At 67.2% G+C, this 114,131-nt stretch carries 103 protein-coding genes and 1 pseudogene (1 of these 104 running past the window's edge); 58 read left to right on the forward strand and 46 right to left on the reverse strand.

What is annotated here, in order from left to right; all coding sequences use genetic code 11:
* Positions 1-190 precede the first annotated feature (190 nt).
* The 4 genes from WT97_RS16725 to WT97_RS34120 all read right to left on the reverse strand — a co-directional run bounded on the left by WT97_RS16725 (position 191) and on the right by WT97_RS34120 (position 3,517).
* Positions 191-1,093 (reverse strand): LysR family transcriptional regulator, encoded by a 903-nt coding sequence (locus tag WT97_RS16725; RefSeq protein WP_059789284.1) that lies wholly within the window; start codon positions 1,091-1,093, stop codon positions 191-193.
* Positions 1,094-1,172: 79 nt separating this feature from the next.
* Positions 1,173-2,552, reverse strand: a complete 1,380-nt coding sequence (locus WT97_RS16730; RefSeq protein ID WP_060353854.1) for an FAD-containing oxidoreductase — start codon at positions 2,550-2,552, stop codon at positions 1,173-1,175.
* A gap of 182 nt (positions 2,553-2,734) precedes the next feature.
* A complete protein-coding gene (locus WT97_RS16735; RefSeq protein ID WP_060353855.1) occupies positions 2,735-3,313 on the reverse strand; it encodes a hypothetical protein in 579 nt (192 codons plus the stop codon).
* 45 nt (positions 3,314-3,358) lie between these two features.
* On the reverse strand, positions 3,359-3,517 hold the full coding sequence (locus WT97_RS34120) for a hypothetical protein (RefSeq protein WP_257128500.1): 159 nt from the start codon (positions 3,515-3,517) through the stop codon (positions 3,359-3,361).
* Between the two features lie 149 nt (positions 3,518-3,666).
* On the opposite strand from WT97_RS34120, the gene WT97_RS16740 reads away from it, so the two are divergent.
* The 5 genes from WT97_RS16740 (at position 3,667) to WT97_RS16760 (ending at position 9,486) form a co-directional block, all read left to right on the forward strand.
* Positions 3,667-4,305 (forward strand): LysE family translocator, encoded by a 639-nt coding sequence (locus tag WT97_RS16740; RefSeq protein ID WP_060036459.1) that lies wholly within the window; start codon positions 3,667-3,669, stop codon positions 4,303-4,305.
* A gap of 309 nt (positions 4,306-4,614) precedes the next feature.
* On the forward strand, positions 4,615-5,397 hold the full coding sequence (locus WT97_RS16745) for a DUF3348 domain-containing protein (RefSeq protein WP_060353856.1): 783 nt from the start codon (positions 4,615-4,617) through the stop codon (positions 5,395-5,397).
* Between the two features lie 10 nt (positions 5,398-5,407).
* Complete coding sequence (locus WT97_RS16750) at positions 5,408-8,215, forward strand: DUF802 domain-containing protein (protein WP_060353857.1); 2,808 nt, start codon at positions 5,408-5,410, stop codon at positions 8,213-8,215.
* Between the two features lie 3 nt (positions 8,216-8,218).
* Positions 8,219-8,863: an OmpA family protein gene (locus WT97_RS16755; protein ID WP_060353858.1), complete on the forward strand. Its 645-nt coding sequence runs from the start codon at positions 8,219-8,221 to the stop codon at positions 8,861-8,863.
* Entirely contained in the window at positions 8,860-9,486 is a 627-nt protein-coding gene (locus tag WT97_RS16760) for a DUF2894 domain-containing protein (protein WP_060353859.1), read from the forward strand. The genes WT97_RS16755 and WT97_RS16760 overlap by 4 nt, the downstream gene beginning before the upstream one ends.
* A 33-nt stretch (positions 9,487-9,519) precedes the next feature.
* Here WT97_RS16760 and WT97_RS16765 read toward each other — a convergent pair whose 3' ends face one another.
* Entirely contained in the window at positions 9,520-10,080 is a 561-nt protein-coding gene (locus WT97_RS16765) for an NADPH-dependent FMN reductase (RefSeq protein ID WP_060353860.1), read from the reverse strand.
* 50 nt (positions 10,081-10,130) lie between these two features.
* On the opposite strand from WT97_RS16765, the gene WT97_RS16770 reads away from it, so the two are divergent.
* Positions 10,131-10,748, forward strand: coding sequence for a hypothetical protein (locus tag WT97_RS16770; RefSeq protein WP_059789292.1), 618 nt, complete (start codon positions 10,131-10,133; stop codon positions 10,746-10,748).
* 117 nt (positions 10,749-10,865) lie between these two features.
* Here WT97_RS16770 and WT97_RS16775 read toward each other — a convergent pair whose 3' ends face one another.
* The 4 genes from WT97_RS16775 to WT97_RS34915 all read right to left on the reverse strand — a co-directional run bounded on the left by WT97_RS16775 (position 10,866) and on the right by WT97_RS34915 (position 15,847).
* Positions 10,866-11,495 (reverse strand): hypothetical protein, encoded by a 630-nt coding sequence (locus WT97_RS16775; RefSeq protein ID WP_060353861.1) that lies wholly within the window; start codon positions 11,493-11,495, stop codon positions 10,866-10,868.
* 105 nt (positions 11,496-11,600) lie between these two features.
* Positions 11,601-11,822, reverse strand: a complete 222-nt coding sequence (locus WT97_RS34125; protein ID WP_156440267.1) for a hypothetical protein — start codon at positions 11,820-11,822, stop codon at positions 11,601-11,603.
* Between the two features lie 250 nt (positions 11,823-12,072).
* Positions 12,073-13,356: an isoprenylcysteine carboxylmethyltransferase family protein gene (locus WT97_RS16780; RefSeq protein ID WP_059504208.1), complete on the reverse strand. Its 1,284-nt coding sequence runs from the start codon at positions 13,354-13,356 to the stop codon at positions 12,073-12,075.
* 127 nt (positions 13,357-13,483) lie between these two features.
* Entirely contained in the window at positions 13,484-15,847 is a 2,364-nt protein-coding gene (locus tag WT97_RS34915) for a collagen-like triple helix repeat-containing protein (RefSeq protein ID WP_156440268.1), read from the reverse strand.
* 362 nt (positions 15,848-16,209) lie between these two features.
* On the opposite strand from WT97_RS34915, the gene WT97_RS16795 reads away from it, so the two are divergent.
* Positions 16,210-16,608 (forward strand): carboxymuconolactone decarboxylase family protein, encoded by a 399-nt coding sequence (locus WT97_RS16795; RefSeq protein ID WP_027782376.1) that lies wholly within the window; start codon positions 16,210-16,212, stop codon positions 16,606-16,608.
* A gap of 62 nt (positions 16,609-16,670) precedes the next feature.
* Here WT97_RS16795 and WT97_RS16800 read toward each other — a convergent pair whose 3' ends face one another.
* From WT97_RS16800 to WT97_RS16810, 3 genes are read right to left on the reverse strand one after another with little or no spacing between them, the layout of a single operon-like run.
* Positions 16,671-17,654 carry an alpha/beta fold hydrolase gene (locus WT97_RS16800; protein WP_059504202.1) on the reverse strand — a complete coding sequence of 328 codons (984 nt, stop codon included), beginning with the start codon at positions 17,652-17,654 and terminating at the stop codon, positions 16,671-16,673.
* Positions 17,655-17,661: 7 nt separating this feature from the next.
* Positions 17,662-19,245, reverse strand: a complete 1,584-nt coding sequence (locus WT97_RS16805; protein WP_060353864.1) for an NAD(P)/FAD-dependent oxidoreductase — start codon at positions 19,243-19,245, stop codon at positions 17,662-17,664.
* Complete coding sequence (locus WT97_RS16810; RefSeq protein ID WP_060353865.1) at positions 19,242-20,168, reverse strand: SDR family oxidoreductase; 927 nt, start codon at positions 20,166-20,168, stop codon at positions 19,242-19,244. The genes WT97_RS16805 and WT97_RS16810 overlap by 4 nt, the downstream gene beginning before the upstream one ends.
* Positions 20,169-20,256: 88 nt before the next feature.
* Here WT97_RS16810 and WT97_RS16815 point away from each other — a divergent pair, with 88 nt between their 5' ends.
* Together WT97_RS16815 and WT97_RS16820 are read left to right on the forward strand one after the other, a co-directional pair.
* Positions 20,257-20,913 (forward strand): TetR/AcrR family transcriptional regulator, encoded by a 657-nt coding sequence (locus WT97_RS16815; protein ID WP_060353866.1) that lies wholly within the window; start codon positions 20,257-20,259, stop codon positions 20,911-20,913.
* 40 nt (positions 20,914-20,953) lie between these two features.
* Entirely contained in the window at positions 20,954-21,445 is a 492-nt protein-coding gene (locus WT97_RS16820; RefSeq protein WP_257127357.1) for a hypothetical protein, read from the forward strand.
* Positions 21,446-21,460: 15 nt separating this feature from the next.
* Here the strand turns inward: WT97_RS16820 and WT97_RS16825 are convergent, their stop codons facing one another.
* Positions 21,461-22,414: a LysR family transcriptional regulator gene (locus tag WT97_RS16825; protein ID WP_060353867.1), complete on the reverse strand. Its 954-nt coding sequence runs from the start codon at positions 22,412-22,414 to the stop codon at positions 21,461-21,463.
* A 126-nt stretch (positions 22,415-22,540) separates the two neighbouring features.
* Between WT97_RS16825 and WT97_RS16830 the strand changes: the two genes are divergently transcribed.
* From WT97_RS16830 to WT97_RS16875, 10 genes are all read left to right on the forward strand, one after another.
* Positions 22,541-23,185: a glutathione S-transferase family protein gene (locus tag WT97_RS16830; RefSeq protein ID WP_059789300.1), complete on the forward strand. Its 645-nt coding sequence runs from the start codon at positions 22,541-22,543 to the stop codon at positions 23,183-23,185.
* Between the two features lie 35 nt (positions 23,186-23,220).
* Complete coding sequence (locus WT97_RS16835) at positions 23,221-25,284, forward strand: pyridoxamine 5'-phosphate oxidase family protein (RefSeq protein WP_060353868.1); 2,064 nt, start codon at positions 23,221-23,223, stop codon at positions 25,282-25,284.
* Between the two features lie 758 nt (positions 25,285-26,042).
* Positions 26,043-28,286, forward strand: coding sequence for a TonB-dependent siderophore receptor (locus WT97_RS16840; RefSeq protein WP_060353869.1), 2,244 nt, complete (start codon positions 26,043-26,045; stop codon positions 28,284-28,286).
* Between the two features lie 59 nt (positions 28,287-28,345).
* Positions 28,346-28,990: a nicotinamide riboside transporter PnuC gene (gene pnuC / locus WT97_RS16845; RefSeq protein WP_059504185.1), complete on the forward strand. Its 645-nt coding sequence runs from the start codon at positions 28,346-28,348 to the stop codon at positions 28,988-28,990.
* Positions 28,991-29,026: 36 nt separating this feature from the next.
* Positions 29,027-30,217: a phosphotransferase enzyme family protein gene (locus tag WT97_RS16850; protein ID WP_060353870.1), complete on the forward strand. Its 1,191-nt coding sequence runs from the start codon at positions 29,027-29,029 to the stop codon at positions 30,215-30,217.
* Between the two features lie 244 nt (positions 30,218-30,461).
* Complete coding sequence (locus tag WT97_RS16855; RefSeq protein WP_060353871.1) at positions 30,462-31,775, forward strand: TolC family protein; 1,314 nt, start codon at positions 30,462-30,464, stop codon at positions 31,773-31,775.
* Positions 31,776-31,801: 26 nt separating this feature from the next.
* Entirely contained in the window at positions 31,802-33,271 is a 1,470-nt protein-coding gene (locus tag WT97_RS16860) for an efflux RND transporter periplasmic adaptor subunit (RefSeq protein WP_060353872.1), read from the forward strand.
* Positions 33,272-33,399: 128 nt separating this feature from the next.
* The gene (locus WT97_RS16865; RefSeq protein WP_060353873.1) at positions 33,400-36,612 is read left to right on the forward strand and encodes an efflux RND transporter permease subunit; all 3,213 of its coding nucleotides are present in this window, start codon (positions 33,400-33,402) and stop codon (positions 36,610-36,612) included.
* Positions 36,612-37,295 (forward strand): heavy metal response regulator transcription factor IrlR, encoded by a 684-nt coding sequence (irlR, locus tag WT97_RS16870; RefSeq protein WP_034205392.1) that lies wholly within the window; start codon positions 36,612-36,614, stop codon positions 37,293-37,295. The genes WT97_RS16865 and irlR overlap by 1 nt, the downstream gene beginning before the upstream one ends.
* The gene (locus WT97_RS16875; protein ID WP_060353874.1) at positions 37,292-38,716 is read left to right on the forward strand and encodes a heavy metal sensor histidine kinase; all 1,425 of its coding nucleotides are present in this window, start codon (positions 37,292-37,294) and stop codon (positions 38,714-38,716) included. Before irlR ends, WT97_RS16875 begins: the two co-directional genes overlap by 4 nt.
* Positions 38,717-38,795: 79 nt before the next feature.
* Here the strand turns inward: WT97_RS16875 and WT97_RS16880 are convergent, their stop codons facing one another.
* Positions 38,796-39,077: a DUF4148 domain-containing protein gene (locus WT97_RS16880; RefSeq protein ID WP_060353875.1), complete on the reverse strand. Its 282-nt coding sequence runs from the start codon at positions 39,075-39,077 to the stop codon at positions 38,796-38,798.
* Positions 39,078-39,217: 140 nt separating this feature from the next.
* Between WT97_RS16880 and WT97_RS16885 the strand changes: the two genes are divergently transcribed.
* The 3 genes from WT97_RS16885 (at position 39,218) to WT97_RS16895 (ending at position 40,712) form a co-directional block, all read left to right on the forward strand.
* Positions 39,218-39,616 carry a hypothetical protein gene (locus tag WT97_RS16885; protein WP_257128502.1) on the forward strand — a complete coding sequence of 133 codons (399 nt, stop codon included), beginning with the start codon at positions 39,218-39,220 and terminating at the stop codon, positions 39,614-39,616.
* Between the two features lie 289 nt (positions 39,617-39,905).
* A complete protein-coding gene (locus WT97_RS16890) occupies positions 39,906-40,181 on the forward strand; it encodes a DUF4148 domain-containing protein (protein WP_060036443.1) in 276 nt (91 codons plus the stop codon).
* 27 nt (positions 40,182-40,208) lie between these two features.
* Positions 40,209-40,712: a hypothetical protein gene (locus tag WT97_RS16895; RefSeq protein WP_059504167.1), complete on the forward strand. Its 504-nt coding sequence runs from the start codon at positions 40,209-40,211 to the stop codon at positions 40,710-40,712.
* Positions 40,713-40,742: 30 nt separating this feature from the next.
* Here WT97_RS16895 and WT97_RS16900 read toward each other — a convergent pair whose 3' ends face one another.
* Together WT97_RS16900 and WT97_RS16905 are read right to left on the reverse strand one after the other, a co-directional pair.
* On the reverse strand, positions 40,743-41,468 hold the full coding sequence (locus WT97_RS16900; protein WP_060353876.1) for a hypothetical protein: 726 nt from the start codon (positions 41,466-41,468) through the stop codon (positions 40,743-40,745).
* Between the two features lie 162 nt (positions 41,469-41,630).
* Entirely contained in the window at positions 41,631-42,926 is a 1,296-nt protein-coding gene (locus tag WT97_RS16905) for an O-acetylhomoserine aminocarboxypropyltransferase/cysteine synthase family protein (RefSeq protein ID WP_060353877.1), read from the reverse strand.
* Positions 42,927-43,072: 146 nt separating this feature from the next.
* Between WT97_RS16905 and WT97_RS16910 the strand changes: the two genes are divergently transcribed.
* Complete coding sequence (locus tag WT97_RS16910) at positions 43,073-43,744, forward strand: O-methyltransferase (protein ID WP_059504163.1); 672 nt, start codon at positions 43,073-43,075, stop codon at positions 43,742-43,744.
* Between the two features lie 9 nt (positions 43,745-43,753).
* On the opposite strand, the gene WT97_RS16915 is transcribed toward WT97_RS16910, so the two are convergent.
* From WT97_RS16915 to WT97_RS16925, 3 genes are all read right to left on the reverse strand, one after another.
* Positions 43,754-44,905 carry a DUF1176 domain-containing protein gene (locus WT97_RS16915; RefSeq protein ID WP_179949785.1) on the reverse strand — a complete coding sequence of 384 codons (1,152 nt, stop codon included), beginning with the start codon at positions 44,903-44,905 and terminating at the stop codon, positions 43,754-43,756.
* A gap of 317 nt (positions 44,906-45,222) precedes the next feature.
* On the reverse strand, positions 45,223-45,975 hold the full coding sequence (locus WT97_RS16920) for a bifunctional 2-polyprenyl-6-hydroxyphenol methylase/3-demethylubiquinol 3-O-methyltransferase UbiG (protein ID WP_060353879.1): 753 nt from the start codon (positions 45,973-45,975) through the stop codon (positions 45,223-45,225).
* A gap of 13 nt (positions 45,976-45,988) precedes the next feature.
* On the reverse strand, positions 45,989-46,615 hold the full coding sequence (locus WT97_RS16925) for a LysE family translocator (protein WP_059504156.1): 627 nt from the start codon (positions 46,613-46,615) through the stop codon (positions 45,989-45,991).
* Positions 46,616-46,780: 165 nt separating this feature from the next.
* Here WT97_RS16925 and WT97_RS16930 point away from each other — a divergent pair, with 165 nt between their 5' ends.
* The 3 genes from WT97_RS16930 to WT97_RS16940 all read left to right on the forward strand — a co-directional run bounded on the left by WT97_RS16930 (position 46,781) and on the right by WT97_RS16940 (position 49,225).
* Positions 46,781-47,581: a helix-turn-helix domain-containing protein gene (locus tag WT97_RS16930; protein WP_059504154.1), complete on the forward strand. Its 801-nt coding sequence runs from the start codon at positions 46,781-46,783 to the stop codon at positions 47,579-47,581.
* A 120-nt stretch (positions 47,582-47,701) separates the two neighbouring features.
* The gene (locus WT97_RS16935; protein ID WP_059504152.1) at positions 47,702-48,121 is read left to right on the forward strand and encodes a hypothetical protein; all 420 of its coding nucleotides are present in this window, start codon (positions 47,702-47,704) and stop codon (positions 48,119-48,121) included.
* Positions 48,122-48,223: 102 nt separating this feature from the next.
* Positions 48,224-49,225 carry a LysR family transcriptional regulator gene (locus WT97_RS16940; protein ID WP_060353880.1) on the forward strand — a complete coding sequence of 334 codons (1,002 nt, stop codon included), beginning with the start codon at positions 48,224-48,226 and terminating at the stop codon, positions 49,223-49,225.
* A 268-nt stretch (positions 49,226-49,493) separates the two neighbouring features.
* Here the strand turns inward: WT97_RS16940 and argG are convergent, their stop codons facing one another.
* From argG to WT97_RS16955, 3 genes are all read right to left on the reverse strand, one after another.
* Positions 49,494-50,831 carry an argininosuccinate synthase gene (gene argG, locus WT97_RS16945; protein WP_006496064.1) on the reverse strand — a complete coding sequence of 446 codons (1,338 nt, stop codon included), beginning with the start codon at positions 50,829-50,831 and terminating at the stop codon, positions 49,494-49,496.
* 317 nt (positions 50,832-51,148) lie between these two features.
* Positions 51,149-52,219, reverse strand: a complete 1,071-nt coding sequence (locus WT97_RS16950; protein WP_060353881.1) for an FUSC family protein — start codon at positions 52,217-52,219, stop codon at positions 51,149-51,151.
* 213 nt (positions 52,220-52,432) lie between these two features.
* Positions 52,433-53,965, reverse strand: coding sequence for a sensor domain-containing diguanylate cyclase (locus WT97_RS16955; protein ID WP_060036435.1), 1,533 nt, complete (start codon positions 53,963-53,965; stop codon positions 52,433-52,435).
* Positions 53,966-54,552: 587 nt separating this feature from the next.
* Here WT97_RS16955 and WT97_RS16960 point away from each other — a divergent pair.
* From WT97_RS16960 to WT97_RS16975, 4 genes are all read left to right on the forward strand, one after another.
* Positions 54,553-56,088: an amino acid permease gene (locus tag WT97_RS16960; RefSeq protein ID WP_059504144.1), complete on the forward strand. Its 1,536-nt coding sequence runs from the start codon at positions 54,553-54,555 to the stop codon at positions 56,086-56,088.
* Between the two features lie 263 nt (positions 56,089-56,351).
* Positions 56,352-56,597 carry a DUF3717 domain-containing protein gene (locus WT97_RS16965; protein ID WP_034205373.1) on the forward strand — a complete coding sequence of 82 codons (246 nt, stop codon included), beginning with the start codon at positions 56,352-56,354 and terminating at the stop codon, positions 56,595-56,597.
* A 167-nt stretch (positions 56,598-56,764) separates the two neighbouring features.
* On the forward strand, positions 56,765-57,682 hold the full coding sequence (locus WT97_RS16970; protein WP_060353882.1) for a LysR family transcriptional regulator: 918 nt from the start codon (positions 56,765-56,767) through the stop codon (positions 57,680-57,682).
* Between the two features lie 109 nt (positions 57,683-57,791).
* On the forward strand, positions 57,792-58,607 hold the full coding sequence (locus WT97_RS16975) for an alpha/beta fold hydrolase (protein ID WP_060353883.1): 816 nt from the start codon (positions 57,792-57,794) through the stop codon (positions 58,605-58,607).
* A gap of 40 nt (positions 58,608-58,647) precedes the next feature.
* On the opposite strand, the gene WT97_RS16980 is transcribed toward WT97_RS16975, so the two are convergent.
* Together WT97_RS16980 and WT97_RS16985 are read right to left on the reverse strand one after the other, a co-directional pair.
* Positions 58,648-59,001, reverse strand: coding sequence for a hypothetical protein (locus WT97_RS16980; RefSeq protein ID WP_059504137.1), 354 nt, complete (start codon positions 58,999-59,001; stop codon positions 58,648-58,650).
* Positions 59,002-59,276: 275 nt separating this feature from the next.
* A complete protein-coding gene (locus WT97_RS16985; protein ID WP_059504135.1) occupies positions 59,277-59,897 on the reverse strand; it encodes a TetR/AcrR family transcriptional regulator in 621 nt (206 codons plus the stop codon).
* A 95-nt stretch (positions 59,898-59,992) separates the two neighbouring features.
* On the opposite strand from WT97_RS16985, the gene WT97_RS16990 reads away from it, so the two are divergent.
* Positions 59,993-61,234 (forward strand): glycosyltransferase, encoded by a 1,242-nt coding sequence (locus tag WT97_RS16990; protein ID WP_060353884.1) that lies wholly within the window; start codon positions 59,993-59,995, stop codon positions 61,232-61,234.
* 15 nt (positions 61,235-61,249) lie between these two features.
* Here WT97_RS16990 and hutC read toward each other — a convergent pair whose 3' ends face one another.
* Together hutC and WT97_RS35115 are read right to left on the reverse strand one after the other, a co-directional pair.
* A complete protein-coding gene (hutC, locus tag WT97_RS16995; protein WP_034205366.1) occupies positions 61,250-61,945 on the reverse strand; it encodes a histidine utilization repressor in 696 nt (231 codons plus the stop codon).
* A 207-nt stretch (positions 61,946-62,152) separates the two neighbouring features.
* Positions 62,153-62,328: pseudogene (locus WT97_RS35115) on the reverse strand (porin); the annotation flags it as partial.
* A gap of 423 nt (positions 62,329-62,751) precedes the next feature.
* Between WT97_RS35115 and WT97_RS17005 the strand changes: the two are divergent.
* The 4 genes from WT97_RS17005 to WT97_RS17020 all read left to right on the forward strand — a co-directional run bounded on the left by WT97_RS17005 (position 62,752) and on the right by WT97_RS17020 (position 65,899).
* Complete coding sequence (locus WT97_RS17005) at positions 62,752-63,525, forward strand: ABC transporter substrate-binding protein (RefSeq protein ID WP_060353885.1); 774 nt, start codon at positions 62,752-62,754, stop codon at positions 63,523-63,525.
* Between the two features lie 173 nt (positions 63,526-63,698).
* Positions 63,699-64,388 carry an ABC transporter permease gene (locus WT97_RS17010; RefSeq protein WP_059504127.1) on the forward strand — a complete coding sequence of 230 codons (690 nt, stop codon included), beginning with the start codon at positions 63,699-63,701 and terminating at the stop codon, positions 64,386-64,388.
* Positions 64,385-65,098 (forward strand): ABC transporter permease, encoded by a 714-nt coding sequence (locus WT97_RS17015; RefSeq protein ID WP_059789322.1) that lies wholly within the window; start codon positions 64,385-64,387, stop codon positions 65,096-65,098. Before WT97_RS17010 ends, WT97_RS17015 begins: the two co-directional genes overlap by 4 nt.
* A 33-nt stretch (positions 65,099-65,131) precedes the next feature.
* Positions 65,132-65,899, forward strand: coding sequence for an ABC transporter ATP-binding protein (locus WT97_RS17020; protein ID WP_059504123.1), 768 nt, complete (start codon positions 65,132-65,134; stop codon positions 65,897-65,899).
* Positions 65,900-65,970: 71 nt separating this feature from the next.
* On the opposite strand, the gene WT97_RS17025 is transcribed toward WT97_RS17020, so the two are convergent.
* A complete protein-coding gene (locus WT97_RS17025) occupies positions 65,971-68,289 on the reverse strand; it encodes a PA14 domain-containing protein (RefSeq protein WP_060353886.1) in 2,319 nt (772 codons plus the stop codon).
* Positions 68,290-68,667: 378 nt separating this feature from the next.
* A complete protein-coding gene (locus WT97_RS17030) occupies positions 68,668-69,708 on the reverse strand; it encodes a LacI family DNA-binding transcriptional regulator (protein WP_059504119.1) in 1,041 nt (346 codons plus the stop codon).
* Positions 69,709-70,022: 314 nt separating this feature from the next.
* Here WT97_RS17030 and WT97_RS17035 point away from each other — a divergent pair, with 314 nt between their 5' ends.
* The 8 genes from WT97_RS17035 (at position 70,023) to WT97_RS17065 (ending at position 77,193) form a co-directional block, all read left to right on the forward strand.
* Positions 70,023-70,940 carry an aldose 1-epimerase gene (locus tag WT97_RS17035; RefSeq protein WP_059504117.1) on the forward strand — a complete coding sequence of 306 codons (918 nt, stop codon included), beginning with the start codon at positions 70,023-70,025 and terminating at the stop codon, positions 70,938-70,940.
* Between the two features lie 133 nt (positions 70,941-71,073).
* A complete protein-coding gene (locus tag WT97_RS17040) occupies positions 71,074-72,102 on the forward strand; it encodes an ABC transporter substrate-binding protein (RefSeq protein WP_080681277.1) in 1,029 nt (342 codons plus the stop codon).
* A gap of 58 nt (positions 72,103-72,160) precedes the next feature.
* Positions 72,161-73,717: a sugar ABC transporter ATP-binding protein gene (locus tag WT97_RS17045; protein WP_060353887.1), complete on the forward strand. Its 1,557-nt coding sequence runs from the start codon at positions 72,161-72,163 to the stop codon at positions 73,715-73,717.
* A gap of 33 nt (positions 73,718-73,750) precedes the next feature.
* Positions 73,751-74,728, forward strand: coding sequence for an ABC transporter permease (locus tag WT97_RS17050; protein WP_082751405.1), 978 nt, complete (start codon positions 73,751-73,753; stop codon positions 74,726-74,728).
* Position 74,729: 1 nt separating this feature from the next.
* Positions 74,730-75,725: an ABC transporter permease gene (locus WT97_RS17055; protein ID WP_060353888.1), complete on the forward strand. Its 996-nt coding sequence runs from the start codon at positions 74,730-74,732 to the stop codon at positions 75,723-75,725.
* Positions 75,726-75,804: 79 nt separating this feature from the next.
* Positions 75,805-76,239: a cupin domain-containing protein gene (locus tag WT97_RS17060; protein WP_059504112.1), complete on the forward strand. Its 435-nt coding sequence runs from the start codon at positions 75,805-75,807 to the stop codon at positions 76,237-76,239.
* A 292-nt stretch (positions 76,240-76,531) separates the two neighbouring features.
* Complete coding sequence (locus WT97_RS34600) at positions 76,532-76,669, forward strand: HHHH-motif protein (protein WP_175883728.1); 138 nt, start codon at positions 76,532-76,534, stop codon at positions 76,667-76,669.
* A gap of 62 nt (positions 76,670-76,731) precedes the next feature.
* Positions 76,732-77,193, forward strand: a complete 462-nt coding sequence (locus WT97_RS17065; protein WP_060353889.1) for a DUF3761 domain-containing protein — start codon at positions 76,732-76,734, stop codon at positions 77,191-77,193.
* An 86-nt stretch (positions 77,194-77,279) separates the two neighbouring features.
* On the opposite strand, the gene WT97_RS17070 is transcribed toward WT97_RS17065, so the two are convergent.
* Positions 77,280-78,656, reverse strand: coding sequence for a polyhydroxyalkanoate depolymerase (locus WT97_RS17070; RefSeq protein ID WP_060353890.1), 1,377 nt, complete (start codon positions 78,654-78,656; stop codon positions 77,280-77,282).
* 286 nt (positions 78,657-78,942) lie between these two features.
* On the opposite strand from WT97_RS17070, the gene WT97_RS17075 reads away from it, so the two are divergent.
* From WT97_RS17075 to WT97_RS17100, 7 genes are all read left to right on the forward strand, one after another.
* Positions 78,943-79,605, forward strand: coding sequence for a glutathione S-transferase family protein (locus tag WT97_RS17075; RefSeq protein ID WP_060353891.1), 663 nt, complete (start codon positions 78,943-78,945; stop codon positions 79,603-79,605).
* Between the two features lie 241 nt (positions 79,606-79,846).
* Positions 79,847-81,094: a cyclic nucleotide-binding domain-containing protein gene (locus WT97_RS17080; RefSeq protein WP_060353892.1), complete on the forward strand. Its 1,248-nt coding sequence runs from the start codon at positions 79,847-79,849 to the stop codon at positions 81,092-81,094.
* A gap of 12 nt (positions 81,095-81,106) precedes the next feature.
* Positions 81,107-81,871: a flagellar motor protein gene (locus WT97_RS17085; RefSeq protein ID WP_006484340.1), complete on the forward strand. Its 765-nt coding sequence runs from the start codon at positions 81,107-81,109 to the stop codon at positions 81,869-81,871.
* A 68-nt stretch (positions 81,872-81,939) separates the two neighbouring features.
* Positions 81,940-82,608: an OmpA family protein gene (locus tag WT97_RS17090; protein ID WP_060353893.1), complete on the forward strand. Its 669-nt coding sequence runs from the start codon at positions 81,940-81,942 to the stop codon at positions 82,606-82,608.
* A gap of 169 nt (positions 82,609-82,777) precedes the next feature.
* Positions 82,778-84,640, forward strand: a complete 1,863-nt coding sequence (locus WT97_RS17095) for a methyl-accepting chemotaxis protein (protein ID WP_060353894.1) — start codon at positions 82,778-82,780, stop codon at positions 84,638-84,640.
* 520 nt (positions 84,641-85,160) lie between these two features.
* Entirely contained in the window at positions 85,161-87,032 is a 1,872-nt protein-coding gene (locus WT97_RS34135; RefSeq protein WP_156440269.1) for an ATP-binding protein, read from the forward strand.
* 85 nt (positions 87,033-87,117) lie between these two features.
* A complete protein-coding gene (locus tag WT97_RS17100) occupies positions 87,118-88,368 on the forward strand; it encodes an IS256 family transposase (protein ID WP_060353895.1) in 1,251 nt (416 codons plus the stop codon).
* Positions 88,369-88,513: 145 nt separating this feature from the next.
* Here the strand turns inward: WT97_RS17100 and WT97_RS17105 are convergent, their stop codons facing one another.
* The 3 genes from WT97_RS17105 to WT97_RS17115 form a co-directional block, all read right to left on the reverse strand.
* Positions 88,514-89,755, reverse strand: coding sequence for an amidohydrolase family protein (locus tag WT97_RS17105; protein WP_060353896.1), 1,242 nt, complete (start codon positions 89,753-89,755; stop codon positions 88,514-88,516).
* A 12-nt stretch (positions 89,756-89,767) separates the two neighbouring features.
* Positions 89,768-91,084 carry an MFS transporter gene (locus tag WT97_RS17110; RefSeq protein WP_060353897.1) on the reverse strand — a complete coding sequence of 439 codons (1,317 nt, stop codon included), beginning with the start codon at positions 91,082-91,084 and terminating at the stop codon, positions 89,768-89,770.
* A gap of 130 nt (positions 91,085-91,214) precedes the next feature.
* A complete protein-coding gene (locus WT97_RS17115; protein ID WP_060036733.1) occupies positions 91,215-92,126 on the reverse strand; it encodes a LysR substrate-binding domain-containing protein in 912 nt (303 codons plus the stop codon).
* A 197-nt stretch (positions 92,127-92,323) separates the two neighbouring features.
* On the opposite strand from WT97_RS17115, the gene WT97_RS17120 reads away from it, so the two are divergent.
* On the forward strand, positions 92,324-92,734 hold the full coding sequence (locus WT97_RS17120; RefSeq protein ID WP_059501399.1) for a TIGR02594 family protein: 411 nt from the start codon (positions 92,324-92,326) through the stop codon (positions 92,732-92,734).
* A 320-nt stretch (positions 92,735-93,054) separates the two neighbouring features.
* Here the strand turns inward: WT97_RS17120 and WT97_RS17125 are convergent, their stop codons facing one another.
* From WT97_RS17125 to WT97_RS17155, 7 genes are all read right to left on the reverse strand, one after another.
* On the reverse strand, positions 93,055-93,426 hold the full coding sequence (locus WT97_RS17125) for a DUF1493 family protein (protein WP_060353898.1): 372 nt from the start codon (positions 93,424-93,426) through the stop codon (positions 93,055-93,057).
* A 3-nt stretch (positions 93,427-93,429) separates the two neighbouring features.
* Complete coding sequence (locus WT97_RS17130) at positions 93,430-93,861, reverse strand: STM2901 family protein (RefSeq protein ID WP_060353899.1); 432 nt, start codon at positions 93,859-93,861, stop codon at positions 93,430-93,432.
* A gap of 280 nt (positions 93,862-94,141) precedes the next feature.
* Positions 94,142-95,584, reverse strand: a complete 1,443-nt coding sequence (locus tag WT97_RS17135; RefSeq protein ID WP_060353900.1) for an efflux transporter outer membrane subunit — start codon at positions 95,582-95,584, stop codon at positions 94,142-94,144.
* A gap of 15 nt (positions 95,585-95,599) precedes the next feature.
* Positions 95,600-97,174, reverse strand: coding sequence for a DHA2 family efflux MFS transporter permease subunit (locus WT97_RS17140; RefSeq protein ID WP_060353901.1), 1,575 nt, complete (start codon positions 97,172-97,174; stop codon positions 95,600-95,602).
* Positions 97,175-97,187: 13 nt separating this feature from the next.
* Positions 97,188-98,282, reverse strand: coding sequence for an HlyD family secretion protein (locus tag WT97_RS17145; protein WP_059793776.1), 1,095 nt, complete (start codon positions 98,280-98,282; stop codon positions 97,188-97,190).
* A 64-nt stretch (positions 98,283-98,346) separates the two neighbouring features.
* Positions 98,347-98,778 (reverse strand): MarR family winged helix-turn-helix transcriptional regulator, encoded by a 432-nt coding sequence (locus WT97_RS17150; RefSeq protein ID WP_059501342.1) that lies wholly within the window; start codon positions 98,776-98,778, stop codon positions 98,347-98,349.
* 107 nt (positions 98,779-98,885) lie between these two features.
* Positions 98,886-99,806 (reverse strand): LysR family transcriptional regulator, encoded by a 921-nt coding sequence (locus WT97_RS17155; protein ID WP_034205335.1) that lies wholly within the window; start codon positions 99,804-99,806, stop codon positions 98,886-98,888.
* A gap of 92 nt (positions 99,807-99,898) precedes the next feature.
* Here WT97_RS17155 and WT97_RS17160 point away from each other — a divergent pair, with 92 nt between their 5' ends.
* The 3 genes from WT97_RS17160 to WT97_RS17170 all read left to right on the forward strand — a co-directional run bounded on the left by WT97_RS17160 (position 99,899) and on the right by WT97_RS17170 (position 102,214).
* On the forward strand, positions 99,899-100,327 hold the full coding sequence (locus tag WT97_RS17160) for a MarR family winged helix-turn-helix transcriptional regulator (RefSeq protein ID WP_060353902.1): 429 nt from the start codon (positions 99,899-99,901) through the stop codon (positions 100,325-100,327).
* A gap of 197 nt (positions 100,328-100,524) precedes the next feature.
* Positions 100,525-101,772 carry an aconitase X gene (locus WT97_RS17165; protein ID WP_060353903.1) on the forward strand — a complete coding sequence of 416 codons (1,248 nt, stop codon included), beginning with the start codon at positions 100,525-100,527 and terminating at the stop codon, positions 101,770-101,772.
* Positions 101,765-102,214, forward strand: coding sequence for an aconitase X swivel domain-containing protein (locus WT97_RS17170; RefSeq protein ID WP_060353904.1), 450 nt, complete (start codon positions 101,765-101,767; stop codon positions 102,212-102,214). The genes WT97_RS17165 and WT97_RS17170 overlap by 8 nt, the downstream gene beginning before the upstream one ends.
* Before the next feature lie 22 nt (positions 102,215-102,236).
* On the opposite strand, the gene WT97_RS17175 is transcribed toward WT97_RS17170, so the two are convergent.
* Positions 102,237-103,316 carry an AraC family transcriptional regulator gene (locus WT97_RS17175; RefSeq protein WP_060353905.1) on the reverse strand — a complete coding sequence of 360 codons (1,080 nt, stop codon included), beginning with the start codon at positions 103,314-103,316 and terminating at the stop codon, positions 102,237-102,239.
* Positions 103,317-103,391: 75 nt separating this feature from the next.
* Here WT97_RS17175 and WT97_RS17180 point away from each other — a divergent pair, with 75 nt between their 5' ends.
* Entirely contained in the window at positions 103,392-105,425 is a 2,034-nt protein-coding gene (locus tag WT97_RS17180; protein ID WP_060353906.1) for an NADPH-dependent 2,4-dienoyl-CoA reductase, read from the forward strand.
* A 192-nt stretch (positions 105,426-105,617) separates the two neighbouring features.
* Here the strand turns inward: WT97_RS17180 and WT97_RS17185 are convergent, their stop codons facing one another.
* Positions 105,618-106,022, reverse strand: a complete 405-nt coding sequence (locus tag WT97_RS17185) for a DUF2471 family protein (RefSeq protein ID WP_034205328.1) — start codon at positions 106,020-106,022, stop codon at positions 105,618-105,620.
* A 164-nt stretch (positions 106,023-106,186) separates the two neighbouring features.
* Positions 106,187-107,080 carry a LysR family transcriptional regulator gene (locus WT97_RS17190; RefSeq protein ID WP_059501329.1) on the reverse strand — a complete coding sequence of 298 codons (894 nt, stop codon included), beginning with the start codon at positions 107,078-107,080 and terminating at the stop codon, positions 106,187-106,189.
* Between the two features lie 86 nt (positions 107,081-107,166).
* Here WT97_RS17190 and WT97_RS17195 point away from each other — a divergent pair, with 86 nt between their 5' ends.
* The gene (locus WT97_RS17195; RefSeq protein ID WP_059501327.1) at positions 107,167-107,946 is read left to right on the forward strand and encodes an NAD(P)H-dependent oxidoreductase; all 780 of its coding nucleotides are present in this window, start codon (positions 107,167-107,169) and stop codon (positions 107,944-107,946) included.
* 140 nt (positions 107,947-108,086) lie between these two features.
* On the opposite strand, the gene catC is transcribed toward WT97_RS17195, so the two are convergent.
* The 3 genes from catC to WT97_RS17210 are packed head-to-tail and all read right to left on the reverse strand — an operon-like array spanning position 108,087 to position 110,489.
* Positions 108,087-108,377, reverse strand: a complete 291-nt coding sequence (gene catC, locus WT97_RS17200) for a muconolactone Delta-isomerase (protein WP_059825339.1) — start codon at positions 108,375-108,377, stop codon at positions 108,087-108,089.
* Between the two features lie 43 nt (positions 108,378-108,420).
* Complete coding sequence (catA, locus tag WT97_RS17205) at positions 108,421-109,323, reverse strand: catechol 1,2-dioxygenase (protein WP_060036705.1); 903 nt, start codon at positions 109,321-109,323, stop codon at positions 108,421-108,423.
* 32 nt (positions 109,324-109,355) lie between these two features.
* Entirely contained in the window at positions 109,356-110,489 is a 1,134-nt protein-coding gene (locus WT97_RS17210; protein WP_060353907.1) for a muconate/chloromuconate family cycloisomerase, read from the reverse strand.
* Positions 110,490-110,580: 91 nt separating this feature from the next.
* Here WT97_RS17210 and WT97_RS17215 point away from each other — a divergent pair, with 91 nt between their 5' ends.
* Positions 110,581-111,471 (forward strand): LysR family transcriptional regulator, encoded by an 891-nt coding sequence (locus WT97_RS17215; protein WP_059793794.1) that lies wholly within the window; start codon positions 110,581-110,583, stop codon positions 111,469-111,471.
* A 254-nt stretch (positions 111,472-111,725) separates the two neighbouring features.
* Here the strand turns inward: WT97_RS17215 and andR are convergent, their stop codons facing one another.
* On the reverse strand, positions 111,726-112,685 hold the full coding sequence (andR, locus tag WT97_RS17220) for an anthranilate 1,2-dioxygenase regulatory protein AndR (protein ID WP_059501317.1): 960 nt from the start codon (positions 112,683-112,685) through the stop codon (positions 111,726-111,728).
* A gap of 212 nt (positions 112,686-112,897) precedes the next feature.
* On the opposite strand from andR, the gene andAc reads away from it, so the two are divergent.
* Positions 112,898-114,131, forward strand: the 5' portion of a protein-coding gene (gene andAc, locus WT97_RS17225) for an anthranilate 1,2-dioxygenase large subunit AndAc (RefSeq protein ID WP_060353908.1). 38 nt of this gene lie beyond the right edge of the window; 1,234 of the gene's 1,272 nt are visible here — the first part of the coding sequence; its start codon is at positions 112,898-112,900; its stop codon lies off the right edge, out of view.

Below are 114,131 nucleotides of genomic sequence, written 5' to 3' on the forward strand. Positions count from 1 at the left end.
TCGATGCCGTTGGCCCGTGAGGATCCACCCCTCTTTACCCTCACGTGCGTGGGTGGGACGCGTTCATTTCATTCTCCTTCGATGAACGGGTGTCGATGAAGCAGCATCGTAGGCGGGCGCACGCGCCGGATAAACGCGCGGCCCGATCATTGATTGTTATTCGACGAATAACAATCGGCGCGAACCCGTGTTATGCCGGATAGCGTCGCGCGAACAGTTCGGTCAGCCAGTCGATGAACGCGCGCACCTTGTCGGGCAGATGCGCGCGGTTCGGGTACAGCACCGACACCGGCTTCGGCACGGCCGGCACGCCGGGCAGCAGCTCGATCAACCGACCCGAATCGATGCTCGGCTGCAGCGCGGGCCGCAACGCATGCACGATGCCGAGGCCGGCGAGCCCGCACGACAGCAGCGCTTCCGAGTTGTCGGTGAGCACGCCGCTCGCGAGTTTCACCGCGACGGTTTCGCCGTGCGGGCGGAACGTCCACTCGAGCACGCGGCGATTGCGGCCGGTGAAGAAGTTGACCGCGCGATGCGTACGCAACTCGTCGAGCGTGCGCGGCAAACCATGGCGTGCGATATAGGCCGGCGACGCGCACGTGGCCATCTGCACCGCGCCGACGGTGCGCGCCACCATGCTCGAATCCTTCAGCGTCCCGACCCGCACCGCGCAGTCGATGCCTTCGCCGATCAGGTCGGCCGGCTGGTCGCTCGTGCCGAGCACGAGTTCGATCTGCGGATAGCGTTGCTGGAAGTCGGGCAGCGCCGGAATCACGACCGTCTTCGCGAGCGCGAGCGCGATGTCGATCCGCAGCCGGCCCTTCGGCACCGCGCGCTGCCTGGGGAACGACGCGAACGCGTCGTCGATGCTGCCGAGCAGCTGCACGCAGCGCGCATGGAACGCCTCGCCCTCGGCCGTCACGCTGACGCGGCGCGTGCTGCGGTTCAGCAGCCGGACGCCGAGCTCCTGTTCGAGCTGCTGCACGGCTTTCGTGACGGCCGGCCGATGCAGTTGCAGCGCGTCGGCGGCCTGCGTGAAGTTGCCGCGTTCGACGATCTGTACGTAGATCTGCATCGCTTGCAGGCGGTCCATGGCATTTCCGGATGACGTGGCGAGCGGCCATCTTCGCATACCGCCGCAGCGCGGTGCGCGGCCGCCCGCCTGCCGTGCGTCATTCGACCGGATGCAGATCCTGCAGCAGCGTCGGCACGAGCTCCGACACGGTCGGGTGGATATGCATCGCACGGCTGATCGTCGTGTACGGCGCGCCGGCGGTCATCACGTCGAGGATCCCGTGCACGACTTCGTCGCCGGTCACGCCGAGGATCGACGCGCCGAGGATCGCGTGGCTGTCCGCGTCGACGATCACCTTCATGAAGCCCTGGCTTTCGCCTTTCTCGACCGCCCGGCCGACGCGCGTCATCGGGCGCGTGCCGACCAGCAGCCGGCGGCCCGTCTGCTTCGCTTGCGCGAGCGTCATGCCGGCGCGGCCGAGCGGCGGATCGATGTACATCGCGTAGGCCGCGATGCGGTCGGACACCCTGCGCGGGTCGTCGTCGAGCAGGTTGGCCGCGACGATCTCGTAGTCGTTGTACGCGGTGTGCGTGAACGCGCCGCGCCCGTTGCAGTCGCCGAGCGCCCAGATGCCGGGCACGTTGGTGCGCAACTGGTCGTCGACGGTGATGTAGCCGCGCGCGTCGGTGTCGATGCCTGCGCGGTCGAGCCCCAGATCGTCGGTGTTCGGCACGCGCCCGACCGCGAGCAGCAGGTGCGAGCCCGCGACCTCGCGGCCGCCGCCCGCGCAGTCGAGGCCGACCACGATGCCGTCGCCGTCGCGGCGCGCGCTCAGGCAGTTCGCGTCGAGCTGCACGTCGATTCCTTCGTTCTCGAGGATTTCGCGCACGGCCTGCGACACGTCTTCGTCCTCGCGCTGGATCAGGCGCGAGCCCTTCTCGACGATCGTGACCTTCGAGCCGAAGCGGCGGTACATCTGGCCGAATTCGAGCCCGACGTAGCTGCCGCCGACGATCACGAGATGGTCGGGCAGGAAGTCGACGTCCATCATCGTCGAGTTGGTCAGGTACGGCACCGAGTCGAGGCCCGGCATCGCGGGCACCTGCGCGCGTCCGCCGACGTTGATGAAGATGCGTCCGGCCTCGAGCACTTCATCGCCCACGCGCACCGCGTTCGCGCGTTCGAATCGGGCATGACCCTGAAAGACGGTCGTGTTGTCGAGGCCGCGCACCCATTGCTCGACGCCGTGGTTCGAGCGGCCGGAGATCTGGTCCTTGCGGGCCTTAACCGCTTTCATGTCGACGGTGACGGGGCCGCCGACCGACACGCCGTATTCGCCGGCGCGCCGGGCGAGCTGCGCGGCGTACGCGCTCGCGATCAGCGTCTTGGTCGGGATGCAGCCGGTGTTCACGCAGGTGCCGCCGAAGCGGCCGCGCTCGACGATCGCGACTTTCATGCCGGCGCCGGCGAGCCGCGCGGCGAGCGGCGGCCCGGCCTGGCCGGTGCCGATGACGATCGCATCGAAGTGTTGCGTCATGACGTCCTCCTGTGCGGGGGCAACGAGGAAAGGGGCAGGCGCAAGCCGCATGCCGTGCCGGCGATCGCCCATGGGCGACGAGCGCCTATGGTAGACCCGTTGGCCGGGTGTCGCGAGCGACGCGCGGGCGACGCGCCGGATTGAAAATCGGCGCCGCCGCGGCGTGGGCGCGTACCGGGAGGCTAGTCCTTGCGTTTCCATTGCCCGAACGGCACCGGACGGTGCGCGTCGGCGCGCGTGACGGTGACGTGGTCGGGCTTGTCGTCGAGCGGAAACGATTCGGTGACGATCTGGCTCGAAAACAGCCAGCCATGCGTGCGCGGGTCGTAGCGGAACGTGACGTAGTCGGTCCAGTGCTGCCCGCACGCGACGACATTCTGCACGGTGAAATAGCGGCCCTTCACCGAAAGGCCGTTGTCGGCCGCGTCTTCAGGATCGAACGGATCGCACTGGCCGCCTTCGTTCGCGCGCAGCACGACCTGGTCGTTGCGTGTGGCGAGCCGGTAGGTGTGGTCGGCCTCTTCCTCGTAGATCAGCAGCGGGCGCGGCGACGGCTGCTCGCGCGTATCGACCGCGCGATGCACGACGACGAGAAAGCTGTGCCGCCCGGTGTCGAGATCGGGGCCGGCTTGCGCGAGCACCGGCTGGTAGCCGGGCGGCAGTTGCGCGGCGATCGACTTCGGCAGGCCGCCGGCGCGGGTGCCGAGCGAAAGTGCGGCGAGGAGCGGGAGCAGCAGGGCAGAAAGGCGAAGAGCGCGCATGGCGGGCGGTCCGTTGAAAGGGGAAAAGGGGGCGGTCGCGCGGCGTTACGAATCGCGCCCGGGAAACGCGGCGCCGGGCGCCGGATTGCCGGGCGCGTCGTCGTCGAATCGGAGGTCGACCGTCGGCCGCGCGACGTACGCGCGAAAGATCGCTTCGACGGCGGCGGCATCGTCGGGATGGCGGGCGACGCGGGTCTCGATCATGGGCGGCGCGGAATGACGGGAAAGAGGGCCAGCATAGCAGCGCACAGCCGCTTCCGGCCACGCGCGAAGCGTGCCAGAATCGACGGCCCCACCGTCGGAAACGACACGCAGGCGCCGGCGCAGCGGCGTCGCTGACCAAGGAGACGTCGATGACCGCATCGGCTGCCGTACTCGCCATCCTGGCTGCGCTGTTTCTCGGCGCGATGATTCCGGGCCCGAGCTTCGTGCTGGTGGCCCGCAATTCGATCGGGCTGTCGCGTCGCGACGGGCTCGCCACCGCGCTCGGCATGGGCATCGGCGGCATCGTGTTCGGCGGCGTCGCGCTGGCCGGGCTCTACACGCTGCTGCAGGCCGTCGAGTGGCTGTATGTGGGCCTCAAGGTCGCGGGCGGCGTTTACCTGATCTACATGGCGTCGAAGATCTGGCGCGGCGCCGATCGGCCGATCGCGATGGACGATCCGCGGGCGATGGCCGGCGGCAGCGCGCGCAAGTCGTTCTGGACCGGCCTCACGACCCAGCTCAGCAACCCGAAGACGGCGATCTGGTACGGCAGCATCTTCGCGGCGCTGCTTCCGCAGCATCCGCCGTTGTGGTGTTACCTCGCGCTGCCGCCGCTCGTGTTCGCGGTCGAATTCGGCTGGTACACGCTCGTTGCGCTGTGCTTCTCGACGCGTCGGCCGCGTGAACTCTACCTGCGTGCGAAGAAATGGGTCGACCGCATCGCGGCCGGCGCGATCGCGCTGCTCGGGCTGCGGCTGATCCTGAATGCACCGAAAGCGGGGATCTGAGCGCTGCTTCATCAGCGCATGGCAGCGGCCGGCCATGGCCGTCGCCGGTTAGCGGCGGGAATCGCCCGGGCCGCCCGGGCCACTCGCCCGAGCCGCGTCGGCGTGTCGCGAACGCGTGGCGTCCCGATGGCGCGGCCGCCCACCGGCCGCCGCCGAGCCTGTCTCCCGCCCGTTGCCGCCGCCCGCCGAGCCTTGCGCGACGGGCGTTGGCGCGGGGCGCACGGCGCGCCGAACCGCGCTGCTTTCCCGATTCTGGCGGTCGACTGCCCGACGACGTGTAAACTGCTGCCTTTTTTGACGGTTTGCAGCATGGTGCAAGCATCTCCGCGCCCGGCGTTGAGCGGTCCGACGCTCGTCCGGCTGCTCGCGCGCCTGGCCGATGCCGACGTCGCGGAATCCCGGCAAACGTTGTCCGACCGGCTGAGCCAGTGGCTCGGCTGGACCGACGCGATCACGCTGTCGTCCGCGCTGAACGCGAGCCCGCCGGGCGTCGCGGCCGGCGTGCGCGGCTACGACGCGGAGCGCGACTGCGCGCGCGTGCGCCACGACCTCGCGCAGGCGATCACGGCCGGCCACCGGCCGCGTGCGCGGCGGCGGCCGGGCGACCCGCCGCCGCCGGCCGCCGACACGGCCGATTTCGCGGACTTCCGCCAGCGTTATCTGACCCTGCAGCAGGACATGGAAACGGCGATCGGCCAGTTGCGCGGCCGCCTGCGGGTCGCGCTCGCCGCGCGCTCGTCGGGGATGGCGCGGCTCGCGACGCTCGACACGATCATGGAGCGCGTGCTCGGCGCGCGCGAGCGCAGCCTGTTGTCGGCCGTGCCCGCGCTGCTCGGCACGCGCTTCGCGCGGCTGCGCGAAGCGGAACGGCAGGCGCTGGCCGACGCCGAATCCGCGGCCGCGACGGCCGCCGGTTCCGATACGCCCGACGCCGCAGAAGGCACGGCGGCCGACACCGCGACCGTCGCGGCGATCGTGCCCGGCACTTGGCTCGATACGTTTCGCGACGAGATGCAAAGCATCCTGCTAGCCGAACTCGAAGTCCGGTTTCAAACGGTAGACGGGCTGCTCGCGGCCCTTCGCACCTGCTAATCAACACGCTATGTCCAGAATTCGCCTTGATCTCGTTGTCTTCGTCGCCGGTCTGCTCGCAGTGGGCTGGATCGGCGCCGGCTATGTCGCGTCGAACCCGCTGGCGTCGGCCGTCACGCTGCTGATCGGCGCGTGCTACGTCGCCGGCGCATGGGAGCTGCTGCGCTACCGGCAGGCGACCGCCACGCTGTCGCACGCGGTCGCCGGCCTGACCGCCCCGCCCGCGAAGCTCGACACGTGGCTCGATACGTTGCATCCGGGCCTGCGCGGCGCGGTGCGCGCACGGGTCGAAGGCGCGCGCGTCGCCCTGCCGGGCCCGGCGCTCACGCCTTATCTCGTCGGCCTGCTGGTGCTGCTCGGCATGCTCGGCACGCTGCTCGGGATGGTCGTCACGCTGAAGGGTACGGGCGCCGCGCTCGAGAGCGCGACCGATCTCGATGCGATCCGCGCGTCGCTGATCGCGCCGGTGAAGGGGCTCGGGTTCGCGTTCGGCACGTCGATCGCCGGTGTGGCCACGTCTGCGATGCTCGGGCTGTTGTCCGCGCTCGTGCGCCGCGAGCGGATCGAGGCGGCGCAGCAGCTCGACGCGAAGATCGCGACGACGTTGCGCGTGCATTCGTCCGCGCATCAGCGCGACGAATCGTTCCGGCTGCTGCAGCGCCAGGCCGATGTGATGCCGGCGCTGGTCGACCGGCTGCAGACGATGATGACGACGCTCGAGGCGCGCAGCGTCGCGCTGCACGATCGCCAGCTCGAAAGTCAGCGGGCGTTTTTCGAGCGGACCGAGCGCGCGTACGCGGGCCTTGCGTCGAACGTCGGCGACGCGCTGAAGGAAAGCGCCGCCGAAAGCGCGCGCGTGGCCGGTGCGGCGCTGCAGCCGGTCGTCGCCGCGACGATGACGGGGCTCGCGCAGGAGATGGCCGCGCTGCGCGACACCGTGACGGGCGCGGTGCAGCGTCAGCTCGACGGGCTGACGGACGGCTTCGAGAAGACCGCCGGCAACGTGACGGCCGTATGGAACCGCGCGCTCGACGAACAGCGCCGCGCGAGCGATGCCGTCGCGCAGCGGTTGGAGACGACGCTCGGTCAGTTCGCCGACACGTTCGCGCAGCGTTCGTCGGATTTGCTCGACGGCGTCGCGACGCGCCTCGAATCGACCGAAGGCCGCCTGTCGGACGCATGGCGCGAGGCGCTGTCGCGCCAGGAGCAGGCCGGCGAGACGCTGGCCGGCCAGCATGCGCGCGCGCTGGGCGAAGCCGCCGCGACGTTCGAACGCCATTCGGCCGCGACGCTCGCCGCGATGCGCGAGTCGCACGCGGGTTTGCAGACGCAACTGGCGGCGCGCGACGAAGCACGTCTGTCGGCATGGAATGATTCGCTCGCCGCGATGGCCGCGAAGCTGGGCGACGAATGGCAGCGTGCGGGCGTGCACAGCGCGGGCCGTCAGCAGGAAATCTGCGACGCTCTCGCGCAAACGACGCGCGACCTCGCCGCGCAGGCATCGACGTTCGAACAACGCTCGAACGATCTGCTGACGACGATTCGCGAATCGCATACCGGTCTGCAATCGCAACTGGCTGCGCGCGATGAGGAACGTCTGTCGGCGTGGAACGATTCGCTCGCGGCGATGGCCGCGAAGCTCGGCGAAGAATGGCAGCGTGCGGGCGTGCACAGCGCGGGCCGTCAGCAGGAAATCTGCGATGCACTCGCGCAAACGACGCGCGACCTGGCCGCACAGGCATCGACGTTCGAACAACGCTCGAACGATCTGCTGACGACGGTCCGCGAGTCGCACACCGGCCTGCAATCGCAACTGGCTGCGCGCGATGAAGAGCGTCTGTCCGCCTGGAACGATTCGCTGGCCGCGATGGCCGCGAAGCTTGGCGAAGAATGGCAGCGTGCGGGCGTGCACAGTGCGGGCCGTCAGCAGGAAATCTGCGACGCACTCGCGCAAACGACACGCGATCTCGCCGCGCAGGCGTCGACGTTCGAGCAGCGCTCGAACGATCTGCTGGCGACGATTCGCGAATCGCACGCTGGCCTGCAATCGCAACTGGCCGCACGCGACGAAGAGCGCCTCGCTGCCTGGAGCGATTCGCTCGCGGCGATGGCGGCCGCGCTGCGCGACGAATGGGCGCAGACGAGCGCGCAGGCCGCGGCGCGCCAGCAGGACATTTGCGACACGCTGGCCCGCACCGCGAACGACATCACTGCGCAGGCGCAGGTTCACGCGAGCGACACGATCAACGAAATCTCGCGCCTCGTGCAGGCCGCGTCGGAGGCGCCGAAGGCCGCGGCCGACGTCGTCGCCGAGCTGCGCCAGCGCCTGTCCGACAGCATGGTGCGCGACACCGCGACGCTCGAGGAACGCAGCCGCCTGCTCGCGACGCTGGAGACGCTGCTCGGCGCGGTCAACCACGCGTCGACCGAACAACGCGCCGCGATCGACGCGCTCGTCAGCACGTCGGCCGATCTGCTCGATCGCGTCGGCGCGCGCTTCAACGACACCGTCGACGCCGAAACGCGCAAGCTCGATTCGGTGGCCGCACAGGTCACGGCCGGCGCCGTCGAGGTGGCGAGCCTCGGCGACGCATTCGGGATGGCCGTGCAGGTGTTCGGCGAATCGAACGACAAGTTGCTGACCCATCTGCAGCGCATCGAGGCCGCGCTCGAGAAATCGCTCGCGCGCAGCGACGAACAGCTCGAGTACTACGTCGCGCAGGCGCGCGAGGTGATCGACCTGAGCGTGATGTCGCAGAAGCAGATCGTCGAAGACCTGCAGCAGCTCGCCGGACGGCGGGCGCCCGTCGGAGCGTAACGCATGCACGACGAAATCGACGGCGGCGCGCAATCGGCGCCGGTGTGGCCCGCGTTCGCCGATCTGATGTCGGTGCTGCTCGGCGCGTTCGTGCTGATCCTCGTCGGCGTGATCGGCATGCAGCTTCAGCTCACGGCGAAGCTCGAGGAAGCGATGCGTGCACGCCAGCTCGAGGCGCAGCAGCGCAAGTCGCTCGAACAGGCCCTCGCCGGGCCGCTCGCGGCCGGCCGCGTGACGCTCGTGAACGGACGCATCGGCATCAGCGGCAACGTGCTGTTCGCGCTGAACTCCGACCAGTTGCAGCCCGCGGGCCGCGACCTGCTGAAGACGCTGGCCAGCCCGCTGGCCACGTACCTGAAGACGCGCGACGAGATCCTGATGGTCAGCGGCTTCGCGGACGACCAGCAGGTGCACGCCGGCAACCGCCTGTTCGCGGACAACTGGGAACTGTCGGCCAAACGCGCGTTGACGGTCACGCGCGCGCTGATCGATGCCGGCGTGCCGGCCTCGTCGGTGTTCGCGGCCGCGTTCGGTTCCGAACAGCCGGTCAGCTCCAATGCAGACGACGAAGGCCGCGCGAAGAACCGTCGCGTGGAAATCGCGCCGGTGCCGCGCAAGTCGGCGTCGAACGGAGGAAAGGCAAAGTGACGGGCGAAGCGACGCACGTGCGCGCGACGCTCGACGCGTGGCGCGAGCAGGGCGCCGACCGGCTCGATCCCGTGCGCTTTCACCGGATCGACGCGCTCGAACGGCGCGCGGCCGTGCTCGACGGCGCTGCCCGCACGCTGGTCGATGCGCGGCTGGCGACGCTGATCGAAGGGTTCGCGGAGATCGTCGCGCGCGGCAATGACGCCGGCACCCCGCGCGAGACGGGGGAAGCCGCTGCGGAGGCGCCCGCGCGCGGCGCGCTTGCCGCGCTCGTCGAAGGGCTCGTGCGCGATGCGCAGGCCGACCGGCGCGGGCTCGATCCCGAACTCGTCGACTACTTCCGCGCGACGTGGTCGAAAGTCCGCACGGAACAGCAATACCGCCAGTCGCTCGACCAGGTGCCGCGCAACGCGGGGCCGCTCAATTCGAACAGCCTCGTGCACCGCTCGCTCGCGACGATGCGCGAGCTGTCGCCGGACTACCTGCAGCAGTTCCTGTCGTACGTCGATGCGCTCGCATGGCTCGAGGATCTCGTCGGCGGCGGCGCGCAGCCCGAGAAGGAAGCACCGCGCGCGAAAGCGGCCCGGCCCGCGAAGAAGACGACGCGCGCGAAGGCGCGATAACGCCACGCCGCACGCGTTCGGCGTGCGGATCGCCTACCGGCCGGCGCTCGTGTCGTCGATCGCCGTGCGCAGCGCGTGCAATGCGCCGACGAGCGCCGACGCGAACGGCGGATGCGCGGCGATGCCCGCCGCGTCGAGCCGGCTCCCGAGGATCGGCAGCGCGATCGACGCGGGCTCGACGATGCGCGCCGACATCACCGACAGCGTTTCGCGCAGCGCCGCATCCGCATGCGTCGCGCGCGGCGACGCGTTCAACACGGCCACGGACTTGTACACGACGGCCTCGCATCCCACGACCCAGTCCAGCGCGTTCTTCATCACGCCGGTTACGCCGTGCGCGTATTCCGGGCTGGCGATCAGCACGCCGTCGGCCGCGTTCAGGCGGTCGATCAGATCGCGCACCGCGGCGGGCGTCGGATATTCGGCATCGGGATTGAACAGCGGGAATTCGCCGAGACGATCGAAGCGTGCGATGCGCATACCGGGCGGGGCGACGAGCGCGGCTGCGTCGAGGAGTGCCGCGTTGTACGACTGCGCACGCAGGCTGCCGCACAGCGCGACGATGTCGATGTGGCGGCGGGGAGCGATGGCCATCGGCGAGGGTCCGGGAATGCGATACGTGGGGGCGGACGCATTATCGCACCGTGCGCGCGCTCGCCGGCCGCTCCGATCGCACGCACTACAATCACGGTCTGCTTTTCGTCGGCCCGAAAATCTTTTTGCGGAATGATTCGCTCATGAAGCGCTGGAATGCTCTGATCCTCGTTGCGGCCACCGCGCTGACCAGCGCGTGTGCCGGTCGTTCGTCCACGTATGACGATGTCGCGCGCCCATCCGACGATCGAAACGTGCAGACTGCGCTCGACAGGATCGCGGCTTCCGCGAACCAACCGGTCTGCGATCCGGCACATTTGAAAATGGAGATCGCAGAAGCGACCCGGATGATTCAGCAACAGGTAAACCAGGATGCGTTCGTCAAATCCGAGCGTCTTGCGGCGTCGTTCGCATTTTGCGGGCCGAAACGAAACTGGGGAATGGCCACGACGGCGGAATTTGTCGGCAGCCAACTTGCTGCTGCTGTCCTGTTGCAATCGAGAATGCCGGAGCAGCAGCGAAATCTCGATGCGATCGAGCAGGATGCGCGCTGGGCCGACCTGCTTTTGCAATATGCGCGCAGGTTCCCCGGCGAACGATCGGCGGCCGAGCAGGATTGGCAGATTCTCGAACGCGGTCGCCGGGCGCTTCAACGCGCAAATCAGTAACGCACTCACGCGACCATGCACGATGGCTGGCCGCGACGGCTGCACGGTCGTCGGGGCGATCGTCTTCCGGTACGTGCGGCGCGTGTCGCTGGCAAATCGTGACGACCATTGTCCTGATCAGGCGCCTGCATGGCCGCGCGGGTCCGACGGTACCGGCCATCGCATCGTGCCGGATGCCACGCCGGCCATCCCGGCCGCCTGCGCGAATTCGCCGATTCCCCACCCGCGCCCGAGCAACAGCCGCCGCGTATGCAGCGCACCGTGCACGTCGTCGGCAACGGTTTCGCCGAGATAGCGCAGCGCGCGGCCTTCGACATCGACGAAGCCATGCCGGTAATCCTGCGCGAGCGCCGTCCACAGCTGCGCGGCGCCGACCGACTGGCGCGCGCCGCTGATCAGGCACAGGCCCGCATCGAGCCCCCAGCGATACAGCGTCGTCGCAAGGCCCTTGCGTTGCGCCGAGCCGCGCAGCCGCGTATGCGGCGCGCGCAGGTAGCGGTCGGCGCGGCGCGGCAGTTCGGGCAGGCGGTTGAACACCGTATAGCCGGCGAGCTGGCGCGCGGCCAGATCCTCGACATACAGGAAGTATTCGCCGTCCGCTTCGCGGTGGCGGACGATCAGGCCCGAGCGGCCGAGTGCGACGGCCGGCAGCCCGTGCAGGCGATGGCCCGGCTGGTGGAGACGTTCATAAAGGGTGTCGAGTTCGTCGTCGATGTCGTGCTGGGAATGCTGTACGTCGATACGCATGGCAAAAGCCGCCCGTCCCGGGCGGTTCGGGAAAGAGGTTCATCGCAAAAGGGAACGGAAGCGGGTGCGGCCCCAGGGCTCGGCGAAGCGAGCCGGGGCCGCGAATCAGCTGGGGATGTGCTGGAAACCGGCGGCGATCGCGGCGAGGCCCGCGATGCAGAGTGCGAACAGGATCAGGACTTTGTGGATCACGCCTCTTTCCTCATGAATGCGCGGCGCCAGGTGGCGTCGCGGAGACGGTGAGCGGCGGGCACGGCCCGCACGGCCGTCGTGCGGGACGACGGTCGGGTGTCCGGCGACGGATCGTGCGCGGACGGCCAGCACCATACGCGACGCATCGGAGTCGGGCAATCGGACTGACGGAGAAAGGCGACGAAAAGCGGAGAATCGCGGCGTTTCGCGACAATTGGCCGCATGGGGCGTGCCGACACGTTCGGGAGTTATACGCGAAAGCGCATCGTCGAGCGCTGGAGGGCATGCGTGGAAAAGTGTCGTTGCGGGTGCGAAGCCCGCGACAGGCAGGCCGACGCCCATGCGAGGGACGGGAGCGGCATGGACGCCGCTCCCGTTCGCCCCGTCACACCGCCTGCCGCGCGCCGAACGCCTGCCTGATCCGCGCGAACAGCCCGTGGCGTGCGATCCATTCGGCATACGCGCGATAGTCGGGATCGCGCATCAGGTGACGCTCTTCCGTCTTCGCACGCGTGTAGTAGATCAGGTTGACCGCGACGAGCCCCGCACAGTGCATGAGCCCGATCTGCCAGCCGAGCGGCTCGACGAACGGCACCGATACCATCCAGTACGACAGGTTCTTCGTGATGTAGGCCGGATGCTTCGTGAAGCGGTACGGGCCCGACGTGATGATCCCGCGGTTGGTGAGGTTCGAGAACCGCAGCCCGAACGAGATCGTGCACAGCGCGTAGGTCAGCAGCAGCAGGATGATCGTCGCGCCCCAGATCACGCGCAGCGTCGGCGCCGACAGTAGCCAGTTGTCCCAGAACACCGAGCCTTCGTAGCGGATGTAGTTGTTCGAGATCAGCGACCAGAACGGCTGATAGCAGATCAGCGCGGCCACCCAGCCGAGCGTCGTCGGCTCGACGGTGCGCACGTGGCTGTCGAGGATGCGGAACGTGCACAGGTAGCCGACGGTGCCGAACATCAGGTCCATCGTGAACGAAAGGTCATACATGAACACGAAGGTCGCGATCGTCATCGGCGCATGCATCGCGTTCGCGAGCGACGCGCTCAGGTGATCGGCGTCCTTCGACAGGTAGACGGTCATCAGCGGCAGGAAGAACGCCTTCACGCCCCAGCCGGCCAGCATCTCGCGCACCGGCTTCCAGCTCGCGGGCTGCTCGCGGCGGAACAGGAAGCGGCCCCACAGCAGGTACGCGTCGTCGGTCTCGCGCTGGTGGCGGTCCATCCACGCGAAGTAGAACGGCGCGGCGACGATCACGTACGGCGCGAGCGAGCGCAGCAGCGACCAGAACGGCAGGTAGAACGCGCCGTGGTATTCGGGCAGCAGCCAGTAGATCGCGCCGATGCCCGCGTAGACCGACGCGAGCGCGCCGAGCCGCGTCGCCACGCGCGCGATGCCGAGCGGCCGGACGGCCTGCCGCGACAGCCCCGCGCTCGGACGCAGGTAGACGCGCGAGACGAAGAGTTCGTGCAGCGCGATCGTGCCGATGATCGCGAGGCTCGCGATGACCGCGCGGGTGGCCGCGTCGAGGGCCGGGTGGTCGCGCGTGATCCACAGCGCGAAGAGTCCGGCCGTGATGCCGAGGAGGCCGGCACGCAACGGCGTGGCGGAGCGGGGTGGGTGGTCCGGAGCAGCGACGACGCCGTCGAGCGTGGAGTTCATGATCGGATCCTCGTGGGGATGAGGGCCGGCGCCCCCGCTGGGCGGGTGACGCCGGCCGTCGGCCGGGCTGTTTATGGATGCGCGCCCGGCCATTGGCCTGTCGTTCTGATACGTGATGCGTTGACGCTTACTTCTTGGTGCCGCCGCCCAGCAGACCGCCGAGCAGGTTGGTCACCGGCGACAGCAGGTTGCCGGTGCCGGCGGCGGCGCCGCCGCTCGTGCTGCCGGTCAGGCCGGTCACCACGGAGCCGCTGCCGCCCGGCGTCGTCACGGTGCCGGCTGCGCCGCCGGAGCCGACCGTGCCGGTGGCGCCGGCCGAACCGGTCGGCGTTCCCAGCGCACCCGTGAGCGTGCCGACCGGGCCGCTCGTCAGCACCCCGCCGAGCGTGCCGGACAGGTTGCCGCCCGGCGTCGTGACGGTGCCGGTGAGGCTCGCGCCGAGCGGCGTCAGCGCGTTGACGAGATTGGTGACCGGCGCCAGCAGGCCGCCGAGGCCTGCGCCACTGGTGCCACCGGTGCCGCTGGTGCCGCCGGTCCCGCTCGTCCCGCCCGTGCCGCTGGTGCCGCTCGAACCGATGCCGCCGAGCGCGCCCGTCACCGTCCCGAGCAGGCCGGTGATCGGCGCGAGCGGGCCGCCGCTGGTGCCGCTCGTTCCGCTGGTGCCGCCCGAACCGCTCGAGCTGCCGCCGCCGAGGCCGCCCGTCAACGTGCCGAGCAGGCCCGTGATCGGGGCGAGCGGATTGTTGCCGCCCGTGCCGCTGCTGGAACTGCCCGCGTTGCCGGCGTTGACGAGGCCGCCCGTCGCCGTCACCGTGTTGCCGAGTTGCCCCAGCGCGCCGCCGAGGCTCGTGCCGACCGGGTTGTCGGTCGCGCCGCCGACCTTCGTGCCGGCGAGCGCGATGCCGTTGCCGAGCGTGCTCAGCAGGCCGTTGAGCGGCGTGCCGAGCAGCGTCACGCCACCGAGCGTCTGCGTGACGCCCGGCGTCGTGACGCCGCCGGTCAGCGTATTCGTGATCGGGTTGATCACCTTGCCGAGCTGCGTTTCGAGCTGCTGGACCGGCGAGCTGTTCAGCGCCGTGTTCAGCGCCGATGCCGTCGAATTGACCGCGGTGCCGACCGTGTTGACGAGACTGCCGACCAGGGTCGTCGCCGGCGCGAGCGGCGACAGCGGGCCGGTGCCGAGGCTCGTCACCGCATTGCCGAGGTTGTTGACCGCACCGCCGGCGCCGGTCAGCAGGCCGGTGGTCGACGTCAGCGTCGGTCCGAGCGGGTTCGCCGACACGCCGATCGAACCGAGGCCGGCCGCGACGCCGTTGCCGAGCGATTGCACGCCGTTGCCGAGGCTGCCGACCGCGTTGCCGATGCTGGTGGCCGTCGTCGGGTTCGTGCCGGGAATCTGCACGCCGCCGATCTGAGCGCCGCCGTTCACGACCGTCGTGCCGAGCGCCGTCACGAGATTGCCGGATTTCTGCAGGACGTTGCCGAGGGGGGTGACGCCGGTGCCGGAGGTGCCTGACGTACCGGAGGTGCCCGAGGTGCCGGAAGTACCGGAGGTGCCGGAGGTGCCGGAAGTACCTGAGGTGCCGGACGTACCCGAGGTGCCCGACGTACCCGAGGTGCCCGAGGTACCGGAAGTGCCCGACGTACCGGAAGTGCCCGACGTACCGGAAGTGCCCGATGTACCGGAAGTGCCCGACGTACCGGACGTACCCGAGGTACCGGACGTACCCGAGGTACCGGACGTACCCGAGGTACCGGACGTACCCGAGGTACCGGACGTACCCGAGGTACCGGACGTACCCGAGGTACCGGACGTACCCGAGGTACCGGACGTACCCGAGGTACCGGACGTACCCGAGGTCCCGGAAGTACCCGAGGTACCGGAAGTACCTGAGGTGCCGGACGTGCCTGACGTACCGGAGGTGCCCGAGGTGCCGGAAGTGCCTGACGTACCCGAAGTGCCCGAGGTACCGGAAGTACCCGAAGTACCGGACGTGCCCGAAGTACCGGACGTGCCCGAAGTACCGGACGTGCCCGAAGTACCGGACGTGCCCGAGGTACCGGACGTACCCGAGGTACCGGACGTACCCGAAGTACCGGAAGTGCCCGAGGTACCGGACGTACCCGAGGTACCGGACGTACCCGAAGTACCGGAAGTGCCCGAGGTACCGGAAGTACCCGAAGTACCGGACGTGCCCGAGGTACCGGAAGTGCCCGAGGTACCGGAAGTGCCCGAAGTACCGGAAGTCCCCGAAGTACCGGAAGTCCCCGACGTACCAGAAGTCCCCGACGACCCCGAGCTACCGCCACCCGACGTCCCTGACGAACCGCCGCCCGACGTGCCGGAAGTCCCCGACGTGCCGCTCGTCCCGGACGTGCTCGGCTTGATCGTCGGCGGGGTCGTCGGTCCGTCGACCGAGCCGCAGCCGTACAGCGCGAGCAGTGACGAGACGGCCATCGTTACCGTCGTCTTCTTGAAAAGAGTGTGCATGTTGGCCTCGACATTGGAAGTGTGTCGAGGTCTTCACTGCAAATTCCGCGCCATGACAGGCTTCGCGAAATGGTGTCGCGATTTGTTGCGAGAATCGGGAATATCGATGCGATTTAAACGGAGGAATGACGGTTTCGCGCGACAGGCACGCGCGGTGCGCAAACGTCGCGGCTGCGATGTTCCCGTAAGGCGCCGTAACGCGCGGCCGGATGTTACGTAGCGTTCGGGCCGTCCGTGACGCGAGCGGCCGCGAACCGAGCGCCGCGTCTTTGACGAAACCCCGCCGCGCGCACGAACATGGCAGGACATCTCCCGGCTGCCGGCGACGCCGCAGCGGCCCCGACTCCAACCAGGACACGGACATGAGCGAACAGGACAGGGAATACGGCAAGGCGCGGCGGATCGACGTGATGGGCGAGGCGTTCGTCGAGCGCGCGATGCGCGACCTCGACGGATTTTCGCGTCCGCTGCAGGACTGGCTGAACGAACATGCGTGGGGCAGCACGTGGCAGCGGGGCGGGATCGACCTGAAGACGCGCAGCCTGTGCACGTGCGCGATGCTGGCGGCGCTCGGCCGCGGCACGGAGCTGAAGGGGCATATTCGCGGTGCGCTCAACAACGGCGCGAGCCTCGTCGAGATCCGCGAGGTATTGCTGCACAGCGCGCTGTACGCCGGCGCGCCGGCCGCGGTCGAGGCGTTCCGCAGCGCGCGCGAGGTGCTCTCGGATCTCGGGTTGTCGATACCCGACGACGAAGCCTGATTCCGTCGCGGCGCCGGCTCCGACTGCCCGGCACGGAATCCGGCCCGCTTCGTTGCCGCGATCTACGCGATGCGTACTGGCTGCGCGGCGGCATCGACCGACGCGGCGGCCACTTCGAGCAGCCAGTCGGCCGTCGCGTCGGGAAGCGTGACCGGCAGCATATGCCCGCCCTCCACGACCTTCAGCCGCACGCGCGCCGATTTCCTCGCGAGCGCTTCGCCGTGCGCGCGCCAGTTCAGGATCGGATCGGCGCGGCCGTACAGCACGTCGACCGGCAGCGCGAGCTCCGCATAGCGACGCTCCATCGCGGGCAGGTCGACGGGCGCCGACAGCAGGTCCGTCGCCGTCGCGTAGAACACGTGCGGGCGCATCCCGAGCAGGCCGCCGCCCTTGACCGGGAAGTCGCGCGGCACGTCCTCCGGCGCGAACACCTGACGAACGGCGTTGCGACCCGTCAGGATCGTCAGCGGGATCGCGAAGGTCCACGACACGAAACGGCGCACGAGCGGCGACGGCAGCATCAGCGGCTTGAACGGTGCAGGCGGCTCGGTCTGCTCGTGCGACAGCGGCGCGATCAGCGCGAGCCGGCTCACGCGGTCCGCATGATTGAGGCCGACCGCGAGCGCGATCGCGCCGCCGAGCGAGTGGCCGACCAGCACCGGCTTGTCGAGCTTCAGCGCGTCGATGAACGCGGCGACCGTGCGAGCCTGCGCGAACACGTTCGCCTGCGAGGCCGCGCCGCGCAGCGAGCGGCCGGCGCCCGGCCGGTCGATCAGGATCACGCGATGCCGCTGCGCGAGCCGCGTGAGCGGCAGGTACGCGAAATTGCGCCATTGCCCCGCCAGCCCGTGGACGAACACGATTGGCGGGCCGTTGCCGTATTCGACGTAGTGGATGCGGTCGCCGTCGATGTCGACGAAGCGGCCTTCGGGCGGAAACGCGCGCGTCACGCGACGGGCCACGTAACCGGTAAACAGCGCGAGCGCGGCAAGCACCGCGACGACGCCGAGCAGCACGTTCTGGATCAGATGGAGCGTAGGGGTCATGTCGGCCTCAGCGGGTTTCGAGTGCGGGTTCGGCAGCCGGCGCGGCGGCTGCCTGGCCGGTTTGGGCGCGGCGTTCGAAATGCATCGCGGAATCGGCGAGCGGGCTGAACTTCAGCGACGCGAGATCGAGCACGTAGTTCTGGTGGAATTTCCACGGCTTGCGGTGCCCCTGCTTCGGCAGGATGCCGGCCGCACGCTGGATGTAACCCGAGCTCAGGTTGACGGCCGGCACGTCGCCGAGATCGCCTGCGCCGAGCCGCGGCACGCACGTGTCGTACCCGTTCGCGCGCATGTGATTGAGCAGCCGGCACACGTAGCGCGCGATCAGCTCGGCCTTCAGCGTCCACGACGCATTCGTGTAGCCGAACGACGACGCGAGGTTCGGCACGTCGCTGTACATCATCCCCTTGTACGACACCGTCTCCGACAAATCGACCGTGCGGCCGTCGACCGTGATCCGCGCACCGCCGAGCATCTTCACCTTCAGCCCGGTCGCGGTGACGATCACGTCCGCGTCGAGCTGCTGGCCGCTCTTCAGCTCGAGGCCGGTCGGCGTGAAGCGCTCGATCTCGTCGGTGACGATCGATGCTCGGCCCGCGCGAATCGCCTTGAACAGGTCGCCGTTCGGCACGAGGCACACGCGCTGATCCCACGGCATGTAGCGCGGCGTCAGGTGCTTCGCGACGTCGAAGTCGGGGCCGAGCTGCTTGCTCGCCGCGCGGATGATGAACCGTTTCGTCCGGTCGGGCTTGCGGCGCGACACGTTGTACAGGTACATCGTCAGCAGGACGTTCTTCACGCGCACGAGCCGGTGCGCGAGCCGCGACGGCAGCACGCGGCGCAGCGCGTTCGCGATCCTGTCGCGCGCGGGCAGCGACACGATGTAGGTCGGCGAGCGCTGCAGCATCGTCACGTGCCGCGCATCGGCCGCCATCGACGGCACGAGCGTGACGGCCGTCGCGCCGCTGCCGATCACGACCACGCGCCGGTTCGCGTACGACAGATCCTTCGGCCAGTGCTGCGGATGCACGAGCGTGCCCTCGAACGTGTCCATGCCTGCCCAGTCGGGCAGGTAGCCGGCGTCGTAGTCGTAGTAGCCGCTGCACATGAACAGGAAGCGGCAGGTATGGACGAGCGTGTCCGTTGCGCCGTCCCGCGTGCGCTCGATGCGCACCGTCCAGCGCGCGCGGGTCGAATCCCAGTCGGCCGCGACGACCTTCTGGCCGTAGCGGATCGTCTCGTCGATGCCATACGTGCGCGCGGTGTCGCGAATGTAATCGAGGATCGTCTGCCCGTCGGAGATCGCCTTGTCGCTGTGCCACGGGCGGAAGCTGTAGCCGAGCGTGAACATGTCGGAATCCGAACGAACGCCCGGATAGCGGAACAGGTCCCAGGTGCCGCCGATCGCGTCGCGCGCCTCGACGATCGCCACGCTCGCATGCGGGCAGCGCTGCTTCAGGTGATAGGCGGCGCCGATGCCGGACAGGCCGGCGCCGACGATCAGCACGTCGAGGTCGTTGCCGTCACTCCGGTCGCGGCGGGCGTCGGGAGCGGGCGGCGCGGCGCGCCGGTCGGTCGTCGTCGAGCTCATGCGGGGTCCTTCGTCGGTGTGGTGGGGCGCGCGGCCGGCGCGTAGGCGCGTTCTCCCGCGGAGGCTTCCTTCGGGCGAAGATTGCGTGCGCGGGCGCGACGCACGTGGCGCAGCATCAGCCACTGGTAACCGGCGCCGAGCAGCCGCGCGATCCGGTCGAGGCGGCGCGCGTCGGCGCCGACCAGCACGCGGCGCGCATTGCGTTCGACGCCCGCGAGGATCTGCCGCGCCGCCTCGTCGGCCGTCGTCGCGTTGATCAGGCGGTTGGCCTGGCGGCGATGGGTCGCTTCGTCCTGCCCCGTCAGTGCGCGGATGCTGGCATCGACGCGGCCCGCGTCGACGATCCTCGTCGCGACGCCGCCCGGATGCACGCAGGTCGCGCTCACCGGCGCGCCGTCGAGTTCGAGTTCCATCCGCAGCGCCTCGGTGAAGCCGCGCACCGCGAACTTGGTTGCGTTGTACGCGCTTTGCGTCGGCATCGCGACGAGCCCGAACAGGCTCGAGGTGTTGACGACGTGCCCGTCGCCCGACGCGCGCAGATGCGGCAGGAACGCCTGCGTGCCGTGCACGACACCCCAGAAATTGATGCCGACGATCCATTCGAGATCGGCGAGGCGGGCGGTTTCGGCGCTGGCGGCCAGCGAGACGCCCGCGTTGTTGAAGATCAGATTGACCTTGCCGTGCTCGGCGCGAACGAAATCGGCCCACGCGAACACCGCGTCGCGGTCGGCGACGTCGACCCGGCGCGTGCTCACGCGCACGCCGTGCCACGCGCACGCGGCCGCCGTGCCGGCGAGCCCGGCTTCGTCGACGTCGGCGAGCGCGACCTCGCAGCCGCGCCGCGCGAGCTCGATCGCGAGGCTGCGGCCCATGCCCGAACCGGCGCCCGTGATCGCGGCGACCTTGCCGGAAAACCCCTTCATCCGTCGTTCCTCCCGTTCCGCTTGCGCTGCATCGGCGGCGCGTCTATTGTGGTGTTGGTCGTCACCACTTTAGTTTTCGGGTGTCCTGATGTCAAATAGCGGAATGGAGAAAGCACTCGAAACGGAAAAAAGAGGCCGGTCGTATGGCGGCGTGGCGCCCGAGGTACGGGCCGCCGAGCGGCGCGATGCGTTGATCCGCGCGGCGACGCGCGTGTTCGGCACGGTGGGGTTTCGCAAGGCGACCGTGCGGTCGATCTGCCAGGAAGCGAAGCTGAACGATCGCTATTTCTATGCGGCATTCGACAGCACCGAGGATCTGTTGCGCTGCACCTATCGGCATCACGCGCAGCAGTTGCATGACGCGGTCGCGCAGGCGGTCGCCGCGCGCGGCGGCGATCTGCGCGAGCGCGTCGACGCGGGGCTCGCCGCGTTCTTCGCGTTCCTGCGCGACCCGTGCGCGGCGCGCGTGCTGCTGCTCGAGGTGATGGGCGTGAGTGCGGATACCGACATGACGTATCAGCGCATGCTGATCGACTTCGGCAAGCTGATCATGGCGATCGGCGTGCCGCGCGAAGCCGTGACGCCGGCGGAGCGCACCGAGCAGCGGCTGATCGGGCTTGCGCTGGTGGGCGCGATGACGAACGTCGGCGCCGCATGGCTGCTCACCGGCTATCGCGATCCGGAGGCGCAGATGATCGCGAGTTGCAGGAAGGTGTTGCTGGGGACGTTGGGGGCGGCGGGATAGGTGCGCGGGACTGGGGCCGGTCGCCCGCGATACGGGATGGTTGTCGATCAATAACAAGGAACTCATGCAAGTACGGAACCGATGGTGGCGCCGCGCGACGTCGGCGGGAGCGGTTGTTTCCGTCCTGATGCTGACGGGCTGCGGCTGCTGGCCGTTGAGCGAAACCACGCGCTACGAAACCGAGTGGAAATCGCAAACGGTCGCGGCGCTGTTCAGGGATGCGGACCGGGCAGGCGACGTCTGCCGCGATGCCCTCTATACACAGCACCTGAAGGACACAGTGGCGGCCTGCAAGGACGGGGCGTATGAAAAAATCCGCAATCGCATCAGCGGGGAACCCGTCACGCTCTCCTTCGCGAAGGCGACCTGCGCGGAAGCGCAAGCCCAACTGGACCAGGGTATCCCCGCCAGCATCCAGGACAGGATCTTCAATCTGAATCCGTTTCCGGACGAGTTTGCTTCGTGCATGAGCGATAAAGGATTCAAGCGCGAGGAGGTCGCCAAGAAACAGTGCTACCTGAAATTCATGTGACGGACGGCTAACCGCTCAGTCCTCCGCGCGCTTCGGTCGCGGCGCACGCGCGGGCGGCGCGACCGGCGTTTGCCCGAGCCGCGCCTTCATCGCATCGATGAACGCCCGCACCTTCGGCGACGGCAGCCGCGTGGACGGATACACCGCATGAATCCCGGCCGGCGCCGTGCGCCAACCTGGCAGCAGCCGCACGAGCCGGCCGGCCGCGACGTCGTCCGCGGTCGAGAAATCCGTCAGCAGCCCGAAGCCGCCGCCCGCGAGCACGATCGCGCGGCACGCGGTCGCGGTGTTCGACACCACCGGCGCGACGCAGCGCACCGACGCGTGACCGCCGCGCGCGTCGTCGAGGTCGAGCGTATGCGGACGCGGCAGCGACGACAACATCACGAACGGCAGCGCGGCGAGCGCATCCGGATCGCGCGGCAGCCCGTGGCGGGCAACGAACGCCGGGCTCGCGACCAGCCATTTCTCGTAGGTGCCGAGCTGCACCGCGCGATGGTTCGAATCGGCGAGGCGGCCGATGCGGATCGCGACGTCGAGGTTGTCCGCGACGAGATCGACGACGCGGTCGTTCGCGACGAGTTCGACGGCGAGCGCCGGATGCCGGTCGCGCAGCGCGACGACGGCCGGCGCGACGACCAGCGCGCCATAGTCGATCGGCACGCTCACGCGCAGCGTGCCGCGCAGCGGCCCGGCGTCGGACGACACCGCGTCGAGCGCGGCTTCGGCGGCGCGCACGATGTCGCGGCACGCGTCGTAGAACACGCGCCCGGCATCGGTCACGCTCAGCCGCCGCGTCGTGCGCACCAGCAGGTTCGCGCCGACCTCGGATTCGAGGCGCTGCATGTGCGTGCTGACGACCGTCTTCGCGAGGCCGAGCCGCTCGGCCGCGGCCGTCAGCGAGCCGGCATCGACCACCGCGACGAAGATCGCCAGCCGGTTCAGGTTCACGTCGCGCAAATCGGCCATCGTCGATTGTCCTATGGAAGCGGATAATGTTTCAGCAATTATCCGTCTTCTGGCGACGAACCGCGAGCGCTACGCTGGGGCCGTTCGTCGCCGATCCCCGGCGGCGCGAGATTCCGGAGTGTTTCCATGTCTGCCGCCAGCAAGCCTGCTTCGCCGATCCGCGTTTATTCGTTCCTGTTGTCCGGGCACGCGCACCGTGTCCGGTTGTTCCTGTCGCTGCTCGGGCTGCCGTCCACGACCATCGACGTCGATCTCGCGGCCGGCGCGCAGCGCGAACCGGCGTTTCTCGCGCTCAATCCGCTCGGGCAGGTGCCGGTGATCGACGACGGCGGCACCGTGATCGCCGATTCGAACGCTATCCTCGTGTACCTCGCGAAGCGCTACGGCGACGCGCACTGGCTGCCCGACGATCCGGTCGGCGCGGCCGTCGTGCAGCGCTGGCTGTCGTACGCGGCCGGCCCGATCGCGTCGGGGCCGGCCGCCGCGCGGCTCGTGACCGTGTTCGGCGCGCAGCTCGACCCGGAAGCGGCCAAGCGCACGGCCGCGAAGGTGCTCGACGTGATCGATCGCGAGCTGGCCGGCAAGCCGTTCGCGGCCGGCGCGCAGCCGACGATCGCGGACATCGCCGCGTACACGTACATCGCGCACGCACCGGAAGGCGGCGTGTCGCTCGAACCGTATCCGCACGTGCGCGCGTGGCTGGCGCGTATCGAGGCGTTGCCGGGCTTCGTCGCGATGCCGACGACGCGCGCGGGCCTGCTCGCCGCTTGACGCTCGCGGCCACCGTGCCTGTTCAGGAGAACGCAATGAATACGCCGAGCGCCGTCGTACCGGGCTGGGAACTCGAGGTCACGCCGTTTCACGCGGGCGAGCTTGCCGTGCAGCAGCGCGCGGGCGTGACGGACGCGGCGGGCGCGGCCGGCCGGCGCGGCATCCGGCGATTCATGCCGGACCAGCACCGGACCTTTTTCGCGCAACTGCCGTTCTTCGTGCTCGGCGGCGTCGATGCGCAGGGCCAGCCATGGGCGACGCTGCGGGTCGGCGCACCGGGTTTCGTCACGTCGCCGGACGCCCGCACGCTGCGCATCGCGGCGCGCGCGCTGCCGGGCGACCCGCTGGCCGGCGCGTGGCGGGCGGGCGCGCCGCTCGGCGGGCTCGGGATCGAATTCGATACGCGGCGGCGCAATCGCGTGAACGGCGTCGTGCGCGCGGCGGACGGCGATGCATTGACGATCGCGGTCGAGCAGAGCTTCGGCAATTGCGCGAAGTACATCCAGGGCCGCAAGCCGACCTTCATTGCGCGGGACGTCGACGCATCCGTCGCGCCCGACGTGTCGGACGCGCTGAGCGATGCGGACCGCGCGCTGCTCGCGCAGGCCGACACGTTCTTCGTCGCGAGCGCGAACACGTCTCCCGACGCGGGCGCGGCGCGCGGCGCGGACGTGTCGCATCGCGGCGGGATGCCGGGCTTCGTGCGCGTCGACGATGCACGCACGCTGACGACGCCCGATTTCAGCGGCAACCGGTTCTTCAACACGCTCGGCAATCTGCAGCACGATCCGCGCGCGGGGCTGCTGTTCGTCGATTTCGACGGCGGCGACGTGCTGTATGTCGCCGCGCACGCGGAGATCGTGTGGGACGGGCCGGTCGTCGCGTCGTTCGACGGTGCGCAACGCGTCGTGCGCTTCCATGTGCGGGAAGTGCGACGCATGCGCGCGGTACTGCCGTTCCGGTGGTCGGCGGTCGAGCGCGCGCCGCAGTTCGCGGCGATGGCGTCGGCGGCGGGCGGCGCGGCGGCACCGGCCGCGCCCGCGCCGTCCGCGGCCGCGCCGGCCTCGGCGCCCGCATGGCGGCCGCTGCGCATCGCGAAGATCGTCGACGAGGCGCGCGCGATTCGCTCGTTCCATTTCGAGCCGGCGGATGGCGGCGCATTGCCTGCGTACGAAGCCGGTCAACACCTGACGCTACGCGTCGCGCTGCCGGGCAGCGACGCGCCGTCGATGCGCAGTTACACGCTGTCCGATGCACCGGGCGGCACGCATTACCGGATCACCGTGAAGCGCGAGGGGCGCGTATCGGCATGGCTGCACGATCATGCGCGGGCAGGCATGACGTTCGACGCGCAGATGCCGCGCGGCCGCTTCGCGTTCGATCTCGCGAGCCCGCGCCCGGCCGTGCTCGTGTCGGCCGGCATCGGCATCACGCCGATGGTCGCGATGCTGCGCCGGGCGCTGGCTGACGACGCGCCGTCGCGCCGCGTCGTGTTCGTGCACGGCGCACGCGAAGCGGCCGACCGGCCGTTTGCCGCGGAACTGGCGCGCATCGCGGCCGCCGATGCGCGCGTGTCGCTTCACTGGTTCGACAGTCGTCCTCACGAAGGGGCGGCCGCGCGGGCAGGCCGCATCGACGTCGGGCAACTGAAGCGGGTCCTGTCGTTCGACGACTACGATTTCTACCTGTGCGGGCCGTCGGCATTCATGCGCGACCTGTACGACGGCCTGCGCGCACTGAACGTGCCGGACGAGCGCATCCGTTTCGAGGCGTTCGGGCCGTCGAGCGTTTCGCGCAGTGCGACCCGCACGGCTGCTGCGCCCATGGCGGCAAGCGTGCCGGTGGTGTTCCGGCGCACGGGGCGCGAAGCCGCGTGGACGCCTGCCGACGGCACGCTGCTCGAATTCGCGGAAGGGCAGCGCGTGGCCGTGCCGTCCGAATGCCGCGCCGGTTCGTGCGGCACGTGCGCGACGCGCGTGCTGTCGGGCGCGGTCGACTACGAGCAGACGCCCGATGCGCCGGTCGCACCTGGCTGCGCGCTGCCGTGCGTCGCGCGGCCCGCGCAAGGGGCCACGGAGCCGCTCGTGCTCGATTGCTGACGCGCTTGCGACATGTGACCGCGGACGGCCTGCCGCGCGAAAAGCGCGCGCAACTGCTGCTTTTTTTCGGATGCCGTCCGGGTCGACGATAGCGTCGACCGATTTGATGAACGAGCCCGTCGTGAAACTGCCCGGCATGGAGGTGACGATGCGGGGGGGCTAAAGCGAACGGCTGACGAACCGGTAGCAGGCGCCCATTCCCGCGTCGGTTCCAGGCACGTTCTGCCCGGCGCACGACGACGCGGCGTCGGGGCCGGCACGCGCGACGCGAATCGCGCCCGCATCTTCGCCGCCGTCGTGCCGCCCGAACCGCGATTCCGGTTGCCGCCTTCTCCGTTTCCCGTTCCGTCCGATTCCTCGGCCCTGTGCCCCGCCCGGGGTAAAATGCGCGCCACGCCGCGATGTCGCGCGCCGGGCAGGCCGCCGTTCCGACGAACGGCCGGCGCGAGTGCCCGCCGCCCGCACCGGGGCGTTCGAAGCGTCCCCCGCATGACACGATCGCGCGAGGCAGCCGGCCGGCCGACAGGCACCCGACGGACCCGTCGGCCGCTGCATCGTTTCCGGCGCGTCATCCGAATCCGATGCCCCATCCTGCGCTGTTCCGACCGGCCGGCCCGCTTGCGCGCCGCATGGTCCGGTTCGTCCGATGAATACCGCGTCGACGCACGCGTCCGGCGACGGGCGCGGCGGCGGGTGCACGCTTCGCAGCTTCCAACGGGTTTCGACAGGGTCGAGTGGCGAGTTTTCCATCCAGAACAATGACGGTGAATAGAACAACAGCGGCGCCCGAACGGCGGCGGCGCACGAAGGTCGGGCTCGGTGTCGGTCTCGGTGTCGGTCTCGGCGTCACGCTTTTCGCGGTGCAGGCTGCCGCGGCACCGGGCGAACCGCCCGCGCCGGGCGCCGACGCGACCGGCAGCGCGACGCTGCCCGCGATCACGGTGAGCGGCGAGCGCGGCCACCCGCTGCGGGCGCGCGAAGCGTCGGTCGCGGGGTTCGACGACGCGCCGCTGCGCGACACGCCGGCGTCGGTGAGCGTCGTCACGCGCGCGCTGATCGACGATCAGCAGGCGAAGCGCTTGAGCGACGTCGTGCGCAACGATGCGTCGGTCGTCAACGACTATGCGCCGGTGGGTTATTTCGAAGGCTTCGCGATCCGCGGCTTTCCGGTCGATCTCGCGAGCGCGATCCGGATCGACGGGCTGACGGTGTCCGGCGAGCAGAACGTGCCGCTCGAGAACAAGGAGCGCGTCGAGATCCTGAAAGGGCTCGCGGGCATCGACGGCGGCGTCGTCGCGCCGGGCGGCGTGATCAACTTCGTGACCAAGCGCTCCGCGAACGTCGCGAGCGTGACGGGCGGCGTCGACAGCCGCGGCTCGACGTCGGCGGCCGTCGATCTCGGCCGCCGCTTCGGCCCCGACCATCAGTTCGGGTTCCGGATCAATGCGGCGAAGGAGAACATGCATTCCTATATCGACGGCACGAACGGGCGGCGCACGTTCGGCTCGATCGCCGCCGACTGGGACATCGGCCCGCGCGCGAGCCTGCAGCTCAACGCCGAATTCCAGCAGTGGATCCAGCGCTCCGCGCCCGGCTACCAGTTGCTCGGCGGCACCGTCGTGCCGTCGGTCAAGACGACGTCGAAGGCGCTCGGCACGCAGCCGTGGGCGAAACCGGTGACGACCGATGCGCTGAACCTGAACGCACGCTTCGACTACCGGTTCAACGACGACTGGAAGGCCTACGTCGCTGCCGGCCGTAGCCGCACGATGATCGACGACAACAGCGCGTTCGCGTACGGCTGCTATTACGCGGCAAGCTGCGCGGCCGGCGCGACGTCGCCGTTCTTCTTCGGCGCGAACGGCGACTACGACGTATACGACTTCCGCAGCCCCGGCGAATACCGGCGCAACGACGATCTGCGCGCGGTCACGACGGGCAGGTTCGCGACGGGGCCGCTGCGGCACGAGCTGACGCTCGGCGTGAGCGTGCAGCGCCGCGTCGTGCACATGGCCGACGCCGTGTACGACTACGTGGGCAGCGAGAACGTCTACGGGCCGGACCTGACCTTCTCGCCGTCGCCGAATTCGCCCGGGCCGTCGTATCCGCGCCTCGATGCGTGGCAGTACGGCGTGTTCGGGCTCGACCGCATCGGCATCGGCGAACACTGGCAGGTGCTCGCGGGCGGCAAGGAAGTGCTGCTGCGCCAGCGCAGCTGGAGCAGCCTCGACGGCGATACGACACATACCGACCGCTCGGTGTTCCTGCCGCAGGTCGCGCTCGTCTACAAGCCGGTGGACGTGCTGTCGCTGTATGCGTCGTACAGCAAGGCGCTGTCGCTCGGCGATCAGGCGCCCGTGCGCGCGACCAACGCGTATGCATTCCTGCCGCCCGTCGAATCGCACCAGTTCGAGGTCGGCGCGAAATACGACTGGCTCGACCGGCTGAGCCTCACGGCCGCCGTGTTCTCGATCAGCAAGCCGTTCCAGTTCGCCGATCCCGACGCATCGGGCACGACCTACACGTTCGTGCAGCGCGGCACGCAGCGGCACCAGGGAATCGAGCTCGGCGCAGCCGGGCGCGTGACCGAGCGGCTGGGGCTGACGGCCAGCGTCGCGGCGATTCGCGCCCGCGCGGTCGATTCGGGGTCGCCGGCCTACGAAGGACACCAGATCATCAACGTGCCCGCGCTACGCGCGTCGCTGTATGCGGACTACGCGGTGCCGGGCATCGCGGGCCTGAACGTGCTCGGCGGCGTGGAATACAGCGCGGCGCGCAACGCGAACGAGGAAGGCACCGCGCGCGTGCCGTCGTGGTTCGTGTTCAATCTCGGCGCGCGTTATACGACGAAGATCGGCGGCCATCGCACGGTGTTGCGCGTATCGGTGGACAATCTGTTCAACAAGTTCTACTGGCGCGACGCAGGCGAGCAGCAGGGCGATGCGTACCTGTTCCCGGGTGCGCCGCGCACCGCGCGCGTGTCGTTGACCTATGATTTCTGACCGACCGGAATCGGCCGCGTGACGCGCGGCCCCGGCAGCCCACCAGGAGAGCACAGACGATGTCCCCACTCGAAATCGCCGGCGTGATCGTCAGCGCGCTCGCGATCTGGCTGACCGCGAAACGGCGCATGCTGTGCTGGCCGGTCGGCCTCGCATCGGTCGCGCTGTACGGCTGGATCTTCTTCGACGCGAAGCTGTATTCCGACATGCTGCTGCAGGGCGCGTTCGCGGTGCTCCAGGTGTACGGCTGGCAGCGCTGGCTCGCGCAGCGCGCGAGCGAGGCCGCCGGCGGTGCCGACGGCGAGGCGGCGCCGGCCGGCGATGTCGCACCCGTGACCGGCGTGCGGCCCCGGCAGATGCTGCCCGACCTGATCGCGGCCGTCGTCGGCAGCGCGCTGCTCGGCGGGATGATGGCGCGCTGGACCGATGCGGCGCTGCCGTTCGTCGATGCGTCGCTGACCGCGTTCAGCCTCGTCGCGCAATACTGGACCGCACGGCGCTACATCGCGTCGTGGGGACTGTGGATCGTCGTGAACGTCGTGTACGTCGGGATGTTCGTGTTCAAGGAACTGTATCTGACGGCCGGACTCTATGCGCTGTTCATCGGGCTGGCCGTCGTCGGCTGGCGCGACTGGAGCCGGACGGCCGCCGCATTGCGCGCGGCCGCCGGCGGCCCGCTCGCATCGGGCGGCGGCGCGCGCTGACTCGCGCACGGATTCAACCACGGAGCAACGCCGTTCATGTCATTCCCCCTCGAGCCGGACGGCCCCCTGTCGCGCGACGTCGCGCCGCCGCAATTCGGCGTGGACGGCGAGCAGGCCGAACGCGACTGGCCGCTGATCACGCACGACGAAGTGGCGGCCGTGCTCGCGCGGATCGACGGCGCGGGCGAACCGGTGCGGCTGACGTGGCACAGCCCGCGGCAGTTCGCGGCCGCCGTGCTGGTGCGGATGGCCGACGGGCGCGGGTTGTTCGTCAAGCGTCATCACGCGAGCCTGCGCGATGTCGCCGGGCTCGAGGAAGAGCATCGCTTCATCGCGCATCTGCGCGCGCGCGGGATGCCGGTGGTGGACGTGCTGGCCGATCGCAACGGTGCGACCGCGTTCGCGTCCGGCGAATGGACGTACGAGGTGCACGTGCTCGCACCCGGCGTCGATCCGTATCGCGGCGTGATGTCGTGGCAGCCGTTCACGCATCCATCGCATGCGTATGCGGCCGGCCGCGCGCTGGCCGAGCTGCATCGCGCGTCGGCCGGCTACGATGCGCCCGCGCGGCCCGTGCGCACGCTGCTGTCGAGCTTTCGCGTGCTGTCGTGCGCCGATCTGGCGGGCGCGCTCGAACGCTGGGTCGACGCGCAGCCGCTGCTCGTGCGTGCGCTCGGCTCGCGCGACTGGCGTCGCGACGTGGCCGACGCGATCGGCCCGTATCACGCGCGCCTCGTGCCGCTGCTGCCGGCGTTGCCGCCGCTGTGGACGCACGGCGACTGGCACGCGTCGAACCTGCTGTGGACCGAGGCGGGGCCCGGCGCGCAGGTCCGGACCGTGCTCGATTTCGGCTTGTCTGACCGCACCTGCGCGGTCATGGACCTCGCGCTCGCGATCGAGCGCAATACGGTCGACTGGATGGCGCCGGCCGATGCGCGGCGCGTCGAATACGACCAGATCGACGCGCTGCTCGACGGCTACGAATCGCTCGAACCGTTGAGCGACGACGCGTATGCGGCGCTGGTCGCGCTGCTGCCGATCGTGCATACGGAGTTCGCGCTGTCGGAAGTCGCGTATTTCGGCTGCATCATCGATGCGCCGGCGATCGTCGACATCGCGTACGACGGCTACCTGATCGGGCACGCGCGCTGGTTCGGCGAACGCGACGGGCGGCAACTGCTCGACTGGCTCGTGCAGCGGCGGCGCGCGAAGCAAGGGATCGCCTGATCCGAGTGCGCGGGCCTGCCGCGCACGCGTACCGATTCCTCGACAACCTGCAATCTTCCGTGCGCGCGTTGCGCGGTACGTTCAACCCGTCCTCCCGATCTTCGACGCGGCATGCCGTTCCCGCGGGGCGGTCGCACGCCTGCGTGCCGCTGCACCCGACATGACGGAAATATCATCTTCGCCTCATGTTCGCACTGCGGCCGGTCCGTAGCATCGGTCGCGAACCGTTATCGCAGAACCGAACATGCTCAAGCTCAACCTCGCCGCGGCCATCGTCTTCGCGATGGCCGCGACGGCTCATGCACAGCCGTCGCCGACGCCGGGGCCGGCCGCGACCGCAGCCGGCAGCGCGACGCCGATCGGCGCACCGCCATCCGGCGCGCTTCCTGCGCCGTCATTGACGCTGTCCGATGCGCTCGCGGTCGCGGCGCGGAACAATCCGGCGCTGCGCGGCGCGCGCGCGGACGTCGATGCATCGGCCGGCGCGTTGATGCAGGCCGGCGCGCGCCCGAATCCCGAAGTGTCGTTCCTGCAGGAAGGCTTCAGCCGCGCCGAACGCACGTCCACCGCGATGATCGGCCAGGCCATCGAACTGGGCGGCAAGCGCCGCGCACGGCTCGATGTCGCGTCGTACGGCCGCGAGGCGGCGAGCGCCTCGCTCGACGAGCAGGGCGCCGCGGTGCGCGCCGACGTGATCGCCGCGTTCTACGGGCTGCTCGCCGCACAGCGCCAGCTACAGGTGACCGAGGAATCGGCCGCGATCGCCGCGCGCTCCGCGGATCTCGCGGCGCGCCGCGCGCAGGCCGGCAAGGTGTCGCCGGTCGAGGCGACCAAGGCTCAGGTCGCGGCGGCCGGCGTGCAGATCGAAGTGGTGACCGCACGCGGCCGTGTCGAGGTTGCGCGCGAGAAGCTGAACGCCGTGATGGGCGAAGCGCGCAACGACCGGCTCGCGGTGCGCGGCGACCTGGAAAACGTGCCGCCGGTCGAGCCGCTGTCCGCGTTGACCGCGCAGCTCGACGACGCACCGCTCGCGCGGGTCGCGCGCGCCGAGCTGCTGCGCGCGAATGCGGCCGTGTCGCTCGAACGCGCGCGCCGCGTTCCGGACGTGACGGTTAGCGCGGGCGTGAAGCGCGTGACCACGGGCGGCGTGCCCGACAACCAGGCCGTGGTCGGCATATCGATTCCGATTCCGCTGTTCAACACGAACCGGGGTGCGCTGCTCGAGGCGACGCACAAGGCCGAGCGCGCGAACGCCGATCTCGATCGCGAACGCACGCGCCTGCGGCTGGAGCTCGCGCAGGCGTACGCGAATTTCGAGGCCGCCGAGCAGGAAGCGCAGCGGCTGAAATCCGACATCCTGCCGGCCGCGCGTCTTGCGCTCGACGCGATGTCGCGCGGCTACGAGCTCGGGAAGTTCAGCTTCCTCGACGTGCTCGACGCGCAGCGCACGCTGTTCCTGGGGCAATCGCAATACGTCCGTGCGCTCGCCGGCGCCCATGCGGCTCGCGCCGATATCGGCCGGCTCGTCGGCACGCCGCTCGCGGCCGTCGCGCGCTAAGCGCCGCTCTCACCGGAAGGTTCATCATGTCACGCAGCAGAATCTTCGTTATGGCGGCCGCCGTGCTCGGTGGCGCAGGGATCGTGATCGGCGCGCTCGCCGTCGCGCGGGGCGGCAGCAGCGCATCGGCGCGGACGGCCGCCGAAGCCGCGCAGCCGGCCGAGGGCGCCGGCGCGCGCGGCGGTGTCGTGCTCGAGCGCGGCAAGCTGTCGGTCGAGATCGTAATGACGGAAAAACCCGGCGACGCGCGGCTCGTCGTCTATCCATTCGTCGGCGGCAAGCCTGCGATCGACGGCGTGACCGTGTCCGGCACGCTGGTGCGGTACGACCGTACGCGCGAACCGTTGCGGTTCGACGCGGCCGGCCGGAAGTTCGTGTCGGCGCAGTCGGTCGCGAAGCCGCACGTGTTCGATGCGACGATCGACGTGAAGGCTGGCAACGATGCGGCATCGTTCCCGTTCGCGCGCGCCGACGGTGCGATCGCGCTGAGCGACGCGCAACTCGCGACGTCGAGGATCGCGCTTGCGAAGGCCGGCCCCGCGCAGATCGCGACGCCGTTCCAGTTGCCGGGCGAGATCAAGTTCAACGAGGATCGCACCGCGCACGTGGTGCCGCGCGTGGCCGGCATCGTCGAGCAGGTGTCGGTGTCGCTCGGGCAGAACGTCGCGAAGGGGCAGGTGCTCGCGGTGATCGCGAGCACCGATCTGGCCGACCGCCGCAGCGAGTTGCTGACGGCCGAGCGCCGTCTGGCGGGGGCGCGCGCGACCTACGAGCGCGAACGCACGTTGTGGCAGGAACGGATTTCGGCCGAGCAGGATTACCAGCAGGCCCAGGTGCAGTTGCGCGAGGCCGAGATCGCCGTGCAGAACGCGCGGCAGAAGCTCGCCGCGCTGAACGCGCCAGTCGGCGCGGGCGCGCTGAACCGTTACGAACTGCGCGCGCCGTTCGCGGGCACGATCGTCGAGAAACATGCGACGCCCGGCGAGGCGATCGCCGCCGACGCGAGCATGTTCGTGATTTCCGACCTGTCCACCGTGTGGGCCGAGATGGCGGTGCCCGCGCAGCGGCTCGGCGACGTACGCGTCGGCCGCGACGCGACGGTGATCGCGACCGCGTTCGAATCGCGTTCGAGCGGCCCGATCGCGTACGTGGGGTCGCTGCTCGGCGAGCAGACGCGCACCGCGCCGGCGCGCGTCGTGCTGCCGAACCCGGACCGCGTGTGGCGCCCGGGGATGTTCGTGAACGTGTCGGTCGATGCGGGTGCGCAGGGCGTGCCGCTCGCGGTCGCGAGCGACGCGCTGCAGGACGTCGACGGTGCGCCGTCGGTGTTCGTGCGCTCGCCGAAAGGCTTCGTCGCGCAGGCCGTCGAGACGGGGCGGCGCGACGAACGCGCGACGGAAGTGCTGAAGGGGCTCCAGCCCGGCCAGGAATACGCGGCGTCGAACAGCTTCGTGCTGAAGGCGGAACTCGGCAAGGGGAGCGCGGAACATGAATGAGCGGCAATACGCATGCGCCGTGGCGAGGCTGGCGGCTCTTCATGCGGTTTGCTTTCCGAGCGGCCGGTCGACCGGCCGCTCGGCCCGTCCGGTGAGGACGTCCGTGCTCCGCTTCAAGGAATCCCGACATGTTTGAGCGTGTGATTCGCTTTGCGATTGCGCACCGCTGGCTCGTGATGCTGGCGATCGCGGCCGTGGCCGCGCTGGGCGTGTTCAGCTACCAGCGCCTGCCGATCGACGCGGTGCCCGACATCACCAACGTGCAGGTGCAGATCAACACGTCCGCGCCCGGCTACTCGCCGCTCGAGGCTGAGCAGCGCATCACCTATCCGGTCGAGACCGCGATGGCCGGGCTGCCGGGGCTGGAGCAGACGCGCTCGATCTCGCGCTACGGGCTGTCGCAGGTCACCGTGATCTTCAAGGACGGCACCGACATCTACTTCGCGCGGCAGCTCGTCAACGAGCGCATTCAGGAAGCGAAGGACAAGCTGCCGGCCGGCATCGCGCCCGCGATGGGGCCGACGTCGACGGGCCTCGGCGAGATCTACCTGTGGACCGTCGAGGCCGACGCCAACGCGCGCAAGCCCGACGGTACGCGCTATACGGCGGCCGACCTGCGCGAGCTGCAGGACTGGGTCGTGCGGCCGCAGTTGCGCAACGTGCGCGGCGTGACCGAGGTCAACTCGATCGGCGGCTACGTGAAGGAGTACCGCGTCGCGCCGAATCCGGCGAAGCTGATGTCGTACGGGCTGACGCTCGCCGACGTCGTGCGCGCGCTGGAGCGCAACAACGACAACGTCGGCGCCGGCTACATCGAAAAGCGCGGCGAGCAGTATCTCGTGCGCGTACCGGGCCAGGCGCGCACCGTCGACGACATCGCGAACATCGTGCTGACCAACGTCGGCGGCGTGCCGGTGCGGATGAAGGACGTCGGCGCGGTCGACATCGGCCGCGAACTGCGCACCGGCGCCGCGACGTCGAACGGCGAGGAAGTCGTGCTCGGCACGGTGTTCATGCTGATGGGCGAGAACAGCCGGACGGTGTCGAAGGCCGTCGCCGCGAAGATGGAGGACGTGAACCGCACGCTGCCGGCCGGTGTGAGGGCGATTCCGGTGTACGACCGCACGGTGCTCGTCGAGAAGGCCGTCGCGACGGTGAAGAAGAACCTGCTCGAAGGCGCGGTGCTCGTGATAGCCGTGCTGTTCCTGTTCCTCGGCAACATCCGCGCGGCGCTGATCACCGCGCTCGTGATTCCGCTGTCGATGCTGATGACCTTCACCGGGATGGTCAACGCGAAGGTGAGCGCCAACCTGATGAGCCTCGGCGCGCTCGACTTCGGGATCATCGTCGACGGCGCGGTGGTGATCGTCGAGAACTGCGTGCGGCGGCTCGCGCATGCGCAGGCGGCGGCCGGGCGGCCGCTCACGCGCGCCGAGCGTTTTGCCGAAGTGTTCGGCGCCTCGCAGGAGGCGCGCCGCGCGCTGATCTTCGGGCAACTGATCATCATGGTGGTGTACCTGCCGATCTTCGCGCTGACCGGCGTTGAAGGCAAGATGTTCCACCCGATGGCGACGACCGTCGTGATGGCGCTCGCTGCCGCGATGGTGCTGACCGTCACGTTCATTCCGGCGGCCGTCGCGTTGTTCATCGGCGAGCGGGTCGAGGAGAAGGAAAACCGGCTGATGGGCTGGGCGCGGCGCGCGTACGAACCGGTGCTCGCCGCGTTCATGACGCGCCCGGCGCGCGTGATGACCGGGGCGGGCGCGATCGTGCTGGTCACGCTGGGGCTGGCGACGCGCCTCGGCAGCGAGTTCATCCCGAGCCTGAACGAGGGTGACCTGGCCGTGTCCGCGCTGCGGATTCCCGGCACGAGCCTGTCGCAGTCGGTCGAGATGCAGAAGTCGATCGAGAAGACGCTGAAGGCACGTTTCCCCGAGATCGAGCGCGTGTTCGCACGCACCGGCACGGCCGAGATCGCGGCCGACCCGATGCCGCCGAACCTGTCGGACGGCTACATCATGCTGAAGCCGGCCGACACGTGGCCCGATCCGAAGAAGCCGCGCGACCGGCTCGTGCGCGAGATCGAGGACGCGCTCGCCGAGCTGCCGGGCAACGCGTACGAATTCTCGCAGCCGATCCAGCTGCGCTTCAACGAGCTGATCTCGGGTGTGCGCAGCGACGTCGCCGTGAAGCTCTTCGGCGACGACATGGCCGTGTTGAACCGGACGGGCGAGCAGATCGCGGCTGCACTGCAGAAGGTGCCGGGCGCGTCGGAGGTGAAGGTCGAGCAGACCACGGGCCTGCCGGTGCTGACCGTCAACCTCGACCGCGACAAGCTCGCGCGCTACGGCGTGAGCGTCGCCGACCTGCAGGATTCGGTGGCCGCGGCCGTCGGCGGGCGGAAGGCCGGCACGCTGTTCCAGGGCGACCGCCGCTTCGACATCGTCGTGCGGCTGCCCGACGAGCTGCGCTCCGACATCGAGGCGATCAAGCGGCTGCCGATCGCGCTGCCCGCGCCGGCCGCGAGCGCCAGCGCGCCGCTCGCGGCGGCGCCGTACGTGCCGCTCGCGGAGCTCGCGACGATCGACGTGGCGCCGGGCCCGAACCAGATCAGCCGCGAGGACGGCAAGCGGCGGGTGGTGGTCAGCGCGAACGTGCGCGGCCGCGACGTCGGCTCGTTCGTCGCCGATGCGCGCGAGCAGTTGCAGCAGGACGTGCGTGTGCCGGCCGGGTACTGGGTGTCGTGGGGCGGGCAATTCGAGCAGCTGCAAAGCGCGAGCGAGCGCCTGAAGCTCGTCGTGCCGCTCGCGCTGTTCATGGTGTTCGTGTTGCTGTTCGTGATGTTCAACAACGTGAAGGACGGGCTGCTGGTGTTCACCGGCATTCCGTTCGCGCTGAGCGGGGGCGTCGTGTCGCTGTGGCTGCGCGGGATTCCGCTGTCGATCACGGCGGCGGTCGGTTTCATCGCGCTGTCCGGCGTGGCCGTGCTCAACGGGCTCGTGATGATCTCGTTCATCCGCAACCTGCGCGACGAAGGGATGCCGCTCGACGCGGCCGTGCGCGACGGCGCGCTCACGCGGCTGCGGCCCGTGCTGATGACCGCGCTGGTCGCATCGCTCGGCTTCCTGCCGATGGCGTTCGCGACCGGCACGGGCGCCGAGGTGCAGCGCCCGCTCGCGACGGTCGTGATCGGCGGTATCCTGTCGTCCACGGCGTTGACGCTGCTGGTGCTGCCGGTGCTGTACCGTGTCAGCCATGCGGTGTCGTGGCGCACGGCGTTGCGCGGCGGCGTCTGTGCCCGCGTGCTGCGCCGGCTGGGTTTCTTCAAGGGTAATGCGTGATGCGAATTCTGATTGTCGAGGATGAACCGAAGACGGGCGCATATCTGCGCAAGGGCCTGACCGAGGCCGGCTACGTCGTCGACTGGGTCGAGGACGGCATCACGGGCCAGCACCAGGCCGAAACGGAGGAGTACGACCTGCTCGTACTCGACGTGATGCTGCCCGGGCAGGACGGCTGGACGCTGCTGCAGAACCTGCGGCGCAGCAAGTCGACGCCCGTGCTGTTCCTCACCGCGCGCGACGACGTCGGCGATCGCGTGAAGGGGCTCGAACTCGGCGCGGACGACTATCTCGCGAAGCCGTTCGATTTCGTCGAGCTGACCGCGCGCATCAAGTCGATCCTGCGGCGCGGCCAGCCGCGCGACTCGAACACGCTGCGCGTGGCCGATCTCGAACTCGACCTGACGCGCCGCAAGGCGACGCGGCAGGGCGACACGATCCTGCTGACCGCGAAGGAGTTCGCGCTGCTGTGGCTGCTGATGCGCCGCGAAGGCGAGATCCTGCCGCGCGCGACCATCGCGTCGCAGGTGTGGGACATGAACTTCAACAGCGACACGAACGTCGTCGATTCGGCGATTCGCCGGCTGCGCTCGAAGATCGACGACGCGTACGAACCGAAGCTGATCCACACGGTGCGCGGGATGGGCTACGTGCTCGAAACGCGCGGCGGCGCGGCCGCATGATCGCGCGCCTGCTGCCGCGCACGCTGCGCGGCCGCCTGACCGCGCTGATCATCCTGTCGACGTCGGTGATCCTCGCGTCGAGCGGCGTCGCACTGTACGAGGCGCTGAGCAACCGCGTCGAAGCCACGGCGGCCGAGCAGATGGCCGGCATTTCCGCCGCACTGGGGGCGCATCTGGCCGAGGCGCGCACGACGGCCGACGTCGCGCGCAACGCCGATATCTGGATCGACCAGTTGCACGGGCATCCGAACATGGATCTCGCGATCTTCGATGCCGGCGGTGCGCGCCTCGTCGGCACGCCGGGCTTCCGCCCGTATGCGCCGCTGCTGTCGACGAACGCCGGGCGCGTGCCGGTCGGCATCGCCGCGCCCGGCGTGCGGCACCGGTATCTGCTGACGAGCGTGCCGCTCGCCGGCGCCGGGGCGCCCGTGGTGCGCGTCGCCGTGCAATACGACCGCAGCGCCGACGTGCTGCTGTTGCGCACGCACGCTTATACGATCGTTGTGATCGAGGTGTTCGGCGTGGTGCTCGCGGCCGCGATCGCATACGGCGTCGCGGCGCTCGGGCTGAGCCCGCTGCGACGATTCGCGGCGCGCGCCGAGCAGATGTCGACGAGCCGGCTCGCGCATCCGCTGCCGGAACTCGATACGTCAGGCGAGCTGAAGGAACTCGAGCATGCGTTCAACGGGATGCTTGCGCGGCTGAACGAATCGTTCACGCGGCTGAGCCAGTTCTCGTCGAATCTTGCGCACGACATGCGCACGCCGCTGACGAACCTGCAGGCGGCCGCGCAGGTCGTGCTGTCGCAACCGCGCAGCGCGGACGAATACCGGAGCGTGATCGAGTCGAGCATCGACGAATACCAGCGGCTGTCGCGGATGATCGAGGACATGCTGTTTCTCGCGCGTTCGGAGCAGGCCGGCACGTCGATCGATGTGCGGCGCCTGAATGCGGCGGAGGAGGCCCAGCGGGTGGCCGGCTACTACGAGCCGCTTGCGGAAGACGAGGGCGTGACGGTGAAGGTCGACGGCCATGCGTGGGTCGATGCGGATCTGACGCTGTACCAGCGCGCGTTGAGCAACCTGCTGTCGAATGCGCTGACCTATGCGCCGCGCGGCAGTGTCGTGACGATCGATTGCGTCGAGCAGGGCGGCGCGACGACGATCGCCGTGTCGGACACGGGGCCCGGCATCGCGGCGGAGCACGTCGGGCGGATTTTCGAGCGCTTCTATCGCGTCGATCCGTCGCGGCACGATTCCGCGTCGGGCACGGGGCTCGGCCTCGCGATCGTCCGGTCGATCATGGACAATCACGGCGGCGAATGCGGCGTCGACAGCGAGCCGGGTCGCCGCACGACCTTCTGGCTGCGCTTTCCGCGACGGCCGGCCGCGCCTGAACGGCCGGCCGCCATCGGCACCTGACGGCGCGGGCGCACACGCCCGCGCGTTCGCCGCAAGGCAGCCGCGCGCGGCGCGTTGCCTGCGGCCGTGGGGCTGGGCGTCATTGCTTCGCGGTCAGGTCGTCGTGATTGTCGGTCTGCGGCTTCTTCTCGCCGCCATGCACCGAAATTCCGTGCAGTTCCTTGTTGCGTGCAACGATCTCGCCGGTCGGCGGGTACTGCGTCTTGCTCGTCGGCACGACTCCGTCGTGCTGCGCCTGCTTCAGTTCGTTGACGACCTGCGAGCGGGACTTGCCTTGCGTTTGGGCGAGCGCGGCCTGCGTGGCCATGCCGAGCGACAGCGTGGCGGTGACGAACCATGCTGCGAGTTTTGCGGTTTTCATCGATGCTCTCCTTGATCGCGGCCGCCGGGTGGCGAACCATGGACCCAGTATGCGAAAGCGGCCGTGCGCGATCGTGATCGCGAGATGAAAAATGCGTCAGATTGCGGCGCGCGCCAGTGCGCCGGGCGGACTCGTTCGACATGACGCAACCGTCATGTTCGCGTCATCGGTGCGATGAGCGGGAAGCGGAACATGAAGTCTGCCGTTGGCCGACCGAGCCGGTGGCGTTCGTGCCGGTCGCCACTGCAGTACCGATAGCGGGCGGCGCCGTTCAAGCCTTCATTCCGGATCGAAAATTGCACCGTCCTGCCATTCGGCTCGCCTTGATCGCAGTCCTGATCGTTCCGTCGTTCGCGGGCTGCGCATCGTCGACACGCTCCAGTACCACGGCTACTGCGCCGGCCGCCACGCGCAAGCCGGTGCCGGCCGGCACGATGCCTGGCGAGCAGATCGACTATGCGGGGCACCGCTGCGGCAATCCGAACCTGTATGTGAAAACGCATCCATGCCTGTACCCGCAGCGCCAATCCGCGCGGTGAATCGTCGGACACGCGTAAAAAACGGCCCGGCACTCGACGAGCCCGGGCCTAATGCGTGATCGTGCCGTACGGCAGCGACCCGCTGCGTGGATGGGAACGGGCAGGGCCCGCTACCGTTCCGATCGTAGCGGCGCGGCCCATCGCGAACCTGATCGAAACATGAAATTTTCGTCACGTGGCGCGCGTGGCGGAACGGTGACGAAACCGTCATGAAGCGATCACGAATCCGCACCGCCGCAGGATCAAAGTGAGCGCTCCCGTCACGGCATTCCAATAAGGAGCCATCCAGATGAACATTCCACGCCCGACGATCGCCGTCACCGTTGCCGCACTGTCGATCGTGGCCTTCTCGCAGGCCGTGGCCGCGCAGCCGAAGCGCCGTCAGGACGTGATTCAGGAGCTGGTGCGCGCGCGTCACGACGGCGTGATCCCGAGCCCGACTCACGACTATCCGGCGAGCCCGGCCGCCGTCGCTCGCAATCGGGAGATTCATCGCACGGCCGTTCATCGCGGCGAGAAGTCGCCGCTGGTCGATGCGCACGACAACCGCTTCGCGGGGCTTTGATCGTTCATGCACGGAAAGGAGAGTGCGATGCGCAATGTCGCGAAAGGGATCGTGCTGGCCGCGTACCTGATGTCGACGGCCGCGATGGCAGCAGGCTGGCCGGAACGTGCGCTGTCGCACGCGCCGGCGCACGACGTCGGTCGCCGCGCGAGCGAGCGGATGCGCTGCGAGTTGGCGGCCGTGCCGGCTGGCGCGTGGACCGCGACGTTCGCGCGCGGACAATGCGAAGTCGCCGCTGGCTGGCTGACGTTCGTGCCGGCCGATGCCGGCGACGCGTCGACCGTCGCGGCGAAACGGATCGTGCTCGGCGACGTCCGTACCGTGTCGCATCAGTCGCGCAAGCTGAAGGAGCAATTGCAACTGACGACACGCGACGAAGTGATCGCGTTGAACGTGCTGACCGACGACGGCACCCGAAAATCGCGCGAACATGCGATCGACCTGTGGACCGCGCTGCGCAGCGAGGGTGTCACGCCGGTCAACGGCACGCGCATCGTCGATACCTGGCCGACCGGCGCGACGACGTGGTAGCCGTCACACCGTCACGCCGTCGCGCGCGGCCTACCCGGCCTTCACGGATCCCTCGATCAGGAAGAACACGATGAAGCCGATGAAGAACGAGGCCGTCGCGAACGGCGTTTCGGGTACCTCGTGCGCTTCGACCAGCAGTTCTTCGACGACGAGGTACAACAGCGCGACGGTGCCCAGCCCCAGAAGCGCCGCATAGATATTCGCCGGCAGTCCCGCGAACGCCGCGTTGCCTGCAACGGCCGCGAGGCTCAGCAGCGCCGCGAGCGCGACCGGCACGACGATCGACGGCGTGCGGCCGGTGCCGGCCGCGGCCAGCGCCGCGCTGACCGACAGCGCGAGGAACAGCACCTCGAGCGTCAGCGCGACGGTCAGGATGATGCCGCTTGCGTCGCTCGCGGAAAAGGCGATGCCGAGCACCAGGCCGTCGACGACGAGGTCGATCGCCGTGACGACGATCAGGCTCACGGGCAAGCGCGCGTCCTCGAAGCGCGTCTCGATCGCACCCGACAGCGCGCGAATCGCCAGCATCAGCGCGATCCCGAGCACGAAGCCGACGACGACCGGAAACAGCGCATGCGCACGGTCTTGCGGCAGCAGTTCGAGCGCGGCGGCCGCGAACACGATGCCGCCGGTGAAATGCTGGATCACGCTCGACGTTTTCGGGCCGGGCGCGCGCCACGCGGCCGCGAGGGCGCCGAGACAGGCCGCCAGCACGGGCGGTAACGTGAGCAGCGCAAGCTTCGCGGTCGGTGTCATGAGGCCTCTCGGCGGTTGGCGTGTCGCAGCGGAGGCTGCGTGGCACGATCGTACGCGCCGGGCGTCGCTCCGGCATCAACCGGAGATTGAACACCTTGAAGCCGCTCCAGGGTCAAGCGGTTTGATGCGGGGCGCACCGGCAATCCGGCCTGCCCGTTCCGGTCAAAGCTGCGCGAGCGCCTGGTCGAGATCGGCGAGCAGGTCGTCGATATGCTCGATGCCGATCGACAGCCGCACCGTTTCTTCCTTCACGCCGGCCTTCGCGAGTTCGGCCGGCGACAGTTGACGGTGCGTGGTCGATGCCGGGTGCGTCGCGAGCGACTTCGTATCGCCGATGTTGACGAGCCGCGTGAACAGCTTCAGCGCATCCTGGAACTTCGCGCCGCCGTCGCGTCCGCCCTTCACGCCGAACGTCAGGATGCCCGGCGCACGGCCCGACAGGTAGCGCGCGACGAGCGGATGGTCGGGGTGATCGGGCAGGCCCGCGTAGTTCACCCATTCGACGTGCTCGTGGCGCGCGAGGTGCTGCGCGATCCTCAGCGCGTTGTCGCTGATCCGCTCGACGCGCAGCGCGAGCGTCTCGATCCCCTGCAGGATCTGGAACGCATTGAACGGCGAGATCGCCGCGCCCATGTTGCGCAGCGGCACCACGCGGGCGCGGCCGATATAGGCTGCCGGCCCGAACGCATCGGTATAGACGACGCCGTGATAGCTGACGTCCGGCTCGTTGAGCCGCTTGAAGCGGTCCGCGTGCTCGGCCCACGGGAACTTGCCCGAATCGACGATCGCGCCGCCGAGGCTCGTGCCGTGCCCGCCGAGATATTTCGTCAGCGAGTGCACGACGATGTCCGCGCCGTGTTCGAACGGGCGCAGCAGGTATGGCGACGGCACCGTGTTGTCGACGATCAACGGGATGCCGTGGCGATGCGCGACCTCCGCGAGCGCGGCGATGTCGGTGACGTTGCCGAGCGGGTTGCCGACCGATTCCGCGAAGATCGCCTTCGTGCGCGCATCGATCAGCGGTGCGAACGATGCAGGATCGCGCGGATCGGCGAAGCGCGTGGCGATCCCGTATTGCGGCAGCGTATGTGCGAACAGGTTGTAGGTGCCGCCGTACAGCGAACTCGCGGACACGATGTTGTCACCGGCTTCGGCGATCGTCTGGATCGCATACGTGACGGCGGCTTGCCCCGATGCGAGCGCGAGCGCGCCGATGCCGCCCTCGAGCGCGGCGATCCGCTGCTCGAGCACGTCCGTCGTCGGGTTCATGATCCGCGTGTAGATGTTGCCCTGGACCTTCAGGTCGAACAGGTCGGCGCCGTGCTGCGTGTCGTCGAATGCGTACGCAACGGTCTGGTAGATCGGGACGGCGACCGCGCGCGTGGTCGGGTCGGGACGATAACCGCCATGCACGGCGATGGTTTCGAGGCGCCAGTTCGAATTGGCCTGATCGGTCATGGGTGCTCCGTTTGTTGTTGTGAAGGTCGAGGGTCCTGCCGTCCGGCGATTATAGGAGCACGTGCGCGGCTGCCCTTAGAACGAATGGTGTGTTGCTTATCGGGCGCGGCGCATAGAATGTTTTTTCCGCAGACGAGAGGTGCGCGATGGATCAGGATCGATGGAACCAGGTGGATGCGTATTTGTCGGCGACGCTCGTGCCGTCCGACGCTGCGCTCGATGCCGCGCTGGCGGCGAGCGACGCGGCCGGGCTGCCCGCGATCAACGTCGCGCCGAATCAGGGCAAGCTGTTGCAGCTGCTCGCGACGATCCGCGGCGCGCGGCGGATTCTCGAAGTCGGCACGCTCGGCGGCTACAGCACGATCTGGCTGGCGCGCGCGTTGCCGCCGGGCGGCTCGCTCGTGACGCTCGAGCTGAACCCGGCACACGCGAAGGTCGCGACGCAGAACATCGCGCGCGCCGGCTTGGCGGCGGTCGTGTCGGTGGTGGTCGGCAGTGCGAAGGACAGCCTGGCGCGGCTCGTCGAAGCCGGTGAGGCGCCGTTCGATTTCGTCTTCATCGATGCGGACAAGGACAACAACGCCGTTTATCTCGACGCGGCGCTGAAGCTGTCGCGGCCCGGCACGGTGATCGTCGTCGACAACGTCGTGCGAAACGGGCGCGTCGCCGATCCGGGCAATCGCGAGCCGGACGTGGTCGGCGTGCGCGACGGGTTCGCGCGCCTCGCGGCCGAGCCCGCACTCATGACGACCGCCGTGCAGACGGTCGGGCAGAAGGGCTGGGACGGATTCTCGATCTCGATCGTCGGCGCCGCGTGACGTGACGCGTCAGTGCGGGCTGCCGGCCGCGTCGGCCCGGCGATACAGGCGCGGCCATCGAGCCTCGAACAGGCCGTTGCAGGTGCTGTGCGTTGCGAGGCCGTCGAGCACGAAGCGCCGGCCGTCGAAGACCCACGATGCGGTCGAGCCGCAATCGCCGGCGCTGCGCAATCTGACCGTGCTCGACAGCGTCGCGCGGGCGGAATCGTAACTGGCGTCGGTCAGCTCGTTCGCGAACGACGCCGAATCGAGGCCCGCGCTCGCGTTCTCGCCGAAATTCATCGCGGCCGGCATGTACGGCGCGGTGCGGCGCACGCGATACCACAGGTCGGTGTGGTTATACAGGCTGCTGGTCTGGCACGGGATCGCGACGAGCGCCTCGTCGGACGAGATCGCGACGGCGCGCGACGCTTTCCTGCGGTCGCTCGCCGACATTTCGTCTTCGACCTCGGCCGCACATTGCTTCACGTCGGCGCCGAATTTCGCGAGCACCGCGTCGACGAGCGGCCGCTGTTCGGCGCTCGACAGGGGCGAGTCGGCCGGCGGCGCGGGCGTGACCGCGGGCGGCAACGCGGGCGCGGCCGGCACCGACGACGCAGGCCGGGCGCCGGGGCGCGACAGCGCCGTGACCGTGCCGACGCGGCCCTGCGTATCGTCGATCAGCAGCAACGCGGCATTCAATCCCGACAACGGCGTACGCGCGGTGGGCGCCGATGCCGGATCGCCGAGGCTCAGCAATTGGGCATTACGCGCCGCGGCCAGCCACGCGGCCACCGTGGCCGGATCGTTGGTCCGGATCCGGAACGGGCGGGCTTCGTCGTCGGTCTTGTCGCCGAACGTATGCCATTGCGTCGGCATCGCATCGAACGGTCGGCCGTCGACGCGGGCCGTGCGCAAGTCGATCGGCGCCGATGCGTAAAGGTCGAGCGACGGTTGCGCGTCCGGGCCGGCGTCGCGCGTCACGCGCAGGATCAGGCCGGCGCGTGCATCGTCGATATCGTCGGCGTGACTTTCCGCGATACAGCGATTGCCGTTGTCGCAGACGACCGACCAGCTCTTGAACTCGCGTTCGACCGGCGGCCGCGACAGCGGACGGGCGTGCGTGACGATCGGGGAAGCGGCGAGGAGGGCGGCGACGGCGAGCGAAAAACGGTGCGACATGGCGGTTCGGATCGACTGGGAGGAGGCGGGCGGATGATGCCGGACTGCAAGCGCATCGTCAGCAAGCGGTGCAGGTCGAGTGCAGTGGCGCGAACGGCATCCAGTATACCGCTGCAATGGGGAGGAACGATGTGACGAAACGGTGCGCGGGCACGCACGTGGCCGATCGACGCGCAAGCGGCGCGATGCCGGCAGGCACCGCGCCGTTCGTTTCGTCGACTGCCGGCCGCGCCGCGTCCGACGGTCGCGCCGCCCGATCCGGGATGCGTATGCGGTGAACACGCTGCCCACCGCCGGCGCAATCGACGCACCCGCGCTCACGCGCGGCAGATCGCGATGATCTCCGCGCTGGTCGCTTCGTCGAACGGAGCGTGGTCCCAGTCGCCGCACCAGTCGGCCGACGCGAAACCGGCCGCCGCCACGCGCGCCTCCAATTCGGCGTGCGCGATGAAACGCAGCCGGCTCGTATTCGTCAGCACCGTATCGTCGCGACGGAAGCGGTAGTGCGTGTCGAACGTCACGATCGCGCCGTCGATCGCCCGCACCGCGTGATGGAGATCGACGATGCCGAATGCGTGCGATTCGACGCTGCGCGCCGACTGCGCGGGCGTCCATGCCCGCCACGGTTCGGTGCGCGGGTTGCGGGTCTCGAACAGGAAGCGGCCACCGTCGGCGAGTACGCGCCGCACGCCGCGCAGCGTCGCGTCGATGTCGTCGTCGGTCAGCAGGCACTGGAACGCGTGCCCGGTCATCACGACCGCATCGAACGGCGCACCGGGCGGCAGGCCGTCGAGCGCGCACGCGAACCAACGGACGGCATCGGCGCCCGGCTGGCGTCGCGCGTAATCGATCATCGCCGAAGCGGGATCGATCGCGACGACGTCATGCCCGGCCGCCGCCAGCCGTCGTGCGAACGTGCCGGTGCCGCAGCCGAGATCGAGGATGCGTTGCGGGGCGGCGCCGATCTCGGCGGCGTAGAACGCGAAGTCCCGATCGCCGGCGTTGAACAGGTCGTATACCGCGACGAGGCGCGGGTCGGTGTAGAGCAGGTCCGTGCCGGCGCGCGTCATGCGGCCGCGCGCATCAGCGCTGCTGCACGGCCACGCGCAGCCCGAGCGCGATGAAGATCGAACCGATGATCTTGCCCTGCCAGCGCGTGAGCCACGTGAGCCGCTTCACGATGCGGCCGAGCGGGCGGATCGAGCACGCGATCAGCGTCGTATAGAGCGAGCTGAGCACGACGAAGATCAGCCCGAGCACCGCGAATTGCACGAACGTCGAGCCGCGCTCCGGATGCACGAACTGCGGCATGAATGCGAGAAAGAACAGCGCCGTCTTCGGATTCAGCACTTCGGCGGGAATCGCCTGCAGGTACGCCTTGAGCGGCGTGACGGGCGATACTTGCGGCAGCGACGGATCGGCAGCTTTCTCCAGCAGCGCGCGCACGCCGAGATAGATCAGGTACGCTGCGCCGGCCAGCTTCACGACGTTGAACGCGAGCGCCGACGTCATCAGCAGCGCGGACAGCCCGACGGCCGCGAACAGCGTATGCACGAAGTCGCCGCTCGCGACGCCGAGGCCGGTCAGGATGCCGGTCTTGCGGCCGCCCTGCACGGTGCGACTCAGCACGAGCAGCACGGCGGGGCCGGGAATCAGGAACAGGCCCAGGACGACGGCCGTGAAGGTGGTCAGCGTGGTCAGGTCGAACATGGCGGCTCCGGCAGGTTGGCGCAGCGACAGGGGATCGCCGCATTGTATTCGGTTCGTCGCGCGGCCGCAGACGCCTCGTCGAACGGCACGGCTGCGCCGGCGCCTTTCTGGTATAAGCACGAAAGGACGCGTCGGCGTCCGGCCTTTTCCACAGCCCGTCGTTCCATGCGCGACCTTCCACCGATTACCGATCCCGCCGCGGACGCCGACGTCTATCACGTGCCGCGTCCGCTCGTGGTGTTCGGCGGCTCGGTCGTCGAGCCCGAATGGCGGCTGGAGCGGCACAGCCATCGTCAGGCGCAACTGCTCTACACGCTGAGCGGCGTCGTCTATTGCGAGATCGACGGCGGCGTGTGGAGCGCGCCGCCGCAATGCACGGTCTGGATTCCGGGCGACGTCCCGCATGCGGCGCGCGGCTCGGCCGGCGCGACCTTCTACGCGGTCCTGGTCGAACCCGACGCGGCGCTCGACCTGCCCACGCGCTGCTGCACGCTGGCCATGTCGCCGTTGTTGCGCGAGTTGCTGCTGAAGGCGGCCAGCTTCCCGAACCTGTACGACGTCGACGGGCCGCAAGGGCGGCTGGTGGCGACGCTGCTCGACGAACTCGTCGCGGCGCCGGTCGAGGACTTGTACCTGCCGATGCCGGCCGATCGCCGGCTGCGCAAGCTGATCGACCATCTGCTCGACGATCCGGCCGACAAGTCGCCGCTGCCCGAACTCGCCCGGCGCGCGGGCATCAGCGAGCGCAGCCTCACGCGCCTCGCGACGAAGGAACTCGGGATGAGCCTCGGCGACTGGCGCCGGCGGCTGCACGTCGCGCTGTCGCTGCGGATGCTGACGACCGGCCGCCGCGTGCATCAGATCGCGATCGATCTCGGCTACGAGAGCGCGAGCAGCTTCGTCACGATGTTCCGCAAGGCGACCGGCAAATCGCCGACGCAATTCCTGACCGACCGGCAGCGCTGAACGGCCGGAATGCGCGCCCGCGCACGTTTGGCCGGATTGAAAAAGCAGTTGGCCGGGATGAGAAATGACGCATGAGGTCTCGCTCCATAGAATGAGAATCGTTCTTATCTGGAGGCCGACATGCAAATCGTCACGACTGAATTCCCGTTTGTCTGGCTGCGTTACAGCGGCTCGCCCCCCACCGATCCCGCCCGCCTGATTGCCGAACTCGACGCGCTGCTCGCGCGCCGCGAACGCTTCGTTCTTCTGACCGACGATGCGCCATCCGGCGACGATCGCGCCGATAACGATCACGAGATACGCAAGCAGCTCGCGAAATGGAGCAAGGCCAACCGCGCGCTGTCGCGCGAATGGATCCCCGGGATGATCGCGATCGAGCCCAACGCGGCGCGGCGCGTGGCGCTCAATGCTTTTTCGGGTGCCTTCGAGAAGGTCTGGGGGTATCCGCTGAATGCGGCGGCGAGCCGCGACGACGCGCTGGCGCTCGCGCAACGGCTGCTCGCCGAACCGGCGCGCAGCATCGCGGCGGCGAACGCCTGATCCGACGGCCGCGCGGGTCGCGCGGCTTGCGTCGACATCGGCACGCAGGCGCAGTGCGCGAACGCGCGCTGCGGCATATCGCAACCACGCAGAGGTGTTGGGGTGGACAATCCGATCCGCGCGATGCGCATCTTCACGCGCATCGTCGAAATGAACAGCTTTACGCGCGCGGCGCAGGCGCTCGGCATTTCGCGCGCCACCGCGACGCGCACCGTGCAGGAGCTCGAAGCGGCGCTCGGCATGCCGTTGCTGGTGCGCACGACGCGCGCGTTGCGGGCGACGCCCGAAGGCGACGCGTACTACCGGCGCTGCGTCAGCATCACGGCGGACGTCGACGAGCTCGAAGCCAGCATCCGCGGCGCCGCGCTGCATCCGAGCGGGCCGTTGCGCGTCGAGTTGCCGGCGTCGGTGGCGGGCGCGATCGTATTGCCGGCGCTCGGCGAATTCAACGCACGGCATCCCGATCTCGAACTGATGCTCGCCGTGGCCGGGCGCGCGGTCGATCGTATCGGCGACGCGATCGACTGCAGTATCCGGCTCGGTGCGCTGCCCGATTCGTCGCTCGTCGCGCGCCGGCTCGGCTCGCTCGAGCGCGTGACGTGCGCGAGCCCCGCGTATCTCGACCGCTTCGGCGTGCCGCGCACGCCCGACGAGCTGGGCGCGCATCGCGCGGTAGGCGCGTCGCACGTGTCCGGCCACCGTCCGGCCGAGCTCGAGTTCGCGGTGGACGACGCCGTGCGCAAGGTGCGGCTCGACGGCATCGTCGGCGTGGACGACGAGCAGGCGTATCTCGCCTGCGGCGTGCACGGCCTCGGGCTGATCCAGCCGACGCGCGTCGCCGCGCAGCCGCTGATCGAGGCCGGGCGATTGCGGGAGGTGCTGCCCGGCTGGCAGCCCGATGCGCTCGCCGTGTCGGCCGTCTACGTGAAGCGCCCGCATGTATCGCCCGGCGTGCGCGCGTTCGTCGACTGGATTGCGGAGCGTTTCGTGCAGGCCGTGAAGGAACACACGGGGCTGGCGGTGGCGGGGGCAGTGGGGTGGCGGCCGGCGCAGGCAGTCGTCGCTGCGTGCGACCGTTATGGCGGGCTGGTAGCGGTGGCCTGACGGCGGTATGGGGCCGGCAAGCCGTCAAGCGGTTGCGAGGCGGAATGTACTGGCCATCCGATCCTGCTCCCGAGCCGACAGCTTGCCATGACCGGCGCGGCGATGCAGTGCCGTCGACGCGTCACGCGGCGGGATGCGAATGCGGAAGGAAGGGGAAAGGCGGGGGAGAGGGGAGGCGGCAGGCTGCATGCGTAATGAGGCGCCACACGTGCAGCCTGCCCGACCGTGCCGCATGCAAGCGATGCGGCACGGCGTCGAACGAAGCGACTTACTTGTCGCCGTCGCCCTTGATCTGCGGCAGTGCCGACGCTTCGCCCGGCGTCAGCAGCCCGACTTGCGAATACACGCGCAGCTTGTCGCGCGTATCGGTGATGTCGAGGTTGCGCATCGTCAGCTGGCCGATCCGATCGCGCGGCGAGAACGTCGACGCAACCTTCTCCATCGACAGGCGCTCCGGCTGATACGTGAGGTTCGGCGACTTCGTGCTCAGGATCGAGTAGTCGTTGCCGCGGCGCAGTTCGATCTTCACTTCGCCGGTGATCGCGCGTGCGACCCAGCGTTGCGCGGTTTCGCGCAGCATGATCGCTTGCGGGTCGAACCAGCGGCCCTGGTACAGCAGGCGGCCGAGGCGGCGGCCGTTTTCGCGGTACTGCTCGATCGTGTCTTCGTTGTGGATGCCGGTGACGAGGCGCTCGTACGCGATGTACAGCAGCGCGAGGCCCGGAGCTTCGTAGATGCCGCGGCTTTTCGCCTCGATGATGCGGTTCTCGATCTGGTCGCTCATGCCGAGGCCGTGGCGGCCGCCGATGCGGTTCGCCTCGAGCAGCAGCTCGACCTGATCCTTGAACTCGACGCCGTTCAGCGCGACCGGCTGGCCGGCTTCGAAGCGCACCGTCACTTCCTCGGCGGCGATCTTCACGTCGTCGCGCCAGAACGCGACGCCCATGATCGGGTTCACGATCTTGATGCCGCTTTCGAGGCTTTCCAGATCCTTCGCCTCGTGCGTCGCGCCGAGCAGGTTCGAATCGGTCGAATACGCCTTCTCGGCCGACATCTTGTACGCGAAGCCGGCCTGGTTCATGAATTCGGACATTTCGGCGCGGCCGCCGAGCTCGTCGATGAACGTCTGGTCGAGCCACGGCTTGTAGATCTTCAGATCCGGATTCACGAGCAGGCCGTAGCGGTAGAAGCGCTCGATGTCGTTGCCCTTGTACGTGCTGCCGTCGCCCCAGATGTTGACGCCGTCTTCCTTCATCGCGGCGACGAGCATCGTGCCCGTCACGGCGCGGCCGATCGGCGTCGTGTTGAAGTACGTGACGCCGGCGGTCGTGATGTGGAACGCGCCGCTTTGCAGCGCCGCGATGCCTTCGGCGACGAGCTGCGCGCGGCAGTCGATCAGGCGGGCGCCGGCTGCGCCGTATTCGATCGCGCGTTTCGGGATCGCGTCGTAATCGTCTTCGTCGGGCTGGCCGAGGTTCGCCGTGTATGCGTACGGGACGGCGCCCTTCAGTTTCATCCAGTGCAGCGCGGCGCTGGTGTCCAGGCCGCCGGAGAAGGCGATACCGACCTTCTGGCCGGTCGGGAGGCTTTCGAGAATCGTGCTCATAGGAATTACCGTGGATTGAAGCCGGTGGGATCGTATTTCGCGGAATATGCGAGTATCGGCTGTCCGGGAAGATGGGGCAAGGGTTGATTTTGGTGCGGCACCGTCGTCGCGCCCGTCGCGGCGGGCCTGACGGGCGGTTAACCGGCTGGAGAACCGCCTGCGGAACGGCGTCGTCGCGCCGCCGAAACACGTGCGGACGAGCCAGGGACCGGCCGGATTTCCGGGGCCGGATCGGCCGTCGAGCCGGGCGCGGTTGCCAGCGCGTCGCCTTGCTGCGCTGAAAGTCATATGAAAGGTTGGCGTGTAAAACCGGGGCTTCAGATATTCCACGACCGCGCGGTATCGAGCAGCCGCTCCCGCAACTGGTCGACTTCGCCGGCCAGCTTGGCCGTGATCGACACGTAGCCGGACAACTGCGGCGGCACCGCGTCGTGCGGCGCGTCGGCCGGCCGGCGGCGCGGCGCGAGCCGGCTCGGCGTGCCGAACTTGAGCGCGCGGCTCGCGCCGACCAGCGTGTCGCGGATGCGCCGGTTCACCGTCTTCATCTCGATGCGCATGTATTCGCGGGCCGCCGCGTCGTCGTGGGCCGGCAGCGCGCTCGACAGGATCTCCAGATAGCCGATGCACAGGCGCAGGCTGCGCTGGATCGCCTCGAGTTGCGCCATCGACGTCTCGCATTCCTTCGCCACCGACGGCATCAGCGAGCGCAACTGCACGAGCAGCGCGCTCAGCGCGGCCATTTCCTTCAGGTGCGCGTCGTCGCTCACGTGGCGGTCGCCCGCGAGCCGCGCATGCACGGCCGCGCACGCGCGCAGCGCGTCGGCGAGCTTGTAGCGCCACGAATAGGTCGCGTAGAGCGGCAGCGCGAACGAGAACGCGAGCGCGATCGCGATGCCGGCCAGCACGTTCACCGCGCGCCACAGGCCGTCGACGATCTCGTTGTCGCCGTGCCCGGCGACGATCACCATCGTGATCGCCGACAGCAGCGCGATGTAGCCGGCCTTGCCGATCGCGTGATACGCGCAGACGCCGCACCCGACGGCCATCAGCAGGTAGATCGCGAACGGCGCGTGCAGGAACGAGTAGAGGAGGATCAGCCCGAGCCCCGCCAGTGCGCCGATCGATGTGCCGAGCGCGCGCTCGGCCGCCTTCTTGCGGATGTTGCCGTGGTGCTGCAGCCCGCCGACGACGATCAGCACGGTGATCGTCGACCATTCGCCATGCGGCACGTTCAGCCCCGTGGACAGCGCGATCGACACGAGAATCGCGAGCGCGACGCGCGCCGCATGAATCAGCTTCGCATGCCGGTAGCGGCGATACGGGTCGAGCAGCGGGCGAAGCGCGTGGCGCACGAGCGGTGGCAGGCGGGTGGGGAGCGGGGCGGTCATGGCGGAGCTGAGGGTGGCCGGAATGCGCACGGCGGCTCGCGCGGGCCGGCGCCGCGCCGCATGCGCAGCTGACGTAACGCTAGCCGAACGCGCGCGGGCTGTCCACGGCGCGGCCGCCGGGCGGGGCGGCAGGCGGCCGCATCGGATCACGCGGCTGGTCGTATCGAGGCGAATCAAGGTGCATCGCGGCGCATCAAGGCGCATCGCGGCACGTCACGCGTCGGCCGCGCTCGACTGCGCGTCCAGCACGCGGTTGCGGCCGCCTGACTTCGCGCGGTACAGCGCTTCGTCGGCGCGCCGCAGCAGCGTCGCGGCGTTCATCCGGCCGTCGGCGGCGGTGGCCGTGCCGATGCTGGCCGTGACGCGTCCGTACGGACTTTTCACGTGTTCGATGTCGAGCCCCGCGATCGCGCGCCGGATGCCTTCGGCGACGGTCGCCGCGCCCGGCGCGTCGGTGTCGGGCAGCGTGACGACGAATTCCTCGCCGCCGTAGCGCGCGACGTGATCGCCGTCGCGGCGCAGGCAGCGCGACAGCGACTGCGCGACCTGGCGCAGCACGTCGTCGCCGGCCGGATGGCCGTAGTAGTCGTTGAACGCCTTGAAGTGATCGACGTCGACGAACAGCACGGACAACGGGCGGCCGCTGCGCGACGCGCGCTGCGCCTCCTTCGCGAGTACCGTGTCGAACGTGCCGCGGTTGTCGAGGCCTGTCAGCGAATCGGTGTGCGCGAGCCGGTACAGCTTCGATTCGGCCTCCTGCCGGCGCTTCAGCTCGCGCGACAGCGCGAGCGAGCCCCACGCGATGAACGCCGTGAACAGGCCCATCAGCACGACGGTCCAGATCGCGCGGTGGTACCACGACGCGTAGATGTCGATCTCGGCGGGCGCGACGTCGACGATCAGCGGCAGCCCGGCGAGATGCTTGTACACATAGATGCGCCGTACGCCGTCGATGGCGCCGACGCCGGCCAGCTCGCCGTTGCGGCTGCGCTGCGCGTCGATGAACAGCGGCGAGTCGTGCAGATCGAGGCCGACCACCCGCGTGTCGTACGGCAGGCGCGACACGAGCGTGCCGTTGTCCTCGACGATCGCCGCGCTGCCGTGCCGGCCGACCGCGAGGCCGTCGAGCAGCGCGCGGAAGTAGTCGATGCTGAGCGTGCCGACGACGACGCCGCCGAACCTGCCGTCGGGCCGGGTGATCCGGCGGCTCAGCGCGATCGTCAGCGCGCCGCCGCGCAGCCGCGACGCATACGGCCGGCTGATGTAGAGGCCGGGGACGAGCCGGTCGCGATGCACGGTGAAATAGTCGCGGTCGGCGAAATTGCCTTGCCGTGCGGGCGATGCACTGGAATCGATCGCGATATTGCCGTGCGCATCCATCACGAAAATCGAGCCGAGATAGGCGCCGGTCGCCGCGCGGTCGAACAGCAGCCGGTGGCGTTGGCGCGGCGGCAATGTCGTCAATTCCGGATCGGCCACGCCGTCGACGACGTTTTGCAGCGACAAATCGTAGAGTTCGATATTGCGCGCAATATCGCGTTCGATCAGCAGCATCAGGTTGCGCGCATTTTCGACCGCATGGTCATACGCGTCGCGCCGTGCCTCGATCAAGAGCGACGTGGAAAGTCCCCAACTGAACATCAGCAGGACGATACCCGCCACGAGCACGCCGCGGGGCGACAGAATGCGTGCCACGATCGACGCGGTATGGCGGCGCAGCGTGGCGGGCAGCGGGAATGACTTCATCCTCGGGGGTGGCGGGCGGCGGGTACTCGCGTGGTTGGCGATTCCGTACGCTGATTATTTCGAATTAATCGTCATTATCCCGCGAATTCCTGAATTTCGTGGGTGCATGCAAAACATGCATGCGAAGATGGCGATTCGAAACGGTTACGCATCATTACCGCTTTGCGCGCGGGCAATTTGATTTGAATCAATGACCAGTATCGGCTTTTTCGTCTGATTAATGGCGCGTCGATCGGTCGATTTTGCGTATTGACGCGGTATTTGGCGGATCGGGACAGGATCGGGTGCCGCCGACGAGAAATGAAAATCGAATGACCCGGACCTAATCGGAGTTTTGGCGGCGGCGTGCGGTGGTAGCGGCGGCCGAAGCGGCCAACCCGTCGATTCCGCGAAATCTCCGGCGTGGCGGCGCTCGGGGCGACCTTGGCTGTCCGCCTGTCGAATCAGGTAGAATCCGCGCTTCGCCGCAGGCGCCCGCCGCGCAACGCGTATCGGGGCCGCATCGAATGCAACGCAGGACGCGCACCGCGCTCCGATTCCGCATGCGCCGGCCACGGATGCCGGCCCGCTCAACGTTCGTCTCGTTTATGTCCGCCATTCCGAATTCCGACCCATCCGGTTCGCCCGCGAACCCACCCAAGCTTCATCGCGCGCTGAAGGCGCGCCACCTGACGATGATCGCCATCGGCGGCTCGATCGGCACGGGCCTGTTCGTCGCGTCCGGCGCCTCGATCTCGCAGGCCGGCCCCGGCGGCGCGATGGTCGCGTACATGCTGATCGGCCTGATGGTCTACTTCCTGATGACGAGCCTCGGCGAGATGGCCGCGTTCATGCCGGTGTCGGGCTCGTTCGCGACCTACGGCGCGAAATACGTGGACGAAGGCTTCGGCTTCGCGCTCGGCTGGAACTACTGGTACAACTGGGCGGTGACGATCGCGGTGGAGCTCGTCGCCGCGCAGCTCGTGATGCACTACTGGTTTCCGGACGTGCCGGGCGTGTGGTGGAGCGCGGCGTTCCTCGCCGTGATGTTCCTGCTCAATGCGCTCACCGTGCGCGGTTTCGGCGAAGCCGAATACTGGTTCGCGCTGATCAAGGTCGTCACCGTGGTCGCGTTCATCGGCGTCGGCCTGCTGATGATCTTCGGCATTCTGAAGGGCGCGCCGGCCAACGGCTGGGGCAACCTGACGATCGGCGACGCGCCGTTCGCCGGCGGCTTGCCGGCGCTGATGGGCGTCGCGATGATCGCGGGTTTCTCTTTCCAAGGCACCGAACTGATCGGCGTCGCGGCCGGCGAATCGGAAAACCCGCGCACGACGATTCCGCGCGCGGTGCGCCAGGTGTTCTGGCGGATCCTGCTGTTCTACGTGTTCGCGATCTTCGTGATCGGCGTGCTGATTCCGTATACCGACCCGAACCTGCTGAAGACGGACGTGACCGACATCGGCGTGAGCCCGTTTACGCTCGTGTTCCGCCACGCGGGCCTCGCGTTCGCGGCCGGCGTGATGAACGCGGTGATCCTGACGGCCGTGCTGTCGGCCGGCAACTCGGGCATGTACGCGTCGACGCGGATGCTCTACAACCTCGCCACCGAAGGCCGCGCGCCGAAGGTGTTCGCGAAGCTGTCGCCGGGCGGCGTGCCGCGCAATGCGCTGTATGCGACCACCGCCGTCGGCGCGCTGTGCTTCTTCACGTCGCTGTACGGCGACAAGACCGTCTACCTGTGGCTGCTGAACACGTCGGGGATGACGGGCTTCATCGCGTGGCTCGGCATCGCGGTCAGCCACTACCGGTTCCGCAAGGGCTACGTGAAGCAGGGTTATGCGCTCGACCAGTTGCCGTACCAGTCGAAGTGGTTTCCGTTCGGCCCGCTGTTCGCGTTCGTGCTGTGCCTCGTGATCGCGCTCGGCCAGGATTACCAGGCGTTTCTCGCGAACCGGATCGACTGGGCCGGTGTAGCCGCGACCTACGTCGGCATTCCGCTGTTCGTCGTCGTGTGGCTCGGCTACCGGTTCCTGAAGAAGAGCCGGTTCGTGCGCTACGAGGACATGGAGATCGCGCCGTGGGTCGCCGCGAATCGCGGCGCGCAGCGGCAGCCGGTGGCGAACCGCGAAACCGCGGGCTGACGCACCGGCGCGGCAGCGGCCGTGCGACGGACGACGAAACGGGAAGCCGCGCGCTTCCCGTTTTTTTTGCTCGGCTTTTGCCTGCACGGGGTCAAAGCCGGTTATATTGCCCGACCCTACCGGGCCGCGGCCCGGCCGGCGCGACAGGCGCGGCGCGGATCGGCATCCGGCGCGCGCGGCGCGGCGGCCGGCGAGCGCCCCGGCGTTTTCATCGCTCCATCCGGGCCGGCACGGCCCGCGGAGCGCGCAACCCAGAGGAATTCATGAGTGCATCACCCGCCGAGCGGAAGGCCGGACCCGTTTCCATCGTGCGAATCGAAGCCGCGATCAACGCGTGGCGCGAAGTGTACCCGCCGGCGCCGGACGGCGAGGACGGCTACGCGCTCGACGCCGGCAGCAACTGCTTGGCCGAGCTGTACGGCACGATGATCTGCTATCGATTGCCCGACGTGCCGCTCGACTCGCTGAGCCACGAGCAGCGCGACGCGCTGTACGCGACCGAGGTGTGATGCGCGGTCGCGCCGCCGCCGCAAGGCGGCGATGAAACGACGGGAAGCGCGCAGGCTTCCCGTTTTGCTTTGGGCGGCGCGCGTGGCGATCGGCCCTGCCTGCGGTATCGTGGCGACATCATCCGGCCGGGGTTGGGCGCCGGATCGCTCGCCGGGAGGCATCGAACATGGAGTTGAGACACCTCCGCTACTTCGTCGCGGTGGCCGAAGAGCGGAATTTCACGCGGGCGGCGGAACGGCTGCATATCGCGCAACCGCCGCTGAGCCGGCAGATCCAGCAACTCGAGGAAGCGCTCGGCGTGCTGCTGTTCGAGCGCAACGCGCGGCCGCTGAAGCTGACCGACGCGGGGCGCTTCTTCTATTCGCACGCGGTGCAACTGCTCGCGCAGACCACCGAACTCGAATCGATGACGAAGCGGGTCGGCAAGATCGAGCGCAGCATGTCGGTCGGCTTCGTCGGCTCGACGCTGTACGGGATGCTGCCGAAGATCATCCGGCGTTTTCGCAGCGAATATCCGGCCGTCGAGCTGAGCCTGCACGAGATGTCGACGATGGACCAGATCAAGGCGCTGAAGGAAGGGCGCATCGACGTCGGGTTCGGGCGCATCCGCCACGAGGATCCGAGCGTGCGGCGCGTCGTGCTGCGCGAGGAACGGATGATCGTCGCGCTGCCGGTCGGCCACGTGCTCGACAGCGCGAAACCCGTGCTGTCGTTGCACGATCTCGTGAACGACACGCTGATCATCTTTCCGAAGGCGCCGCGTCCGAGCTATGCGGACCAGGTGCTCGCGGCCTTCCACGATCGCGCGCTGCAACCGCGCAGGATTTACGAAACGCGCGAATTACAGATCGCGCTCGGCCTCGTCGCGATGGGCGAGGGCGTGTCGGTCGTGCCGCATAGCGTGTACGGGCTGAAGCGCGACGACATCAGCTACAAGCCGCTCGACGATCCGAACCTCGTGTCGCCGATCATCATGAGCATGCGCGCGCTCGATGAATCCGAGGACATCCGCGCGATGCAGGCACTGATCTACCGGTTGTACGACGAAGCGCAGATGGAGTATCTGCCGCCGCAGCCCGAATGAGCGCGTGGGTGGCAGGGGCTTGCTTGACGCGGTGCGCGCCGGCAGGCCACCATGGCCGGATTCGATGCGGCCGCCGACGCGCGGCCGCTTTCATGCAGACGACCGACACATGACCGATATCGTGACCGAGGAGACAACCGTCGAGACGCCACAAGGGCGGCTCTTTGCGAAACGCTGGCGCGCGGGTCCGGGTCCGGGTCCGGGTCCGGCGCGGCACACGGCTGCGCCGATCGTGCTGCTGCACGATTCGCTCGGCTGCGTCGACCTGTGGCGCGACTTTCCCGCCCAGCTCGCGCGCGTCACGCAGCGCGACGTGATCGCCTACGACCGCCTCGGTTTCGGCCGTTCGGATCGCCATCCGGGCAAGCTCGGTACGGCGTTCGTGCGCGACGAGGCCGACCGTGCATTCGCTGCGGTACTGGAACGGTTCGGCGTCGATGCGTTCGTCGCATTCGGCCACAGCGTCGGCGGCGGGATGGCGGTCGGTTGTGCGGCCGCGTATCCGGCGCGTTGCCGCGCGCTCGTGACGGTCGCTGCGCAGGCATTCGTCGAGGATCGCACGCTGGCCGGCATTCGCGACGCGGGGCGGCAGTTCGACGAGCCGGGGCAGCTCGACCGGCTCGCGCGCTATCACGGCGACAAGGCCGAATGGGTGCTGCGCGCGTGGGTCGACACGTGGCTGTCGCCGGCGTTCCGCGACTGGACGCTCGACGACGACTTGCCACGCGTGCAGTGCGCGACGCTCGCGATTCACGGCGAAGACGACGAATACGGGTCCGACGTGCATCCGAAGCGGATCGCCGCGCGCGTCGCCGGGCCGTCGTCGTTCCTGTTGCTCGCCCGCTGCGGACACATGCCGCACCGCGAGCGAACCGACGACGTGCTGGCCGCCGTCGCGACGTTCCTGCGCGACGCACCCGCCTGAGCGCGCTCGCCATTCCCGGCGGGTGTGCGCCCGCCGGCCGTCAGAACGAAAGCTGGATCGCGAGATCGATCGCCAGCAGCGCGATCGAGCAGCCGATGCCGAGGATCACGTTCGGCAAGCGGTGCTCGAAATCGCGATGATCCTTGCGCATCGCGGCGCCGAGCAGGAAGATCGCCTCGACGACGATCTGCAGCCCGACGAACAGCAGCATCAGCAGATACTCGTAGCCCATCTGCTTGAACGCGACGAATTGCATCCCGTGATCGCGGATCCACTGGCCGACGCGCAGCAGTTCGTAGACGAACAGCAACGCAGGGAACAGGTAACTGACGATGTAGGTCGGCGCGGTGGCGTGCCGTAGTTCGAGGTGGAAGTGCTGATGCGTGGTAGCCATCACAACCCTCCTTGCAACGCATGATTGCGGTCGCGACGGCGGCGCGATCGCATGCATACGTCGGGTTTGCCCGATGCACAGTGCGCAGCCGTACGGCATCAGCATACTGCCGCGCGGGAAATTTCGCATGCGATGCGTGCGAGCGTCGTAAAAATGCCGATACGGGGGCACACATTCGCACGATACGGCGTGTCGTCCGGCGGTGCGGCATGCGATCCATCTGGCCGCCGCCATGCCCGATACCGTTCCCGAATGCGTGGCGTGAACGCGATGCGTCAGCTTTTCGCTTCCGCGCCTTCGATGAACAGCTTCGCGACCGACTGAAACTCCCGTTTCAGCGACAGCCCCGGCACGGTCAGCCAGCGCAGCATAGCGGCGAGATACAGATGATGGAACCAGGTTGCGAGCTGATCGGCCCGCAGCGTGCGGTTCAGTTCGCCGGCCTGCTGCCCGGCGACGATCAGTTGCTGCCACACCGATGCGATATCGCTGCCGTTCTCTCCCGCACGCTCCGGTTCGGCTGCGCCGATGCTCAGGAAGCGGTGCCGAAGGTATGCGAGCAGGTACGCCGGATGTCCCTCGCACCATTCGGCCGACGCGTCGAGCACGCAGCCGATGCGCGACGCGAAGGTCTTGCGCCGCGCGACGTCGTGCTGCAGATGCGCGAGATCGCGCGCGAGTTCGCCTTCGAGCCAGTGCGCGAGCACGGCTTCCTTCGTCGGAAAGTGGTTGTACAGCGTGCGCTTCGCGACATCGGCCTGCGCGGCGATCTGCTCCATCGTGACGGCGTCGTAGCCGTGCGCATCGAACAGGCGCGCGCCGGTCGCGGCGAGATGCGCGAGCATCTGGATGCGTTTGCGTGCGCGGCGGCCCGGATCGTCGGTCGGAATCGTCATGGCAGGGGATTGACTGAAAGTGTGCGGATTGCATTAGTATACGACGTGCATTTTTTTGAATCCAACCTTTTCCGTCGCGCACGAGGAGCTTCCGCATGAAACTCGTCATCGCCACCTACGGCACCGAAGGCGACACGCGTCCGCTCGCGGCGCTGGGCCGCGCGCTGCTGGATGCCGGTCATGACGTCCGGCTGCTGGCCGATGCGGCGACGCTCGGCTCGGCCGCCGCGCTCGGCGTGCCGTCGGCGCCGCTGTCCGGCGATATCCGTCGCGCGATTGCGCCGGACGGCGCGCTGGCCGATGCGGTGCGCGGACGCGGCGGCTTCAACGATACGTCGAAGGCGCTCGCCGCGATCGCGAATGCGAACACGGCCGCGTGGATGCGCGAAGTCGCGGACGCGTCGGCCGGGTGCGACGCGCTCCTCGTGTCGGGGCTCGCGTCGTTCGTCGGGTTGTCGGTCGCCGAGTATCGCCGCATACCGGCGATCGGCGCGGGCATGATCCCGATTACGCCAACCGCCGAATTCGCGTCGCCGTTCCTGCCGCCGGGGAAGCTGCCGCGCTGGCTGAATCGCGCGAGCCATCGGCTCGTGAATGCGTTGCTGTGGCACGCGTTCAGGAAGTCGACCAATGCCGCGCGCGCCAGCGTATGCGGATTGGCGCCGCGCAAGCACGTGTGGACCGATCATCCGATGCTGTATGGCGTATCGCCGGCGCTGCTGTCCGGCCCGGCGGACTGGCCGGCGAACGTGCATGCATGCGGCCAGTGGCGGATCGATGCGCGTGCGTGGTCGCCGCCGCCGGAACTGTCGGCGTTTCTCGACGCGGGCGAACCGCCTGTGTACGTCGGGTTCGGCAGCATGGCCGGCTTCGATCGTGCGGCGATGGCCGCGGCGCTCACGCAGGCGCTGGCCGGCCGACGCGCGCTGTTCTACCCGGGCTGGAGCGGCATCGATGCAGCGCTGCTGCCGGCGCATGTTCGCGTGATCGGCGACACGCCGCACGACTGGCTGTTCCCGCGCGTCGCGATGGCGATTCATCACGGCGGGTCGGGCACCACGCACTCGGCCGCGCGCGCCGGCATTCCGTCGGTGGTCGTGCCGTTCGCGGGCGATCAGTTTTTCTGGGCGAACCGGCTGCAACGGCTCGGTGTCGCGGCTGCGCCGGTCGCGGGGCGGCGCGTGGACGCCGCCGCGCTGGCGCGCGCGATCGCATTTGCCGAACGGGGCGAGACGAAGACGCGTGCGACGCAACTCGGTGCGCGCCTCGCGCAAGAGGACGGGTTGAAGCGGGCCGTCAGTGCGATCGAACGCTGGGGGCAACCGCGCGCGACGTGAGCGCGCGCACTGGCATCAGAAATGCCCGGTGAACCGGTAGCGGCTGCCCGGATGCCACAGATTCGCGACCGACGCGACCATCCCCTGCGACCACGTGCGCCGATGCAGCAGCAGGCACGGCTCGCGATCGTCCATCGTCAGATGGCGGCGCGTTTCGGCGTCGGGCATCGCGGCCTCGATCCGGTATTCGACACGCTGCAGCGGCGCGACGCGCGTCAGGTACTGGTTCGGCGTCGTGGTCGTGAAGTCCTGCAGCGCGTATTCGGGCGCGCAGGCCGGATTGACCCAACGTTCCTCGAGCTGCACGGGCGTGTCGTTCTCGAAATGCAGCACGCGCGAATGGAAGATCGGGCTGCCGGTGTCGAGCTGCAGCTCGTCGGCGAGTTTCGCATCGGCGACGGCCGCGCCGACCTGCAGCACCTGCGCGCGATAGCCGTGGCCGCGCGCGGCGACTTCGTCGGAGATGCTGCGGATCGCGACGAGCGTCGATTCGTATTTCGGCGACGCGACATAGGTGCCGGAGCCGCGCGTGCGCGTGAGCACCTGTTCGGCCGTCAGCTCGCGCAGCGCGCGGTTGACGGTCATGCGCGCGACGTTGAATTCGCGCGCGAGCTCGTTCTCCGACGGCACCTGGTCGCCTTCGGCCCATTCGCCGGCATGAATGCGCGCGAGGATGAAGTCCTTGATTTCCTGATAGATCGGTGTGGTCATGGGATCGCGATTTCAGAGTCGGCAGCGGGCCGCCGCCGGATGCCGATCCGGCGCGCGCCCGGCGCCGAGTGTACCGGTTTCGCGGACGCGCTGGCCCGGATGCCCCGAATGATCCCCGTTCGGCCGGCGCGCGTCCATGCGGGATTGCACAGGGCGGCCGGCCTGCGGCGGGCTGCTTGCGGTCGGAGCCGATGCCGGATGCCGATCGCCGGCATGCGCGCGGCGGCCGAACATCGTGTTTCGATAGGACTGCGTTACATTTTTCAGGTTGAAGCCGCTTTCGACGCGAAACTGCGCATGCAGACCGCCACCAAGATCCTCATTGCCGCTGCTCAGCCCGAAGACCGTATTCGACAGAGGCCGCTGCCTTGCTGCCACGCGATCCGTCGCGCGTGTCCGTGCGGCAACGCGTATTCGAATCGACGGAAGCGGGGAGTGCGTGACGCGTGTCACGTGCGGCGGCGGCGGACGCCGGCCAGGGCGGCAACCGGTCGGTGGGGAAATGTCGGTTCGGATGGTGAAGTCTAGACAACCGACACACACCGTCCTGCCGCCTCCGTACGCCGCGGGAAAGCCGCCTTTCAGCCGGGTGTAATCAATAATTAATTGAAAATTAAGGAAAATCATGCCGGAGATCCTAATCCGCCGACAATTAGAGATAAACACGGATTGCCGGCCTCATCCGTGAAAAGGCAAAGTTGTATGTACAACTTGGAACGTCGCCGAAACAGGCGATTGCCGGTTGCAAGGGTTCACGGCGGCCAGCCGGCCGGAATCCGCCCCAGTTCGCCTCTGACAGGAACGCCATGAAGAAACTCGCGCTCAGTATTGCCCTCGCCTGCCTCGCGGTCGGTGCCCACGCCAAGGATTGGTCGACGATCCGCTTCGGCGTCGACGCCAGCTATCCGCCGTTCGAATCGAAGGACGCAAGCGGCAAGGTCGTCGGCTTCGACGTCGATCTCGGCAACGAGATCTGCGCCCGGCTGAAGGCGAAATGCGTGTGGATCGAGAACGACTTCGACGGGATGATTCCGGCGCTGAAGGCGAAGAAGTTCGACGGCGTGTTGTCGTCGATGTCGATGACGCCGGCGCGCGCCGAGCAGATCGCGTTCTCCGACAAGCTGTTCAACACGCCGACGCGCCTCGTCGCGAAGAAGGGCGCAGGCCTGCAGCCGACGGCCGAATTGCTGAAGGGCAAGTCGGTCGGCGTCGAGCAGGGCACGATCCAGGAGACCTACGCGAAGGCGTACTGGGCGCCGAAGGGCGTGCAGGTCGTGCCTTACCAGAACCAGGACGGCGTGTACCAGGACCTGATGTCGGGCCGCCTCGACGCAGCGCTGCAGGACGCGGTGCAGGCCGACATCGGCTTCCTGAAGACGCCGCGCGGCGCGAACTTCGATTTCGCCGGCAAGGATCTCGACGATCCGAAGACGCTCGGCAACGGCGCGGGCATCGGCCTGCGCAAGGACGACGCCGACCTGAAGGCGAAGATCGATCGCGCGATCGCCGACATCATCAAGGACGGCACGTACAAGAAGCTCGAGAAGAAGTACTTCGCGTTCGACGTCTACGGCGGCTGACCGCCCATGCGGCGCGCGTCGCATGCGGCGCGTCGCCTGCGTTGCCGGATGCCCCACCCTTCGCGGCAGGCATCCGGCTTGATGAGCAGACCGCATCACGTCGTGCGCAGAACTCGTTTGATGCACGGTTAATGGCTATCGACAATCCAGCCACATCGTTCTGGATCCCTCATATGATCTTCCAAGGATTTGGCCCGCTGCTGTGGGCCGGCACGGTCGAGACCGTGAAGCTCGCGGTGCTGTCGCTCGCCGCGTCGCTGATACTGGGCCTCGCGGGCGCGGCCGCGAAACTGTCGGCCAACCGCGGGCTCAAGGCGGTCGGCACGTTCTATACGACGCTGATCCGCGCGGTGCCCGATCTCGTGCTGATGCTGCTGCTGTTCTACGGGATCCAGATCCTGCTGAACGACGCGACCGACCTGCTCGGCTGGGACCAGATCGACATCGATCCGTTCGTGGCCGGCGTCGTGACGCTCGGCTTCATCTACGGCGCGTACTTCACCGAGACGTTCCGCGGCGCGTTCCTCGCGGTGCCGCGCGGCCAGCTCGAAGCCGGCTTCGCGTACGGGATGAGCGGCTGGCGCGTGTTTTACCGGATCCTGTTCCCGCAGATGATGCGCTTCGCGCTGCCGGGCATCGGCAACAACTGGCAGGTGCTCGTGAAGGCCACCGCGCTCGTGTCGATCATCGGCCTCGCCGACGTCGTGAAGGCGTCGCAGGACGCCGGCAAGAGCACGCTCGATTTCTTCTTCTTCACGCTGGCCGCGGGTGCGATCTACCTCGCGATCACGACGGTGTCCAACGTCGTGCTGCATCACCTCGAGAAGCGTTATTCCGTCGGCGTCCGGAGGCTCGCACTGTGATCGAACTCGTTGGCCAGTACTGGCAAAGCTATCTCTATTCCGACGGCTACCGCTTCAGCGGCCTCGCGATCACGCTGTGGCTGCTGGTCGTGTCGATCGCGTTCGGTTTCGCGCTCGCCGTGCCGCTCGCGATCGCGCGGGCGTCGTCGAACCGCTGGATCTCGGGGCCCGTATGGCTCTATACGTACGTGTTCCGCGGCACGCCGCTCTACGTGCAGCTGCTGATGTGCTACACGGGCATCTACAGCCTGCAGGTGGTGCACAACCACGTGCTGCTCGACACGTTCTTCCGCAATGCGATGAACTGCACGCTGCTCGCGTTCGTGCTGAACGAATGCGCATATGCGACGGAGATCTTCGCGGGCGCGATCAAGGCGACGTCGGCCGGCGAGATCGAGGCCGGGATGGCCTACGGGATGTCGCGCTTCAAGCTGTATACGCGGATCATCCTGCCTTCCGCGCTGCGCCGCTCGCTGCCGAGCTACAGCAACGAAGTGATCCTGATGCTGCACGCGACGACGCTCGCGTTTACCGCGACCGTGCCCGACATCCTGAAGGTCACGCGCGACGTCAATTCGGCTACCTACATGTCGTTCCAGGCCTACGGCATCGCGGCCGTGCTGTACGCCGTCGTCGTGTTCGCGCTCATCTGGGCGTTCCGCAAGCTCGAGACGCGCTGGCTCGCGTACCTCGCGCCGCGCAGCCATTGACGCATTCACAAGATCCGCAACGAAGGACCCAGCATGTACAAGCTTACCGTTGACAACCTGCACAAGAAGTTCGGCGACAACGAGGTGTTGAAGGGCGTGTCGATGAAGGCGAAGGCCGGCGACGTGATCAGCATCATCGGCTCGAGCGGCTCCGGCAAGAGCACGTTCCTGCGCTGCATCAACTTCCTCGAGCAGCCGTGCTCGGGGCAGATCACGATCGGCAGCGAGCCGATCCAGACCACGCGCGATCGCAACGGCTCGTTGCGCGTGGCCGACCAGAAGCAACTGCAGCGGATGCGCACGAAGCTCGCGATGGTGTTCCAGCACTTCAACCTGTGGGCGCACATGACGGTGCTCGAGAACGTGATCGAAGCGCCGATGGCTGTGCTCGGCGTCGGCCGTGACGAGGCGATCGCGCGGGCGCGCAAGTATCTGGAGAAGGTCGGCCTCGCGCCGCGCGTCGAAGGCATGTATCCGTCGCACCTGTCGGGCGGCCAGCAGCAGCGTGTCGCGATTGCGCGCGCACTCGCGATGGAGCCGGAAGTGATGCTGTTCGACGAGCCGACGTCGGCCCTCGATCCGGAACTCGTGGGCGAAGTGCTGAAGGTGATGCAGAAGCTCGCCGAGGAAGGCCGCACGATGGTCGTCGTCACGCACGAGATGGGGTTCGCGCGCAACGTGTCGAATCATGTGATCTTCCTGCATCAGGGGAAGATCGAGGAAGAGGGCGATCCCCAGCAGATCCTCGTCAATCCGAAGAGCGAGCGGCTTGGGCAGTTTCTGTCGGGGCGGCTGAAGTAAGCCCGTCCGCGGGTTGCAGTGCATCGCCCGTGAAGCCGCGAAGGCGTCACGGGCGATGCGAGTCATGCCTGCTATTGCGCGAGCGCGTCCGTCAACGGACGCTGCGCGACACGCACGAGATTGTCGCGGCCCGCACTCGGGCTCGACCATTGCAGATGCATGCTGGCCGGCCCGCTCGCGTGCACGTACTCGACGCGGATCGGCACGTTCCGCTTTGGCGACAGGTGGATGCGGCCCTTCGCGGTCGCGAGCCCCGGCTGCTCCTTGTCGATCACCTGGCGGCCGTCGATCCACACGCGCGCGACGTTGTCGCTCGTCACGCTGAACGTGTAGTTGTCAGCCTTCGGAATGTCGAGCGCACCGGTCCAGCGGATCGCATAGTTCGTCGCATTCATCCCCTTCGACGCGTCAGGCGAGTCGGTGCCGCGTTCGGTGTTCAGGTCGAAATCGACCAGCGGCGTGATCGACGAGAACACCGGCGTGGTGAAGGTCGTGTCGTTGTAGTACGTCGCGTTCAGCACGCGCAGCCGCGAGCTGAACGCGCTGGCGAGCGCCTGCACCTCGGCCGTGCTCCACGGGTGGCCGTCGGGGTAGAGCGTGCCCTGGAACGGCGTCGCCGGCTCGACGGTGGCGGGCGCGGACGCCGTCTGCCCCCAGTGGAAACGGGTGTTCGTGCGGCCGATCATCAGTTCCCATACCAGGAAGCCCGTCTTGCCGCCGTAGGTGGACGCGATGCCGGCCATCGTCTGGCCCGCCTGGCCGCCCGGCCAGCCGCGCTGCAGCGTTTCCGAGTTCAGGCTGTCGAGCAGGCTCGGCGGCAGCGAGTAGTCGGGTGTCGTCGCATTGATCGCGTACGGGTGGAACGCATGGAAGTCGGAGAAGTAATCGCCTTCCGGCTCCTGCACGTTCGGCGAATTGATCGGCTGCGTCGCGCCCGCGTTCAGGATCGCGATGCGCGCGTCGTTCATCATCCACGCGCGCGTCGGCTGCAGCGCGCCGTTGCCGCTGCAGCCGGGCTCGTTCATCGGTTCCCAGTACAGGATGCGCGGGTCGTTGCGATGCGCGGACACGAAATCGGCGATGTAGTGCTGCAGGTCCTGCTTGTACGTGGTCGACGCGCCCGCCGCGATCGGCTGCAGATACTGCTGCTCGACCGACTGCCCGGGCGACTGCACCCAGCGGCTGTTGTGCACGCCGAAGATCGGCGCGGGCTGCGGGCCGTACGCGGGATCGACGTGCCAGCAATCGTCGTAGAAGATTGGCGCGACCTTCAGCCCGTGGCGCGCGGCGATCTCGAGCAGGCTGTCGAATTTCGCGAGGAACGCGTCGCGGTCGTTGACCCAGTTCAGGTAGTGCAGGTACACGGTGATCGTGTTCATCCCGTAGGTCTGCGCGTAGTCGAGCTCGCGATCGACGATCGCCGGATCGTAGTTCTGCCAGAAATCGATCGCGTTGACGGCATTCCACGGGTTGTACACGGCACCCACCACGCGCGAGAAATCGTACGTTTTCGGCGCGACGTCCGGATAGCGGCTCACGGTCACGTTGCTGAACGCGACGCTCGCGCCGAAGCGGCGCAGCCCGAACGCGCCCGCGCGCAGCACGGTCGTCAGGCCGCTCGTCGCGTCGTTGATGCTGATCACCTGCGTGCCGTCGACGAACACGTCGATCGCGTTGTTGCGCGTGACGACCTTCAGGTGGTGCGTGCTGCCCGGCACGACCGCGGGCGCCGGGTAGTCGATGAAATCGGTCCAGTTGTTCTGCTCGCGGCCGACCTGCACCACGTGGCGCACCGCGTCGAGCCCGATGTAGTAGCCCGTCAGTGCATCGGTGCCGACCGACGGGTTCGTCACGTGCACGATGAAGCCCGCATTGGCGGTATTCGCGCCCGGCGCCGGCGCGCCGATCGTCACGTCCGCTTCGTACGACGCGTGGCCGTACGCCGGATGCTGCGCGTTGGTGACGAGCTTCGCGCCGTCCGTGCTCGTGCCGTCGATCCGGATCGTGTTCGTGCCGCCGCTCGTCCAGGCCGGCCCGTACGTATCGAAATCGGCGAGCGTGAGCGTTTGCGTGTCGGTCGCGACGGGCGGCGCCGGCGGCGCATACGGCGGCACGCCGCGCGACGACACGCGCAGCGCGGGCGTGGGCCCCGGCAGGCCGAGCGTGACGAGCTGGTTCGGGAAATGCGACGGGCCGCCGTGGCCCGTGTTCATGAAATCGCCGGATGCGGCGGCGTTGGCCGTGGCGCCACTGTCGCTGGCTGCGGCATCGACGGACGCACGCGCGGCGAGCGCCGATGCCGACGGGGCGGACGAATCATCGCCGCCGCACGAGGCGAGCAATACGACGACCGCGAGCGCGGCGGGCTTGAGACGAGACGTGATAGTCATTCTGGACTCCGGATCAATGGGGAGAAGCGGACGACTGGTGACTCGATGCGGATGAAGCGGTGCCCGGACGGCGAGCGTCGCGGCACGGTGTGCGTGTGATGTGCGGACGGCACGGAGCGGGCTGCGCGGCGGGTTCGCGCGCAGTCGCTTCCGGTCACCGTCTCGTCGTGTTGCTGTGTCGTGGCTCGGGGTTCTGCCCGATGCCGGTGCAAGTATAGAAATGCCGGGAAAATATTACTAATAATTTAGTGATGGTGTTTACCCTCGAATGTATGGCAACGAGGGCAAGCAGAAGGGGGCGACGGCCGCGCGAACACGCGCGGGCGGCGAATGCGCCGCACCGCGTCGTGCGGTGTCCGGAAGGAAGCTGGGACGCGCTTACGCGCTCGCCGATTGCGCGGCCGTCTCGACGGTCCGCACCGACCCGCGCTCGACCAGCGGCCCGTCCAGCTTGATCGCGCGGCGGCGCACGGGCATCCCGACCGCACGGTTCTGTTCTTCCTGCAGTAGGATCTCGACCGCCCAGCGGCCCAGTTCGTAGTTCGGCAAGACGATCGTCGACAGCGGCGGGTGCGTGTGCCGTGCGATTTCCTGGTCGTCGTAGCCGAGCACCGAAATGTCGTCGGGCACGCGCATCCCGAGATGCTTGACGGCCTCGATCGCGCCGATCGCCATCAGGTCGTTCGCGCAGAAGATCGCGGTGGGCGGGTGCGGCTCGCGCAGCAACGACAGCGTTTGCTCGAAGCCGGTGTCGGAGCCCCAGTCGCCGTCGCGCACGAGTTCCGGCGCGAACGGGATGTCGGCCGTGGCGAGCGCGGTGCGATAGCCTTTCAGGCGATCCTTCGCGGCGTCCTGCCACGGTTCGCCGTTGACGTAGCCGATGCGCCGGTGGCCCGCGCGCAGCAGGTATTCGGTCGCCGCATGGCCGCCCGCGACTTCGGCCGGCACGATCGACGACAGCCCGCTGTCGGTCGTGTAACAGTTGAGCAGAACGGCAGGCACGCGCAGCAGTTCGGCCGGCGGCGCGACCTTGCGCGTGTAGACGGTCGCGTAGACGACGCCCAGCAGGTTCGGCATCGCGAGCACCGATTCGAGCACCTGGCGCTCGATGTCGACGTTGCCGTGGGTCGAGTACACGGCGAGCAGCTTGCCGTTCGCGTAGGCCGCGTCGCGCGCGCCGTCGATGTTGACGACCGGGTGCGGGCTCGTCGAGATTTCGTCGGCGAGATAGACGATCAGGTCGCGCTCGCCGCTGTGCGTCATCGTCACTTCGCGCGGCAGGAAGCGGTAGCCGAGTTCGTGCGCGATCTTCAGCACTTTTTCGCGCGTGGCGTCCGAGAATTTCGTGCCCGCCGCGTTGTTCAGCACGAGGGAGACGGTGGATTGCGACACGCCGGCAAGCTTGGCGATGTCGGTCATCGTGGGGCGACGTTGAGTAGAGCGTTTCACGGTAGGAGCGCGGTCCGGCCTCGGCAGGATGGGCAAATGAAATCGTTGAGGAACAGCGGGTCGGATCAATTCGACACGACGGTAACATCGGCCATTCGGGCCGGCAATCAAGCTTTACGCGGGCTGCGCCGGATGCGTGGATGTCCGGATAATAATATCAACAAATATTATTGACCACGCGGGCGGCGCCATGCCATCCTTGGCCGCACATGCCCGCGGCCGAATGCTGCACGCCGGCCGGCGGGATCGTCAGCTTCATCCCGGGATGATCGATGCCGATGGGAATGCCCCGCCACACCGACCTGATCGAACTCGCCAGCGGGTCGACCCGCGTACGCGTCGCGCCGCAGGCCGGCGGATCGATCGCCGCGTACTACGACGAAGCGCCGGACGGCCCGCAGCACTGGTTCCGCCCGACCACCGACGCGGCGCTCGCGAGCGGCGATCCGCTGCGCTTCGCGAGCTTTCCGCTGTTTCCTTACTGCAACCGCATCCGCGACGCGAAGTTCGAATTCGGCGGCCGTACGATCGACCTGTCCGGCCCGGACGACGCGTATCGCCATGCGCTGCACGGGCACGGCTGGCTGCGTCCGTGGCAGGTCGAGCGGCGCGACGACACGCAGGTCGACCTGCGCTTCGAACACCGCCCCGACGCGGGCCGCGCAGGCGACTGGCCGTTCCATTACGAGGCGCGCCAGTCGATCCGGCTGGACGGCCCCGTGCTGTCGATCACGCTGTCCGCGCGCAACCTCGGCGCGCAGCCGATGCCGTTCGGCATGGGCCATCACCCGTATTACCTGCGCACGCCGCACACCGTCGTGAAGGCGCACGTCGACGCGATGTGGCACGCCGACGCGGACGTGCTGCCCACCCACGTCGGCGATCATCCGGCCGTCGCCGCGCTGTGCAACGGGATGCCGGTCGATGCATTCGAGCTCGACAACAATTTCGTCGGCTGGCGCCGCGAGGCCGCGGTGATCTGGCCGGAGCGCGGCCGGCAGATCGTGCTGCAGGCCGAGCGACCGTTCGATCAGCTTGTCGTGTACGCCCCGTCGGGCGCCGACGCGCTGTGCGTCGAGCCCGTCACGAACACGACGGACAGCTTCAATGCGGCGGAACCCGCGTCGCTCGTCGGCGGCTGCGTGCTGGCGCCGGGCGAGTCGCTGCAGGCGACGTTGCGGTGGACCCCGGGCCCCGCCTGACGGGTTCGGCGGTACGGGATTATCCCGAGTCGGGCAGGCGATAATATCGAGTAATAATATTAATTCGTGATGCCGCTGCCGCAGGTGTGCCACGGGGCGCGGGCCGATCACGACATCACAACACTTGGAGACGATGATGCCGAGCCGTGCAAAGCTGCAACGTATCGTGGTGACGATGGGGGTGACGCTCGGATGCGTCGCGATCGCGCATGCGCAGGACAATGCGCAGAAGGTCGGCGCCAGCTCCGCGCAGACCTGCACGAATCCGAAGCCGGGCAGCGTGAAGCTGACCGATCTCGTGGTCGGCTTCTCGCAATCGGAGAACGAACAGAACCCGTTCCGGGCGACCGAAACCGCGTCGGTGCGCGCCGCTGCGAAGGCGGCGGGCGTCAAGCGGCTGCTGTATACGAATGCGAACGCGAACCAGGCGAAGCAGGTCGCCGATATCGAAAGCATGATCAACCAGGGCGCGCAGGCGCTGATCGTCGCGCCGAACGATTCGACCGGCCTGCAGCCCGCGCTCGCGCAGGCGCGCGCGAAGGGCATCCCGGTCGTGACGATCGACCGCCAGACGGCCGGCACGCCGTGCCAGGATTTCATCACGTTCCTCGGTTCCGACTTCTTCCGGCAAGGGCAGCGCGCCGCGCAGGCGCTCGCCGATGCGACGGGCGGCAAGGCCACGATCGCCGAGATCCAGGGCGGCTACGGCAATACCGTCGAGAGCCAGCGCACCGACGGCTTCGCCGACGGCCTGAAGAAATTCCCGAACATGAAGATCGTCGCGTCGCAGACCGCGAACTGGTCGGCCACCGAAGCGCAGAAGGTGATGGAGCAGGTGCTCCTCGCGCATCCGGACGTGAACGCCGTCTACGCGCAGGCCGACACGATGGCGCTCGGCGCGATGACCGCGTTGCGGCAGGCCGGCAAGCAGCGCGGCGTGACGGTCGTGTCGATCGACGGCACCAAGGATTTCGTCACCGCGATCGCGAACGGCTCGGCCGCCGCGAGCGTCGAGACGAATCCGCGCTTCGGGCCGCTCGCATTCAAGTCGCTCGAAGCATGGTTCGCCGGCAAGCCGGTCGCGCAGAAGCAGATCATGGAGGACGCGCTGTACGACAAGGCGAACGCGAAGCATTCGCTCGAAGCGAACCTCGTCTACTGATCGGCCGGCAAACGATCGGCAACGGCTCAACCGCTCAACCGCGAACGCGAGGCGCGCGATGGACGCAACGCTTCCCGCCGGACCCGACGCCGGCACCGGCGCCGACGGCAAACCCGTCGTGCTCGAGACGCGCGGCGTCGGCAAGACGTTCGGCGTCGTGCGCGCGCTGACCGGCGTGTCGCTGTCGCTGCGCGCAGGCGAGGTGCACGGGCTGATGGGCGAGAACGGCGCCGGCAAATCGACGCTGATCAAGATCCTCACCGGCTTTCACCAGCCCGATGCGGGCGAGATCCGTGTCGATGGCGTGCCCGTGTCGTTCGACAGCCCGCGTGCCGCGCAGCGCGCGGGCATCTGCGCGGTCTACCAGGAAATCAACCTGATTCCCGAGCGCAGCGTGGCCGAGAACATCTTCCTCGGCCACGAGCCGCGCCGCTTCGGCCCGTGGATCGACCGCCGCGAGATGCGCGTGCGCACTCGCGAGATCGTCGAGCGTTACGGGCTCGACGTCGACCCGGCCGACAAGGTCGGCTCGCTCGGGCTCGGCCAGCAGCAGATGGTGTCGATCGCGCGCGGCGTGTCGCTCGGCGCGCGCGTGCTGATTCTCGACGAGCCGACCTCCGCGTTGAGCGGCGCGGAAGTCGAGGTGCTGTTCGGCGTCGTCGAGCAGTTGCGCGCAACCGGCATCGCGATCGTGCTGGTCAGCCATCGCCTGTCCGAGTGCTACCGGATGTGCGACCGGCTCACCGTGCTGCGCGACGGCGCGGTGGTGCGCAGCGATACGCCCGACCGGCTGCCGCGCATGGCGCTGATTTCGGCGATGCTCGGCCGCGAAGTCGGCGCGCACGGCCCGCGCGAACAGGCGGAGGCGGCTGCCGCCGATACGACGCGCGAGCCGGCGCTCGCCGTCGACGGGCTGCGCTGGGGCACGCGCCTGCGCGATGTGTCGTTCCGCGTCGCGCCGAAGGAGATCGTCGGGCTCGCGGGTTTGCTCGGCGCGGGCCGCACCGAGACGTTCAAGGCCGTGTTCGGCGCGCAGCAGCCGGACGGCGGCGCGGTGCGCGTCGGCGGCCGTGCGCTCGACGGTGCCGACCCGGCGCGGGCGATTCGCGCGGGGCTCGCGTTCCTGTCCGAGGATCGCCGTTCGGAAGGGATTTTCTCGAAGCTGTCGGTGCGCGAGAACATCGTCGTGTGCGTGCTGCCGCGCATCGCCCGCTTCGGCTTCATTTCCATGCGCAAGCAGGACGCGCTCGTCGAGCGCTACATCCGCGAGCTGGGCATCAAGACGTCGCATGCGGGCGCGCCGATCTCGACGCTGTCCGGCGGCAACCAGCAGAAGGCGCTGATCGCGCGCTGCCTGTCGACCGAGCCGTCGGTGCTGCTTCTCGACGATCCGACGCGCGGCATCGACGTCGGCGCGAAGGCGGAAGTGCACGATCTCGTCAAACGGCTCGCCGACGACGGGCTTGCGGTCGTCGCGACGTCGTCTGAGATGGAAGAGCTGCTCGAGCTGGCCGACCGGCTCGTGATCCTGCACGAAGGGGCGACGAGCGGCGAACTGCCGACGCGCGGCGCGAGCCCCGACGACGTGACCGCGTTGCTCGCGAACCAGACGTAACGCATCGCACATCGACCCGAGGATGAGGAAAGCGTGAATCTTGCCAACCTGATGAGCGAACCGGACCAGGCCCGCCGCACGTCGCGCCGCTCGCTGTTCGCGCAGGCACGCGAGCACAGCGTGTATCTCGCGTTCGTCGCGCTCGCCGCCTTCAACCTGATCGTCACGCCCGGGTTCTCGAATCCGCTCGCCGCGCGCAGTCTGCTGTTCCAGGCCGCGCCGATCGTGCTGATCGCGCTCGGGCAGAACCTCGCGATCGCCACGCGCGGGATCGACCTGTCGGTCGGCTCGGTGATGGCGCTCTCCAGCGCGATCATCGCCCTATGTTTGCCGTACGGCACCGGCGCGGCGTTCGCGGCGGCGATTGCGATCGGCCTCGCGGCCGGCCTGTTCAACGGCGGGCTCGTCGCGCGGCTCGGCATCGATCCGCTGATTTCCGGGCTGGCATTGCTGGTCGCCGCGCGCGGGCTGGCGCAGGCGTTGCTCGGCGGCTCGCGCGTGAGCCTGCCGCCGTCCGATGCGTTCGATTTCGTCGGTATCGGTACGTGCTTCGGGCTGCCGGTCGTGATGCTGATCGCGCTCGCGTGCGCGGCGATCGTGTTCTTCGTCGTGCGCAACACGACCTTCGGGCGCTACACGATACTCGTCGGCGCGAGCCGCGATGCCGCGCATCTCGCCGGCGTGCCCGTGCGGCGCACGCTGCTGGCCGTCTATGCGGCAAGCGGTGCATTGGCCGGGCTGGCGGGCCTCTTTGCCACCGCGCGGCTCGGCGCGGGCGATCCGAACTATGTCGGCGTGAACTTCGAACTCGATGCGATCGCCGCATCGGTGATCGGCGGCACGCCGCTGTCCGGCGGGCGCGTGTCGATCGTCGGCACCGTGTTCGGCGTGCTGCTGCTGCAACTGCTCGATGCCAGCTTCATCATGAACAACATCAGCTACACGTATGCGCAGATTCTGAAGGCCGCGTTCATCGTCGGCGCGTTGTACCTGCAACGCTCGGGAGCCTGACATGTCGACCGCGCCGATCTCCCCGTCCACCGCGCACGATGCCGGCCGTGCGCGCCGCGCGCAGTTCGTCCGGCTCGTGCAGGCGCGCGGCGCGATCGCGATCCTCGTGCTCGTGTGCCTGATCGCCGGCCGCGTGTTTCCGCACTTCCTGAGCGCGCCGAACCTGCTCGACATCGTCGCGGCCGCCGCGTTCGTCGCGCTGATCACGATCGGGCAGAGCTTCGTGATCATCCTCGGCGGGTTCGACCTGTCGGTCGGCTCGCTCGTCGGGCTCGGCACCGTGATCGCCGCGTATGCGGCGCCGTATGGCTGGGGCGCCGCGCTGGCCGCGCCCGTTGGCGTCGGCCTGATCGTCGGGCTCGTGAACGGCTGGCTGATCGTACGCGCGCGGATGGCGCCGTTCATCGTCACGCTCGCCGCGCTGCTCGGGTTGAAAGGGCTGTCGCTCGTGCTCGCGAGCCAGGACATGCTGATCGCGAACCCCGGCTTCTTCGCGACGATCGCGAACGGCTCGCTGTTCGGCATCGGCAATCTCGTGTGGATCGTGCTCGTCGCGTATCTCGTCGCCGCGTTCGTGCTCAATCACACGCGCTACGGCGCGGGCGTGTTCGCGATCGGCGGCAACGAGGAGGCGGCGCGCATGCTCGGCGTGAACGTCGAAGGGCTCAAGGTCGTCACGTACGGGTTGAGCGGCGCGCTGGCGGGGCTGGCCGGTGCGCTGCTCGCGTCGCGGCTCGATTCGGGGTTGCCGGGCGCCGGCAACAGCTACGAGCTGCAATCGATCGCGGCCGCGGTGATCGGCGGCGTGCTGCTGACGGGTGGCGTCGGCACGCTGTTCGGTCCGCTCGCGGGCGTGCTGCTGCTCGGCGTGATCGAGAACGTGATCAACCAGGTCGGCACGTTGAGCCCGTACTATCAGAACCTCGCGAGCGGTGCGTTCCTGCTGCTCGCGGTGATCGCGCAGACGCTGCTGACCGGCAAGCGGCGCAAGCGGTGACGCGCCCGGTTTCGTGCCGCCGCAAACTGGAACGCTAAATGCTTGTCTCGCGTCATCCTTTCGATGAAGGAGCACCGCGATGAGCACGCCGACCACCACCGCTTTTTCCCACGTGAAGCCGCAGGACACCGCCTATCGAGGCGAGGGCTTGCGCGACTTCTTCCTGTACCGCGATCTCGGCATCGCCGCCGCGACGAACGGCAAGGTCGTCGCGCAACTCGTCAGGGCCAATCATGCACCGACGGCGGGCACCGGCTGGCACCGTCACGAGGCCGAATTCCATATCGTGATCATGCTGAAGGGCTGGGCGCGCTTCATGTACGGCGAACAGGAAACGCTGGTGGCGGCCGGCGACTGCGTGCACCAGGCGCCGGGGATCGTCCACTACCTGTTCGATTACTCGCCGGACATGGAGTACCTGGAGATCGTCGGGCCTGCCGACTTCAAATCGATCGACGTCGACGGCCCGTGCGCGGTGCCGGAGCCGACGCCGTGGGGCGAGGTCGGTGCGTAGCTTTCCGGTTGGGTGTGCGTTTTCGACGGACCGCCTGCATTCAGGCGGTTTTTACTGTCCCGCTGACCTTCGGAAACTGCTTTCCGCTTCGACACATTCCTTCGAATTCCAAACGATCGAGAAGCTGAAGAACCAGAAAGAAAAGAAAGACGTTCGTCAGCTTCGAGCGTCGACAGGCGATGCGATGTCAAAGATCGTCAATTGCACGCAGGTGCGGTGCACGGCGTGTCGACGCCCGGCGTTAAGGAGGTACGGCCGGACCACCGGCTGACCTATCCGGGAGAGTGTCACCATGAACCGCATCGCGAAGATCCTGACCGCCACCGCACTGGCTTGCGCCGTGCTCGCGCCGGCCCTGGCCGAAGCGCATTCGCACCGCGTGTGCCATTTCGATCATCACCACCATCGCGTGTGCCGCTGGGTGCGGTAACCGTCGCTGTTCCCGGGAATGCCCCGGACGCTTTCGTCATTCAGGCAAATCAGGAGAGGACCATGAAAAAAACGATGTTGATCGCCGCGCTGGTCGCCGGCATGGGTGTGTCGATCGGTGCGTTCGCGCAGGTTCCGGCCAGCGCGCCGGCCGGCACGACCGGGCTGTGCAAGGACGGCTCGTTCTACTCGGGCGCATCGAAGAAGGGCGCATGCGCAGGCCACAAGGGCGTGAAGGCGTGGTACGGCGCATCGGCCGCTGCCGCGGCGAGCGCACCGGCTGCGGCGCCGGCAACGGCGGCCTCCGCTGCGCCGGCATCGGGCGCAGCACCGGCGAAGAGCGCGGCCACGACGGCTGCGGCGCCGGGCGGCGGCGCGGGCAAGGTGTGGGCGAACGACAGCACGAAGGTCTATCACTGCTCGACCGACAAGTACTACGGCAAGACGAAGCACGGCAGCTACATGTCGGAAGCCGACGCGAAGGCGAAGGGCTACCACGCGTCGCACGGCAAGGCTTGCTCGTAACGAGCGAGCCCGGCGCGCGAACGGTTTCGCTCGTGCGCCGTCCGAATGCTGCAGCGAACATCGCCCCGCCGCTCCGGCGGGGCGATTCACTGTGGCGCCACCGCGTTCAGTGTGCGTGATCCGATTGCGTTTCGGCCCGCCGAGTCGACCGCGGATGCACGTGCATCGAGCAACGCGCGCAGCGTGACGTAGTGCGCGCCGCTCGTGTCGCCTTGCGCATCCGCGGTGCGATCGTACGGTTCGTTGTCGTGGATCGTCGCCCGCACGATCGGATAGATCTGCGTTTCCCACCGGCTGCCGTTGAACACGCCGTAGTGCCCCACGCCCGTCTGTACATGGTGCGTCTTCAGGTACGACGGCAACCCCGAACACAGTTCCTGTGCCGCCACCGTCTGGCCCACGGCGCAGATATCGTCCTTTTCGCCTTCGATCGTCAACAGCGCGGTGCGATGAATCGCCGCCGGTTCGACGAGCGTGTCGCCCACCGACAGCTCGCCGCGCGCGAGCGCGTACTGCTGGAATACCTTCTCGACCGTTTCCAGATAGAACTCCGCGGTGAGATCGGCCGTCGCGAAGTATTCGTCGTAGAAGTGCCGCAACGTATCGGCTTTCGCGGGGTCGCCTTTCGCGCGTTCGTAGTACAGATCGGCGAACGACGCCGCATGCCGGTCCGGGTTCATCGACATGAACGCGCCGACCTGCACGAAGCCCGGATACACGCACCGCTGCGCGCCGACGAAACCCGCCGGCACCACGCTGATCAGGTTGCGCGCGAACCATTCGATCGGCCGGCTCGTCGCGAGCGCGTTGACTTTCGTCGGATTCACGCGGCAGTCGATCGGGCCGGCCATCAGCGTCAGGCTCGCCGGTTGCGCGGGATCGCCGCCGGCCGCCATCAGCGCGACGGCCGCCAGCGACGCGACGGTCGGCTGGCAGATCGCCAGCACGTGCGCGTCCGGGCCGATGTGGCGGACGAAGTCGATGACGTGCATGACGTACTCGTCGAAACCGAAGCGCCCGGCCGCCAGCGGGATGTCGCGCGGGTTGTGCCAGTCGGTGATGTACACGTCGTGGTCGGCCAGCATCGTGCGCACCGTGCCGCGCAGCAGCGTCGCGAAGTGCCCGGACATCGGCGCGACGATCAGCACGCGCGGCTGGCGCGCGACCGGCCGAGCCTTGCGGAAATGCAGCAGCGTCGCGAACGGCGTCGTTGTCGCCGCTTCCTCGACGATCGGCACCGTTTCGCCGTCGACGACGACCGACGCGATCCCGAACGGCGGACGCCGGTGCGAGAACGCGCAGCATTCGAGCAGCTCGCACAGCGCGTCGACCATGCGGCCCGTCGGTGTCGACGTCGCCGGCGGCCACAGCGACATCGTCGCGCGCGTGGCGGCGGCCCATGCACGCGCCGGGCGCAGGCATTCCGCAGACCATTGATAAAACGGATAGGCAAGCAGGTTCATGACCGTCGCTCGTGACGCCGCATTACAGGGAACGAGGCAAGCCGTATGCCAGCGTGACGCTGGCACGCGCGTTGCAGCGGTTCGGGAGCGCGGCGGCACGCGCGGGACGTGATGACGGAGGGGAAGGTGACGCGCTGCCTTGCCGGCCGGGCGTGCGACACGTGCCGCGATGCCGTGCGACGTTGCGCCGGTTCGGCGAACGGACCGCACAGACGTGGTGCGGCCGGTCATGCGGTGCGTCCGTTTACGGTGCAGGGGCACGAACGACATTCAGCAGGGGAGCGACATGGAATCCAACGCACGGACGACGCTGACCATCAGCAGCCGCAATTACTCGTCGTGGTCGATGCGCGGCTGGCTGCTCGCGAAGCTGAGCGGGCTCGCGTTCGAGACGATCAGCGTCCCGATCGACGCCACGTCGCGCGCGGAGTTGCTGCTGCTGTCGCCGTCGATCCTCGTGCCGTGCCTGACGCACGACGGCAATGCGGTGTGGGACACGCTCGCGATCGCCGAATACCTGAACGAGATCCGGCCGCACGCGCGGCTGCTGCCCGACGACCGGCATGCACGCGCGCATTGCCGGTCGATCTGCGGCGAGATGCATTCCGGCTTCAGTGCGTTGCGATCCGCGCTGCCGATGAACCTGCGCGGGCATTTCCCCGGCTTCCGGATCTGGTCGCGTGCGCAGCACGACATCGAGCGGATCGTGACGATCTGGCGCGAGTGCCTGGCCGAGTACGGCGGCCCCTGGCTGTTCGGTGCGCAAATCGGCATCGCCGACGCGATGTATGCGCCGGTCGTCACGCGCTTCCTGACCTACGACGTGAAGCTCGAACCGGACGTCGCCGAGTACTGCATGCGCGTGCTCGCGCATCCGTTCGTCGCCGAGTGGATCGACGCGGCGAAGGCCGAGCACGAAGACATCGACGAACTCGACATGGAGTTCTGATCCGACGCGGGCAGCGGCGGTGGGCTTTCAATTTCGCTACACGCGCAGTGGGAGAAACGAACGATCGATGCGCCTGCGCGATCCGCAAACGTTTTCCCTTGATTTCGATTCGGAACAAGGACGAATTCCCTAAAGGATGTTGCGCCCGATGACGTAAACGAGTCACGGGGACGACTCGCGATCGCATGCTTCAGACTTGCGACGCGCAGTCCGCAACAACCAGCGCAGCAGGGGAATCGACTTGAATCGTCAGCAATCGTGGACGCGTACCGCGGCGCCCGGAGAAATCATTTACTCGGAGGGCTTCGCGGGCGAGCCCGTCATCTTCCTGATTACCGACGGCAAGGTCGAGCTGTCCACGCGCTGCGACGACAAGCGCGTGATCGTCGCGACGCTCGGCCGCGGCGAGTTCTTCGGCGAATCGGCGCTGCTCGCCGCCGAACCGCGCGCGCATACCGCGAAGGCGCTTTCGTTCTGCCAGCTCACGGTCGTGCCGGCCGGCATGCTCGATGAAGAGATCGAGCGCGTGTCCGCGCTGCTGCGCCATATCGTGCGAACGATGATTCGCCGCGTGAAGCGCAAGGACGACCAGCTTGCGACCTACACCCATGCGGATTTCATGCCGGGCGTGCTGTCGTATGCACACGTGCTGTCGCTGATGGCCGGCGCCGACGCGCGCGAACCGGGCGACACGTGGGCGCGCCGGCCGATGCAGGCGCATGCGGCCGAGACGTCCGTGCCGCTCGCCGACGTGATCCGCAAATGCCGCGCGATCGCCGGCCATTCGCGGCCGCACGTGCTTGCGATGCTGCGGCGCATGGAGAAGCTCAACCTCGTCACGATCGAAGCCGCGCAGGCCGATGGTGGCGGCGCGACCGACTATGCGGCGTCGTCGGATGCGCGCCAGGTCGTCACGTTCGACGCCGCACGCGTGATCGATCGCGCGCAGCAGGTCGCCGATCACGATCTCGACCTGTCGATCAACAGCGAACTCGAACTCATCGAACTGGCCGATCTCGAATCGCTGATCGGCGTCGACAAGACGCTGTTGCTCAACAAGCTGTCGAACGGCGAGATCGCGGAAGAAGTGTTCGCGTTCCGCAAATCGAAGGTGCTCAGCTACGTCGAACAAAAGGGCGTCGCGTATTTCTCGCGCCGCAACGCGCGCCGCGGCGGCGACGTGCGCGCGCTCGAAGATCTCGTGTGGATCGACCAGCGCACGCTGTTCGACGTGATCAGCGCGTTCGATACCTACGATCTCGCGAAGCTGATCGCGAACCTCGACGATCGCGCGGTGGCCGACAAGCTGTTTTCCGTGATGACCGAGGCACGACGCAACGAGGTGTCGTGGGTGATGCGCCGCGAACTCAAGCTCGATCCGGTCGAGATCGACGAGATCGAGCAGCGCGTGCTGGAGGCCATCCGCGCAGCGAAGGCGCCGGTGGCGGGTGCGGCGTCCGTCGCGTCGACTTCATCGTCGGACGCTTGATACGGGGCGCGTATGGATCTCTTGACTCTGGTCGGTGTGGTGCTGGGCGGCGCGGCGATCGTGTTCGGGTTCGCGCTGGAAGGCGGGCATTTCTCGATGCTGTTCCAGTTCGAGGCGCTCGTGATCGTGCTCGGCGGCACGCTCGGCGCGGTGATGATCCAGAACACGTGGGCGCGCTTCTTCGACGCGGTGAAGCAGTTGCGGCTCGCGTTCGTGCGCGCACGCGAGGTCGATCGCAAGAACCTGTCCGACCTGCTCGAATGGGGCGACCGCGCGAAGCTCGACGGGCTGCTCGCGTTCGAATCGATGGACGTGAGCGGCATTCATCCGTTCGCGCGACGCGGGCTCGAACTGCTGGCGAACGGCGTGTCGACCGCGGTGCTCGAGGATGCGTTGCAGCGCGAACTCGACGCGTACGAACGCAGCCGCCTCGCGGCCGTGCGCGTGTGGCAACAGGCCGGCGGCTATGCGCCGACCTTCGGCATTCTCGGCTCGGTGCTCGGGCTCGTGCAGGTGACGAGCCATATTCTCGAACCGGCTCAGCTAGGGCCGGGCATCGCGGTCGCGTTCGTCGCGACGCTGTACGGGCTCGCGTTTGCGAACCTCGTGTTTCTGCCGCTGTACGGCAAGCTGCGCGCGCAGATCGACAGCGAGATGCGATTCCGCAAGCTCTATCTCGACGGCTTGCTCGCGATTTCGCGCAAGGAGTCGCCGCATACGATCGAGACGCGGTTGACCGGCGATGTGCGCGGGCGGGCGGCGGAATCGCTCGCGTGACGTTCGTGCGCTTTGTGCTTGCGTGTATCTGCACCAGTACCGTATGACGAACCCGGATTCACGACAGCATGACTGCTAGAACCGATGGCGCATCCGCTGCCGATCGCGACGATGACGAACTCGAAGGCGCGCAGTCGGGGCGCTGGCTGATTTCGTACGCGGATCTCATCACGACGCTGATGGTGTTGTTTCTCGCGCTGTATGTGCTGCAGCTCGCGAAATACAACGCGCTCGATGCGCGGTATCAGACACTCGCGCGGCAGGCCGGTGGTGCTTCTAATGCTACCGATGTTGCTGTGCCCGCTCATGCGCCGCCATGGCTCGCGTTGCTCGATTCGTTGAAGTCGAATGGACGCATTTCGCTGGTGAAGGCGCCGCACGGCGTCGAGATCGGTATCGATGCGAAGATCCTGTTCAACGTCGGCGATGCGCGCTTGCTGCCCGATTCGTCGCCGGTGCTGAACCAGATCGCGCAGGCACTGAGCGCGCATGCAACCGGCGATATTCTCGTGGAAGGTCACACGGATAGCGTGCCGATCGCGAACGCGAAGTACGAATCGAACTGGGAGCTTTCGTCGGCGCGCGCGGGGAGTGTGGTGCGCTATCTGACCGAGCGCGGCGTTGCGCCGCATCGGATGGCGGCAATCGGGCGGGCGGATACGCAGCCGCTTGTTGCGGGGGATGATGCGGTTTCCAGGGCGCGAAACCGGCGGGTGACGATCTTCGTTGCGTATTGATCAGCGCGTTGTATTTGCGTTGCTTTCGTCTATATAGGCGGCCGCATATGCTCGCCTCAACAACATAACGAATCTCGAATGATCGCTATCTGAAATCAGCGATGCGGTTCTGCGCCCGCCTGCCGATAACCCAATCTGGCTCAGACCGAGCGGTTATCGAGGGTTCCCCATGCATTTCTGGCGCAAGCTTTCCATTCAGAACAAGCTGATTATCAGCATGACGAGTTGCCTGCTCGTGTTCGTCGCGATTTCGAGCGGACTCAGCGTCCGCCTGATCGGCAACGCGGTGCGCGATCGCGTCGTCCGCGAAGAGCTGCCGACCGCCGTCAACGGTATCCGCGCCGACGTGCAGCGCCAGATGGCCGGCCCGATCGCTGCGTCGCGCATTCTGGCGCGCGATGCGTTCCTGCTGCAATGGGAAGCCGACGGCGAACCCGACGCCGGCACGCGCAACTGGATTCAGCTCGCGAAGAACGTGAAGGACGAGCAGAAGGCCGCGTCCGTGCAGTGGGTGTCGGTGAAGAGCGGCAACTACTACAACGAAGCCGGCCTGCAGCGGAAGGTGACCGACAAGGATCAGTGGCTGACCAGCTTCCTGTCGTCCGGCAAGGCGTACGACGTGAACATGGATCGCGAGGTGACCGTCGGCGGCTACATGATGTTCATCAACAGCCGCGTGGAACTCGACGGCGTGCCGATCGGCGCGGCGTGCATGAGCCTGTCCGTCGATGCGCTCGCGAAGGGCATCTCGGCTTACCGGATCGGCGAGACCGGGTTCGCATACCTCGTGCGGCCCGACGGCGCGATCATGATGCATCGCGATACGTCGCTGATCGATGGCAAGCATTTCCTCAAAGATGAACAGGGGCTGCCGGGCGATGCGTCGTCGACGCTACTCGCCGGCAAGCCGTATGCGTACCTCAGCTACGAGGGCGATGGCGGCGCACGCTTCATCGCGACGTCGTTCATTCCGGAGCTGAATGCGTATGTGGTCGTCCAGGTGCCGCAGGCGGAACTGCTCGGGCCGGTGACGCGTGCGATTCGCAGTGCGGCGCTGGTCGCGGCGGTGGTGGGCCTCGGGGTTGCGCTGCTCGTAATCTGGCTGGTGGGCCGCGCGATTGCTGCGCCGATCAGGCGTGCGGCTACGCTGCTGTCGGAGATCGCCAGCGGTCAGGGCGATTTGACGCGCCGGATGACGGTCGAGAGCGAGGACGAGATCGGACAGTTGTCGGAGGCGTTCAACCGGTTCGTGTCGTCGCTGTCGACGCTCGTTCATCGGATTCGGGCGGCTTCGGCTTCGATTGCGACCGGGTCGGCGCAGATTGCTTCGGGGAATGCGGATTTGAGCGAGCGCACAGAGGGGCAGTCGAGCAACCTGGAGCGGACGGCTTCGTCGATGGAAGAGATCACGGCCGTGGTGCGTAACAACACCGAAACGGCGACGACGGCCGCGAAGATGATTAACGGCGCGGCGGATACGGCGGCGCGCGGCGGGCAGGTGGTGGGCGAGGTCGTGACGACGATGGAGCAGATCAGTGACGCTTCGCAGCGGATCTCCGAGATCATCGTGATGATCGACAGTATTTCGTTTCAGACGAATATTCTGGCGTTGAATGCTGCTGTGGAGGCGGCGCGGGCGGGGGAGCAGGGGCGCGGGTTTGCTGTTGTGGCTTCGGAGGTGCGGAATTTGGCGCAGCGTAGTGCGCAGGCGGCGAAGGAGATTAAATCGCTGATCGAGCACAGCGCGGGGACGGTGGGTGCCGGGTCGCGGCTCGTTAGTGAGGCGGGGAAGGTGATGAGTGATGTTGTGTCGCAGGTTCAAGGCGTTAGCGCGATGATGAGCGAGATTGCAGAGGCTAGCCTGGAGCAGAGTGCCGGGATCGATCAGATCGGGGATGCGGTGCAGTCGCTCGATCAGATGACGCAGCAGAATGCTGCGCTGGTCGAGGAAAGTGCAGCGGCGGCGGACAGTTTGAAGCAGCAGGCGGCGGAATTGACGAGGCTGGTTTCGGCTTTTAAGGTGGATGAGTAAGGGCTGACTTGAGGTTCGGGATTGGCGTTTCTGAGGACGGCTGCCGTGGGGGCACGGCAGCCGTTTTTTATATGTCGATTCGGGACTCGGAGACGCTTGTCAAAGGAAACACATTTCGAGGGTAAAGGTTGGAGCAGAGATGGCATAGCTCGTCGTCATTGCCACGGTGAGGGGGAAGGCTTTTGCGCAGGCGGGGTAACATGCAGAGTGTTGTTCCTGACGACGGGATGACGGACAGACAGGATGTGTTGTTCATGAGTTCGGATGATGGGGAGGTCGCTGTCATTCCTTGAGAATCGCTATAAGTTTAACTGGGGAATCTCGGCCAGGATATTTTGGGAGTTTCCCGCTGTGGCCCTTGCGATGCTAGATGCGCTGGCAGTAAAGTGTACTTTCAGTAAAATTTCAAATAGGAGGGGTGCGAGAGCGGCAATGTGATTCGTTTCGAATGGGCGGAGATTGGATTGCGCGTAGCCCTATGGGCAGTTGGCCAAAGTTTATTGTTATAAATGGATAAAAAGTGAAGCCATCGATTGAATTTAAGCATGTTCTCGGGGAATTGTCGGTAAATAGAAATGATCCATGCGAAGTCATACGGGAGCTTATCTCCAATTCTTATGACGCAAACGCGAAGAATTTATTCTATGCCGCCTTGCAAGATACAAATGGATTTATATTTTTCGATGATGGGGAGGGGCTTAGTACTGAAAAAAAGATAAATGGGATAACTCCGTGGGAAGCATTTTTTTCGATTGGGAAATCCACGAAAAAGAAGGGCGATGCGATTGGTTACAAGTGTCAGGGTTCGAAATTATGCTTCGCGTGTGCAAGAATCTTTGTGGCATCAAAAATATCAAAAAAATCCAATCAATGGAATTATAAGATTGTAGAGAATCCTAGAAACAATTTAGATGTGGATTACGATATCGATCCAACTAAAACATCTGATATATCAGAAGAGATTAGGGGCTTCATCGGGACCGTATCATCGGCTACATCCAAGGCGTTGGAGGCGCTTGAGAAATTTACTGCGTCGCCAGAAACGGGAACCGGAACTCTTATAATAATTGGTGGTCTTGATACTGAGAATTTCGGTAAATATTTCACCATGAATGCAAAGGCCCCGGAATCTTATTTGTATAATTACATTCGGTTCTATACGCGCCATGGTGATATTCGGAAGATAACTACTGATCAAGGCTTTACTGCTAATCAAATTGCGCAGATTGCGCAACCGGCAGCAGCCAATTTTAGTGTTTTCTCCAATAAAAAACTCTTCTCGATTCCGTTTGGTTATCCCTATCTTGATACGATGGATGCGGATGTTAATGTTAAGACACCGTCCCAGGTTTCGAGACTTCGAGATGGTCGATTTTTTAGTCGTTCAGCAAAATCATTTTCGGTTGGTGGTAATAAATACTCGATTGTGTTTTCCGTTGATGGAAACCGTCGAGCACATGAGGAATACGCGAATCTTGCAAGAAAGGGGCAGAGCAAGTCCGGTATTAAATTGAGTGACCATCGTGGGGTATTTGTATCGGTAAAGGGGATAAAGATATGCAAATATCTGGATCTTCTGTTGTCTCTGGAGGATTACTCGATTCTCTCCGAGGGGGATAGTCCTAGCCATTACGCTATCATCATCGACGGCGATTTTGATCTGGTCACAAATAGGAATGCATTAAGCAAGAAGGCTTACGATACGCTGTCCGATCCGGAATTTATTAAGAAGGTAAAGGAATTTCTGGATGCGCAAAGGACGAAGGACAAGATATTTTCAGAATTGGTTTCTCGGCTTCGAAGGGAGAGTTCTGAGAATCTCCTGAATGAGCAAATAGAAATTTTAAATGAGTCGAGGAATAATCTAAAACGCCGAGAGCGATTTAGAATCGAAGATCTTTCTGGGAAGCGCCATCTGTTCTTGTCTCCACTCCCGGGCGAGGAGTATTTGGTTGGAGTGCTCTATGCGATGTTGGGTTATTTTGTTCCTGCGGATTCTGATTATCGGGAATATTGGAGGCAAATTATAACCTTCTCGACGCAGGGTATTGATAGTTTGGCTTATATCGATCCTGACTCAAATAATCCATTGAAGGCTGAAAATATTCAGGCAGTAGAGTATAAGTACGAATTTAATAATTTCGGCCCATTTAATCATGCGCTTGCTGTGGTTGATTACATAGTTGCATGGGAGGTGAACGTTGATTTGAGTAATCCTATTCGGGATTCATTCACTTGCTTTGGTAAGATTAGGGAGACGGATATTCCATTTGTGTGGGAAATTCACGATATTGAAAACGATGAAGGGGGGGAGTACCCGACAGTGGTTCGAGTGATTGAGCTTAAGGAGCTTATACGCCAAACCTTCGGCACGGATTTCAAATCTCCCTGAATCCGGAGGCGGCGGAAGCTACGCGCTAGAACGGGCCTGTCAGGAATTTTGTGTTTAAGGCATAACATGCTCCCAAGGAGAGTTTATGCCTCGCAAACCGAAAGCCCAGCCGGTGGCACTGCCGGCGATTCCGGCCGAGCTGCTCGAACAGTTCGGCAGCGGCCCGATGACGGCCGAAGCCATCAACGCCGCGACGCTAGCGCTCAAGAAGGCGCTGATCGAACGGGCACTGGGCGGCGAGATGAATCATCATCTCGGCTACCCTCCCGGTGCTGCCAAGCCGGCCAACGCCACGAATCAGCGCAACGGCAAAGGGGCCAAGACGGTTCTGACCGAAGACGGTCCGATCCGTATCGAGGTGCCGCGCGACCGCGATGGCAGCTTCGAACCCATCCTGATTCCCAAGCACGAACGGCGCTTCACGGGCTTCGACGACAAGATCGTCGCCATGTATGCCCGAGGCATGACCGTACGCGAGATCCAGGGCTTCTTGCTGGAACAGTACGGCACCGAGGTCTCGCCCGACTTCATCAGCTCGGTCACCGACGAGGTCATGGCCGAAGTGACGGCCTGGCAGGCCCGGCCGCTTGAGCCGATGTATCCGGTCGTGTTTTTCGACGCACTGCGGGTCAAGATTCGGGAAGACGCCGTCGTGCGCAACAAGGCGGTGTACCTGGCGCTGGGCGTGCTGCCCGACGGCACGCGGGAGATCCTGGGCCTGTGGATCGAGAATACCGAGGGTGCCAAATTCTGGATGAAGGTATTCAACGATCTGAAGACGCGCGGCGTTCACGACATCCTGATTGCCGTCACGGACGGGCTCAAGGGCATGCCCGAAGCGCTGGCCACCGTATTCCCCGCCACCACGCTGCAGACCTGCATCGTCCACCTCATCCGCAACAGCCTCGATTACGCCAGTTGGAAAGACCGCCGGGGACTGGCCGCGGCGATCAAACCGATCTACGCCGCGCCCAGCGCGGAAGCCGCTCAGGCCGAACTCGATGCGTTTGCGGATGGGCCGTGGGGCCAGAAATTCCCGACTGTCAGTAGCGCGTGGCGCAACGCCTGGGATCGCGTGATCCCGTTCTTTGCGTTTCCTCCGGGTGTGCGCAAGATCATCTACACGACGAACGCGATTGAAAATATCAACTCGCAGCTGCGCAAGATCATCAAGACCCGTGGTCACTTCCCGAGCGACGAGGCCGCGACCAAACTCATCTGGCTGGCCTTGCGCAACATCACCGCGAATTGGGGAAGTGCCGCGCATGACTGGAAGACGGCCATGAACCAGTTCGCTATCCTTTACGCAGATCGATTCGTTCGGCCTTCCGTGTAATTACTCAACCTGCCTTGAACACGGAAATCCTGACACCCCCGCTAGAACTGAAGATTTTGCTGGATTTAGTATTGGAAACGGCGCGGAACACGTGCCGTTCCGTCTGCACCGCGCCTGCCGAAATAGCCGAACGAACGGCCTCACATCACCGCGCGCCAGCCCGCTGCCTCACAACCGTTCCCCGCTGCAACACATACTCGACCCGCGCGCCTTCATCAGCCACGACCCCGATATCCTCGAGCGGATTCCCATCCAGCACGACGAGGTCGGCGATCGCGCCTACCGCAACCACCCCAAGCTCCCCCGTCATATTGACGATCTCCGCCGCCACCGTCGTCGCCGACCTGAGCGCTTCCAGATTCCCAAGCACCTCCGCCCGAATCCGAAACTCACCGGACTGAAACGCATGCATCTCGCCGAGCAGGTCCGACCCGAACCCCATCTTCACGCCGGCCTTCGCATAGATCTCGAGCGACTCGCGTCCTTTCTGCTGCACGGAAGCCACTTTCGCGATGGAGTCCGCCGGCATCCCAAACTCAGCCCCATGTTTAGCCAGCGCGTCATAAGTCACGAGCGTCGGCACCACGAACGCCCCCCGCTCATGCATGAGCATCGCAGCCGCTTCATCCACGAGATTCCCGTGCTCGATCGTCCGCACGCCGCATCTTACGGCCCGCGCAATCGCCCGCCCCGTATACGCATGGGCCATCACATAAGTATTCGCGGCCTCGGCCTCGTCGACGATCGCCCGAATCTCGTCCTCCGAATACTGCGTATTCGCAATCGGATCGGTCGGCGAAGCAACGCCACCAGAAGCCATGATCTTGATCTGCGTTGCGCCTTTTTGAATTTCTTCACGCACCGCGAGTCGCACACCTTCAACGCCGTCAACTACCCGAGCAATCGCCCCCGTCCGAAAGCAGCACGAACAAGGCTCCAGCAAATCCCCCCGAGGCCGAAAATCCCCATGTCCGCCGGTCTGCGACAACGCTTTCCCCGACGGAAAAATCCGCGGCCCCGGAATCAGCCCCGTCTCGACCGCCTGCATCAGGCTCCAATCTGCGCCCCCGGCGTCCCGCACGCTGGTGAACCCACGCGACAACATCGCATCGAGAATCGGCAGCGACCGAATCGCCGCGAGAATATTCGGCTGCGTCGCATTCGCGCCCAGGTTCGCATTCGACGCCAGCACATGCACGTGGCAATCGATGAACCCCGGCATCACGGTCTTGCCGCGCGCATCGATCACCTGCGCATTCGGCAAATCCACCGGCCGATCGGTGACTTCGACGATCCGTTCGCCTTCGATCACGACATGATGATGTTCGAGCAACACGCCTCGTTCGAGGTCGAGCACGTTGCCGCCTTGAAGCACGGTAATGGTCATGGAGAAAAATCCTTATCGAGTCGTTTCGGCCGCACGCTTTGCATCCCTCACGAAGCGCGTGCCGACGAAGCTGACGGCCGCCGCGAGCATCACGTAGAACGCGGGCGCCATGTTGCTGCCGGTGCGGGCGATGAGCCACGTGATCAGGAACGGCGCGAACCCGCCGAAGATCGTCACCGCGAAGTTGTACGCAACGGATAACCCGGTCGACAGCACCTTGGTCGGAAACAGCTCCGCGAACGCCGCGAGGATCGGCCCCGTATAGGCCGCGATCAGCACGCCGAACACGGCCTGGAACACGATCAACGACGCGAACCCGGGCGCATGGTTGATCCACGAGAACATCGGCCACGCCAGCACGAGGATCGCGAGCGCCGAGCCGGACAGGAACACGCGCCGTCCCCACGCGTCGGCGAGTCGCCCGACGATCGGCGAGCAGCACATGATCATCAGCCCGCCGACCATGCCAGCCACGAAGCCGGTCGATTGCGGCAGATGCAGCGTGCGCACGGAATAGGTCGGCATGTAGAACAGCAGCACGTAGGTGCAGACGGTCCACAGGATGACCATCGAGAAACTCGCGAACGTCTCGCGCGGATACGTGTGCAGTACTTCCTTCAGCGGCGAGCTTTCCTTCGCCTGCGATTCGACGGCGCTGAACGCGGGTGTCTCGTCGATATGGCTGCGAATGAAGTAACCGACCGGCCCGACGATGATCCCGAGCAGGAACGGCAGCCGCCAGCCCCAGCTATGCAGCGCCTGCGTGTCGAGCGAGGTCGTGACGAACGTGCCGGTCGCCGCACCGAGCAGCACCGCGAAGCCGATGCTCGACTGGATCCAGCTCGAGTAATACGCGCGCTTCTCCGGCGGCGCGTATTCGGTGAGGAACGCGGTGGCGCCGCCCATCTCGCCGCCGGCCGAGAAGCCTTGGAGCAGCCGCGCGACGACGATCAACAGCGGCGCGGCGATGCCGGCCTGTTCGTAGGTGGGCGCGATCCCGATCAGGGCGGTGCCGGCCGCCATCAGCAGGATCGTCAGCGACAGCGCGGCCTTGCGGCCTGCCTTGTCGGCATAGACGCCGAGCACGATGCCGCCCACCGGCCGCATGAAGAAGCCCACGCCGAAGGTCGCGACGGTGAGCAGCACGGACGTCAGTTCGTTGCCGGTCGGGAAGAACAGCTTCGCGATGATCACCGCGAAGAAGCTGTAGACGGTGAAGTCGAACCATTCGAGACCGTTGCCGATCACGGTCGCGACGATGGCGCGGCGGCGCTGTTGCACCGCCGCATCGACGGCAGGCGCGGCGCGCGGAGAAAGCGTTCCTTGCATGGTCTCTTCCTTGGTCAGAAGACGGGACGGCTGCCCCGCACGAATCCCATGCTAAGGAACGCCGGATTTTTTTCTGAAACGAAAGATTCGCATGCAGGCATGCGCTGCACGCATGCGTCGCGCCCGGTATTCAGGACGCGATCTGCTGCTCCGCCTGTTCGAACAGCCAGCGGGTGAACAGGCGGGCGGCCTGGTTCTGCGCGCGGTCGTTCGGCGAGATCACGTAATAGCCGCCGCCGTGGCTCGCGGACGCGTCCGTCACGCGCACGAGCAGACCGGCTTCGATGCATGCGTCGATCATGTAGCGCCAGCCAAGCGACACGCCTTGACCGAGAATCGTCATTTGCACGATCTGCGGATAGGAATTGATCGTGATGTCCTGCGGCTGCGCCTTCTGCCGGTCGACGTCGTTCAAGTCGAACCATTCGGACCACGACATCCATTGGCGCTGGCCGTCTTCGAGGCGCAGCAGCGTTTCGTTCGCGAGATCGGCCGCGTCGAGCGTGCGGCCGGCCAGATAGCCGGGCGCGCAGACGGGGAACACTTCTTCGTCGAACAGCCGGCGTGCGGTGTATTCGGCCGGCGCCTGCTGACGCACGTAGTAGACGCCCACGTCGAATTCCGCGGGCGACATCGAGGCAAGGCCGTCGCGCACGATCAGGCGCAGCTTGATGTTGGGATACGTGGCGCGAAAGTGCGGCAGCCGCGGTGTGAGCCAGAGCAGCGCGACGCCGGACGAGCATGCGATCGTCAGTTCGAGATCGCCGTACGGTTTCATCACGTCGTGCGTGGCTTGCGCGCATTGCGTGAGCAGATGGTGGACTTGCGCCGCGTATTGCTCGCCGGCGATCGTCAGCCGCAGCGAACGGTGTTCGCGAACGAACAGCGAGCGGCCGAGGAATTCCTCGAGCTGCTGGATCTGGCGGCTGATCGCGCTTTGCGTCAGGTGCAGTTCGGCGGCGGCTTTCGTGAAACTCGCGTGCCGCACGGCGGCTTCGAACGCGATGAGGCACTGAAGGGGCGGCAGAGGCGTGATGCGCATGGCGGTTGGCGGAGTCGATGGCGCTGCCGACATGATACGGGCGCGCTCGCCGAAAATCGCACCCTGCAAAGGGCGCTGTGGATTCGCCCCATTCGTGCGAAGATTGCGCGAAACGACACCGACACGTGCCCGAGAACGACGTGACCCTATCGAACCCTGAGAGCAAAGTGAAAGCCGCCGACGCCCACCCGCCCTGGATGCCCGTCGCGCTGGCCGAACTCGGCATTCGCCGCCATCCGCCGGGCAGCATCAACCCGCGCATCGTCGAGTACAACAACCAGACGAACCTGGTCGGCTACGACGACAAGATTTCCTGGTGCTCGTCGTTCGTGAACTGGTGCATGGTGCACGCCGGATTCCGCGGTACAGGCTCGGCGTTGGCGCGCTCGTGGCTCGAATGGGGCAAACCGCTGGAGCGCCCGGTCTACGGCTGCATCGCGATCCTGACGCGCGATGATCCGGCGAGCTGGAAAGGGCACGTTGGTTTCTACCTGCGCCACGATGCGGAACATGTGCATCTGTTCGGCGGCAATCAATTGGAAGAGGTTCGCGAGCTTGCGTACCCGTTGCATGAAGTAATCGGGTACCGTTGGCCGGCCACTGAATGATCGCGCAGCGACGGCGCAAACAAAACACCGAACAACACCTTTCCCGCCGCTGCTAATCTGTCGAGCGTGCCGCATTGGCCCACCCGGAGCCTGTCGGCGCGCTAACCCGCAGTCGCCGATTTCCGTACCCCCAAGGAACCCGCAGCGCAGACCGGCAATCTTCGTCTCTACGCTGATGCGCAATACAGGCTCCTGTTGAAGCCGGGTGCGACGAATGTACAGGCTCAGGCGAGATAAATGGGTAGTGTGAAAATCTCACGTGGTGTAGTGATATTTCCGCCAATGGAAGGCCGGTCAGGACAGCTGACCGGCCTGGCCAATTACGATCCCTCTCTTACAGTGGCCTCGATCGCATCCGTGTCCCACTTCCCGCGTCGCGTCGCCTCGGCCAGCATGCCAAGCGTCAGCGGGTAGCGCTTTGGCGGTCGGAGCCGCTTCACGAATAGCCCAATGAGTGACGACAGCAGTTCCTGACCTTCAGGGCCGAAGTATCGCCGGTACGGGAACCCCTTGGCGTCCACGTTGAATGTCTCGGCCCACTTGTCGATAAATTCGATCCCGTCGAGGCCGGTGACGCCGAGATCCTCCTCAAGCCGTGATTGCGGCTGAAGGTTCAGCTTGCCGCCGAACAGCGGCCGGCCAAGCTCCTTACGGGCGAAGGCTTCGAAACGTTCCCAGGTGTCGTCTTTCATGGCTCAGAGCACTCGATCTTCGGGTTTCACGAGTCGGTTGTAGGTCGTCACGGTGTTGCGCATGATCAGAAAGGCATCGCGAGCCAGAAACACCTCGCCTACGACCGGAATCGTCCGGCCGACCCATGCGCCGAGGCGGTGAGTGAAGGCGATTCGAACACCGGACAATCCAACGCCCATGATCATCGGCAGGCGAAACGGTAGCGTCTGCGGGAACAGCTTGCGGGCAGCAAGTGAGGCGACGGAGGTGCCTGGCGTAGCCCCTGAGAATTTGCCGGGGACAGGGACGTCAGCCTGACCAAGCAGCATTGCCGACGCGGCTGCCAGATCGTCCAAACCCAGTTGCTTGCGCGTCTCATCGAACGCCACCAAGGCAAAGACGTCGACGGGTCGTAGATTCTGCCAAGTGCCATAGGTGTAGCGGTTTTCACTCATTTAATTTTTCCTGATCGAGCAAGGGCGCTGCTCTCTCAGCGTATGCCCCTCGCGAAGGCGATACTTTACCGTATCGCCTGGAACAGCCCGGCAGGTATGTTCGTTGCGATCTGATTCTGGCACATGCTCATCACGCGTATCGTCGCCGTTATCGTGGGGCTGGATATTGCGGTGACCGTGGCTTACTCGATTGCGTTGACGACGGTCCAATGTCTCGGATCGTGCGACTGAATAGTGGGCGCCGGCAAGTATTGAAGTCGGCGCCGCATCGCGACTCCTCCTAGTTTTTCGCCACAGCCTGAGTTTCCACCTCCGTCCCACCCGCCCCCTCATTCCTGCTCCACCCACCCCCAAGCGACCGATACAACGCAACTGCTGCGAGCGCATGCTCGCGCTTGACCTGATTGAGCGAATCCGAATCCCTTAGATAAACCTCCTGCGCCGACAGCACGTCCAGAAAATCCGTGGCACCGCCCTTGTAAAGTTGATTCGCCAACCCAAGCGCTTTGTCGGAAGCCGCCAATGCGCTACCCAGCCTCCGCGTCGCCTCATCGGAACTGACGAGATTCGCGCGCGCATCCTCGACTTCCCGCAACGCTTGCAGCATCGTCTGCCGTAACCCGAGTTCGGACTCACGCATCCGGCTTTCGCTCTGCGAGATATCGGCGGTAATCCGTCCCGCGTTGAAGATCGGGCTCGTCGCACTCAGCGCCGCGCTGAAGAGGTTATCGGTCAACGTCGGCAACCCGAGATACGAAGCCGCCAGAATGCCGTCCGTCAGGTTCAACGAAAACTTCGGATAGCGTTCGGCCTTCGCCACGCCCACTTGTGCCGCACGCCGCTCGACTTGAGCGTAGGCAGTCAGCACATCGGGCCGCCGCAACAACGCTTGCGACGGCAACGTCCCCGGCACACCGACCGGTGGCGCCGGAATCTCCCCGGCCTGCGCCAGCACGAGCCGATCGACCGATTCCGGCGTCCGTCCCGAATACACGGCGATCAGATTGAGTTGATGCGATATCTGCGCCTGCGTCGGCGGAATCCTGGCTTCGAGCGCATCGAGCTGGTTCTGCGCACGGGTCACGTCGAGTTCCGTCGACAGTCCGAACGCCTGTCGCTTGCGCGTGAGTTCGAGCGCATGCTGCCGAATCCTCGCGTTGTCCTGCAGGATTTTCAATTCCTGCTGCGCCCAGCGCAGATCGACATACGCGGATGCCGCATCGGCCGCGAGCGCGAGCCGCATCGCATCTTCTGCATGCTTCTGCCCGACCAACTCCGCTCGAGCGGCCAGCAAATCGAGCCGTTCGCCGCCGAACACATCGGGCGACCAGCTCAGCGCGAGCCCCGCACCCGCCTGCCGCACATAGCCGAGCGGCGGCGGCGTGTTCTGTCGCGCGTCGGCCGCATGGGCGGTCGCGTCGAGTTCGGGCAGCAGCGCCGCGCGCTTCTGCACGGTCAGCGCCTGCGCCTGCTTCACGCGTTCGGCGGCGGCTTGCAGATCGAGATTGCCGTCGAGCACGGTGGCGATCAACCGGTCGAGCACGGGGTCGTGGAATTGCGCCCACCAGGCGGCGGCGTCGATGTCCGCGCGCGGCACGTCGGTATCCCATGCGGTGGGCGCGAGCGTCCGAACCGATTCGTTCAACGCCGGATGTTGCGCGGGCTGCACCGCACACCCGGCGGCGAATGCGCTGATGGCCAGCGCGACGAGTAGCTTCTTCATGATGATCCTTTGGCCTCAGTGCGCGTCCGGCGGCGGCGCATTCAACGTAATGGGTCTGGAAAACACGACGGCAAGCAGCGCGACGACGAAGCACAGCGACAGTGCGTAGTACGCATCCGCATAGGTGAGCGTCAGCGCTTCGCGATAGATCAGCCGATGCAGGTTCGCGAGGCCGGCCTGCGCGGTATTCAACGTATTGCCGGCCACCGATCCCCAGTACGCGGCCTGGCGATCGAGCAGCGATGCGACCTGCGGTTCGCCGGCGCTCACGTGCTCGTTCAGCCGCAGGTAATGAAAATTCAGCCGGTCGTTGAGCATCGTCGCGCTCACCGCGATGCCGATCGCACCGCCGAGGTTACGCATCAGGTTGAACAACCCGCTCGCCGATTTCAGCCGCGACTGCGGCAGCGAGCCGAGCGCCATCGTCACGATCGGCGGCACGCTGAACTGCTGGCCGATGCCGCGCAGCGCCTGCGGCAGCAGCAATTCCCGCCAGCCCCAGTCGTGCGTGATCGGCGTGTACAGGTAGCAGCCGAGGCCGAAGCAGATCAAGCCGAACACGAGCAGCGCACGCATGCTGAAGTAGCGCGCGGCGAACGCATACGCGCACAGCGCGATCAACTGGAACGCGCCGACCGACAGCAGCGCGATGCCGATCTGCAGCGAGCTGAACGCACGCACCTGCGCGAGGAACAGCGGCGTCAGGAACACGGTCACGAAGATCCCGATGCCGGTCACGAACGACAGCAGGCTGCCGATCCCGAAGTTGCGCACGGCGAGCGCGCGCAGATCGACGATCGGATCCTCGGCGGTCAGCGCGTGCACGATGAACAGGAAGCCGCAGATGCCGGAGATCCACGCGCAGATGACGATCGCGTCGTCGCCGAACCAGTTCTTGCGCGGGCCTTCCTCGAGCACGTATTCGAGGCAGCCGAGGAAGCCGGACATCAGCGCGATGCCGAGATAGTCGCCGCGCTTGATCAGGGTGAGGTCGGGCTCGTCGATATGCACGTAGCGCGGTACGAGCGCGGCCACCGCGATGCCCGGCACGAGGTTCAGGTAGAACAGCCAGTGCCACGACCATTGGTCGGTGATCCAGCCGCCGATCACCGGGCCGATCGCCGGCGCGAGCGATGCGAGCGCGCCGATGGTCGTCGACGCGATCAGTCGCTGCTTGCCGGGGAACAGCACGAACGCGGTGGTGAACACGGTCGGGATCATCGCGGCGCCGAGCGCGCCCTGCATCCCGCGGAACAGGATCATCGAGTCGATGTCCCACGCGAGCCCGCACAGCATGCTGGTGATCGTGAAACCGACGGCCGATGCGACGAACAGCCAGCGCGTCGACATCACCTTCGACAGCCAGCCCGACATCGGGATCACGATGATCTCGGCGATCAGGTACGCGGTCTGCACCCACGACAATTCGTCCTGGCTCGCGGACAGCCCGCCGCCGATGTCGCGCAGCGACGACGCGACGATCTGGATGTCGAGGGTCGCCATGAAGAAGCCGACGCACATCAGCGCGAACGCGAACACGCGCTGCTTCGTCGGTTGCGACGCGGGGTCGCCGGAAAACGCGGTGGTCATCGTCGGCTCCCGCTTAGTGCTTGTGGTCGGTATGCACGGTCACGACCGCGGACAAGCCGGGGCGCAGCACTTGCTCGATGCCGGGCTGCGGATCGAGATGCACGCGGACGGGCACGCGCTGGACGATCTTCGTGAAGTTGCCGGTCGCGTTCTCGGGCGGCAGTACGCTGAAGGTCGCGCCGGTCGCGGGCGCCAGGCTGTCGACGCGGCCGTGCAGGCGCGTGCTCGACGCATCGAGCGCGACGTCGACGCGATCGCCCGCGCGCATCTTGCGCAACTGGTCTTCCTTGAAGTTCGCGTCGATCCATAGGCCGGACGCGGGCACGACGGTCAACAGCGGCACGCCGACGTTCGCGAGCATCCCGACGCGGCCCGTGCGGTTGCCGACGTAGCCGTCGACCGGCGAGCGGATCGTCGTGTATTCGACGTTGAGCGCCGCGACGCGCTGCGCGGCGAGCGCGGTGTTCACGCGGGCGCGCGCATCGGCGAGTTGCGCGCCGAGCACGTCGAGCTGCCGCTTCGAGGCGAGCAGCGCGGCGTCGCTGCGCTCGACGGCCGCGCCGGCCTTCGAGTAATCGGCATCCGCGCGTTCGACGATCTGGTTCGATACGGCGTCCGACTTCACGAGTTCGCGATAGCGCACGCGGTCCGACGCGGCGCGCGTCAGTTCGGCCGACGACGCGTTCTTGTCCGCCGCGTGCTGGCCGATCACCGCGTATTGCAGTTGCTGCTTCGCCTCGAGTTCGGTCACGGCGGCGCGCGCGCTGTCGACTTCGGCGCCGGCCTGCGCGAGCTTCGCGTCGTAGTCGCGTGCATCGAGTTGCACGAGCACGTCGCCGGCCTTCACGCGCTGGTTGTCGGTCACGAGGATCTTGTCGACGAAGCCGTTGACCTTCGGCGCGAGCACCGTCACGTCGCCGCCGACATACGCGTCGTCGGTGCTTTCCTGAAAGCGCAGCACGAACAGCCAGTCGAGCACGGCGGCCGCGACCACGACGACGACGGCGCCCACCGCGATGCGCATCCACGGCACGCGTCGTTGCTGCTTCGCGGGCCGCTCGGTTGTGGCTGCTTCGCGCGACGAGGCAGCGGCTTGGGTCGTATCCATCGATTCACCTATGTATATGCACTGTTCAAAACGGCCGACGGCACGGCGTCGATCGGGGAAGGGGTCAGCGTTCCGGCAGGTTGTGCGTGATCCGGAACAATTCGTCTCTCAGGCGGGCCGCCTGCGTCGGCCCGAAGCACCGCTCGAACGCTTCCTGTGCGGCGAGCCAGTGCACGTGCGCATCGGCCACCTTCGTTTCGCCGTCCGCGGTCAGCGCGAACGTCTGGCCACGGCAGGGCGGCTCGATGCGCCCCGTTACCAGCGCCGCGCCGACGAGCGGCTTGAGCGCGCGCAGCAGCGCGGTGCGTTCGATCACCAGCACGTTCGACAACGTCGCCATCGTCAGGCCGGGCCGGTCGCGCAGCAGCGCGAGGATGCTGTACTGCGACGGCGTGACGCCCGCCCGCGACAGGTAACGCTCGTAGAACTGCGAGATCCGCCGGGCGGCTTGCCGGACTGCGAAGCAATCGTCGTCGGTGAGCGTGGTCTTGTGCATGTGCACATGTTAGGTGGCAGGGCGGCGCGAAGCGAGCGGCGCGGCGGGATCAGATTGGTGTCGTGGCTGTACCAATCGGCGCCGGCAACGCGCGTTCGCGCGCCGGGTCAAGCCGCCGCGGGCACGCTCCAGCCTTCGCGGTCGCAATACGCGGCCGTGTAGTCGATGAACGCCTTCACCTTCGCGGGCAGCAGCGCGCGATTCGCGTAGGCGAGCTTGATGTCGACGAACGCATCGACGAGATCGGCGCCTTCCAGCAACTGTACGAGCGCGCCCGACGCAAGTTCGGCTTCGACGAGCGTTTTCGGGACGATGCCGATGCCGAAGTCGTGCATCACCATTTCGCGGTTGAACACGGGGCTGTTCGACGAGATGTCGAAACGGAACGGCACGGTGAGCGTGTCGCCGTCGACGCGGAACGACAGCGCGGGGCGGCGCAGCGACGGCGAGATCGGCACGAACGGATGAAGGGCGAGGTCGGCCGGCGTCTCGGGGCGCGCATGCGCGTGCAGATACGCAGGCGTCGCGACGATCACGACCGGAATGCGCTCGATCAGCCGCACGACGGTCGATTCGCTCGTCAGCATGTACGGCACGACGATGCCGATGTCGTAGCCTTCGCCGACCAGATCGACCGGGCGCTCGGTCAGCGTGACGTCGAGGCGCACGTTCGGATGCGCGGTCTTGAAGCCGGCGATCAGCGGCACGAGGCGGTTCAGCGCGGCCGTCGTATGCGCGACGAGGCGCAGCAGCCCCTCGGGCTCGCGCGTGTGCGTCTGCGCTTGCGCTTCGAGGGCATCGAGCTCGTCGAGTACGGCCGCGCAACGCTCGTAGATCCGCTCGGCCGTTTCGGTCAGCGACACCTGGCGCGTGGTCCGGTGCAGCAGCCGGCTGCCGAAGCGCGCCTCCAGATCCGCGACCGCGCGCGACACGACCGGCCGCGCAAGGCCGTGCATGTCCGCGGCGCGCGTGAAGCTGCGCATTTCCACCACCGACCGGAAGATCCGCAGCTTGTCGATGTAGTCCATGTCCGTCTCCTTGACGCGATGGCCGGCCGCCGGCCAGTGTTACGACGGAGTGTACATTGACTTTATGCATATGCACATATAGATTGCGAAACATGAACGACACCTCGATTGCTCAGACCTGCAACTGCCTCGCGCTGCGCCAGGCGGCGCGCTTCGTCACGCAACTGTACGAGCGCCATCTGGCCCCGGTCGGCGTCACGCCCGCGCAGTTCTCGATCATGGCGAATCTCACGCACCGGCCCGGCCTGGTGATGAGCGAACTCGCCGATACGCTCGTGATGGACCGCACGACCTTGCTGCGTGCGCTGAAGCCGTTGCAACGCGACGGCTTCGTCGCGACGGCTGTGTCCGAGCACGATGCGCGTGCCCATGCGCTCCATCTCACGAAGCTCGGCGAGCGCACGTTCGCACGAGCGAAAATCGCGTGGCAGGCCGCTCAGGACGAATTCGACGCGCAGTTCGGCCGCGATCGCGCGAAGGCGTTGCGCAACGAGTTGTTCAGCCTGACGGCGGAACGCTAGGCGCGGCTGGCGGCTCGCTGTGGCGATCGACTGGTGCGAAAACCGAGCCATTGGTACGGCCGGATGCGTTTGGTTGTGAAGATTGGTTTTAATGGTGTCCGGTTTTCGAGTGATCTGGACAGTTTTTGTTTCCAGTTGTAGAGTCCTCTGACCGATTTCAGGGCCGGCGCCGCCGGCACGAGTCAGAGGAGCAATCGATGCTGCAGTTGAGTGACCGCGACGACGCGATGTTGCGCGGGGATTTCGGCGACGGCGTCGCCCGCGCGATGCGAATCGTGGCGCGTACGGCGCACGTGATGTCCGCGCCGCACCTGATCGACATTACGTCCGCCCACATCGACGGCTGTCTGTATCACGGCCAGGCGAGCCTCGACTTCGTCGACTATTTCGTCGAGACGGGCGCGAAGGTCGCGGTGCCGACCACGCTGAACGTCGGGTCGCTCGATCTGATCCATCCCGAGCTGTACCACGGCGACCGCACGATCCAGCGCGATGCGCAGCGCCTGATGGACGCGCATGTGCTGCTCGGCTGCGAATCGAGTTTCACGTGTGCGCCGTATCAACTGAAGAATCGCCCTGCGATGGGCGAGCAGATCGCGTGGGCAGAATCGAATGCGATCGTGTTCGCGAACTCGGTGCTCGGCGCGCGCACGAGCCGTTACGGCGATTTTCTCGACCTGGCCGCCGCGATCACCGGGCGTGCGCCGTATGCGGGGCTGCATGTCGACGCGAATCGCGCCGCGCGGATCGTGTTCAATGCGCCGGACTTCAGCCGCCTGCCGTCGCGCGACATCTATTTCGCCGCGCTCGGTTTGGCGGTCGGCAAGTTCGCGGGCGCCGTCGTGCCGGCGATCGTCGGGCTGCCGGCGGACACCACCGAGGACGAGCTCAAGGCGCTCGGCGCGGCCGCCGCGTCGAGCGGTGCCGTCGCGCTGTTCCATGCGGTCGGCGTGACGCCCGAGGCGCCGACGCTCGATGCCGCGTTGCACGGGCAGGCGGCGCAACGCACGATCGACATCACGATGGCCGATCTCGACGAGATTCGCCGCACGCTGAATCACGGCGCGGCCGGCGACGCGCTCGTCGCGGTCGCGCTCGGTACGCCGCATTTTTCGCTGGCCGAATTCCGCACGCTCGACACGTTGCTCGACGCGTTCGACGGCCAGCCGGCCTGCGATTTCTACGTGAACACGAGCCGCTTCATTTTGTGGGAGCTGGAGCAAGCCGGTCTCGCGGAGAAATTTGCCGCGCGCGGCGTCCAGATCGTTGTCGATACCTGCACGTACATCACGCCGGTGATGAAGCGGTTGTCGGGGCTGGTGATGACCAACTCGGGGAAATGGGCGTCGTATGCGCCCGCGAACATCGGCGTGACGGTCGCGTACGGCAGCATGCGCGAATGCGTGCGGTCCGCATACGAAGGCAAGGTGCGATTCGATGACTGAAGCGACGGGACAATTCTTGACGGGCGACACGCTCGTGCCGGGCAGCGCGTGTGCGCGCCCGTTCGTTCTCGACAAGCCGCTGAGCTTCTGGGGCGGCTACGACTCGGGCGCGGGCCGGATCGTCGATCGCGGGCATCCGCAGGCCGGCGCGAGCGTGGCGGGCAAGGTGATGGTGATGCCGCACGCGAAGGGCTCGAGCTCAAGCAGCAGCGTGCTCGCGGAAGCCGTGCGCAACGGCACGGGGCCGGTTGCGATCGTGCTGAAGGAGCGCGACCTGATCATCTCGATCGGCGCGATCGTGGCCGCCGAGCTGTATGCGATCGCGGTGCCGGTGGTGTGCGTGAGCGACGATGTGTACGACGCGATCGCCGCCGCTACGGGCGACGTGCGGATCGACGCGGGCGAGGGGGACGGCGGCGCGCGGATTCATATCGGCCGCTGACGCGCTGCGCGCGTGTTTCGCATCAGTCGCGTGCCACCCCCGCCGCCTCCCGATACGCGCTCGGCGTCTGCCCGGCCCAACGCCGGAACGCGCGCGTGAAATTCGCCGGGTCGGTGAATTGCAGCCGTTCGGCGATCGTCTTCAGGTCGAGATCCGACGCGGCGAGCAACTGCTTGGCGTCGCGAAACCGTGCTTCGTCGAGCAATTGCCGATAGCTCGATCCGGCTTCCTCGAGCCGGCGCCGCAGCGTGCGCGTCGACACGAGCAGCGCGTCGGCGAGCGTGTCCGGCCCCGGATAATCGCCGGCCGCGCGCGCCAGTTCCGCCCGCACGCGCCCGACCAGATCGCCTTCGTCCTGCCGCACCTGCGCATACTCTCGCTCGACCTGCACGAGCGCCTGCCGGTGCGCGACTTCGTCGGCGAGCGGCAGCGGCCAGTCGAGCGCGTCGCGTGCGATCCACAGCGCATTGGCCGCGCAGCCGAATGCCACCGGCGGCAGCGTATCGCGATAGCGCGCGAAATATGCGGGCTCCGGCCACGCGAATTGCAGCCGGATCGGCGGTGACGCGCGCCCCGACCACTGCGAGATGTTCTGCGCGAGCCCCGTGAGCACGAATTCGAACATCACGTGGTGCTGCAGCACGGGGTTCGCCTGCACGCCGTGCAGTTCGAGCGTCGCGCCGCGTTCGTCTTCCGCATAGGTCAGCCGGTATTGGCGATTGCGCATCCGGAAGTAGCGCTGCGTGACCGACAGCGCTTCGCGGATGTCCCGCGCGGTCAGCGTCGCGTAGCCGAGAAAGCCGTGCACGGTCGGCTTCAGCAGCAGCCCGAATGCGAGCCCGATACCGGGATCGCCGCCGATTTCGATCGCGTTGAGTACGAGCCGCCCCCATTGCGACGGCGCGACGCGTGCGTCCGGTTCGGCCAGCACCGCGTCGCGCAGGCCCGTGCCCGCACGCACGGCGGCCAGGTCGACGCCGCGTGCGGCCAGCGCCTGCAGCAGCAGGCGCGTATAGGCGACCGGAATCGTCGGCCGGCGCAGCCCGAGGCGATCCTTGCGAGACGGGGAAGTCATGTCGATTTGGCCGGAAATGACAAGCATTATGGCTGTTTGGCCCCTCACGTTCAAGACGGCGCGCGCCTACGATGGCAGGCATCGCTTATTGGCCCGATCATCATGACGACTCCCTTTCCCCACCTGCTCGCACCGCTCGATCTCGGCTTCACGACGCTGAAGAATCGCGTGCTGATGGGCTCGATGCATACGGGCCTCGAGGATAGCCGCAAGACGCTGCCGCGCCTCGCCGAATATTTCGCCGAGCGTGCGCGCGGCGGAGTCGGCCTGATCGTAACGGGCGGCTTCGCGCCGAACGTGGCCGGCTGGACCAAGCCGTTCGGCGGCATGCTGACGACGTCGGCCGCCGCGCGCCGGCATCGCGAGATCACAGGCGCCGTGCATGCGGAGGACGGCAAGATCGCGCTGCAGATCCTGCATACGGGTCGCTACGGTTATCACCCGTTCGCGGTCGCACCGTCGAAGATCAAATCGCCGATCTCGCCGTTCGCGCCGCACGAGCTGAGCGCGCGCGGCGTCGAGCGGCAGATCCGCGCGTTCGTGCGCTGCGCGACGCTGGCACGCGAAGCCGGTTACGACGGCGTCGAGATCATGGGCTCCGAGGGCTACCTGATCAACCAGTTCATCTCGATGCACACGAACAAGCGCACCGACCAGTGGGGCGGTTCGTACGAGAACCGCATGCGCTTGCCGATCGAGATCGTCGAGCGCACGCGTGAAGCGGTCGGCCGCGATTTCATCCTGATCTACCGGCTGTCGATGCTCGACCTGATTCCGGACGGCAGCGACTGGAGCGAAACCGTGCAGCTCGCGAAGGCGGTCGAGCGCGCGGGTGCGACCATCATCAACACGGGGATCGGCTGGCACGAGGCGCGCGTGCCGACGATCGCGACGTCGGTGCCGCGCGGCGCGTTCGCGTGGGTGACGAAGAAGATGAAGGGCGAGGTCGGCATTCCGCTCGTGACGACCAACCGGATCAACCGGCCCGAAGTGGCCGAGCAGATTCTCGCGGACGGCTGCGCGGACATGGTGTCGATGGCGCGCCCGCTGCTTGCGGATGCCGAGTTCGTCGTCAAGGCCGCGCAGGGCCGTGCCGACGAGATCAATACCTGCATCGGCTGCAATCAGGCATGCCTCGATCACGCGTTCAAGAACCAGATCGCATCGTGCCTGCTGAACCCGCGCGCGTGCCACGAGACCGAACTGAAATACACGCCCGCGCCGCAGCCGAAGCGGATCGCGGTGGTCGGCGCGGGGCCGGCCGGGCTCGCCTGCTCGACGGTGCTCGCGCAGCGCGGCCATCGGGTCGACCTGTTCGACGGCGCGGCCGAGATCGGCGGCCAGTTCAACATGGCGAAGCGGATTCCGGGCAAGGAAGAGTTTCATGAAGCGCTGCGCTACTTCGGCCGGCAGGTCGAACTGACCGGCGTGAAGCTGCACCTGAACCGCCGTGTCGACGCGAGCGACCTGGTCGCGGGCGGCTACGACGAGATCGTGCTGGCGACCGGCGTCGCGCCGCGCGACCCGAAGATTCCGGGGCAGGACGGGCCGAACGTGCTCAGCTATATCGACGTGCTCGCGGGCAGGCAGCCGGTGGGCCGGCGGGTCGCGGTGGTGGGCGCGGGCGGGATCGGTTTCGATGTCGCCGAATATCTGGTGCAGGACGGCGAGTCGCCGACGCTCGATCTCGACGAATGGAAAGCGGAGTGGGGCGTGACCGACCCGGCCGCGACGCGCGGCGGCGTGACGCGGGCACAGGCGTCGGCGCCGGCGCGTGAAGTGACGCTGCTGCAGCGCAAGGCCGCCCCGCTCGGCAAGGGGCTCGGCAAGACGACCGGCTGGATTCACCGTGCGACGCTGAAGATGAAGCAGGTGAAGATGATCGGCGGCGTGAACTACGAGCTGATCGATGCGCGCGGGCTGCATGTGTCGTACGGCGAGCAGCGCACCGATCACGAACTGATCGAAGCCGACACGATCGTGCTCTGCACGGGGCAGGAGCCGCAACGTGCGTTGCTCGCGCCGTTGCAGGCCGCCGGGCGCTCGGTGCACCTGATCGGCGGCGCGGAACTGGCGGCCGAACTCGACGCGAAGCGCGCGATCGATCAGGGCGCGCGGCTAGCGGCGCGGCTGTAACGGGTTGCCACTGCGACGGCCGCTCCGGCGTACGTCGCATGGCGACGATCAGCCTGCGCGACGGTTCGCGGCTTGCCGCCCGATGCGCCGATTCGCCGGTGCGGAACTGCGGCGAGCCGCAGTGCCGACCGCACGGCCGCGCAAGGCGGCGACGCGAGCTCGGCCGACGGTGGCCGCGATCGCCGGCGCGGCTCAGGCCGCTTCGGCCCGCTCTTCCTCTTCCGCTTCGAGCATCGCCTTGACGATCAGATAGACGGCCGGCAGATCGTCGTCGTCGCGGCGCCAGTCGACCGGCTCCTCGACGTCCGCGGCGACCAGCCGGCTGTCGCGCAGCCGGATGAACGCGTCGACGACGGCCGGATCGTTGCGGTTCAGGAAACCGGGATTCGAGAACGCCAGCTCTTCGACGTTCAGCAGCGCCTGCCAGCTCATCGTGCGCACGGCCGCCGGGTGGGTGCGGCGGCGCAGGCCGAGCGCCCGCTGCGCGGGGCCGCCGACGACACGCTGCAGATCGACGACCGCTCGCTGCGCGGCGCGCTCGAAGTGGACGGGATTGAAGCCGGGTTGCTCGGGATCGAATGCGGAAGCCTGGAACATGGTCGCCTCACAAAAGTCCGTTCGTCTGTGGATGACGGAATTCGGGTCAAATGGTGCAAAAGCACTGTAAATATATACAGTGTTCGATGCGGTTTCAAGTCCCGAATGCAGGATCCCGTGCGTCGGCGATCGACGCGGCGAATCGCGTCGATCGGGCGAACGATCTACACCGCCGCCGCGATCGTTTCCCGCAGCCATCGATGCGCCGGATCGCGATGCATGCGCTCGTGCCACAGCATCGACATTTCATAGCCGGGCACCTCGACCGGTGCGTCCACCACGCGCAGCGCGGGCACGCCGCGCACCAGCCGCTCGGGCAGCATCGCGACGAGGTCGGTGCTCGCGACGGCCGACATCACGAACAGGAAGTGCGGTACCGACAGCACGACGCGCCGTGCGGCGCCGACTTTCGCGAGCGCTTCATCGGTCACGCCGAAAAAGCCGCCGCCGTCGGGCGACACGATCACGTGCTCGAGCGTGCCGAACTGCGCGAGCGTGGGGCGCCGCTTCAGCTTCGGGTGGCCGGCACGGCCGATCAGCACGTAGCGCTCGACGAACAGCGGCAGGCGCCGCATGCCGGGCGGCGACCCTTCGGTCGTATGGAACGCGAGGTCGACACCGTTTCGTTCGGCATCCTGCTCGATGCGCGGCGGTACGAGCTCGATGACGGCCAGCCGCGTGCCGGGCGCGGTCGACCGCAGCGTGTGCAGCGCCGGCAGCACGATCGTCGATTCGCCGTAGTCGGTCGCGGCCACGCGCCACGTGTTCGTCGCGGTCGCGGGATCGAACGGCGCGGCCGGGAGCACCGTGCGCTCGACCGCTTCGAGCGCGTCGCGCAACGGCTCGCGCAGCGCTTCCGCGCGTGCGGTCGGCCGCATCCCGCGCGGCCCCGGCAGCAGCAGCGGATCGCCGAACACGTCGCGCAGTTTCTGCAGCTGCACGCTGACCGACGGCTGCGACATGTTCAGCCGCTCGGCCGCGCGCGTGACGTTGTGCTCGGCGAGCAGCACGTCCAGCGTGACGAGCAGGTTCAGGTCGAGCCTTCTGAGATTATTCATGGCTATAGCTGGAATATCCGAAATTCATTTCAAATATACCGTCTAAGGCGGCATCCTGCAGTCATTCAATCCACGGAGTGACGAGCATGAATGTGCTGATCGTGTATGCCCATCCCGAACCGCGGTCGCTGAACGGCGCGCTGCGCGACTTCGCCGTCGGCCATCTCGAAGCGGCCGGTCACGCGGTGCAGGTGAGCGACCTGTATGCGATGAACTGGAAGGCGGTACTCGATGCGAATGACGTGACCGATCGCACGCATGACGCGCGGTTCGATCCGTCGCTCGATTCGAAGCGCGCGTTCGCGGCAGGTACGCAAAGCGAAGACATCGCGCGGGAGCAGGACAAGCTGAAGTGGGCCGACGCGGTGATCCTGCAGTTTCCGCTGTGGTGGTTCTCGATGCCGGCGATCATGAAGGGCTGGTTCGAGCGCGTGTATGCGTACGGTTTTGCGTACGGCGTCGGCGAGCATTCCGATACGCACTGGGGCGATCGCTACGGCGAAGGCTCGCTGGCCGGCAAGCGGGCGATGATCGTCGTCACGACGGGCGGATGGGAGCCGCACTACAGCCCGCGCGGCATCAACGGGCCGATCGACGACTTGCTGTTCCCGATCCAGCACGGCGTGCTGTATTACCCGGGGTTCGACGTGCTGCCGCCGTTCGTGATCTATCGGACGGGCAAGATGAACGCCGCGCGCTTCGACGAAACGTGTACGGCGCTCGGCCAGCGTCTCGACGATCTGTGGACCACGCCGCCGATTCCGTTCCGCCGCCAGAACGCGGGCGACTACGAGATTCCGGCGCTGACGCTGAAAGAGGAGATCGCGCCGGGGACGGTGGGGTTCGCCGCGCATCTGGCCGCGTGACAGGAGCTGCGCACGTCGATGCGCGGCGATGCGGGTCACCGTCGCCGAATGCAAAACGCCCCGGGCGGCCTGCGTGACATCGCCGGCCGCCCGGGGCGTGCATCTCGCGGCCGTCGGTCACGGTCGCGATGCATCGTTGCTTACCGATCGTCTTCCCGCACAGACGAAGGATGCCGGCACAGCGCCCGCACCTCCATCTCCATATACGGAAACAGCGGCAACTGACTCAGCACGTCGTGCAGTTGCTGCACGCTGTCGACGTCGAAGATACTGACGTTCGCATACTGCCCGGCGATCCGCCACAGATGCCGCCACACGCCTTCGTTCATCAACCGCTGGCACATCGCCTTTTCTTCCGCCTTCAGCGTCGCCGCCTTGACCGGATCCATGTCCGCCGGCAGGCGAACGGTCATTTCCACATGAAACAGCATCCTGCACTCCTTGCGTTGTCGATTCGTCGAACGGGACGGGCGCTCACGCCTGCGCGCGGGGCCGATCGACTTCGCTCCCCGGCACGTCCTGCTTGTCCTTGAGCAGCGAGAAATCGAAGTCGATCAGCGCGAACTGCCCGTCGACGCCGTACGGCTTGCCTTCCGCGCCCTCCGCCTGCCTGACCGGCGGGATCAGCCCGTCGCGCGTCGCGAACGCGAAGTCGTCCCACAGATGCGGATCGCCATCGATGTTGATCTGCGTCGTCAGCTTACGATACCCGTCCGCGGAAACGAAGAAGTGAATGTGCGCCGGACGATGGCCGTGGCGGCCGAGCTGGTCGAGCAGTTGCTCGGTCTTGCTGCCCGGCGGCACGCTGTAGCCGACCGGCAGCACGCTGCGGAAGCTGTAACGGCCTTCGGCATCGGTGCGGATCGAGCGGCGCAGATTGAACGCGGGCTGCGACGGGTCGAAGTACGAGTAATTGCCCAGGTGGTTCGCATGCCACACCTCGACCAGCGCGTTCGCGAGCGGCGCGCCGTCCTGGCCGAGCACCCGGCCGCGCATGATCAGCGTCTGGCCCGGATCGGTGCCGTCGTCGAGCCGTGCATGGCCGACCGATTCCGGCGCGCCGGCGACATACAGCGGCCCTTCGATCGTGCGCGGCGTGCCGCCGTGGATGCCGGCCTTTTCCTCGGCTTCGTCCATCCGCACGTCGAGGAAGCGTTCGAGGCCGAGGCCCGCGGCGATCAGCCCGAATTCGCGGCCGGCTTCGTTCAGGAAGTTCAGGGCCGTCCAGAACTCGCTCGGCTGCACGTCGAAGTCCTCGATCGTGTAGCAGATGTCCTTCACGATCCGGTTGACGATCGCGCGCACGCGCGGGTTGCCGGGCTTCTCGGCGGCGTCGTCGAAGGTCTTCAGCAGTGCGTCGATGGCTTGCTTGTTCATCTGTGTCTCCGGTTTCGGTTGTCGTGTGGGAATCAGCGGGCGTCGCGCCGCATCCGTTCGATGCGGGCCCAGTCGAAGGTGAGGCCGAGGCCGGGCGCTGCCGGCAGATGCAGCTTGAAGTCCTGGTAGCGCAGCGGCTCGACGAGGATCTCCTCGGTGAGCAGCAGCGGGCCGAACAGTTCGGTGCCCCATTTCAGCGAGTCGAACGTGCTGAACAGTTGCGCGGACGCCATCGTGCCGGCCGCGCCTTCGAGCATCGTGCCGCCGTACAGTTCGATGCCGGCCGCCGCGGCGATCGACGCGACGCTCGCCGCGCCCTGCAGGCCGCCCGATTGCGCGATCTTCACCGCGAACACGTCGGCCGCGCGATCCTGCGCGAGCGCGAACGCGTCGACGGGGCCGTGCAGCGCCTCGTCGGCCATGATCGGCACCTGCGCGAGCTGCGTGAGGCGTTTCAGCCCCGCACGGTTGGTCGCGGCGATCGGCTGCTCGACGAGGCTCACGCCGGCGTCGGCGAGCCGCGCGCCGGCCCAGATCGCATCGGTTTCGCTCCAGGCCTGGTTCACGTCGACCCGCACGTCGCCGCGCTCGCCGAGCGCGCGCTTGATCGCGACGACGTGCGCCACGTCGTCGGCGACCGCGTTCGCGCCGATCTTCAGCTTGAACGCACGATGGCGGCGGGCTTCGAGCATCGCTTCGGCTTCCGCGATGTCGCGCTGCGTGTCGCCGCTCGCGAGCGTCCATGCGACATCGACCGCATCGGTCCGCCGCCCGCCGAACAGCTCGGACAGCGGCACGCCCAGACGCTGCGCCTGCGCGTCGAACAGCGCGGTCTCGATCGCGCACTTCGCGAAGCGGTTGCCCTGAAACAGCTTGCGCACCCGCGCCATCGCGGCGCCGGGGCGCGTCGCGTCCATGCCTTGCAACAGCGGCGCGAAATAGGTGTCGAGGTTGACCTTGATGCTTTCGGGGCTTTCCTCGCCATAGGCGAGGCCGCCGATGGTCGTCGCCTCGCCGACGCCTTCGATACCGTCCGTGCATCGAATTCGGACCAATACGAGCGTCTGGCAATTCATCGTGGCGACCGACAATTTGTGGGGCCTGATCGTCGGCACATCGACCAGCAACGTCTCGATGCGCTCGATGGTGGCGGCGGTTGCTATCATGCGATTCCTCCTGTTGGTGCACATGGTAGGAATTCCCGCCCCGCGTCGTCCAACACTCTTTCCGACTACTTCCATACCTTTGAGGCATGAAATGGAATTGCGTCAGCTCCGTTACTTCATCGCCGTCGCCGAGGAAATGAACATCACGCGGGCCGCGGAGCGGCTGCACATGACGCAGCCGCCGCTGAGCCGCCAGCTCCAGGCGATCGAGGACGAGATCGGGTTGCCGCTGTTCGAGCGCGGCGCGCGGCCGCTGAAACTGACCGATGCCGGGCGCGTGTTCTATGCCCAGGCGAAACGTCTGGTCGACCAGGCCGACGAGCTCGGGCCGCTGACGCGGCGGCTCGCGCAACTGTCGGAGCGGATCGTGATCGGTTTCGTGCCGTCGACGCTGTACGGCGCGCTGCCGGACGTGATCCGTGCGTTTCGCGAGGCGCAGCCGGACGTCGAGCTGTCGCTGATCGAGATGTTCACGCTCGAACAACTGGGCGCGCTGAAGGGCGGGCGGATCGACGTGGGGTTCGGCCGCTTGCGCTTCGACGACGACCAACTGGTGCGCGAGGCGCTGATCGAGGAGAAGCTGATCGCGGCGCTGCCGGTCGGGCATCGGCTCGCCGATCCGGCCCGGCCGCTGACGCTCGCGGATCTCGCGAACGAGACGATGATCGTCTATCCGAGCACGCCGCGGCCGAGCTTCGCCGATCAGCAGTTGTCGGCGCTGCGCGACGGGGCGGTCGTGCCGGCGGCCGTGCACGAGGTGCGCGAACTGCAGACGGCGCTCGGGCTCGTCGCCGCCCAGGTGGGCGTGTCGCTGGTGCCGGAGAGCGTGGAGGGCGTGCGCGTGAAGGGCGTCGTCTATCGGCGGCTGCCGGAGCCGGGCGCGACGTCGCCGATCATCATGAGCCGCCGGCTGCACGGCGAAAGCGCTGCCACGGCGGCGTTCTGCGCGATTGCGCGGGAGATGATCGTGCCGGCCGCGTAGAGAAGTCGCCCGTCTCTCGACTGCAACTAACGGTCCGGCCCGGCGGCGGCGAGCGGACGCATGTGCGAGGTCTGTTGCGGGGCGATGTCGGTGGGCATCGGCATGCGGCTACCGCGGGCGAGGCGGCAGGCAGATCGGAGGGTCGGGCACGCCGGGCACGCCGGGAAGGTCGGGACGGCCGGGAAGGCCGGGGAGATCGGACGGGCCGGGCAGGGCAGGCAGATCGGGAAGATCGGCATGCCCGCGCGTCCGGGCTACCGCTTTCCGTCGAGCGTGTCCGACGGCGATTCGCCGAACTTCTCCCGATACGCCATGGCGAACCGGCCGAGGTGCGTAAATCCGCAATCGAGCGCGATATCGGCGATCCGCCGGTCGGACGCCGCGCCGCGCAGCAGTTCGCGCGCGTGCGCGAGCCGCGTCGCGCGCAGGTATTGCATCGGGCTCATGCCGCGGAATTGCAGGAACGCGTCGCGCAGCGTTCGTTCGGGCACGTTGGCGGCCTGGACGATATCGGCGAGCTGCAGCGGCTGCGCATAGTGCGCATCGACGAATTCCTGCGCGCGCCGGACGAAGCCCGGCGCCGGGTCGCGATGCGACGCCTGCAGCGCGGACGGCGGATGACCTTCGATCAGCAGGTCGATCAGCAGATGCTCGAGCTGCGATGCGACCCGCGGGTTCGCGTTCGCGCGTTCGAGCAGCTCGGGCGACCGCGCGACGAGCATCAGTTGCTGGCGCCACGCGGCGAGCGCGGCGTCGCTGATGTGCAGCACGGGGTCGAGCGTCGCGCGCGGATCGCCGGTCAGCGAACCGACGGTCGCCGCGTCGATGCGCAGCACGAACTGCTCGCAATCGGCCGACAGCATCGCGTCGAAGCGCTCGCCGGGCGCGCACAGCACGCCGGTCTGCCCGTCGACGCCGAGCTGCCGCCCCATCGCGCGCACTTGTGCCTGACCGGACAGGCAGAACATCAGCAGGTAGTAGCCGTCGACGGCGTCGACCTGCACGCGCATCGCGTCGCCGAACGCGATCGTGCCGATCCCGAGGCCGCCCAGCCTGACGAAATCCATGTGCGACGCACCGTGCACGCGGCCGTTCGGCAGCAGCGCGTGCGGCTGCATCACACGCGAGATCCGCTCGCGCGTCTCGTCGAGATCGCGGGATTCGAACAGCCGGTGCGCACGCAGCGCGAGCGGCTCGAACGACGTTGGGGACATGGGCCTCAGCCTTGGTATGGACGACGCGCGCTTCGATCCGACGAATGGGCCGCGCTCGTGCGCCGGTCGCGTGTGCCGTCATGCTAGCGCAGAAATCCGCCGAAAGTGGATATTGCGCCGCCGCAATCGCACTTTCCGGATAGACGCCGAATATTAGCGTTTCAAAAATCGGCTCCATGCATTCAACGCAACGGATCGACAAGGAGTCCGACATGGAGCAGACAGAATCGCCCGTCGTTTTCGCCGCGCGCGGCGACGCATCCGACGTGACCTTTCCGCACGACGACGGCTCGCGCGTGCCGTACAAGGTGTTCAGCTCGCAGGCGGTCTACGATCGCGAGCAGGAACGCATCTTCCGCGGGCCGACGTGGAATTTCGTCGCGCTCGAAGCGGAAATCCCGAACGCGGGCGACTTCAAGAGCACGTTCGTCGGCGATACGCCGGTGGTCGTCACCCGCACCGAGGACGGCGCGCTGTCCGCGTGGGTGAACCGCTGTGCGCACCGCGGCGCGCAGGTGTGCCGCAAGTCGCGCGGCAATGCGAGTTCGCACACGTGCGTCTATCACCAGTGGAGCTTCGACAACCAGGGCAACCTGCTCGGCGTGCCGTTCCGGCGCGGCCAGAAGGGCATGACCGGGATGCCGGCCGATTTCGATCCGAAACGGCACGGGCTGCGCAAGCTGCGCGTCGACAGCTATCGCGGGCTCGTGTTCGCGACCTTCAGCGACGAGGTCGCGCCGCTGCCCGAGTATCTCGGCGAGCAGATGCGCCCGTGGATCGACCGGATCTTCCACAAGCCGATCGAGTATCTCGGCTGCACGCGCCAGTATTCGAAGTCGAACTGGAAGCTGTACATGGAGAACGTGAAGGACCCGTATCACGCGAGCATGCTGCACCTGTTCCATACGACCTTCAACATCTTCCGCGTCGGGATGAAGGCGCGCTCGATTCCGGACGCGAACCACGGGCTGCACAGCATCATCACGGTGACGAAGACGGGCGACGATACGTCGGCGGCGTACAAGCAGCAGAACATCCGTTCGTTCGACGAAGGCTTTCATCTGGAGGACGAATCGATTCTCGATCTCGTGTCGGAATACGACGAGGACTGCACGAACCATATCCAGCCGATCTTCCCGCAGCTCGTGATCCAGCAGATCCACAACACGCTGGTCGCGCGCCAGATCCTGCCGAAGGGGCCGGACAACTTCGAGCTGATCTTCCACTTCTTCGGTTATACGGACGACACGCCCGAGCTGCGCGCGCTGCGCATCAAGCAGGCGAACCTCGTCGGGCCGGCCGGCTATATCTCGATGGAGGACACGGAAGCGACCGAGCTCGTGCAGCGCGGCACGGTGCGCGACGCCGACGCGACGTCGGTGATCGAGATGTCGCGCGGCAATCCGGACCAGCAGGACACGGTGATCACCGAGAGCCTGATCCGCA

This window comes from Burkholderia sp. MSMB1459WGS (genome assembly GCF_001534535.1).
In the GTDB taxonomy this organism is placed as follows: domain Bacteria; phylum Pseudomonadota; class Gammaproteobacteria; order Burkholderiales; family Burkholderiaceae; genus Burkholderia.

Coding starts and splice junctions, on each gene's coding strand:
- WT97_RS16725 (WP_059789284.1), bottom strand. CDS start 1,093: ATGGACCGCCTGCAAGCGATGCAGATCTACGTACAGATCGTCGAACGC.
- WT97_RS16730 (WP_060353854.1), bottom strand. CDS start 2,552: ATGACGCAACACTTCGATGCGATCGTCATCGGCACCGGCCAGGCCGGG.
- WT97_RS16735 (WP_060353855.1), bottom strand. CDS start 3,313: ATGCGCGCTCTTCGCCTTTCTGCCCTGCTGCTCCCGCTCCTCGCCGCA.
- WT97_RS34120 (WP_257128500.1), bottom strand. CDS start 3,517: ATGATCGAGACCCGCGTCGCCCGCCATCCCGACGATGCCGCCGCCGTC.
- WT97_RS16740 (WP_060036459.1), top strand. CDS start 3,667: ATGACCGCATCGGCTGCCGTACTCGCCATCCTGGCTGCGCTGTTTCTC.
- WT97_RS16745 (WP_060353856.1), top strand. CDS start 4,615: ATGGTGCAAGCATCTCCGCGCCCGGCGTTGAGCGGTCCGACGCTCGTC.
- WT97_RS16750 (WP_060353857.1), top strand. CDS start 5,408: ATGTCCAGAATTCGCCTTGATCTCGTTGTCTTCGTCGCCGGTCTGCTC.
- WT97_RS16755 (WP_060353858.1), top strand. CDS start 8,219: ATGCACGACGAAATCGACGGCGGCGCGCAATCGGCGCCGGTGTGGCCC.
- WT97_RS16765 (WP_060353860.1), bottom strand. CDS start 10,080: ATGGCCATCGCTCCCCGCCGCCACATCGACATCGTCGCGCTGTGCGGC.
- WT97_RS16775 (WP_060353861.1), bottom strand. CDS start 11,495: ATGCGTATCGACGTACAGCATTCCCAGCACGACATCGACGACGAACTC.
- WT97_RS34125 (WP_156440267.1), bottom strand. CDS start 11,822: ATGGTGCTGGCCGTCCGCGCACGATCCGTCGCCGGACACCCGACCGTC.
- WT97_RS16780 (WP_059504208.1), bottom strand. CDS start 13,356: ATGAACTCCACGCTCGACGGCGTCGTCGCTGCTCCGGACCACCCACCC.
- WT97_RS34915 (WP_156440268.1), bottom strand. CDS start 15,847: ATGCACACTCTTTTCAAGAAGACGACGGTAACGATGGCCGTCTCGTCA.
- WT97_RS16795 (WP_027782376.1), top strand. CDS start 16,210: ATGAGCGAACAGGACAGGGAATACGGCAAGGCGCGGCGGATCGACGTG.
- WT97_RS16800 (WP_059504202.1), bottom strand. CDS start 17,654: ATGACCCCTACGCTCCATCTGATCCAGAACGTGCTGCTCGGCGTCGTC.
- WT97_RS16805 (WP_060353864.1), bottom strand. CDS start 19,245: ATGAGCTCGACGACGACCGACCGGCGCGCCGCGCCGCCCGCTCCCGAC.
- WT97_RS16810 (WP_060353865.1), bottom strand. CDS start 20,168: ATGAAGGGGTTTTCCGGCAAGGTCGCCGCGATCACGGGCGCCGGTTCG.
- WT97_RS16815 (WP_060353866.1), top strand. CDS start 20,257: ATGTCAAATAGCGGAATGGAGAAAGCACTCGAAACGGAAAAAAGAGGC.
- WT97_RS16825 (WP_060353867.1), bottom strand. CDS start 22,414: ATGGCCGATTTGCGCGACGTGAACCTGAACCGGCTGGCGATCTTCGTC.
- WT97_RS16830 (WP_059789300.1), top strand. CDS start 22,541: ATGTCTGCCGCCAGCAAGCCTGCTTCGCCGATCCGCGTTTATTCGTTC.
- WT97_RS16835 (WP_060353868.1), top strand. CDS start 23,221: ATGAATACGCCGAGCGCCGTCGTACCGGGCTGGGAACTCGAGGTCACG.
- WT97_RS16840 (WP_060353869.1), top strand. CDS start 26,043: ATGACGGTGAATAGAACAACAGCGGCGCCCGAACGGCGGCGGCGCACG.
- pnuC (WP_059504185.1), top strand. CDS start 28,346: ATGTCCCCACTCGAAATCGCCGGCGTGATCGTCAGCGCGCTCGCGATC.
- WT97_RS16850 (WP_060353870.1), top strand. CDS start 29,027: ATGTCATTCCCCCTCGAGCCGGACGGCCCCCTGTCGCGCGACGTCGCG.
- WT97_RS16855 (WP_060353871.1), top strand. CDS start 30,462: ATGCTCAAGCTCAACCTCGCCGCGGCCATCGTCTTCGCGATGGCCGCG.
- WT97_RS16860 (WP_060353872.1), top strand. CDS start 31,802: ATGTCACGCAGCAGAATCTTCGTTATGGCGGCCGCCGTGCTCGGTGGC.
- WT97_RS16865 (WP_060353873.1), top strand. CDS start 33,400: ATGTTTGAGCGTGTGATTCGCTTTGCGATTGCGCACCGCTGGCTCGTG.
- irlR (WP_034205392.1), top strand. CDS start 36,612: ATGCGAATTCTGATTGTCGAGGATGAACCGAAGACGGGCGCATATCTG.
- WT97_RS16875 (WP_060353874.1), top strand. CDS start 37,292: ATGATCGCGCGCCTGCTGCCGCGCACGCTGCGCGGCCGCCTGACCGCG.
- WT97_RS16880 (WP_060353875.1), bottom strand. CDS start 39,077: ATGAAAACCGCAAAACTCGCAGCATGGTTCGTCACCGCCACGCTGTCG.
- WT97_RS16885 (WP_257128502.1), top strand. CDS start 39,218: ATGACGCAACCGTCATGTTCGCGTCATCGGTGCGATGAGCGGGAAGCG.
- WT97_RS16890 (WP_060036443.1), top strand. CDS start 39,906: ATGAACATTCCACGCCCGACGATCGCCGTCACCGTTGCCGCACTGTCG.
- WT97_RS16895 (WP_059504167.1), top strand. CDS start 40,209: ATGCGCAATGTCGCGAAAGGGATCGTGCTGGCCGCGTACCTGATGTCG.
- WT97_RS16900 (WP_060353876.1), bottom strand. CDS start 41,468: ATGACACCGACCGCGAAGCTTGCGCTGCTCACGTTACCGCCCGTGCTG.
- WT97_RS16905 (WP_060353877.1), bottom strand. CDS start 42,926: ATGACCGATCAGGCCAATTCGAACTGGCGCCTCGAAACCATCGCCGTG.
- WT97_RS16910 (WP_059504163.1), top strand. CDS start 43,073: ATGGATCAGGATCGATGGAACCAGGTGGATGCGTATTTGTCGGCGACG.
- WT97_RS16915 (WP_179949785.1), bottom strand. CDS start 44,905: ATGTCGCACCGTTTTTCGCTCGCCGTCGCCGCCCTCCTCGCCGCTTCC.
- WT97_RS16920 (WP_060353879.1), bottom strand. CDS start 45,975: ATGACGCGCGCCGGCACGGACCTGCTCTACACCGACCCGCGCCTCGTC.
- WT97_RS16925 (WP_059504156.1), bottom strand. CDS start 46,615: ATGTTCGACCTGACCACGCTGACCACCTTCACGGCCGTCGTCCTGGGC.
- WT97_RS16930 (WP_059504154.1), top strand. CDS start 46,781: ATGCGCGACCTTCCACCGATTACCGATCCCGCCGCGGACGCCGACGTC.
- WT97_RS16935 (WP_059504152.1), top strand. CDS start 47,702: ATGCAAATCGTCACGACTGAATTCCCGTTTGTCTGGCTGCGTTACAGC.
- argG (WP_006496064.1), bottom strand. CDS start 50,831: ATGAGCACGATTCTCGAAAGCCTCCCGACCGGCCAGAAGGTCGGTATC.
- WT97_RS16950 (WP_060353881.1), bottom strand. CDS start 52,219: ATGACCGCCCCGCTCCCCACCCGCCTGCCACCGCTCGTGCGCCACGCG.
- WT97_RS16955 (WP_060036435.1), bottom strand. CDS start 53,965: ATGAAGTCATTCCCGCTGCCCGCCACGCTGCGCCGCCATACCGCGTCG.
- WT97_RS16960 (WP_059504144.1), top strand. CDS start 54,553: ATGTCCGCCATTCCGAATTCCGACCCATCCGGTTCGCCCGCGAACCCA.
- WT97_RS16965 (WP_034205373.1), top strand. CDS start 56,352: ATGAGTGCATCACCCGCCGAGCGGAAGGCCGGACCCGTTTCCATCGTG.
- WT97_RS16970 (WP_060353882.1), top strand. CDS start 56,765: ATGGAGTTGAGACACCTCCGCTACTTCGTCGCGGTGGCCGAAGAGCGG.
- WT97_RS16975 (WP_060353883.1), top strand. CDS start 57,792: ATGACCGATATCGTGACCGAGGAGACAACCGTCGAGACGCCACAAGGG.
- WT97_RS16980 (WP_059504137.1), bottom strand. CDS start 59,001: ATGGCTACCACGCATCAGCACTTCCACCTCGAACTACGGCACGCCACC.
- WT97_RS16985 (WP_059504135.1), bottom strand. CDS start 59,897: ATGACGATTCCGACCGACGATCCGGGCCGCCGCGCACGCAAACGCATC.
- WT97_RS16990 (WP_060353884.1), top strand. CDS start 59,993: ATGAAACTCGTCATCGCCACCTACGGCACCGAAGGCGACACGCGTCCG.
- hutC (WP_034205366.1), bottom strand. CDS start 61,945: ATGACCACACCGATCTATCAGGAAATCAAGGACTTCATCCTCGCGCGC.
- WT97_RS17005 (WP_060353885.1), top strand. CDS start 62,752: ATGAAGAAACTCGCGCTCAGTATTGCCCTCGCCTGCCTCGCGGTCGGT.
- WT97_RS17010 (WP_059504127.1), top strand. CDS start 63,699: ATGATCTTCCAAGGATTTGGCCCGCTGCTGTGGGCCGGCACGGTCGAG.
- WT97_RS17020 (WP_059504123.1), top strand. CDS start 65,132: ATGTACAAGCTTACCGTTGACAACCTGCACAAGAAGTTCGGCGACAAC.
- WT97_RS17025 (WP_060353886.1), bottom strand. CDS start 68,289: ATGACTATCACGTCTCGTCTCAAGCCCGCCGCGCTCGCGGTCGTCGTA.
- WT97_RS17030 (WP_059504119.1), bottom strand. CDS start 69,708: ATGACCGACATCGCCAAGCTTGCCGGCGTGTCGCAATCCACCGTCTCC.
- WT97_RS17035 (WP_059504117.1), top strand. CDS start 70,023: ATGCCCCGCCACACCGACCTGATCGAACTCGCCAGCGGGTCGACCCGC.
- WT97_RS17040 (WP_080681277.1), top strand. CDS start 71,074: ATGATGCCGAGCCGTGCAAAGCTGCAACGTATCGTGGTGACGATGGGG.
- WT97_RS17045 (WP_060353887.1), top strand. CDS start 72,161: ATGGACGCAACGCTTCCCGCCGGACCCGACGCCGGCACCGGCGCCGAC.
- WT97_RS17055 (WP_060353888.1), top strand. CDS start 74,730: ATGTCGACCGCGCCGATCTCCCCGTCCACCGCGCACGATGCCGGCCGT.
- WT97_RS17060 (WP_059504112.1), top strand. CDS start 75,805: ATGAGCACGCCGACCACCACCGCTTTTTCCCACGTGAAGCCGCAGGAC.
- WT97_RS34600 (WP_175883728.1), top strand. CDS start 76,532: ATGAACCGCATCGCGAAGATCCTGACCGCCACCGCACTGGCTTGCGCC.
- WT97_RS17065 (WP_060353889.1), top strand. CDS start 76,732: ATGAAAAAAACGATGTTGATCGCCGCGCTGGTCGCCGGCATGGGTGTG.
- WT97_RS17070 (WP_060353890.1), bottom strand. CDS start 78,656: ATGAACCTGCTTGCCTATCCGTTTTATCAATGGTCTGCGGAATGCCTG.
- WT97_RS17075 (WP_060353891.1), top strand. CDS start 78,943: ATGGAATCCAACGCACGGACGACGCTGACCATCAGCAGCCGCAATTAC.
- WT97_RS17085 (WP_006484340.1), top strand. CDS start 81,107: ATGGATCTCTTGACTCTGGTCGGTGTGGTGCTGGGCGGCGCGGCGATC.
- WT97_RS17090 (WP_060353893.1), top strand. CDS start 81,940: ATGACTGCTAGAACCGATGGCGCATCCGCTGCCGATCGCGACGATGAC.
- WT97_RS17095 (WP_060353894.1), top strand. CDS start 82,778: ATGCATTTCTGGCGCAAGCTTTCCATTCAGAACAAGCTGATTATCAGC.
- WT97_RS17100 (WP_060353895.1), top strand. CDS start 87,118: ATGCCTCGCAAACCGAAAGCCCAGCCGGTGGCACTGCCGGCGATTCCG.
- WT97_RS17105 (WP_060353896.1), bottom strand. CDS start 89,755: ATGACCATTACCGTGCTTCAAGGCGGCAACGTGCTCGACCTCGAACGA.
- WT97_RS17110 (WP_060353897.1), bottom strand. CDS start 91,084: ATGCAAGGAACGCTTTCTCCGCGCGCCGCGCCTGCCGTCGATGCGGCG.
- WT97_RS17115 (WP_060036733.1), bottom strand. CDS start 92,126: ATGCGCATCACGCCTCTGCCGCCCCTTCAGTGCCTCATCGCGTTCGAA.
- WT97_RS17120 (WP_059501399.1), top strand. CDS start 92,324: ATGCCCGTCGCGCTGGCCGAACTCGGCATTCGCCGCCATCCGCCGGGC.
- WT97_RS17125 (WP_060353898.1), bottom strand. CDS start 93,426: ATGAAAGACGACACCTGGGAACGTTTCGAAGCCTTCGCCCGTAAGGAG.
- WT97_RS17130 (WP_060353899.1), bottom strand. CDS start 93,861: ATGAGTGAAAACCGCTACACCTATGGCACTTGGCAGAATCTACGACCC.
- WT97_RS17135 (WP_060353900.1), bottom strand. CDS start 95,584: ATGAAGAAGCTACTCGTCGCGCTGGCCATCAGCGCATTCGCCGCCGGG.
- WT97_RS17140 (WP_060353901.1), bottom strand. CDS start 97,174: ATGACCACCGCGTTTTCCGGCGACCCCGCGTCGCAACCGACGAAGCAG.
- WT97_RS17145 (WP_059793776.1), bottom strand. CDS start 98,282: ATGGATACGACCCAAGCCGCTGCCTCGTCGCGCGAAGCAGCCACAACC.
- WT97_RS17150 (WP_059501342.1), bottom strand. CDS start 98,778: ATGCACAAGACCACGCTCACCGACGACGATTGCTTCGCAGTCCGGCAA.
- WT97_RS17155 (WP_034205335.1), bottom strand. CDS start 99,806: ATGGACTACATCGACAAGCTGCGGATCTTCCGGTCGGTGGTGGAAATG.
- WT97_RS17160 (WP_060353902.1), top strand. CDS start 99,899: ATGAACGACACCTCGATTGCTCAGACCTGCAACTGCCTCGCGCTGCGC.
- WT97_RS17165 (WP_060353903.1), top strand. CDS start 100,525: ATGCTGCAGTTGAGTGACCGCGACGACGCGATGTTGCGCGGGGATTTC.
- WT97_RS17170 (WP_060353904.1), top strand. CDS start 101,765: ATGACTGAAGCGACGGGACAATTCTTGACGGGCGACACGCTCGTGCCG.
- WT97_RS17175 (WP_060353905.1), bottom strand. CDS start 103,316: ATGCTTGTCATTTCCGGCCAAATCGACATGACTTCCCCGTCTCGCAAG.
- WT97_RS17180 (WP_060353906.1), top strand. CDS start 103,392: ATGACGACTCCCTTTCCCCACCTGCTCGCACCGCTCGATCTCGGCTTC.
- WT97_RS17185 (WP_034205328.1), bottom strand. CDS start 106,022: ATGTTCCAGGCTTCCGCATTCGATCCCGAGCAACCCGGCTTCAATCCC.
- WT97_RS17190 (WP_059501329.1), bottom strand. CDS start 107,080: ATGAATAATCTCAGAAGGCTCGACCTGAACCTGCTCGTCACGCTGGAC.
- WT97_RS17195 (WP_059501327.1), top strand. CDS start 107,167: ATGAATGTGCTGATCGTGTATGCCCATCCCGAACCGCGGTCGCTGAAC.
- catC (WP_059825339.1), bottom strand. CDS start 108,377: ATGCTGTTTCATGTGGAAATGACCGTTCGCCTGCCGGCGGACATGGAT.
- catA (WP_060036705.1), bottom strand. CDS start 109,323: ATGAACAAGCAAGCCATCGACGCACTGCTGAAGACCTTCGACGACGCC.
- WT97_RS17210 (WP_060353907.1), bottom strand. CDS start 110,489: ATGATAGCAACCGCCGCCACCATCGAGCGCATCGAGACGTTGCTGGTC.
- WT97_RS17215 (WP_059793794.1), top strand. CDS start 110,581: ATGGAATTGCGTCAGCTCCGTTACTTCATCGCCGTCGCCGAGGAAATG.
- andR (WP_059501317.1), bottom strand. CDS start 112,685: ATGTCCCCAACGTCGTTCGAGCCGCTCGCGCTGCGTGCGCACCGGCTG.